The 115,343-nt window shown below is 29.4% G+C and carries 120 protein-coding genes, 1 tRNA gene, 1 other RNA gene and 1 pseudogene (2 of these 123 only partly in view); 59 read left to right on the top strand and 64 right to left on the bottom strand.

Annotation, left to right across the window (positions count from 1 at the left end; genetic code table 11):
- The 8 genes from E2O22_RS01760 to mog form a co-directional block, all read left to right on the top strand.
- Positions 1 to 929, top strand: partial view of a two-partner secretion domain-containing protein gene (locus E2O22_RS01760; RefSeq protein ID WP_133318950.1) — the end only. 3,214 nt of this gene lie to the left of the window's left edge; only the last 929 of its 4,143 coding nucleotides appear in the window; its start codon lies beyond the left edge, outside the window; it ends in the stop codon at positions 927 to 929.
- 173 nt (positions 930 to 1,102) lie between these two features.
- Positions 1,103 to 3,157, top strand: a complete 2,055-nt coding sequence (locus E2O22_RS01750) for a ShlB/FhaC/HecB family hemolysin secretion/activation protein (RefSeq protein WP_243705621.1) — start codon at positions 1,103 to 1,105, stop codon at positions 3,155 to 3,157.
- Between the two features lie 68 nt (positions 3,158 to 3,225).
- The gene (locus E2O22_RS01745) at positions 3,226 to 4,632 is read left to right on the top strand and encodes a COG3400 family protein (RefSeq protein ID WP_133318949.1); all 1,407 of its coding nucleotides are present in this window, start codon (positions 3,226 to 3,228) and stop codon (positions 4,630 to 4,632) included.
- Positions 4,633 to 4,639: 7 nt separating this feature from the next.
- On the top strand, positions 4,640 to 5,698 hold the full coding sequence (gene aroB, locus E2O22_RS01740) for a 3-dehydroquinate synthase (RefSeq protein WP_133318948.1): 1,059 nt from the start codon (positions 4,640 to 4,642) through the stop codon (positions 5,696 to 5,698).
- Entirely contained in the window at positions 5,695 to 7,224 is a 1,530-nt protein-coding gene (locus tag E2O22_RS01735; RefSeq protein WP_133318947.1) for a mechanosensitive ion channel family protein, read from the top strand. Before aroB ends, E2O22_RS01735 begins: the two co-directional genes overlap by 4 nt.
- On the top strand, positions 7,221 to 8,477 hold the full coding sequence (gene mtaB / locus E2O22_RS01730; protein ID WP_133318946.1) for a tRNA (N(6)-L-threonylcarbamoyladenosine(37)-C(2))-methylthiotransferase MtaB: 1,257 nt from the start codon (positions 7,221 to 7,223) through the stop codon (positions 8,475 to 8,477). Before E2O22_RS01735 ends, mtaB begins: the two co-directional genes overlap by 4 nt.
- Positions 8,467 to 10,065, top strand: coding sequence for an AAA family ATPase (locus E2O22_RS01725; RefSeq protein ID WP_133318945.1), 1,599 nt, complete (start codon positions 8,467 to 8,469; stop codon positions 10,063 to 10,065). Before mtaB ends, E2O22_RS01725 begins: the two co-directional genes overlap by 11 nt.
- Positions 10,066 to 10,067: 2 nt before the next feature.
- On the top strand, positions 10,068 to 10,595 hold the full coding sequence (mog, locus tag E2O22_RS01720) for a molybdopterin adenylyltransferase (protein ID WP_039618174.1): 528 nt from the start codon (positions 10,068 to 10,070) through the stop codon (positions 10,593 to 10,595).
- 12 nt (positions 10,596 to 10,607) lie between these two features.
- Here mog and E2O22_RS01715 read toward each other — a convergent pair whose 3' ends face one another.
- The 10 genes from E2O22_RS01715 to E2O22_RS01670 are packed head-to-tail and all read right to left on the bottom strand — an operon-like array spanning position 10,608 to position 18,312.
- Entirely contained in the window at positions 10,608 to 10,985 is a 378-nt protein-coding gene (locus tag E2O22_RS01715; protein WP_207920994.1) for a rhodanese-like domain-containing protein, read from the bottom strand.
- A complete protein-coding gene (locus E2O22_RS01710) occupies positions 10,985 to 11,320 on the bottom strand; it encodes a rhodanese-like domain-containing protein (protein ID WP_133318943.1) in 336 nt (111 codons plus the stop codon). The genes E2O22_RS01715 and E2O22_RS01710 overlap by 1 nt, the downstream gene beginning before the upstream one ends.
- Positions 11,317 to 13,146, bottom strand: a complete 1,830-nt coding sequence (htpG, locus tag E2O22_RS01705) for a molecular chaperone HtpG (RefSeq protein WP_133318942.1) — start codon at positions 13,144 to 13,146, stop codon at positions 11,317 to 11,319. Before htpG ends, E2O22_RS01710 begins: the two co-directional genes overlap by 4 nt.
- An 11-nt stretch (positions 13,147 to 13,157) precedes the next feature.
- Positions 13,158 to 13,526 carry a fluoride efflux transporter CrcB gene (gene crcB, locus E2O22_RS01700; protein ID WP_133318941.1) on the bottom strand — a complete coding sequence of 123 codons (369 nt, stop codon included), beginning with the start codon at positions 13,524 to 13,526 and terminating at the stop codon, positions 13,158 to 13,160.
- Entirely contained in the window at positions 13,523 to 14,212 is a 690-nt protein-coding gene (locus tag E2O22_RS01695; protein WP_133318940.1) for a lysophospholipid acyltransferase family protein, read from the bottom strand. Before E2O22_RS01695 ends, crcB begins: the two co-directional genes overlap by 4 nt.
- Positions 14,190 to 15,395 (bottom strand): SH3 domain-containing protein, encoded by a 1,206-nt coding sequence (locus E2O22_RS01690; protein WP_243705620.1) that lies wholly within the window; start codon positions 15,393 to 15,395, stop codon positions 14,190 to 14,192. The genes E2O22_RS01695 and E2O22_RS01690 overlap by 23 nt, the downstream gene beginning before the upstream one ends.
- Entirely contained in the window at positions 15,389 to 16,039 is a 651-nt protein-coding gene (gene purQ, locus E2O22_RS01685; protein ID WP_133318939.1) for a phosphoribosylformylglycinamidine synthase subunit PurQ, read from the bottom strand. Before purQ ends, E2O22_RS01690 begins: the two co-directional genes overlap by 7 nt.
- Positions 16,036 to 16,272 carry a phosphoribosylformylglycinamidine synthase subunit PurS gene (gene purS / locus E2O22_RS01680; RefSeq protein WP_133318938.1) on the bottom strand — a complete coding sequence of 79 codons (237 nt, stop codon included), beginning with the start codon at positions 16,270 to 16,272 and terminating at the stop codon, positions 16,036 to 16,038. The genes purQ and purS overlap by 4 nt, the downstream gene beginning before the upstream one ends.
- An 8-nt stretch (positions 16,273 to 16,280) precedes the next feature.
- Entirely contained in the window at positions 16,281 to 16,988 is a 708-nt protein-coding gene (purC, locus tag E2O22_RS01675) for a phosphoribosylaminoimidazolesuccinocarboxamide synthase (RefSeq protein ID WP_133318981.1), read from the bottom strand.
- 7 nt (positions 16,989 to 16,995) lie between these two features.
- Positions 16,996 to 18,312 carry a S41 family peptidase gene (locus tag E2O22_RS01670; RefSeq protein ID WP_133318937.1) on the bottom strand — a complete coding sequence of 439 codons (1,317 nt, stop codon included), beginning with the start codon at positions 18,310 to 18,312 and terminating at the stop codon, positions 16,996 to 16,998.
- A gap of 206 nt (positions 18,313 to 18,518) precedes the next feature.
- On the opposite strand from E2O22_RS01670, the gene E2O22_RS01665 reads away from it, so the two are divergent.
- The 5 genes from E2O22_RS01665 (at position 18,519) to E2O22_RS01645 (ending at position 25,347) form a co-directional block, all read left to right on the top strand.
- Positions 18,519 to 21,092 (top strand): ATP-dependent Clp protease ATP-binding subunit, encoded by a 2,574-nt coding sequence (locus E2O22_RS01665; protein ID WP_133318936.1) that lies wholly within the window; start codon positions 18,519 to 18,521, stop codon positions 21,090 to 21,092.
- A gap of 159 nt (positions 21,093 to 21,251) precedes the next feature.
- The gene (locus tag E2O22_RS01660) at positions 21,252 to 22,391 is read left to right on the top strand and encodes a hydrogenase small subunit (protein ID WP_133318935.1); all 1,140 of its coding nucleotides are present in this window, start codon (positions 21,252 to 21,254) and stop codon (positions 22,389 to 22,391) included.
- 2 nt (positions 22,392 to 22,393) lie between these two features.
- A complete protein-coding gene (locus E2O22_RS01655; RefSeq protein ID WP_133318934.1) occupies positions 22,394 to 24,109 on the top strand; it encodes a nickel-dependent hydrogenase large subunit in 1,716 nt (571 codons plus the stop codon).
- A 15-nt stretch (positions 24,110 to 24,124) separates the two neighbouring features.
- Complete coding sequence (gene cybH, locus E2O22_RS01650) at positions 24,125 to 24,817, top strand: Ni/Fe-hydrogenase, b-type cytochrome subunit (protein WP_133318933.1); 693 nt, start codon at positions 24,125 to 24,127, stop codon at positions 24,815 to 24,817.
- Positions 24,814 to 25,347, top strand: a complete 534-nt coding sequence (locus tag E2O22_RS01645; RefSeq protein ID WP_133318932.1) for a HyaD/HybD family hydrogenase maturation endopeptidase — start codon at positions 24,814 to 24,816, stop codon at positions 25,345 to 25,347. The genes cybH and E2O22_RS01645 overlap by 4 nt, the downstream gene beginning before the upstream one ends.
- A 22-nt stretch (positions 25,348 to 25,369) precedes the next feature.
- Here the strand turns inward: E2O22_RS01645 and E2O22_RS01640 are convergent, their stop codons facing one another.
- A complete protein-coding gene (locus E2O22_RS01640; RefSeq protein WP_133318931.1) occupies positions 25,370 to 25,792 on the bottom strand; it encodes a PepSY-like domain-containing protein in 423 nt (140 codons plus the stop codon).
- Positions 25,793 to 25,918: 126 nt separating this feature from the next.
- Here E2O22_RS01640 and gltX point away from each other — a divergent pair, with 126 nt between their 5' ends.
- The 3 genes from gltX to E2O22_RS01625 are packed head-to-tail and all read left to right on the top strand — an operon-like array spanning position 25,919 to position 29,141.
- Entirely contained in the window at positions 25,919 to 27,214 is a 1,296-nt protein-coding gene (gene gltX / locus E2O22_RS01635; protein WP_133318930.1) for a glutamate--tRNA ligase, read from the top strand.
- A 1-nt stretch (position 27,215) separates the two neighbouring features.
- The gene (locus E2O22_RS01630) at positions 27,216 to 27,503 is read left to right on the top strand and encodes a YggT family protein (RefSeq protein ID WP_012661430.1); all 288 of its coding nucleotides are present in this window, start codon (positions 27,216 to 27,218) and stop codon (positions 27,501 to 27,503) included.
- A complete protein-coding gene (locus E2O22_RS01625) occupies positions 27,504 to 29,141 on the top strand; it encodes a lytic transglycosylase domain-containing protein (RefSeq protein ID WP_133318929.1) in 1,638 nt (545 codons plus the stop codon).
- Here the strand turns inward: E2O22_RS01625 and E2O22_RS01620 are convergent.
- The gene (locus tag E2O22_RS01620) at positions 29,029 to 29,523 is read right to left on the bottom strand and encodes a hypothetical protein (RefSeq protein WP_133318928.1); all 495 of its coding nucleotides are present in this window, start codon (positions 29,521 to 29,523) and stop codon (positions 29,029 to 29,031) included. The genes E2O22_RS01625 and E2O22_RS01620 overlap by 113 nt on opposite strands.
- A gap of 87 nt (positions 29,524 to 29,610) precedes the next feature.
- Here E2O22_RS01620 and mobB point away from each other — a divergent pair, with 87 nt between their 5' ends.
- The 6 genes from mobB (at position 29,611) to E2O22_RS01590 (ending at position 34,788) form a co-directional block, all read left to right on the top strand.
- On the top strand, positions 29,611 to 30,090 hold the full coding sequence (gene mobB / locus E2O22_RS01615) for a molybdopterin-guanine dinucleotide biosynthesis protein B (protein ID WP_133318927.1): 480 nt from the start codon (positions 29,611 to 29,613) through the stop codon (positions 30,088 to 30,090).
- 9 nt (positions 30,091 to 30,099) lie between these two features.
- Positions 30,100 to 30,948 (top strand): class 1 fructose-bisphosphatase, encoded by an 849-nt coding sequence (locus E2O22_RS01610; RefSeq protein ID WP_133318926.1) that lies wholly within the window; start codon positions 30,100 to 30,102, stop codon positions 30,946 to 30,948.
- Positions 30,948 to 31,142, top strand: a complete 195-nt coding sequence (locus E2O22_RS01605; protein ID WP_133318925.1) for a hypothetical protein — start codon at positions 30,948 to 30,950, stop codon at positions 31,140 to 31,142. The genes E2O22_RS01610 and E2O22_RS01605 overlap by 1 nt, the downstream gene beginning before the upstream one ends.
- 12 nt (positions 31,143 to 31,154) lie before the next feature.
- Positions 31,155 to 33,041 (top strand): methionine--tRNA ligase, encoded by a 1,887-nt coding sequence (gene metG, locus E2O22_RS01600; protein ID WP_133318924.1) that lies wholly within the window; start codon positions 31,155 to 31,157, stop codon positions 33,039 to 33,041.
- Positions 33,042 to 33,983: a hypothetical protein gene (locus E2O22_RS01595; RefSeq protein WP_133318923.1), complete on the top strand. Its 942-nt coding sequence runs from the start codon at positions 33,042 to 33,044 to the stop codon at positions 33,981 to 33,983.
- A gap of 61 nt (positions 33,984 to 34,044) precedes the next feature.
- On the top strand, positions 34,045 to 34,788 hold the full coding sequence (locus tag E2O22_RS01590) for a substrate-binding domain-containing protein (protein ID WP_133318922.1): 744 nt from the start codon (positions 34,045 to 34,047) through the stop codon (positions 34,786 to 34,788).
- Positions 34,789 to 34,830: 42 nt separating this feature from the next.
- Here the strand turns inward: E2O22_RS01590 and E2O22_RS01585 are convergent, their stop codons facing one another.
- Positions 34,831 to 35,403 carry a YceI family protein gene (locus E2O22_RS01585; RefSeq protein ID WP_133318921.1) on the bottom strand — a complete coding sequence of 191 codons (573 nt, stop codon included), beginning with the start codon at positions 35,401 to 35,403 and terminating at the stop codon, positions 34,831 to 34,833.
- 62 nt (positions 35,404 to 35,465) lie between these two features.
- Positions 35,466 to 36,131: a 7-cyano-7-deazaguanine synthase QueC gene (gene queC, locus E2O22_RS01580; protein WP_133318920.1), complete on the bottom strand. Its 666-nt coding sequence runs from the start codon at positions 36,129 to 36,131 to the stop codon at positions 35,466 to 35,468.
- A gap of 53 nt (positions 36,132 to 36,184) precedes the next feature.
- On the opposite strand from queC, the gene ybeY reads away from it, so the two are divergent.
- Positions 36,185 to 36,595, top strand: coding sequence for an rRNA maturation RNase YbeY (ybeY, locus tag E2O22_RS01575; RefSeq protein ID WP_133318919.1), 411 nt, complete (start codon positions 36,185 to 36,187; stop codon positions 36,593 to 36,595).
- 295 nt (positions 36,596 to 36,890) lie between these two features.
- Here the strand turns inward: ybeY and E2O22_RS01570 are convergent, their stop codons facing one another.
- Positions 36,891 to 37,301: a PepSY-like domain-containing protein gene (locus E2O22_RS01570; RefSeq protein ID WP_133318918.1), complete on the bottom strand. Its 411-nt coding sequence runs from the start codon at positions 37,299 to 37,301 to the stop codon at positions 36,891 to 36,893.
- 113 nt (positions 37,302 to 37,414) lie between these two features.
- Between E2O22_RS01570 and E2O22_RS01565 the strand changes: the two genes are divergently transcribed.
- Both E2O22_RS01565 and E2O22_RS01560 read left to right on the top strand, forming a co-directional pair.
- Positions 37,415 to 37,945: a rhomboid family intramembrane serine protease gene (locus E2O22_RS01565; RefSeq protein ID WP_133318917.1), complete on the top strand. Its 531-nt coding sequence runs from the start codon at positions 37,415 to 37,417 to the stop codon at positions 37,943 to 37,945.
- A complete protein-coding gene (locus E2O22_RS01560) occupies positions 37,942 to 38,433 on the top strand; it encodes a SixA phosphatase family protein (protein ID WP_133318916.1) in 492 nt (163 codons plus the stop codon). Before E2O22_RS01565 ends, E2O22_RS01560 begins: the two co-directional genes overlap by 4 nt.
- A 420-nt stretch (positions 38,434 to 38,853) precedes the next feature.
- Here the strand turns inward: E2O22_RS01560 and E2O22_RS01555 are convergent, their stop codons facing one another.
- Positions 38,854 to 39,054: a molybdenum cofactor biosynthesis protein gene (locus tag E2O22_RS01555; RefSeq protein WP_133318915.1), complete on the bottom strand. Its 201-nt coding sequence runs from the start codon at positions 39,052 to 39,054 to the stop codon at positions 38,854 to 38,856.
- A gap of 93 nt (positions 39,055 to 39,147) precedes the next feature.
- Here E2O22_RS01555 and E2O22_RS01550 point away from each other — a divergent pair, with 93 nt between their 5' ends.
- The gene (locus E2O22_RS01550; RefSeq protein ID WP_133318914.1) at positions 39,148 to 39,831 is read left to right on the top strand and encodes an aspartate/glutamate racemase family protein; all 684 of its coding nucleotides are present in this window, start codon (positions 39,148 to 39,150) and stop codon (positions 39,829 to 39,831) included.
- Positions 39,831 to 40,898 carry a tyrosine-type recombinase/integrase gene (locus tag E2O22_RS01545; protein ID WP_133318980.1) on the top strand — a complete coding sequence of 356 codons (1,068 nt, stop codon included), beginning with the start codon at positions 39,831 to 39,833 and terminating at the stop codon, positions 40,896 to 40,898. Before E2O22_RS01550 ends, E2O22_RS01545 begins: the two co-directional genes overlap by 1 nt.
- 34 nt (positions 40,899 to 40,932) lie before the next feature.
- Here the strand turns inward: E2O22_RS01545 and E2O22_RS01540 are convergent.
- Positions 40,933 to 41,792, bottom strand: a pseudogene (locus tag E2O22_RS01540) (DMT family transporter).
- Between the two features lie 84 nt (positions 41,793 to 41,876).
- Here E2O22_RS01540 and murA point away from each other — a divergent pair.
- Together murA and E2O22_RS01530 are read left to right on the top strand one after the other, a co-directional pair.
- Positions 41,877 to 43,133: a UDP-N-acetylglucosamine 1-carboxyvinyltransferase gene (gene murA / locus E2O22_RS01535; RefSeq protein WP_133318912.1), complete on the top strand. Its 1,257-nt coding sequence runs from the start codon at positions 41,877 to 41,879 to the stop codon at positions 43,131 to 43,133.
- Positions 43,130 to 44,290 carry a molybdopterin molybdotransferase MoeA gene (locus E2O22_RS01530; RefSeq protein WP_133318911.1) on the top strand — a complete coding sequence of 387 codons (1,161 nt, stop codon included), beginning with the start codon at positions 43,130 to 43,132 and terminating at the stop codon, positions 44,288 to 44,290. The genes murA and E2O22_RS01530 overlap by 4 nt, the downstream gene beginning before the upstream one ends.
- 30 nt (positions 44,291 to 44,320) lie before the next feature.
- Here E2O22_RS01530 and E2O22_RS01525 read toward each other — a convergent pair whose 3' ends face one another.
- The gene (locus E2O22_RS01525; RefSeq protein WP_039668370.1) at positions 44,321 to 44,617 is read right to left on the bottom strand and encodes an invasion antigen C; all 297 of its coding nucleotides are present in this window, start codon (positions 44,615 to 44,617) and stop codon (positions 44,321 to 44,323) included.
- A gap of 108 nt (positions 44,618 to 44,725) precedes the next feature.
- On the opposite strand from E2O22_RS01525, the gene E2O22_RS01520 reads away from it, so the two are divergent.
- The 9 genes from E2O22_RS01520 (at position 44,726) to E2O22_RS01480 (ending at position 51,842) form a co-directional block, all read left to right on the top strand.
- Positions 44,726 to 44,800: transfer RNA gene (locus E2O22_RS01520), tRNA-Gly, on the top strand.
- Between the two features lie 72 nt (positions 44,801 to 44,872).
- Entirely contained in the window at positions 44,873 to 45,541 is a 669-nt protein-coding gene (gene flgA, locus E2O22_RS01515) for a flagellar basal body P-ring formation chaperone FlgA (RefSeq protein ID WP_133318910.1), read from the top strand.
- Positions 45,538 to 46,116: a UbiX family flavin prenyltransferase gene (locus tag E2O22_RS01510; protein WP_133318909.1), complete on the top strand. Its 579-nt coding sequence runs from the start codon at positions 45,538 to 45,540 to the stop codon at positions 46,114 to 46,116. Before flgA ends, E2O22_RS01510 begins: the two co-directional genes overlap by 4 nt.
- Positions 46,116 to 46,595, top strand: coding sequence for a pantetheine-phosphate adenylyltransferase (gene coaD, locus E2O22_RS01505; RefSeq protein ID WP_133318979.1), 480 nt, complete (start codon positions 46,116 to 46,118; stop codon positions 46,593 to 46,595). Before E2O22_RS01510 ends, coaD begins: the two co-directional genes overlap by 1 nt.
- Positions 46,586 to 47,170 carry a dTMP kinase gene (tmk, locus tag E2O22_RS01500; protein ID WP_133318908.1) on the top strand — a complete coding sequence of 195 codons (585 nt, stop codon included), beginning with the start codon at positions 46,586 to 46,588 and terminating at the stop codon, positions 47,168 to 47,170. The genes coaD and tmk overlap by 10 nt, the downstream gene beginning before the upstream one ends.
- A complete protein-coding gene (hisS, locus tag E2O22_RS01495; RefSeq protein WP_133318907.1) occupies positions 47,163 to 48,389 on the top strand; it encodes a histidine--tRNA ligase in 1,227 nt (408 codons plus the stop codon). The genes tmk and hisS overlap by 8 nt, the downstream gene beginning before the upstream one ends.
- Positions 48,386 to 50,215: a biosynthetic arginine decarboxylase gene (gene speA / locus E2O22_RS01490; protein ID WP_133318906.1), complete on the top strand. Its 1,830-nt coding sequence runs from the start codon at positions 48,386 to 48,388 to the stop codon at positions 50,213 to 50,215. The genes hisS and speA overlap by 4 nt, the downstream gene beginning before the upstream one ends.
- Positions 50,212 to 50,814, top strand: a complete 603-nt coding sequence (gene cysE, locus E2O22_RS01485; protein WP_133318905.1) for a serine O-acetyltransferase — start codon at positions 50,212 to 50,214, stop codon at positions 50,812 to 50,814. The genes speA and cysE overlap by 4 nt, the downstream gene beginning before the upstream one ends.
- Positions 50,811 to 51,842 (top strand): UDP-N-acetylglucosamine--N-acetylmuramyl-(pentapeptide) pyrophosphoryl-undecaprenol N-acetylglucosamine transferase, encoded by a 1,032-nt coding sequence (locus E2O22_RS01480; protein ID WP_133318904.1) that lies wholly within the window; start codon positions 50,811 to 50,813, stop codon positions 51,840 to 51,842. The genes cysE and E2O22_RS01480 overlap by 4 nt, the downstream gene beginning before the upstream one ends.
- Here the strand turns inward: E2O22_RS01480 and E2O22_RS01475 are convergent.
- Genes E2O22_RS01475 through E2O22_RS01455 form a run of 5 tightly spaced genes read right to left on the bottom strand, consistent with a single transcriptional unit; the run spans position 51,835 to position 55,076 of the window.
- Complete coding sequence (locus tag E2O22_RS01475; RefSeq protein ID WP_133318903.1) at positions 51,835 to 52,452, bottom strand: YggS family pyridoxal phosphate-dependent enzyme; 618 nt, start codon at positions 52,450 to 52,452, stop codon at positions 51,835 to 51,837. The two genes, E2O22_RS01480 and E2O22_RS01475, sit on opposite strands and share 8 nt — an antisense overlap.
- 6 nt (positions 52,453 to 52,458) lie before the next feature.
- Positions 52,459 to 53,706: an RNA polymerase factor sigma-54 gene (locus E2O22_RS01470; protein WP_133318902.1), complete on the bottom strand. Its 1,248-nt coding sequence runs from the start codon at positions 53,704 to 53,706 to the stop codon at positions 52,459 to 52,461.
- Positions 53,706 to 54,431 (bottom strand): LPS export ABC transporter ATP-binding protein, encoded by a 726-nt coding sequence (lptB, locus tag E2O22_RS01465; protein WP_039618272.1) that lies wholly within the window; start codon positions 54,429 to 54,431, stop codon positions 53,706 to 53,708. Before lptB ends, E2O22_RS01470 begins: the two co-directional genes overlap by 1 nt.
- A complete protein-coding gene (gene tsaE / locus E2O22_RS01460; RefSeq protein ID WP_133318901.1) occupies positions 54,424 to 54,831 on the bottom strand; it encodes a tRNA (adenosine(37)-N6)-threonylcarbamoyltransferase complex ATPase subunit type 1 TsaE in 408 nt (135 codons plus the stop codon). The genes lptB and tsaE overlap by 8 nt, the downstream gene beginning before the upstream one ends.
- Positions 54,828 to 55,076 (bottom strand): RNA-binding S4 domain-containing protein, encoded by a 249-nt coding sequence (locus E2O22_RS01455; RefSeq protein WP_066007995.1) that lies wholly within the window; start codon positions 55,074 to 55,076, stop codon positions 54,828 to 54,830. Before E2O22_RS01455 ends, tsaE begins: the two co-directional genes overlap by 4 nt.
- Positions 55,077 to 55,191: 115 nt before the next feature.
- Between E2O22_RS01455 and E2O22_RS01450 the strand changes: the two genes are divergently transcribed.
- The 8 genes from E2O22_RS01450 (at position 55,192) to rnpB (ending at position 61,444) form a co-directional block, all read left to right on the top strand.
- A complete protein-coding gene (locus E2O22_RS01450) occupies positions 55,192 to 56,412 on the top strand; it encodes an argininosuccinate synthase (RefSeq protein ID WP_133318900.1) in 1,221 nt (406 codons plus the stop codon).
- An 11-nt stretch (positions 56,413 to 56,423) separates the two neighbouring features.
- A complete protein-coding gene (gene rplI, locus E2O22_RS01445) occupies positions 56,424 to 56,867 on the top strand; it encodes a 50S ribosomal protein L9 (protein WP_039618280.1) in 444 nt (147 codons plus the stop codon).
- Positions 56,867 to 57,409 carry an ATP-dependent protease subunit HslV gene (hslV, locus tag E2O22_RS01440; RefSeq protein ID WP_133318899.1) on the top strand — a complete coding sequence of 181 codons (543 nt, stop codon included), beginning with the start codon at positions 56,867 to 56,869 and terminating at the stop codon, positions 57,407 to 57,409. Before rplI ends, hslV begins: the two co-directional genes overlap by 1 nt.
- Positions 57,406 to 58,725 (top strand): ATP-dependent protease ATPase subunit HslU, encoded by a 1,320-nt coding sequence (gene hslU, locus E2O22_RS01435; RefSeq protein ID WP_133318898.1) that lies wholly within the window; start codon positions 57,406 to 57,408, stop codon positions 58,723 to 58,725. The genes hslV and hslU overlap by 4 nt, the downstream gene beginning before the upstream one ends.
- Positions 58,722 to 59,594 carry a GTPase Era gene (gene era, locus E2O22_RS01430; RefSeq protein ID WP_133318897.1) on the top strand — a complete coding sequence of 291 codons (873 nt, stop codon included), beginning with the start codon at positions 58,722 to 58,724 and terminating at the stop codon, positions 59,592 to 59,594. Before hslU ends, era begins: the two co-directional genes overlap by 4 nt.
- Positions 59,584 to 60,594 carry a hypothetical protein gene (locus tag E2O22_RS01425; RefSeq protein WP_133318896.1) on the top strand — a complete coding sequence of 337 codons (1,011 nt, stop codon included), beginning with the start codon at positions 59,584 to 59,586 and terminating at the stop codon, positions 60,592 to 60,594. The genes era and E2O22_RS01425 overlap by 11 nt, the downstream gene beginning before the upstream one ends.
- Positions 60,557 to 61,096: a hypothetical protein gene (locus tag E2O22_RS01420; RefSeq protein ID WP_133318895.1), complete on the top strand. Its 540-nt coding sequence runs from the start codon at positions 60,557 to 60,559 to the stop codon at positions 61,094 to 61,096. The genes E2O22_RS01425 and E2O22_RS01420 overlap by 38 nt, the downstream gene beginning before the upstream one ends.
- Positions 61,097 to 61,122: 26 nt before the next feature.
- An RNA gene (gene rnpB, locus E2O22_RS01415) (RNase P RNA component class A) lies at positions 61,123 to 61,444 on the top strand.
- On the opposite strand, the gene E2O22_RS01410 is transcribed toward rnpB, so the two are convergent.
- The 17 genes from E2O22_RS01410 to E2O22_RS01330 all read right to left on the bottom strand — a co-directional run bounded on the left by E2O22_RS01410 (position 61,439) and on the right by E2O22_RS01330 (position 76,405).
- Positions 61,439 to 61,654, bottom strand: coding sequence for a hypothetical protein (locus E2O22_RS01410; RefSeq protein WP_133318894.1), 216 nt, complete (start codon positions 61,652 to 61,654; stop codon positions 61,439 to 61,441). The genes rnpB and E2O22_RS01410 overlap by 6 nt on opposite strands.
- Positions 61,651 to 62,022, bottom strand: coding sequence for a flagellar export chaperone FliS (gene fliS / locus E2O22_RS01405; RefSeq protein ID WP_133318893.1), 372 nt, complete (start codon positions 62,020 to 62,022; stop codon positions 61,651 to 61,653). The genes E2O22_RS01410 and fliS overlap by 4 nt, the downstream gene beginning before the upstream one ends.
- A gap of 18 nt (positions 62,023 to 62,040) precedes the next feature.
- Positions 62,041 to 64,338 (bottom strand): flagellar filament capping protein FliD, encoded by a 2,298-nt coding sequence (fliD, locus tag E2O22_RS01400; protein ID WP_133318892.1) that lies wholly within the window; start codon positions 64,336 to 64,338, stop codon positions 62,041 to 62,043.
- Between the two features lie 2 nt (positions 64,339 to 64,340).
- Positions 64,341 to 64,682: a flagella length regulator FlaG gene (flaG, locus tag E2O22_RS01395; protein ID WP_133318891.1), complete on the bottom strand. Its 342-nt coding sequence runs from the start codon at positions 64,680 to 64,682 to the stop codon at positions 64,341 to 64,343.
- A 119-nt stretch (positions 64,683 to 64,801) separates the two neighbouring features.
- Positions 64,802 to 66,595 carry a menaquinone biosynthesis decarboxylase gene (locus tag E2O22_RS01390; RefSeq protein WP_133318890.1) on the bottom strand — a complete coding sequence of 598 codons (1,794 nt, stop codon included), beginning with the start codon at positions 66,593 to 66,595 and terminating at the stop codon, positions 64,802 to 64,804.
- Entirely contained in the window at positions 66,596 to 67,522 is a 927-nt protein-coding gene (hemC, locus tag E2O22_RS01385; protein ID WP_133318889.1) for a hydroxymethylbilane synthase, read from the bottom strand.
- Positions 67,513 to 67,908: an FxsA family protein gene (locus E2O22_RS01380; protein ID WP_133318888.1), complete on the bottom strand. Its 396-nt coding sequence runs from the start codon at positions 67,906 to 67,908 to the stop codon at positions 67,513 to 67,515. The genes hemC and E2O22_RS01380 overlap by 10 nt, the downstream gene beginning before the upstream one ends.
- On the bottom strand, positions 67,905 to 69,605 hold the full coding sequence (locus E2O22_RS01375; protein ID WP_133318978.1) for a proline--tRNA ligase: 1,701 nt from the start codon (positions 69,603 to 69,605) through the stop codon (positions 67,905 to 67,907). Before E2O22_RS01375 ends, E2O22_RS01380 begins: the two co-directional genes overlap by 4 nt.
- A complete protein-coding gene (gene hemA / locus E2O22_RS01370; RefSeq protein WP_133318887.1) occupies positions 69,592 to 70,899 on the bottom strand; it encodes a glutamyl-tRNA reductase in 1,308 nt (435 codons plus the stop codon). Before hemA ends, E2O22_RS01375 begins: the two co-directional genes overlap by 14 nt.
- Positions 70,899 to 71,792, bottom strand: coding sequence for a polyprenyl synthetase family protein (locus tag E2O22_RS01365; protein WP_133318886.1), 894 nt, complete (start codon positions 71,790 to 71,792; stop codon positions 70,899 to 70,901). Before E2O22_RS01365 ends, hemA begins: the two co-directional genes overlap by 1 nt.
- Before the next feature lie 47 nt (positions 71,793 to 71,839).
- Complete coding sequence (locus E2O22_RS01360; RefSeq protein WP_133318977.1) at positions 71,840 to 72,247, bottom strand: exporting protein; 408 nt, start codon at positions 72,245 to 72,247, stop codon at positions 71,840 to 71,842.
- A gap of 29 nt (positions 72,248 to 72,276) precedes the next feature.
- Positions 72,277 to 72,540, bottom strand: coding sequence for a DUF2018 family protein (locus tag E2O22_RS01355; RefSeq protein ID WP_133318885.1), 264 nt, complete (start codon positions 72,538 to 72,540; stop codon positions 72,277 to 72,279).
- A 2-nt stretch (positions 72,541 to 72,542) separates the two neighbouring features.
- Positions 72,543 to 73,169, bottom strand: coding sequence for an HAD family hydrolase (locus tag E2O22_RS01350; RefSeq protein ID WP_133318884.1), 627 nt, complete (start codon positions 73,167 to 73,169; stop codon positions 72,543 to 72,545).
- The gene (locus tag E2O22_RS01345) at positions 73,166 to 73,498 is read right to left on the bottom strand and encodes a hypothetical protein (RefSeq protein ID WP_133318883.1); all 333 of its coding nucleotides are present in this window, start codon (positions 73,496 to 73,498) and stop codon (positions 73,166 to 73,168) included. The genes E2O22_RS01350 and E2O22_RS01345 overlap by 4 nt, the downstream gene beginning before the upstream one ends.
- Positions 73,495 to 75,120 carry a cation:proton antiporter gene (locus E2O22_RS01340; RefSeq protein WP_133318882.1) on the bottom strand — a complete coding sequence of 542 codons (1,626 nt, stop codon included), beginning with the start codon at positions 75,118 to 75,120 and terminating at the stop codon, positions 73,495 to 73,497. The genes E2O22_RS01345 and E2O22_RS01340 overlap by 4 nt, the downstream gene beginning before the upstream one ends.
- 25 nt (positions 75,121 to 75,145) lie before the next feature.
- Positions 75,146 to 75,520 carry a heat shock protein transcriptional repressor HspR gene (locus tag E2O22_RS01335; protein WP_039668403.1) on the bottom strand — a complete coding sequence of 125 codons (375 nt, stop codon included), beginning with the start codon at positions 75,518 to 75,520 and terminating at the stop codon, positions 75,146 to 75,148.
- Between the two features lie 12 nt (positions 75,521 to 75,532).
- On the bottom strand, positions 75,533 to 76,405 hold the full coding sequence (locus E2O22_RS01330) for a DnaJ C-terminal domain-containing protein (RefSeq protein WP_133318881.1): 873 nt from the start codon (positions 76,403 to 76,405) through the stop codon (positions 75,533 to 75,535).
- A 152-nt stretch (positions 76,406 to 76,557) separates the two neighbouring features.
- On the opposite strand from E2O22_RS01330, the gene E2O22_RS01325 reads away from it, so the two are divergent.
- The 5 genes from E2O22_RS01325 to tpx all read left to right on the top strand — a co-directional run bounded on the left by E2O22_RS01325 (position 76,558) and on the right by tpx (position 82,513).
- The gene (locus E2O22_RS01325; RefSeq protein WP_133318880.1) at positions 76,558 to 77,973 is read left to right on the top strand and encodes a DegQ family serine endoprotease; all 1,416 of its coding nucleotides are present in this window, start codon (positions 76,558 to 76,560) and stop codon (positions 77,971 to 77,973) included.
- 12 nt (positions 77,974 to 77,985) lie between these two features.
- Positions 77,986 to 78,660, top strand: coding sequence for a response regulator transcription factor (locus tag E2O22_RS01320; protein ID WP_039626094.1), 675 nt, complete (start codon positions 77,986 to 77,988; stop codon positions 78,658 to 78,660).
- The gene (locus E2O22_RS01315) at positions 78,657 to 79,898 is read left to right on the top strand and encodes an ArsS family sensor histidine kinase (protein WP_133318879.1); all 1,242 of its coding nucleotides are present in this window, start codon (positions 78,657 to 78,659) and stop codon (positions 79,896 to 79,898) included. Before E2O22_RS01320 ends, E2O22_RS01315 begins: the two co-directional genes overlap by 4 nt.
- Before the next feature lie 7 nt (positions 79,899 to 79,905).
- Positions 79,906 to 81,927 (top strand): ATP-dependent helicase, encoded by a 2,022-nt coding sequence (locus E2O22_RS01310; protein WP_133318878.1) that lies wholly within the window; start codon positions 79,906 to 79,908, stop codon positions 81,925 to 81,927.
- A 61-nt stretch (positions 81,928 to 81,988) separates the two neighbouring features.
- Entirely contained in the window at positions 81,989 to 82,513 is a 525-nt protein-coding gene (gene tpx, locus E2O22_RS01305) for a thiol peroxidase (protein ID WP_133318877.1), read from the top strand.
- 58 nt (positions 82,514 to 82,571) lie between these two features.
- Here the strand turns inward: tpx and msrA are convergent, their stop codons facing one another.
- The 15 genes from msrA to E2O22_RS01230 form a co-directional block, all read right to left on the bottom strand.
- On the bottom strand, positions 82,572 to 83,072 hold the full coding sequence (gene msrA, locus E2O22_RS01300; RefSeq protein WP_133318876.1) for a peptide-methionine (S)-S-oxide reductase MsrA: 501 nt from the start codon (positions 83,070 to 83,072) through the stop codon (positions 82,572 to 82,574).
- Positions 83,062 to 83,427, bottom strand: a complete 366-nt coding sequence (locus E2O22_RS01295; protein ID WP_133318875.1) for a hydrogenase maturation nickel metallochaperone HypA/HybF — start codon at positions 83,425 to 83,427, stop codon at positions 83,062 to 83,064. The genes msrA and E2O22_RS01295 overlap by 11 nt, the downstream gene beginning before the upstream one ends.
- Positions 83,427 to 84,398, bottom strand: a complete 972-nt coding sequence (gene hypE / locus E2O22_RS01290; RefSeq protein WP_133318874.1) for a hydrogenase expression/formation protein HypE — start codon at positions 84,396 to 84,398, stop codon at positions 83,427 to 83,429. Before hypE ends, E2O22_RS01295 begins: the two co-directional genes overlap by 1 nt.
- A 1-nt stretch (position 84,399) precedes the next feature.
- Positions 84,400 to 85,491: a hydrogenase formation protein HypD gene (gene hypD, locus E2O22_RS01285; protein WP_133318873.1), complete on the bottom strand. Its 1,092-nt coding sequence runs from the start codon at positions 85,489 to 85,491 to the stop codon at positions 84,400 to 84,402.
- A complete protein-coding gene (locus E2O22_RS01280) occupies positions 85,478 to 85,759 on the bottom strand; it encodes a HypC/HybG/HupF family hydrogenase formation chaperone (protein WP_012661500.1) in 282 nt (93 codons plus the stop codon). The genes hypD and E2O22_RS01280 overlap by 14 nt, the downstream gene beginning before the upstream one ends.
- Complete coding sequence (gene hypB, locus E2O22_RS01275) at positions 85,759 to 86,493, bottom strand: hydrogenase nickel incorporation protein HypB (protein ID WP_039628341.1); 735 nt, start codon at positions 86,491 to 86,493, stop codon at positions 85,759 to 85,761. Before hypB ends, E2O22_RS01280 begins: the two co-directional genes overlap by 1 nt.
- Positions 86,494 to 86,556: 63 nt before the next feature.
- Entirely contained in the window at positions 86,557 to 88,755 is a 2,199-nt protein-coding gene (gene hypF / locus E2O22_RS01270; protein WP_133318872.1) for a carbamoyltransferase HypF, read from the bottom strand.
- Entirely contained in the window at positions 88,736 to 90,250 is a 1,515-nt protein-coding gene (locus E2O22_RS01265) for a Kae1-like domain-containing protein (protein ID WP_133318871.1), read from the bottom strand. The genes hypF and E2O22_RS01265 overlap by 20 nt, the downstream gene beginning before the upstream one ends.
- 76 nt (positions 90,251 to 90,326) lie before the next feature.
- Positions 90,327 to 90,992, bottom strand: a complete 666-nt coding sequence (locus E2O22_RS01260) for a M48 family metallopeptidase (protein WP_133318870.1) — start codon at positions 90,990 to 90,992, stop codon at positions 90,327 to 90,329.
- Positions 90,968 to 92,284, bottom strand: a complete 1,317-nt coding sequence (locus E2O22_RS01255) for an MATE family efflux transporter (RefSeq protein WP_133318869.1) — start codon at positions 92,282 to 92,284, stop codon at positions 90,968 to 90,970. The genes E2O22_RS01260 and E2O22_RS01255 overlap by 25 nt, the downstream gene beginning before the upstream one ends.
- Positions 92,285 to 92,368: 84 nt before the next feature.
- On the bottom strand, positions 92,369 to 93,607 hold the full coding sequence (locus tag E2O22_RS01250; RefSeq protein WP_133318868.1) for a DUF2920 family protein: 1,239 nt from the start codon (positions 93,605 to 93,607) through the stop codon (positions 92,369 to 92,371).
- A 59-nt stretch (positions 93,608 to 93,666) separates the two neighbouring features.
- A complete protein-coding gene (gene pstB / locus E2O22_RS01245) occupies positions 93,667 to 94,407 on the bottom strand; it encodes a phosphate ABC transporter ATP-binding protein PstB (RefSeq protein ID WP_133318867.1) in 741 nt (246 codons plus the stop codon).
- Positions 94,404 to 95,492 carry a phosphate ABC transporter permease PstA gene (gene pstA / locus E2O22_RS01240; protein WP_133318866.1) on the bottom strand — a complete coding sequence of 363 codons (1,089 nt, stop codon included), beginning with the start codon at positions 95,490 to 95,492 and terminating at the stop codon, positions 94,404 to 94,406. The genes pstB and pstA overlap by 4 nt, the downstream gene beginning before the upstream one ends.
- Positions 95,489 to 96,403 carry a phosphate ABC transporter permease subunit PstC gene (gene pstC, locus E2O22_RS01235; protein WP_047208303.1) on the bottom strand — a complete coding sequence of 305 codons (915 nt, stop codon included), beginning with the start codon at positions 96,401 to 96,403 and terminating at the stop codon, positions 95,489 to 95,491. Before pstC ends, pstA begins: the two co-directional genes overlap by 4 nt.
- Positions 96,404 to 96,419: 16 nt before the next feature.
- On the bottom strand, positions 96,420 to 97,403 hold the full coding sequence (locus E2O22_RS01230; protein ID WP_133318865.1) for a substrate-binding domain-containing protein: 984 nt from the start codon (positions 97,401 to 97,403) through the stop codon (positions 96,420 to 96,422).
- A gap of 86 nt (positions 97,404 to 97,489) precedes the next feature.
- Between E2O22_RS01230 and E2O22_RS01225 the strand changes: the two genes are divergently transcribed.
- The 8 genes from E2O22_RS01225 (at position 97,490) to ccsA (ending at position 108,351) form a co-directional block, all read left to right on the top strand.
- The gene (locus E2O22_RS01225) at positions 97,490 to 98,149 is read left to right on the top strand and encodes a response regulator transcription factor (protein WP_043019788.1); all 660 of its coding nucleotides are present in this window, start codon (positions 97,490 to 97,492) and stop codon (positions 98,147 to 98,149) included.
- Positions 98,143 to 99,441 (top strand): sensor histidine kinase, encoded by a 1,299-nt coding sequence (locus E2O22_RS01220; protein ID WP_133318864.1) that lies wholly within the window; start codon positions 98,143 to 98,145, stop codon positions 99,439 to 99,441. Before E2O22_RS01225 ends, E2O22_RS01220 begins: the two co-directional genes overlap by 7 nt.
- A 73-nt stretch (positions 99,442 to 99,514) precedes the next feature.
- Positions 99,515 to 100,009 carry a non-heme ferritin gene (ftnA, locus tag E2O22_RS01215; RefSeq protein ID WP_133318863.1) on the top strand — a complete coding sequence of 165 codons (495 nt, stop codon included), beginning with the start codon at positions 99,515 to 99,517 and terminating at the stop codon, positions 100,007 to 100,009.
- A gap of 107 nt (positions 100,010 to 100,116) precedes the next feature.
- Entirely contained in the window at positions 100,117 to 100,752 is a 636-nt protein-coding gene (locus E2O22_RS01210; RefSeq protein WP_039668429.1) for a S24 family peptidase, read from the top strand.
- Between the two features lie 182 nt (positions 100,753 to 100,934).
- Positions 100,935 to 102,872, top strand: a complete 1,938-nt coding sequence (locus E2O22_RS01205) for a multiheme c-type cytochrome (RefSeq protein WP_133318862.1) — start codon at positions 100,935 to 100,937, stop codon at positions 102,870 to 102,872.
- 95 nt (positions 102,873 to 102,967) lie between these two features.
- Positions 102,968 to 104,986, top strand: coding sequence for a rhodanese-like domain-containing protein (locus E2O22_RS01200; protein WP_133318976.1), 2,019 nt, complete (start codon positions 102,968 to 102,970; stop codon positions 104,984 to 104,986).
- A gap of 56 nt (positions 104,987 to 105,042) precedes the next feature.
- A complete protein-coding gene (locus E2O22_RS01195) occupies positions 105,043 to 105,642 on the top strand; it encodes a SoxW family protein (RefSeq protein ID WP_133318861.1) in 600 nt (199 codons plus the stop codon).
- A 9-nt stretch (positions 105,643 to 105,651) separates the two neighbouring features.
- On the top strand, positions 105,652 to 108,351 hold the full coding sequence (ccsA, locus tag E2O22_RS01190) for a cytochrome c biogenesis protein CcsA (protein WP_133318860.1): 2,700 nt from the start codon (positions 105,652 to 105,654) through the stop codon (positions 108,349 to 108,351).
- Between the two features lies 1 nt (position 108,352).
- Here the strand turns inward: ccsA and E2O22_RS01185 are convergent, their stop codons facing one another.
- From E2O22_RS01185 to E2O22_RS01145, 9 genes are all read right to left on the bottom strand, one after another.
- Positions 108,353 to 108,577, bottom strand: coding sequence for a hypothetical protein (locus E2O22_RS01185; RefSeq protein ID WP_133318859.1), 225 nt, complete (start codon positions 108,575 to 108,577; stop codon positions 108,353 to 108,355).
- Positions 108,570 to 109,529 carry a UDP-3-O-(3-hydroxymyristoyl)glucosamine N-acyltransferase gene (gene lpxD, locus E2O22_RS01180; RefSeq protein ID WP_133318858.1) on the bottom strand — a complete coding sequence of 320 codons (960 nt, stop codon included), beginning with the start codon at positions 109,527 to 109,529 and terminating at the stop codon, positions 108,570 to 108,572. Before lpxD ends, E2O22_RS01185 begins: the two co-directional genes overlap by 8 nt.
- Positions 109,526 to 109,993 (bottom strand): acetolactate synthase small subunit, encoded by a 468-nt coding sequence (gene ilvN / locus E2O22_RS01175; protein ID WP_039626144.1) that lies wholly within the window; start codon positions 109,991 to 109,993, stop codon positions 109,526 to 109,528. The genes lpxD and ilvN overlap by 4 nt, the downstream gene beginning before the upstream one ends.
- Positions 109,990 to 111,699 (bottom strand): acetolactate synthase large subunit, encoded by a 1,710-nt coding sequence (locus E2O22_RS01170; protein WP_133318857.1) that lies wholly within the window; start codon positions 111,697 to 111,699, stop codon positions 109,990 to 109,992. Before E2O22_RS01170 ends, ilvN begins: the two co-directional genes overlap by 4 nt.
- A gap of 83 nt (positions 111,700 to 111,782) precedes the next feature.
- The gene (locus E2O22_RS01165; RefSeq protein WP_133318856.1) at positions 111,783 to 112,340 is read right to left on the bottom strand and encodes a 2-oxoglutarate:acceptor oxidoreductase subunit OorC; all 558 of its coding nucleotides are present in this window, start codon (positions 112,338 to 112,340) and stop codon (positions 111,783 to 111,785) included.
- Positions 112,337 to 113,182: a 2-oxoglutarate ferredoxin oxidoreductase subunit beta gene (locus E2O22_RS01160; protein WP_133318855.1), complete on the bottom strand. Its 846-nt coding sequence runs from the start codon at positions 113,180 to 113,182 to the stop codon at positions 112,337 to 112,339. Before E2O22_RS01160 ends, E2O22_RS01165 begins: the two co-directional genes overlap by 4 nt.
- A 1-nt stretch (position 113,183) precedes the next feature.
- Positions 113,184 to 114,308 carry a 2-oxoglutarate synthase subunit alpha gene (locus E2O22_RS01155; protein WP_133318854.1) on the bottom strand — a complete coding sequence of 375 codons (1,125 nt, stop codon included), beginning with the start codon at positions 114,306 to 114,308 and terminating at the stop codon, positions 113,184 to 113,186.
- Between the two features lie 9 nt (positions 114,309 to 114,317).
- A complete protein-coding gene (locus tag E2O22_RS01150) occupies positions 114,318 to 114,632 on the bottom strand; it encodes a 4Fe-4S binding protein (RefSeq protein ID WP_133318853.1) in 315 nt (104 codons plus the stop codon).
- Positions 114,633 to 114,805: 173 nt separating this feature from the next.
- A protein-coding gene (locus E2O22_RS01145; protein WP_133318852.1) for a lactate/malate family dehydrogenase crosses the window boundary here: on the bottom strand, positions 114,806 to 115,343 show its 3' portion. It continues 359 nt past the right edge of the window; the window shows 538 of its 897 coding nt (coding positions 360-897); the start codon falls outside the window, past its right edge — the gene reads right to left on this strand; its stop codon occupies positions 114,806 to 114,808.

Genomic DNA, 115,343 nt, shown 5'->3' with positions numbered 1-115,343 from the left:
ATTTGAAAAATAAATATTACACCATTGATATAGCTGATTTGAAAGATATTTTAGAAGCCTATAAAAATTTAGATAAAAATAGTGCCGAAGCTAGAACTAAGTTTATTATGGATTATTTCTTTGATAAAAATAATAAAGATAATCCATCAATAGAAATAGCTCAAAAAGAAATTTTTCAAAGCTTAGACTTTTTACTAGCTTATCAAGACAATGGCTTAGACAAAGCTAGTGATGATAAATTTGCAGATAATGAAGCTATACAGGCTAAAGATAATATTTTAACTGAAGTTTCAAATGCTCTTGAGAATAAAACAATTGCAAGTAATTTAGAAAATCTAAGTAATTTAAATGATAAAATCAACTCAGCCAACAATGACTTCAAAGAAGAAAACTATTACAAACAACTCAACGATTTAGCTTCAGCTTATAATAAGTATGTAGAATTAATTAATAAAGGATTAGCAAGTAAAGATGATCAAGCTTTTAAAGATATTAGCAATGAGTTATTTGATTTAATAGGAAAAGTAGGAGATGAAACTGAAGCTATAGAGCGTTTGATTAAAGACTTTGAAGATTTAAAAATATCAGTAAGTGATGAATCTAGCGGACACTTTGTTGTTAAAGGAGAATTATCAGCCATTAAAATACCTTATCCTATTTTAGCTTCTATTAAAGATGATAATGGTGGTGGTGAAATAGAAATACCTGATAAACCTATTGACCCAGTAGAACCACCAATTGATAATAAACCTGATGATTCTTTAGCATTTGAACAAAGTTCTACTTTTAATTCTATAGGTAATGAAACTTTAAATGAAGAAGAAGAAACTGAAGAAATAGATGAAACTTCTTTAATTCAAAAAAGTAAAACTTGCATAGTCAGTGATAATTATAAAACTATGAATCCTTGTGTAGTTGGGGGATTATAATCTACAGCTTTGATGCATAAAAAATTAAACACTAAACACTAGGATTTATCCTAGTGTATATAATGAGTATATTAATGAATATACTCATATTAAAAATATTTTAATTAATCAATATAAATATTGAAAAACAAAAACTTAAAATTAAAATACATCATTAAAAGGAAAAAATAAGTATGAAAAAACTTTTACTTAGCACTATAGCAATTAGCTCTTTAGTCTATGCTAATAATGGAAGTATTATCATAGCTAAAAATGATATAGAAAAGGTTATAGAATTATCTCCTGATAGAAACCTCCCTCAAAACAAAGCTATCAAAGAAAATCTAAAAACCAAAGATGATTATAAAAAAACTCAAGAAGCTAAAAAAGACTTTGAAGAAAAAAAGAAAGAATTAAAAGAAAAATTTAATCAAGAAGATAAAACTAATGAGGAAGCTAACAATCAAACTAATAATAACACTACCAACCCAAATAACCAAACTAACACTAATACAAACAATGACAAAGCTAACACTAACTCTAGTATAAATAATCAAACAAACAATAATTTTAATTCAACTAATAATAGCTTTAATACCAATAATGCTTCAAACAATCATAGTTTTAATAACAACACTACCAAATTAAACAATCAAACCAATACCAACAATAATACAAGTAATCCAAATAATCAAACAAACAATAGTTCTAACACTAACTCTACTAACTCAAGTAATCAAACTAATACTACCACCACTAAAGAAGTAATAACCAAATACAAATTCATCATCACTAATGAAAACACTAGCTTTGAAAAGCTAGGTATTAAAGAAGAAGATTTACAAATACTCATTAGTGAGTTTAGCACTAGAAAATTTAGTTTGCAAGATTTACAAGATATATCTAATATTATTGCTTATTATTTCCAAGTTAATGGCTATCCTGCTGCAACAGCTTATGTACCCCAACAAGAATTTGAAGATAGTGTACAAATAAACATAGCCTTAGGAACATTAGGTAAGTATATAATAAAGAATAAAACTACTATAAAAGATTATTTTATTGAAAGTAAGCTTAATGAAAGAATCAAAGGTAAAATCATCTCTACTAAATTAATAGAAGATAGTGTATATAAAGTCAATGAAATGTATGGCATTCAAACCCTAGCAGGCTTACAAGCAGGAGAGAATGTAGGAGAAACTGATATAGTTATAGAAGTAGTTCCTGATACTAAGGCTAATGTATTATTATATGCTGATAATTATGGTATTAAAAGTGCAGGGGATATTAGAGCTGGTATTAGTATGGGATTTAATTCTATACTTAATATGGGAGATTATTATAATTTTTACTTACAATCAAGCAATGAAAAACAAATTAACTATGGGGCTAGTTATACTTTCTTTTTAGGAAATTTAAAAATTACTCCAAGTATATCTCAAGGCTCTTATTCTTTAGGTGGAGATTATCAAGAAGTTGGCTTTAGCGGTACTTCTAGAAATTTCGGTATAGACTTTTCTTATCCTGTATGGATTAATACTAATTCATCTTTATACTTTACTTCTAGTATTTATCATAAGATATTAAAAGATGAACCTTTTTCAAACATATTTGAAGATTATAGTATTAATAAACATTCTAATGTGGGTAGTATAGGTTTAGAAGGTTTATTTAGAGGCTTTGAGAATAATACTTTAAGTTATAGTGTTAAGATAAGTATAGGTAAGGTTAATGATGATGGTACTACTATGTTTGGAAGTACATCTAAAAGTGGAGGCAAAGGCTTTGGTTGGTTTAGAAAACTCAATGCTAGTTTGAATAATTATTATAGTATTAATGAGTATATTACTCATACTTTAAATATAAACTATCAAAAGGTATTAGGAAATTTTGAATTAGATTCTTCTGAAAGTTCATCTTTAGGTGGAGCTTATGGGGTAAGAGCTTATGATAATGGAGAGGGAGATGGAGATAATACCATAGTAGCTAACTTTGGTATAAGAATAAATATACCAAATACTAATTTTTATTTTACTCCCTTTTATGATGTAGGTTATGCTTGGTATGAAAAAGCTTCAGGGGATAGATTAGCAGATGAGCATTTTTTAGATGCAGTAGGCTTACAAATACTTTATAATAAAGCTAATGAGTATTATATAAAGCTTGATGCAGCAAGAGCAGTTCATCAGTATAAATATGATGATGAACATAGAATGAAATTGTATTTAAGTGGAGGGGTGTATTTTTGAAAAAATAAAAACTTTAAAATATAAACTATAACTTTGCTATAATTATACTTTATATTTTAGAGGTGTGAATGAATAAGATTTTATTACTAGCTGATGGACCTTTTGCGAAAGATTTTTTAAAGAAAATTTATAATAACAAAACCTTCAAAGAGTCTTTGAGTGTTGTGTATTATAATGATGATAGCGTAGACTTAGACTTAGAGAATGAACAAATTTCTTTTTTTAAATTTGATCCTACGAGTTTGATTAAGCTAGAAAATTTATTAAAAGAAAATTTTCATCAAGCTATTATTTATATGCAAGAAGAAGCAGATACATTAGCTTGCTATAAAAATTTAAGAAAATTATACCCAAGATTAAATATAGTTATTATGGATTTGTGGAATAGCCAAATTGATGATAATTTTTGTGAAGTAATTAATATTTATGATACTTTAAGTACAAGATTGACAGGTTGTTTGGATAATATGCCTTCAATGGCACAATTTATAGGGCTTGGACAAGGTGAGATTATGGAAGTTAAAATTCCTGCAGGATCAAGCTTTGCTTATAGGCACATAAGCTCTATTAGTCAAAAACGCTTTAAAATTGTAATGGTTTATAGAAATAATGAATTTATTCTGGCAAGACCTGGGCTTATTTTAATGCCAAATGATAGCATTTTAATCGTAGGTGATCCTAAAGTTTTGCAAAGTGTTTTTACTAATGTTAAAACAAGCTTAGGACGCTTTCCATCGCCTTTTGGAGATAATATACTTTGTATTATAGATATGAAAAAAATGAGTGAGTTTGCTATAGAAAAGCTTATTTTTGCAAGCTTGCTTTTGCATGTAAGAATCAATAGCAAAAAACTTTATTTTAAGGTGATTAATCCTACTTTAACTCCTATGTATTATAAACTTAAATCCTTGCATAAAAATAGCACTGAAGTGATATTTGACTTTGAAAGCACAAATATAAAAAACATTAAACCTTTTGTGGAAAATACTAGCATAGGTTTGCTAGTGGTGGAGGATTATCTTTTTGAAAAAGAAAAAAGTTTTCTTTTTACTTTAAAACTTCCTGTGTTAAAAGCAGGTAAAGGGGATTTTGCAGATTTAAAATCTTCTGTAGTTTTAAGTTCAAATTTTGAAGATGTAGAGGGTATTGCTTCTATTATGCTTGATTTTAACAAGCAAATTCAACTAGGCCTTGCCTTGTATTACTATGCTTTAAAATTAAATAAAGCCGAAATTTTTGAATATCATCAGTATTTTGAAAGCCTTTCAAAACTTCATGATGAAAAATTACTTTTGATAGAAGAAAAAGAACATAATCCTATCAATAAATTTTCTTACAAACAAAATATATTGCATTTTGTACCATTTAATGAAAAAATTTTAGGAAACAATTTCAATAAAATTTTAAAAACGGATTTAAATACGATATATTATAAGATGAATAAAAATTATCAATTGTTTATACCATCATTGTGAGAAAAGAATGCAAGTTAAGGTAAATTTAGATAAAAATACAAGTTATAATGTCTATATAAATGAGCTAGAAAAGTTAAATTTTGATACTAAAGTCGTGATTTTAACTAATGAATTAGTAGCAAAATTACATTTAGATACGCTTTTGAAAAAAATTCAAGCTAAAGAACTTTTTGTTATAAAAATCAAAGATGGTGAAGAGTATAAAAATTTACAAACTATAGAATATATCTTAGATCAAATGTGTACCTATAAGCTAGATAGAAAAAGTCTGCTTATAAGCTTTGGTGGTGGGGTGATCTCTGATATGGGTGGTTTTGTAGCAAGTATATATCAAAGAGGGATAGAATTTATCAATATTCCCACAACTTTACTAGCTTGTGTGGATGCAAGTGTGGGTGGTAAAACCGGGGTGAATAATAAATTTGGTAAAAATCTAATAGGCACTTTTTATCAGCCAAAAGCGGTGTATTGTGAGAGTGAGTTTTTAAAAACCTTACCTTCAAGAGAACTAGCTGCTGGTATGGCTGAATTTATCAAAATGGCTGTGGTTTTTGATGAAAAAATTTTATCTTTTTTAGAAAATTTAGACGAGGATAAATTTTTAAATACTAAACTTGATGATATTACCTTGGCTCAAATCATCCAAAAAAGTATAGAACTTAAAGCTAATGTGGTTTCACAAGATGAAAAAGAAAGTGGCTTAAGAATGCTTTTAAATTATGGTCATACTTTTGCTCATGTTATAGAAAATCAAACAGGATATAAAAAGTACTTACATGGTGAAGCCGTGGCTATAGGTATGAACATGGCAAATATTCTAGCTTTAAATTTGGGGTTATTAAGCGAGCAAGAATGCCAAAGAGTACAAAAATTGCTTGTGAAATTTAAATTACCCATATCTTATAAAATTTCAAATATAGAAGAGTTTTATAATGCCTTTTTCTTAGATAAAAAAACACATTTTCAAAAGATTAATTTTGTTTTAGCTTGTGGTTTAGGAAAAGCTTGTATAAAAAATGATATATCTAAGGAAGATATTTTATACACTTTAGAGGTGTTTGCATGAAAAAAATTATATTGATTTTACTTTTACCCTTTACATTACTTTTAGCGCAAGATGATATAGAGCATTTAGAACAAAAATTAAATGAATTACATAATAATTTAGCATATAATACTTGGATAATTAAATATAATAATTTTAACATTTACAAAAAAACTCAAGATGAAATTTTGGCTTTAGAAAAAGAAAGTTTAAAAGCTAATGAACGCAATAAAAGCATTATAGAAAGACAAATTTTAATTTTAAAAGAAAGACTAGAGCTTTTAAGTGAGTATAAAAGTGCAAATTTTTCTAAGATGGTTTTGGCACCTGAAGAAGTTGATAAAATAGATAAGCTAACTAATCCTTTAGCTATTATTTCAGCATACTCACATATAAAAAAATTAAGACGCGACAAAGAAGAATATGTCAATCTTTTAAATAGTTTTAAGCAAACTTTAGATGAGCTTATAAAAGAAAATGTTTTAGTAGCTGAAATAGCTAAATTATCTTCTAATAAAGAGCATGATGAATATTTAAAAATATCCAATCAAATGGTTAGAGATTTTTCACAAACTCTGCGTTTTGGAGAAATTTCTTATTCTGTGTATGAGAAAAAAATTCAAGAAGAGATTGAAAAAACGACAGCTTCAATTAAAATTCAGGGTGTAAGAGCTTTCAATATAGTTTTGGCTATTGTTATAGTTGTAGCCATAGCATTTTTACTCAAATTTATAGCTAGAAAATATATAGGCGATAATGATCGCTTTTATACAGCAAATAAAATCATTAATTTTATTAATATCAATGTAATTGTTTTAATCTTGCTTTTTGGATATATTGAAAATATCAGCTATTTAGTGACCGTTCTTGGTTTTGCTTCTGCTGGTTTGGCTATTGCTATGAAAGATATGTTTATGTCTATGCTTGGTTGGTGTGTGATAGTTTTTGGTGGAAGTTTTAGAGTGGGCGATAGGGTGAGAGTTTTTCAAAACAATACACATTATATCGGCGATATAATTGATATTTCGTTTTTAAGAATAACTTTGTATGAAGATATATCTTTATTAACTTATACAGATAATCGAAGAAGTGGTAGGATAATTTTCATACCAAATAACTTTATTTTTACCAATCTTATATCAAATTATACTCATCATGGGATGAAAACAATTTGGGATGGACTTGATATTACTTTAACTTTTGATTCAAATCATCAAAAAGCCTTAGATATAGTAGAAGAAATCGTTATAAAAGCTTCCAAAGGCTATACAAAAATTGCAAAAGAATCCATGAATAAATTAAGAAATGAATACAGCATTAGAAATCCTAAAGTAGAACCTAGGTTTTTTACATTTTTAGAAGGTTATGGTATGAGAATTTCTGCTTGGTATATGACAAATTCTTATGCGGCCTTGGTTTTAAGAAGTAATATAAGTAAAGAAATTATCAATGAATTTAATAAACATGATGATATAAAAATAGCCTATCCATCGCAAAATTTATATATGGCAAAACATGAATTTATAGAAAATAAGGAAGATATTTGAAAAAAAAGGTATATTTTAAAACTTTTGGTTGTAGAACTAATATTTATGATACGCAATTATTAAAAACTTATATTAAAGATCATATTGTCACACAAAATGAACAAGAAGCTGATGTGATAGTGATAAATTCTTGCACGGTTACAAATGGTGCTGATAGTGGGCTTAGAAGTTATATTAATAGTGTAAAAAAAAATGGAGTTAAGGTTATACTTACAGGCTGTGGTGCTGTAAGTAAGGGAAAGGATTTTTTTAATAAAAAAGAAATTTTTGGAGTTTTAGGAGCTTCTAATAAAGATAAAATTAACGAGTTAATCTCACAGGATAAAGCCTTTTATGAGCTTGGAAATTTACGCTTTATCGATACAAAAATCGTAAGTAATTATGAAAATCACACTAAAGCTTTTGTAAAAATTCAAGAAGGATGTGACTTTGCTTGTAGTTATTGCATAATCCCAAGTGTTAGAGGTAAATCAAGAAGCATGCCAAGCGAGGAAATAATAAAACAAATCAAACTTTTGGCTCAAAATGGTTATAGTGAAGTAGTTTTAACGGGTACTAATATAGGAAGTTATGGTTTAAAAGATAAAACTACACTTGGAAAATTACTGCAAGAAATAGGCAAGATTAATGGTATAAAAAGAGTAAGACTTGGGAGTTTAGAGCCTGCTCAAATTGATGAGAGTTTTAAAGAAATTTTAGATGAACCTTGGCTTGAAAAGCATTTACATATTGCCCTGCAACACACTCATGAGAAAATGCTACGCATTATGCGTAGAAGATCACACACGCAAAATGATTTAGCATTGTTTAATGAGTTAAATCAAAAGGGTTTTGCTTTAGGAACAGACTTTATCGTAGCACATCCTGGGGAAAGTGAGTTGATATGGCAAGAAGCTTTAGAAAATTTCAAACAATTTAAACTCACACATATTCATGCTTTTATTTTCTCACCACGCGATGGAACGCATTCTGCTTCTATGAGTGAGCGAATTAATGGTGATATAGCCAAAGAAAGATTAAATATTTTAAAAGATATAGTCGCACAAAATAATTATGAGTTTAGAAAAAACCAAAAAAATATTTTAGAAATTTTAGTCGAGAGTAAAAAAGATGGTTTTTATGAAGGCTATGATCAATTTTTTAATAAAATCAAAATTACAAGCAAAGAAGATATTGCTAAACAATGGATAAGTATTGAAAAATATGAATGCAAAGAAGATTGTAACTATTTAAGGTTAGAGGATGAAAAATAAAAAGATTATCTTGGCTTCATTTTTATTGCTTTGTGTTTTTATATTGATTGCATTTTTAAAAAATCAACCAGATTATATTAGCAAGGCTGCTTATGAAGAGCTTTTAGAACAAAATTTAATCCAAAAGGCTATAGTAGAAAATAATGAAATATTATTAAAAAGCAAAGAAGGAAATTTTTTAATCGCTAAAGATGTAGTGGATTTAAATGCTTTGTGGCAAAAAATTCCTTTAGAATATGCTAAAGATTATGATTTGAGTGAGTTTTTTTTGATATTTATTTTACTTGCTTTTCTCATAAGCTTTTTACTCTTTCTTAATAAAAAAAACAAAGATAGGCAAAATTTACTTTCTTTAGAAAAAAATATTTTAGAAAAAAATGAACAAAATAATACCATACAAGATGTAGTAAGTGAAGTTAAATTTAAAGATGTAGCAGGGGTTGATGAGGCTAAGGTGGAGCTTTTGGAAATCGTTGATTTTTTAAAAAATCCTCAAAAATATAAAGATTTTGGCGTGAAAATGCCAAAAGGCGTTTTGCTAGTAGGCCCTCCTGGAGTAGGTAAAACCTTGATAGCAAAAGCAGTAGCAGGTGAAGCTGGAGTGCCATTTTTTTATCAAAGTGGGGCTAGTTTTGTAGAAATTTATGTAGGTATGGGCGCAAAAAGAGTTAGAGAGCTTTTTTTAAAAGCTAAATCAAAAGCTCCAAGTATTATTTTTATAGATGAAATTGACGCAGTTGGTAAAAGTAGAGGGGATTTTTCCAATGTAGAAAGAGATAATACGCTAAATCAACTTTTAACTCAAATGGATGGATTTGAAGATAATAGTGGTGTTATAGTGATGGCTGCTACAAATAAAATCGACCTTATGGATAATGCGTTACTAAGATCAGGGCGTTTTGATAGAAGAATTTTTATATCTTTGCCTGATTTTAAAGATAGAATGCATATTTTGCAAAATTATATGAAAGAAAAAAAATCTAGCGTAGATTTAGAAAAAATTGCAAAAGCTAGTGTGGGTTTTAGTGGAGCTGCCTTGGAGACTTTAGTTAATGAAGCGGCTATTAATGCTATAAGAAGAAAATCAGATTTAATAGAAGAAAATGATTTTTTTGCAGTGCTTAATAAAGTTTTAATGGGTAAAAAAAAGATTTTTTCTCTAAGCGACAAGGAAAGAAAAATTCAAGCCACATATCAAGCAGCTAAAGCCTTGTGTGCTTTTTATTTTGATGTTAAATTTGAAAAAATTACCCTAATTGAAGATAGGTTTAAAGAATATGAAAATACTATCAAATCAAAATCAGAATTATTAAATAAAATAAAAGTTTTTTTAGCAGGTTCAGTTGCTATGGAGCTTATTTTTAATGAAAGTTACACTAATGCACAAAGTGATCTTTTAAAGGTTAAAGAATTGCTCGTTTTTATGGAAACTTTCGCCATGGCAAATGAGGGTTTATTACAAGAGCAAAAGCAAGAAGTGAAAGAATTTTTAGAATTAATGAAAGAAAAAGTAGTGAGATTAGCTAGTATTCTTTTAGAAAATGAAAAAATAGACAAACAAGATATAGAAAAAATCATAATGGAGTGAAAATGGTAAAAATAGGAATTTTAGTACTTTCAGATAGAGCAAGTAGCGGAGTTTATGAGGATAAATCCGGAGTAGAGATAGAAAAAATTTTAGATTCTTATATAAAAAATGAAAAAAGCTTTTATTATGAGCTAATTCCTGATGAGTATGATTTAATCATAGAAAAATTAGCTTATTTGGCAGATGAAGTAAAATGTGATTTGATTTTTACTACAGGGGGTACAGGACCTGCTTTGCGTGATGTAACACCAGAGGCAACGCAAGCAGTGTGTGATAAAATGCTTCCAGGTTTTGGGGAGTTAATGCGTGCAAAAAGCTTAGAATATGTACCAACGGCTATACTTTCAAGACAAAGTGCAGGTATAAAAGGAAAATCATTAATTATTAACTTACCGGGTAATCCAAAAGCTATAAGAGAATGCATTGAGCCTATATTTCCTGCTATTCCTTATTGCGTAGATTTGATAGGTGGAGCTTATATTGAAAATAATGAAGAAGTAATTTCTGTGTTTAGACCAAAGAAAAAATAAGTCTAGTTAGACTTATTTTGAGGTTTCATAACCTTGTGATAAAAGTGCATTCATACCACCTTTTAAATCAGTAACTTCTATACCATTTTGTTCTAGTAAAGCAGAAGCCTTAGCACTTCTTGCTCCACTTCTACAAACTATAGCGATAGATTTTTTGCTTGAAATCTTTTTAATTTCCTCAACGAAATTTTTATTCAAGCTTCCATCTTCATTATAAAAGCTAATTTTAATGGCATTTTTTATTGTGCCAGTTTGTGCCCATTCGCTAGGTTTTCTAATATCGATTACTTGATAATTTTCCAAAATATCCGCATTAATATCTATATTTTTAACTTCTGCTAAAACAAAACTAGTACAAAGCATTAAAGATAAAAGTATTTTTTTTATCATTAATTTCCCTTTTTTGTAGCTTCATAACCTTGTGATAAAAGTGCTACCATGCCACCATCTAAATTAGTGCATTCTATACCTAGAGTATCTTCTATCATCATAGCAGTATGTTTGCTTCTTGAGCCTGTAGCGCACACAAAGGCTATGTTTTTATTTTGATAATCTACTTTTTCTTTAAACTCTTGGATAAAGTTTTCATTCATAAAGCCATTATCATCGCAAAGTGCGATGAGTAAAGCTTCTTTTATAACCCCGCTTTTCCATTCGCTTGGGGTTCTTACATCTATAATGCAAAATTCGTGCAAAATATCTTTAGAAATAGCTATATTTTTCATTTTTCTAAAGCCTTGGAAACGATTTTGCTTAAGGCATTGTTAAATTCGCTAGGGTTATCTATACCCATACCTTCACTAAGTTTAGCCATATTTAGAAGAATATGTGCCATTTCATTAGCTAAAGTATCATTTTCTTTTAAGGCTTTTAAAATTTCATGATTAGGATTGATTTCAAGTATAGGTTTAACTTGCTGTTCTTGCCCCATTTGTTTAAGAATTTGTTGCATAGCAAAATCAGGTTTATTTTGATCATAAACAATACAACTTGGACTATTTGAAAGTCTTTGGCTAAGTTTTACCTCTTCAACTTCATCTTTTAAAACTTCTTTTATTTTGATGAGTAAGCTTGCAAATTCAGTCTTTTGTTCTTCGCTAGTTTCTTCACTAGCTAGATGGTTAATAGCGCTAAATTTTAAACCTTCAAATTCATTCATCATAGGCATAACTATGGTATCAATTTCCTCATCAAGTAATAAAACATTGATATTTTTTTGTTTATAGCTTTCAAGAAGCGGAGAATTTCTTAAAAGTTTTTCATTTTTTCCGCTAATATAAAAAATTTCATTTTGACCTTCAGCTAGGTTTTGTTTATACTCTTCAAGATCAATTAATTCTTCTTTATTTGAGTTTTTAAAATATAAAAGCTTAGCTATAGCGTCTTTATTTTCGCCAAAACCATATAAACCTTCTTTTAAAACTTTTCCAAAATTTTCATGGAATTTAAGATAATTTTCTTTATCTTTTTCTTTGAATTTTTTAAGTTCAGCTAGGATTTTTTTAACACTTGCTTCTTGAACGCTTTTTAAGATTTTATTTTCTTGTAAGATTTCACGACTAACATTAAGCGGTAAATCTTCTACATCAATAATCCCACGCACAAATCTTAGATAAGTTGGTAATAATTCTTTATCATCATCACTTATAAAAACTCTTTTAACATAAAGTTTTAAACCACTTTTATAATCTACTCTATAAAGATCAAATGGAGCTTGTGCAGGTATAAAGAATAAAGAATTGTACTCTATAGAACCTTCAGCTTTTGTGTGGATATAAAGCATAGGTTTGTTTGAATCATGGAAGTTTTGTTCATAAAATCTTTCATAATCCTCAGCTTTTAAATTTGCTTTATTTTGTCTCCATAAGGCACTTGCTGTATTAATTTGAGTGTTTTTTAATTCTTTTTTAGGTTCTTTTTCGCCTTCTTCTAGTGGTAAATATTCTTCTTTTTCCATGAAAATAGGAAATTGTATATGATTTGAATATTTTTCTACTATGCTTTCAATGCGGTATGAGTTTAAAAACTCTTCATCTTTTAAATGCAAGATTATGCAAGTGCCTTGTTCATCTTTATTTGCATCTTCTATTTCATAACCACTTGCATCAGAAGTCCAAAGATAAGCTTTATCATCTAATGCTTTTTTGCTTAAAACTTCTATTTTAGAAGCTACCATAAAAGCAGAGTAAAAGCCTACACCAAATTGTCCTATAAGTTGAGAGTCTTTTTTGGCATCACCACTTAAGTTCTCTAAAAAGCTTTTTGTACCACTTTTAGCAATGGTTCCAAGATGATTGATTAAATCGTCTTTATTCATACCTATACCATTATCACTTATAGTTAAGGTTTTTGCTTCTTGATTGAAATTAATTTGAATTTTTGGCTCAAATTTTAAATTTTTATAAGCATCATCACTCACGCTTAAATAACTAAGTTTATCAAGTGCATCACTTGCATTAGAAATAAGCTCTCTTAAAAAAATTTCTTTGTTAGAATACAAAGAATGAATCATAAGTTGTAAAAGTTGATTAACTTCAGTTTGAAATTGCATTTATATCTCCTTTATTTAAAAATTAAAAAACCAATCCATACTGCCAAAAGACAAAGGATAACATTTAAAATAATATTTATAAAAAAGTGAAAATAATCACCATTTTGCAAAAATAACAAATTTTCATAAGAAAAAGTTGAAAAAGTTGTAAAGGCACCCAAAAAACCAGTGCTAATTAAATTTTTAGTAAAAATATGCACACCTTTAGAATTTGCATAAGAAAAAAATAAACCTATTAAAAATGATCCTATTATATTGACCATTAATGTCCCATAAGGAAAGTTATGAGGAATGATTTTATTAAAAAAGTTGCTAGTAAGCATTCTGGATATGGCCCCTAAAAAGCCTCCAAAACCTACAGCTAAAATCGTACCAATCAAGCTTGTGACCTTTCGCTATCTAAGATTGTTTGCATTTTTTCTCTAGTTTGCTCAAGCCAATCATCTTTACTTGTATCAACAAGATCTAGAAATACCACTTTTAAAACACCACTATTTGCGCTAAAATTTTGGGTGTCTAAAATTTTAGCTGAATCAATAATTACCACAGGCTGGACTTTTAACTTAAGTTTTTCACTTAAAATTTTAGCTCCGACTTTAAATTTTAAAAGTTTTTGTGTTTTAGATCTTGTGCCTTCTGGAAAAATGGCTAAAATTCTATCCTCGTTTAATCTTTCTTTGGCTTCTTTTAAAAGCTTTACTAGGCCTTTTGGACTTCTATCTATACAAATAATTTTTGGTTTTTTAATCAAAGTTTTAAAAACAGGGAGTTCGCCTAGTTCTTTTTTAGCTATCCAAGATATATTTTTTGGGCATAAATCTTCCAAAACAACTATATCTAGCAAGCTTTGATGATTGATTAAAAGCAAATTAGCTTGAGGGTGTATAAAACCTTGGGTTTGAATTTTATAGTTTATTACATATTTTTGCAGTTTTGACCATACTTTTCTGATTTTCCAAATTTTTTCTTGCGATTGCAATAATAAAAAGGCAATACATAAAAATATAATAGATAAAATAAATTCTACCCAAAATATTAAAGCTTTAAATCTTTGATAAATCTTCACTTTTCACCCAGCCTATTTTTCCATTATTAAATAAAATTTTTCTGTATTCATCTCTTGAATCTAACACTTCTACTTCTTGTTTGTATTTCCCAGAATAAAAATGAGTTGAGTTTAGAGTTGGTAAAATTTGCACTTTACTTTCAGCTTTTAATATAGCTTTATATATGTTATTTTGAGCTAAAAAACTTGCTATTAGAGCCAAAATTGCCAAACCTAAAGCTGTGTAGCTTTTTTTAAATACAAACCATAAAGCGAAAATACCACACAAGCTCCATAAAAAAACTTGTTTGTAAAAATTAAAATCATTAGTTTTTGGATTTAAATCACTTTGTGTACTTATACTATCTTCTTTAAGTTCTATTTTTAAGGAAAAATCTTTTAATTCTTTAGAATTTAAATTAAAGTAAGAAAAATCAAAACGCGTTTTACTTTTATCTAAAATAGCATAATAAAATCCACTTTGTTTTTCAAAATCGCCTTTAATAGCCTCTACACCTTGTTTTTGGATATCTTTTATGTTAAAACTTGCTAGATTTGTGTTTTCTCCCGCAAGTTCTATAAATAAAATTATACTATCATTATCAAAACTACTCGCTTTTACTTGTTTAACTTCCAAATTGCTTGCAACTATATGTGAGTATTTATTAGAAGGGGCATCGATTTTTTTAAGTTTAATGGGCTTTATAATTAATGATGAGCTTTGAAAAATATGATCATTTCTACTTAATGAAACGATGATTTTGTTTAAACTAGCATTTAAACTTTTAGCTTCAAACCATAATTTTGTATGATATGAATTAGCCTTTTGTTCCCAAATAGGATTAGGATTGATCCAAAGCATATCATCACTTTTTTCAAAACTCACATTTAAATCAAAACTCACATTAGTTGTGGTAATAACCTCAAGATCTATAGCAAAAGCTTCATCTATGAAAGCTTCATCAGTGTATTCTTTTGCGTTTAATACTAAAGAACCTTGAGGGATGAAATTTTCATCATCGATTTTACTTTCATAATTACTCTCATCACTTGGAGCGATGGTTTGATAAATTTGCTTAGCTTGATCATCTAATTGATTGTAATTTTTTTCTAAAGTGTTATAATCTTCAAAAACACTATTTTCTTGAGCATATAAGTTAAAAGTTAGTAAAAAAAGACAAAAAAATTTGAAGATTTTTAGCAATTTAAAAATCCTTCAAACATTTTAAGTCCTACTTTTGATCCAAGAATATCATCGCACATTCTTTCAGGATGTGGCATTAATCCAAAGACTTTTTTATTTTCATCGCAAATTCCTGCTATATCGTTTAAAGAGCCATTTGGATTGTTGATATATCTTAGTAAGATCATATCTTTATCTTCTAGCATTTTAATACCATCTTCGCTATTAAAATAATTTCCTTCTCCATGGGCAATAGGTAATTCTATGATATCATTTTTTTGAAAATTTTTCAAAAAAGCATTATTATTTGATACTACTTGCAATGCTTGCATTTTAGAAATAAAACTTAAACTATTGTTATGTTTCATAGCTCCTTTTAAAAGTCCAAGTTCTAATAAAATTTGAAAGCCGTTACATATGCCTAGAACATATCCACCTTTTTGAACATGCTCTTTAAGTGTTTTTATAGCAGGAGCAAGTTTTGCAATAGCAGCACATCTTAAATAATCTCCATAAGAAAAACCTCCAGGTAATACGATTAAATCTGCACTAAAATCTTGTCTTTCATGCCAAATGATTTCAGTTTTTACCCCTAATTTTTCAAAGGCATAAGCTGTATCAAACTCACAATTAGTTCCAGGAAAACGAATAATAGCTACTTTCATAATATTATCTCATAATCTTCTATCACAGTATTTGCAAGTAATTCTTTACACATTAAATCAACTTGTTTAAAAGCTTCTTCTTTATCATCACAAGCTATATCAAAACTAATTTGTTTTGAGGTTTTAACATTTGCAATATTATTAAAATCCAAAGAATGCAAAGCCTTTTCTATGGCTTTGCCTTGAGGATCTAAAACCCCATTTTTAAGTGTGATATTTATAGTTACTTTCATTATTTTTCCTAACTTAAAATTCTTTTTAAGACTTCTTCGTAAGCCATTTTTACATTACCTAAGTCTTGTCTAAAGCGATCTTTGTCTAATTTTTCATTAGTTTTACTATCCCAAAATCTACAACTATCAGGACTAATTTCATCAGCTAAGATCATATTTCCTTCATTATCAATACCAAATTCTAATTTAAAGTCAATCAATCTTAAGCCTTTAGATTCAAAGAATTTTACTAGAATAGAATTGATATGTCTTGCGGTATTTTTGATTAATTCTAAATCTTTTTCACTTTTTACTAGATTTAAAATCAAACAATGCTCATCATTGATAATAGGATCACCTAAATCATCATTTTTATAACAAAACTCAACTACAGCAAAAGGTAAAATCGTGCCTTCTTTAATGCCTAATCTTTTTGTTAAAGATCCTGTAGCTACATTTCTAGTAATAACTTCAATGGGTATAATATTACATTTTTTAACAATTTGTTCTTTTTCACTGATGGTTTCTACTAGATGGGTTTTAATGCCTTCTTTTTCTAAGAGATGAAAAATTTCAGTACTAATTTTACAATTTAATGCACCTTTTCCTGCTTCATTACCCTTTTTTTCTGCATTAAAAGCTGTTAAATCATCTTTAAATTCTGTGATGAGCAAATTCTCATCATCAGTTTTAAACATTTTTTTACCTTTTCCTTCATATAAAAGATCTAATTTCATAGCCATTTTACTCTCCTTTTGTAATGTTTAAAATTTTAATTGCATCTATTGCGGTTTTTAGTTGTATGTCATTATTAATTTGTTCTTTGGTAATGATATTTTTATCTTCTTTGTTGTCTTTTTTCTTTTCTTGATGTCCGATTTTATCTAGTTCAGCTTGTAAGTGTTTTTTAAGATCACTTTCTTTGATCTCAAAGCCGTGATTTTCTTCTTTACTTACTTTTCCTGGAAATACTTCTATATCAGGATTAACTCCAACAGCTTGTATAGTTCTACCACTTGGTAAATAATATTTTGCTATAGTAAGTCTCAAGCCTTCTTTACCTTTTTCATCCATAGGTAATATAAGTTGCACACTACCTTTTCCAAAGGTTTTTTCTCCTATGATAATAGCGCGTTTAAAATCCTGCAAAGCCCCACTTACAATCTCGCTCGCACTTGCACTGCCACCATTTACAAGCACTACTAAAGGTGCATTGGTGATTTTTTTACTAGGATTTGCTTTAAATTCTACATTCTCGCTTTCAATTTTACCTTTTTGTGAAACGATTACTCCTTTATCTACAAAAAGATTTACTAAACCCACTGCTTGATTTAAAATACCGCCTGGATTGGTTCTAAGATCTAGTATAATTCCTTTTGTATTAGAATGTTTTTTGATTGCTTTACTAGCTTCATCTACAACATTTTTATCAAAATTAGTCACTCTTAAATAAAGTAAATTTTCATTTTCAATTAATTTTGTATAAACACTATCTACTTTTATGATATCTCTTTTTAAATTTACATCAAATGGCTTTGTATCACCTTTTCTATAAATAGTTAGAGTAACCTTTGTTTTAGGCTCTCCACGCATTTTAGAAACAGCTTCATTTAAAGTCATACCTAAAGTTGATTCGTTATTAATTCTTAAGATAATATCATCAGTTTTAATACCTGCTTTATCCGCTGGACTTCCTTCTATAGGAGCTACAACACTAATTGCTCCATCTTTTTGGGTAATAGTAAAGCCAAGTCCACCAAATTCCCCATTAGTTTGTTCTTTAAGCTCTTTATAACCTTTTTCATCTAAGAAGGAAGAGTGGGCATCTAAATTTGTAAGTAAACCTGCTATGGATTTATCAACCAAATCTGTATAATTAACATCATCAACATAATATTGTTCTATGATAGACATAGTTCTTGTAAGTTTAGATAAAGCTTCTATTTTTTTTTCTGCTTCGCTAGGAGCGGGATTTTTAGCTTGCAAGTTAGTAAAAATAAAAGAAGCGGTTATTAAACTACAAATGCTAGCTGCGATAATAAGATTTCTTTTTGTCTTCAAAGGAAAAACTCCAAAATAAATATGAATTCATAAAATAATTATCTAATTTTAGTTATTTTTGCTTAAAAAATCGTAAATAAAGTAAATATTTTTATGATATTAGTGTGTATATATAAAAAATTATTTATAAATATAACTAAATAAACTTGACAATAATAGACTAAAGTTATATAATACACTTCATATAAAAGTAAAAAGGAGTAAAAATGGCAAATATACAAGATTTTTTAACAGATTCTATGCTTTCAAATATAGAAAGTGCAATTTCTTTGGCCATTCATTCTAAGAATAGTGAAATAAAACCTTTGCATTTATTATGGGCTTTAAGTGTTGATAGCTCTAGTTTGCTTAATCAAGTTTTTAATAAATTAAATGTTTCTAAAGAGGCATTTGAGTTAGAAGTAAAAAGTAAAATTTTATCTTTTCCTACTAGCTCAAATGTAAATAAAGATAATATTAAATTTTCAAATGAATTTATTAATTCTTTAGAAAAAGCAAAAGGCTTGGCTTTAGAAAATAAAGATAGTTATTTGGCTGTGGATATGTGGCTTGTTTCAGAAAGTGCTAGCGGGGTTATTAAAGAACTTTTGTCTAAATTTGTAGATTTAAATGAGTTTAAAAAAGAATTAGAATTCATTAGAGCAGGAGCTAAAATAGAAACCAAAACAAGTGATGAAACGCTTGATTCTTTATCTAAATTTGGTATTGATTTGACTATGAAAGCTAAAAACAATGAGCTTGATCCTGTTATAGGTAGGGAAGAAGAAATTCAAAGATTAATGCAAATTTTAATCAGAAAAACTAAAAATAATCCTATTTTATTAGGTGAGCCAGGGGTGGGAAAAACTGCTGTGGTGGAAGCTTTAGCACAAAGGATAGTAAAAAAAGATGTTCCTACTTCGTTGCAAAATAAAAAAGTTATAGCTTTAGATATGAGTGCTTTAATAGCAGGGGCAAAATACAGAGGTGAATTTGAAGATAGATTAAAAGCAGTTGTAAATGAAGTAATAAAACATAAGAATGTAATTTTATTTATAGATGAAATTCACACCATTGTAGGTGCAGGTGCAAATGAAGGGAGCATGGATGCAGCAAATATTTTAAAACCTGCTTTAGCAAGAGGTGAGCTTCATACTATAGGTGCTACAACCTTAAAAGAATATAGAAAATATTTTGAAAAAGATGCAGCTTTACAAAGAAGATTTCAGCCTGTAAATGTAGCTGAACCTAGTGTAAATGAAGCTTTGGCTATGCTTAGAGGTATAAAAGAAAAATTAGAAATTCATCATAATGTAACTATTAATGATAGTGCTTTAGTGGCAGCTGCAAAGCTATCTAAGCGTTATATAGCTAATAGATTTTTACCTGATAAAGCGATTGATTTAATTGATGAGGCTGCAGCGGAATTAAAAATGCAAATAGAAAGTGAGCCAAATTCTTTAAGAAAGGTTAGAAAGCAAATTGAAAGTTTGGAAGTAGAAAATGAAGCTTTAAAAATGGAAGAAAATGAAGCTAATGAAAAAAGATTGGAAGAGATTAAAAAAGAATTAGCAAATTTAAAAGAAGAGCAAATCAAACTTAATGCCAAATTTGAAAATGAAAAAGCAGTATTTAATGGCATAAGTGCAAAGAAAAAAGAAATCGATACTTTAAAAAATGAAGCTATTTTGGCTAAAAATAAAGGAGATTTTCAAAAGGCTGCTGAAATAGAATATGGCAAAATTTTAGAGTGCGAAAAAGAGGTTTTAAATTTAGAAGAAAAATGGAAACAAATGACCCAAGAAGGAGTTTTGCTTAAAAATCAAGTAGATGAGGATTTAGTAGCTGGTATTTTAAGTAAATGGACAGGCATTAGTGTGCAAAAAATGCTCACTTCTGAAAAACAAAAATATTTACATATTCAAGAGTATTTACAAGAAAGCGTCATAGGGCAAGATGAGGCTTTGAGTGCTTTAGCTAAAGCTATTAAGCGTAACAAAGCAGGGTTAAATCAAGCAACTAAGCCTATAGGAAGCTTTTTATTTTTAGGGCCAACTGGAGTAGGTAAAACAGAAAGTGCGAAGGCTTTGGCTAAATTTTTATTTGATGATGAAAAAGCTATGGTGCGTTTTGATATGAGTGAATTTATGGAAAAACACAGTATATCAAGACTTTTAGGTGCACCTCCAGGATATATAGGGCATGAAGAAGGTGGGGAATTAACTGAAGCTGTTAGAAGAAAGCCTTATAGTGTGATTTTATTTGATGAAGTAGAAAAAGCCCATAAAGATGTATTTAATATACTTTTGGGAATTTTAGATGATGGTAGGGCTACAGATAGTAAAGGCGTAACGATTGATTTTACTAATACTATCATTATCTTAACTTCTAATATAGGTGCAAATTTTATTATGGAGTTAAAGGGCGAAGAAAAAGAAAAAGCTATTAAAGAAGCTCTTAGAAACTTTTTTAGACCGGAGTTTTTAAATCGTTTAGATGATATTATCACTTTTAACCCTTTGGGAGAAAGTGAAGCTAAAAAAATAGTTAAATTACTTTTTAATACCTTGCAAAAAAGTCTTGAAAATAGGGGTATTAAAGCAAGCTTGAGTGATAATGCTGCTAGTTTAATAGCAAAAGTTGGTTTTGATGTAGATTTTGGCGCAAGACCATTAAAAAGAGCTTTGTATGATATGGTAGAAGATAAATTAAGTGATATGATATTATCGGATGAATTAAATGAAAATGATGAGATTATTATAGATTCTAAAGATGATGAAATCATCATTGTTAAACAATAAGCAAGTGTAATACTTGCTTATTTAGAGTAAAATTATCTTAATAATACTAAATTGTAAATACTTCGTATATTTGATTAAAAAATTATCATTTTTTATCTATTCTTAACAATAAATATTTTAAAATCTTTAATGATATTTCTATAATTTAAGGAACAACAAATGAGTGATTTAGATATTTTTAATCGCCGTTTAGACGCATTAGAAAAACTTCCTCTTTTGAAAAATGAGATTTCTATCTCTAAAGCCTTAGAGCAATCAGGTTTTTCAAGAAGAGATTTTATGAAATGGGCTAGTGCTATGACTGCATTTTTAGCATTACCTGCTAGCTTTACTCCAGTAGTTGCAAGAGCTGCTGAGCTCAGTGATAGACTTCCAGTGATTTGGCTTCATATGGCTGAATGTACAGGATGTTCTGAAAGTTTATTAAGAAGTGATGCTCCTACCATTGATAGTTTGATTTTTGATCATATTTCTTTAGAATATCATGAAACTATAATGGGTGCTGCAGGTTGGCAAGCTGAACATAATCTTGAAGCTGCTATGGAAAAATATAAAGGTAGATATATCTTAATGGTAGAAGGTGGTATACCAACAGGTGCTACAGAAAACTTTTTAACTATAGGACCACATGGAAAAACAGGAAGACAATTAGCAGAACAAGCCTGTAATGATGCTTTAGCTATTTTTGCTATAGGTACTTGTTCGGCTTTTGGTGGTATCCAAGCTGCTAGACCTAATCCAAGCAATGCTGTAAGCTTAAGTAAAGTAACAAATAAAACAGTTATTAATGTACCAGGTTGTCCTCCAAGTGAAAAAAATATTATAGGTAATGTGATTCATTACATATTGTATCAAACATTGCCAGCACTTGATGCCTACAATAGACCAAAATGGGCTTATGGGTTAAGAATTCATGATCTTTGTGAAAGAAGAGGACGCTTTGATGCGGGTGAATTTGTGCAACAATTTGGTGATGAGGGAGCAAAAAAAGGATATTGTCTTTATAAAGTAGGTTGTAAAGGCCCTTATACTTTTAATAATTGCTCAAGAGAGAGATTTAATCAACATACTTCATGGCCAATCCAAGCAGGACATGGTTGTATAGGCTGTTCTGAACCTGATTTTTGGGATACTATGGGACCTTTTGAAGAAGTGATGGCAGGAAGATTATTTGATACTGTTTATGGCTTGGGTGCTGATAGCATTTCAGATAAAATTGGTATAGGTGTGCTTTGTGTAACAGGCGTAGCTGTTGCTGCGCATGCTGTAATTGCTTCATTAGAAAAAAATAAGGATTAAAAATGTCAAAAAGAATTATTATAGATCCACTTACTAGAATAGAAGGACATTTAAGAGTTGAAGTAGTGGTTGATGAAAATAATGTCATTAAAGAAGCATATTCAGGATCGACTTTATGGAGAGGGATTGAAACTATTGTAAAAGGTCGTGATCCAAGAGATGCAGGCTTTTTAACTCAAAGAATTTGTGGTGTTTGTACTTTTTCACATTATAGAGCAGGGATTATCGCAGTAGAAAATGCTTTAGGTATTACTCCGCCACTAAATGCAGTTTTAACTAGAACTTTAATGAATGCAGCTTTATACATGCATGATCATCCTGTACATTTTTATCAACTTCATGGTCTTGATTTTGTTGATGTTGTAAGTGCTTTAAGTGCTGATGTAAAAAAAGCAAGTGATGAAGCATTTAAATATACTGATATGCCTTATGCAACAGGTGCAGATAAGCTTTTAGAAGTTCAGCAAAGACTAAAAATCTTTGTAGATAAAGGAAATCTTGGACCATTTGCAAATGCTTATTATGGACACGCAACTTATCGCTTTACTCCTGAGCAAAACCTTATTGCACTTTCGCATTATTTAGAATGTTTAAGAATTCAAAGAACAATAGCTCAAGCTATGGCGATTTTTGGTGCTAAAAATCCTCATCCACAAAGTTTAACAGTAGGTGGTGTAACTTGTGTTATGGATCTTTTAAACCCATCAAGAATGGCTGAATATATGACTAAATTCCAAGAAGTAGCTGATTTTATTAATCGTGCTTATTATCCGGATTTAATCATGGCAGCTAAAGCTTACTCTAAAGAAGCAAGTGTATTAAATGATGTAGGGGTAAATAACTTCTATACTGAGAGAGAATTCCAAATTTCAAGTGATGAATGGTTGTTTGAAGGTGGTATTATTAGAAATGGTGATTTGAGTAAGGTTGAAGAAGTAGATGAAGCTAAAATCACTGAAGAGGCTACAAGATCATGGTATGCAGACAATGAAGCTTTACATCCTTATGATGGTAAAACTAATCCAAACTATACAGGCTTAATTGATGGTGAAAGCATTGATGATAAAGGTAATATGGTTCATAGTAAGGTATTTGATATTAAAGGCAAATATAGCTGGATTAAAGCTCCAAGATATGAAAATTCGCCTATGCAAGTTGGGCCATTAGCAAATATTTTAGTAAATTATGCTAAGGGTAATAAAATTGTAGTAGAAGCGGTTGATTCTTTCTTAAAAGCTACGAATTTACCAGTTCAAGCACTTATGAGCACTTTAGGAAGAACAGGCGCTAGAGCAATTGAAGCTAAAATTATTGCTGATCATGGTTTAAAAGCATTTGATTCTTTGGTTGAAAATTTAAAAACAGATGAAAGCACTTGTACTACTTATGTAATTGATAAAAACAAAGAATACAAAGGTAGATTTATGGGAAGTGCACCTCGTGGTGCGTTAAGCCATTGGTGTAGGATTAAAAATGGTGTAATTGAAAATTGGCAAGCAGTAGTTCCTTCTACTTGGAATGCAAGTCCAAAAGATGCAAATGGAGTAGGTGGTAGCTATGAACAATGTCTTATTGGTATGAAACTAGCTGATGTTAAACAGCCTTTAGAAGTAATAAGAGCTATTCACTCTTATGATCCTTGTATAGCATGTGCAGTACATGTAATGGATACTAAAGGTAATAATCTTAGCGAGTATAAAGTTAATGTAAATTTATAAGGAAAGGACTTTAGTATGGATTCTAAACATTCCTTAAAATCAAACAGAAAGGCTGAATACGAATTTAGTATCGGTCTTCGTTTTACACATTGGTTAAGAGCGGTTGCAATCGTGATTTTAGTGGGAACTGGATATTATATTTCTTATGTATTTCAAGCTCCTTCTATTTCATCTGAACCGACTTTATTTATGCAGGCAAAATACCGCATGGTGCACCAAATTTTTGGTTTTATCTTAATAGCTTGTGTGATTTTTAAAACATATTTGTTCTTTTTTGATTCAAAAAGTGATGGTGAGAGAAAGAGTATAAAAGATATTTTTAATGTAAAATTATGGATAGAGCAAATTAAATTTTACATTTTCCTAGGAAAGCACCCGCATTTACAAGGTGTATATAATCCTTTGCAATTTGTAACTTACCTTTTCTTTTATCTTGTTATGTTTGGGCTTATTTTGACAGGATTAATCCTTTATATGCATGTATATCATGAAGGCTTGGGTGGATTTTTATATAATATTTTAAGACCTATTGAGGTAATGTTAGGTGGATTGGCTGATGTTAGAACCTATCATAGAATTTTAATGTGGGTTGTGTTGATTTTTGTTCCAGTGCATATTTATATGGCTGTATTTAACTCAGTTAAAGGTAAAGATGGTGCTTTAGATGCTATCTTTAGCGGTTATAAATTTGTAAGAGAAAATCGTTGAAACTTCTAGTTTTAGGTATTGGTAATATTATGTTTGCAGATGAGGGCTTAGGCGTTCATCTTTGCAAACTTTTAGAAAAAAATTATAAGTTTTATCATGAAAAAGACTCGGTGAGTTTTGTAGATGGTGGAACTTTGGCTTTACAACTTAGCTATATTATAGCCGAATATGATGAAATGATTGTGATTGATTGTATTGCAGCAGATGATGCTAAGATTGGAGATATTTTTTTCTTTCCTTATGATGCAATGCCAAAAAAAGTTAATTGGAGTGGTAGTGCGCATGAGGTTGAAATGCTTCAAACTTTACAATACATGGAACTTATGGGAGATTTACCTAAAACTCAAATTTTAGCTTGCGTACCAAAGCGTATAGAGCCATTGAGTTTTGAACTTTCAAAAGAAGTCTTAAATGCTTTAGAAAAAATGGAGAAAATTTTACTTGATTTTTTAGAGAAAAAAGGCTTTACTTACAAGAGAATTGCTAATTATAATATACAAGAGCTTGCTCTAAATTCTTATAAAAGCTAAGCAAAAAAGCTTAGCTTAAATTCTAATCATCAAATTTTTGTCCCAAGAAATTTCCATTTACATCAGTATAAATTTCCATCATATTATTAAGTTTGAATTTATAACCTTGAATTTCTTTTTCAACTTTAATTATACTTGCATTTGGGTGCATTTTTTTAATCGTTGCTAAAACATTTGGACTTAAAAAAGAAGTATCAATTGGTCTGTATTTTGCATCGATTTCTTTCCAATCTCCATTGATAAAAAACTCAAGCTCAGTTCCATTGTCTAAATAAACATCAAAGCTATCAATATCTTGTTTAACTAAAGCAATATTTGAACCTGTAAAATGTTTTTGTATGAAATTTTTAGAATTTGCTGGTAAAGCATTAACTCCTACAATCATATCTTGTGCAAAAACAAAACCTGCAGTAACTAATGTTGCTAAAGCTATTTTTAATTTCATTTTTTATCCTTTATGTTGAATTATTTATGAAATCATATTGCTATTGAGTGAATTTTGTGTGAACTTAAAAGAAATAGCAAGTATTTAATTGTATAATGATAAAAAAGTTTTTTAAAAGGATAAATAATGTATAGGTTTGCACCATCGCCTACTGGAGATATGCATATTGGAAATTTAAGAGCAGCTTTATTTAATTATATTAAAGCAAGACAAGAAAATTCTGATTTTATTTTGCGTATTGAAGATACGGATAATGCTAGAAATATAGCTGGAAAAGAAGAAGAAATAAAAGCTATTTTAAAAGAATTTGGTATAACTTGGCAGCATTATTATGTACAAAGTGAGAATTTGAAATTTCATCGTCAAATGGCTTTAAAGCTAGTAAGTGAAAAAAAAGCATTTGCTTGTTTTTGTACTGAGGATGAATTAGCTCATAAAAAAGAACTAGCTAAAAGTAAAAATCAAGCATATAGATACGATGGTACTTGTGAAAAACTTGCAGATATTGATGTATTAAATTGTGAAAAACCTTTCGTAATCCGTCTTAAAAAACCTCAATCGCAAATGAAATTTATAGACTATATTAAAGGTGAGATTGGTTTTAATCCTGAAGATATTGATAGTTTTGTGATTATGAGGGCTGATAAAACCCCAACTTATAATTTTGCTTGTGCGGTTGATGATATGCTAGAAGGTGTTACTTGTATTATAAGGGGCGAAGATCATGTTTCAAATACTCCTAAGCAAGAACATATTAGAGCAAGTTTGGGTTATGATAAAAGCATGACTTATGCACATTTGCCTATCATTTTAAATGAAGAAGGTGTTAAAATGAGCAAAAGAGAGGCTCATTCTAGTGTAAAATGGATGCTTGATAATGGATATTTAGCAAGTGCTATTGCAAATTATTTAATACTTTTAGGTAATAAAACTCCGAAAGAGATTTTTACTTTAGAAGAAGCCATAGAATGGTTTGATTTGAAAAAAGTTTCAAAATCTCCTGCAAGATTTGATACTAAGCGTTTAATGCAAATTAACCGTGAGCATATAAAAATGCTTGATAATGATAAATTAAATTCTTTATTAAATTTAGGCAAAGATGTAGCTGAGCTTGCAAAATTTTATACTCAAGAAGCTAGCACGCTAAATGAGATAAGAGAAAAAATACAAGCAATTTTTGCAGTTAAAAATTATAATGAATTTGAAAAAGAATGTAAGTTGATTAAAGAAGTTTTAAAAGATTTAGATTTACCTCAAGAATATGATGAGTTTAAAAAGATTTTGATGGAAAAAACAAATTTAAAAGGTAAAAATTTCTTTATGCCTTTGCGTTTGGTATTAACAGGAGTTACTCACGGACCTGAAATGAGTGAAATTTATACTTTAATTAAGCCTTTTGTTAAAGAAATTATAAAGGAGTAAAATGGGAGTTGGAACAAGTTTGATTGTATCTTTGGTGCAAATTTTTTCTTTAGTTATTGAAATTTATGTATGGATTATAATCATTGCAGCATTGATTTCTTGGGTAAGGCCTGATCCATATAATCCTATAGTGCAAATTTTATATCGTTTAACTAATCCTGCTTATGCTTTTGTAAGAAGGTTTATTCCTACTACTATAGGGAGTATTGATTTAGCACCTTTGATTATTATTTTAGGATTAAAATTTATCCAAATATTTTTATCAAATTTAATTTTAGGAAGTTTATAAGTGTTGAAAAAAAGTGTAGTGTTACTTTTAGCTGGAGTGGTTTTTGCAAATAGTGCAATGTATTCTTATAAAGAATTAGAGCAAAGACCAAATTCTTTAGCTAAGGATTATTATTTATATCGTTTATTAGAAAAAAATGAATTTAAAAAAGAAGAAGTTGAAGGTTTAAAAGAACATATTTATCGTTATGCAGGGCGTATTAAAAATGCCATTGAAGCCATTATTCCGCCTTTGGGGTATAATAAAGAATATGAAGCTTGTTATAAATTTAATACGCAAAATATCTTAGATGCTAATGCTACTTGTCAGCTTATAAGATTAAATAGTTTAACTTTTATACAAGATCTTAATGCTTCAGTGCGTAATGAGATGAAAAAAAATATCCCACAGGATAATCCAAATTTAACAAAACTTTTAGAAGCTTTTGATGCTAAAGATCCTCTAAGTTATGCGGTTTTAAATTATGATAGTGCTAATTTTTATAAAATCTATAATTTCTTAAAAGATAAAAAAGATTTTTTCTTAGAAAAAGATTTTGTAAATGAATTAGCTAAAGAAAAAGAATTTACAAATTTTGTAAAAGAAATTATCATTAAGAAAAAAAGTCCATTGATAAGAAAATCTCTAGTCAATGTAGATGCAAATTTAACTTTTCAAGATAATGCTTTTTATCTAGGTGTAAATGCTATTTTAGAAAATGACGATAAAAAAGCATTGGAATTTTTTCAAGTAGCAAAAGATACTTTTAAAAGCAAACCTTTAGTAGATAATGCAAATTTTTGGCTATATTTGATCACTCAAGATAAAAAGTACATTGATGAGCTTGCTCAAAGTGATTCTTTAAATATTTATAGTCTTTATGCAAGAGAGTTAAAAGGCTTGCCTTTACCTAAAATAGAAGAATTAAAGCCAAAAAAACAAAAAAATGATTTTGATATGAAAGATCCTTTTGCTTGGCAAAAGCTCGCAAAAGAAATTGCAAAAGGTACTCCTAATGAGCTAGAAAAACTTGCAAAAGATTTTTATACCAAGGAAAATATCGCTATTTATGCCTATATTAAAGAAAGGGCCGAAGGTTTTAAAAAACATTATTTTATTATGCCTTATTTTGAATATTTAAAAGATTATTCCACGCAAAGAAAAGCTATGATTTTAGCTTTAGCTAGACAAGAAAGTCGTTTTATACCAACAGCCATTTCAACTTCTTATGCTTTGGGTATTATGCAATTTATCCCATTTTTAGCTAATCATATAGGCAATAAAGAACTGCAAATTCCAAATTTTGATCAAGACATGCTTTTTGAACCAAAAACAGCTTATACTTTTGCAAATCATCATTTAGATTATTTAGAATCTAAACTTAATTCCCCGGTTTTTGTGGCTTATGCTTATAATGGAGGTATAGGATTTACCACTAGAATGCTCAAAAGAGAAGATATGTTTAGAGCGGGAAAATATGAGCCATTTTTATCAATGGAGCTTGTTCCTTATGCAGAAAGCAGGGTATATGCTAAGAAAGTTTTAGCTAATTATGTTGTTTATTTGCATCTTCTGAACGATAATACACCGATTTCGAAATTTTTTGAAACTTTAGCTCAAAACACTGATTCTCAAAACACAAATCAAGTTTTAAAATAGGTTTTTGCACTAATTCATTAAGAGTGATTTTGTAATAACTTGCATAATCACTCTTAATGATATATTTAAATAATTTATCATTTTGATCTAAGGTTTTTATATTAGTTTTTTCTCCATCTATGAGTATTGAAATTTGCTCTTGCTTGATGTTGATATTTGGCAAAAAACTAAGTACAAAAACTTCTTTTTGACTTTTTTCATCTAATACAGGGTTTAAATAGCTCAATAAAGCAACTACTCTATTATCTTTATAATTAAAATTAATTTTTTGTGCATACATTAGAGTTTGGCTTTTTAAATTAATTTCACTTTGCTCTTGGGTTTTATTAGAGCATGCGGTAAAAATAAGTGTTAAAAAAATAATCATATAAACTTTTTTCATATTTTTGTTCCTAATTTTTTTATAATTATAAGCTTTTAACTTTTAAAAAGATATAATTTCATTTATTTTATTTGATTTAAGGAAGTTATGAAAAGATTAGCAATGGCTTTTAGCGGGCCTTCCAATTCAGGTAAAACGACTTTGATTACTCAAGTTGCTAAGTATTTTATGGAACAAAATTATAAAGTATGCATTATAAAACACGATCCAAAAGATAAAGCAAGCTTTGATATAGCAAAAAAAGATAGTTTTAAATTTTTTCAAAGTGGTGCTGATGTAATGGTTTTAAGTCCTACAAGGACAACTTTATTTACACATTCTCCAAGTACTTTAGATGAAGCTATTTCTAAGCTAGGAGAATTTGATTTTTTACTTATAGAGGGCTTAAAAACCTTAGATATGCCAAGAATTAGCGTTTTTTGTAAAGAAGTAGATGAGAGCTATTTTGCTTATTCTAAGGCTATTGCAAGCTATGAGAAAATTGAAAATAAAAATTTAACTTGGCTTTATTTGGATGATTTGGAAAGTATTTGTGATTTTATATTAAAAAATTCAAAAAAAGTATAGAGGTAAAATATGCAAGAATTAATTGACGATATACAAAAAGCAGTGATTGAAATTTCAAAAGAACTTAGATATTTAAAAGATTTTGATTATACCACTTCTCAAAATGCCACAGGAGATAATCAATTAAAACTTGATGTGAAAAGCGATGAGATTATCACTAGAATTTTAAAGCAAAGCAAAGGTTTAAAAAGCTTAATTAGCGAGGAAAAACAAGAGCAATTGCTAATCAATGAAAATGAAAAATATGTTGTTGCTTATGATCCTTTAGATGGTTCTTCTTTAGTAGATGTGAATTTTGCTATAGGTTCTATTTTTGCTATTTATGAGCAAAAGGCTAGTGCAAAAAATCTAAAAGCAGCAATTTATGCTATTTATGGCGTGCGTTTAGAGCTTATAGTGTGTATAGACACTCCTAAGCTTTATAGATTAAACGAAAAAGATGAATTTGTTTTTGTTAAGGATTTAAAATTAAACGAAAAAGGCAAATTAAATGCAAGCGGTGGGACACAAAAAAATTGGTCAAATACTCATAGAGCCTTTATAAAAGCTTTATTTGATGAGGGTTATCGCTTGAGATATTCTGGTGCTATGGTGAGTGATTTGCACCAAATTTTACTCAAAGGTGGAGGGTTGTTTTCATATCCTGCAACAAGCGATGCACCAAATGGAAAATTAAGAGCATATTTTGAGGTGTTTCCTTTTGCTTTTATTTTTGAAAAAGCAGGAGGATTTTCTACCAATGGAGAAAATGATTCTTTACTTGATTTAGAATTTGAAAAAATTCATGCAAGTACGCCATGCTTTTTGGGTTCTAAATATGAAATTGAAAAACTAAAACAAGCTTATAAAGGTTTTTAATGGCTGAAGTTAAAGATGAATTTGAGTTGGCTTTAGAAGTTAAAAAAAATGAACTTCAAGCTTGTCAAAACGAAAAAAAAATAAAATCTTGTTTACCTTGCTCTATGATTTTTGAGTGCTCTTTAAGAAAAGAGTATATAGAAGCAGTTTATAAGAGTATGTCTAAAGGTAAAGAAGGTGGATTTGATTTTTAATAAAGGTTGAAAATGCGTTATATTACTACCCCGATATATTATGTAAATGATGTGGCTCATATTGGTCATGCTTACACTACGATTATAGCAGATACTTTGGCTAGATTTTATCGCTTACAAGGAGAAAAAACATTCTTTTTAACAGGCACAGATGAACATGGTCAAAAAATAGAGCAAGCTGCTAGCGTTAGAAATTTTACTCCTAAAGAATATGCAGATGAAATTAGTGCTAAGTTTAAAAAACTTTGGGATGAGTTTGAGATTTCTTATGATTATTTCATTAGAACTACGGATGAAAATCACAAATTAAGCGTTCAAAAAGCATTTAAAAAAATGTATGATAAAGGTGATATTTACAAAGGCACTTATGAAGGCTTTTATTGTGTTTCTTGTGAGAGTTATTTTACTCAAACTCAACTTATAAATGAGTGTCATTGTCCAGATTGTGGTAAGAAAACACAGCTTTTAAAAGAAGAAAGTTATTTTTTCAAGCTTTCTAAATATCAAGATCAAATTCTTAAATGGTACAAAGAAAAAGAGCCGATTTTACCCAAAAATAAGGCTAATGAGTTGATTTATTTTGTAGAAGGTGGCTTAAAAGATCTTTCCATTACAAGAACGAGTTTTGAATGGGGTATAAAGCTTCCAAAAGAACTAAATGATGAAAAACATGTGGTGTATGTTTGGCTTGATGCTTTGATGAATTATGTGAGTGCTTTGGGCTATGGACTTGATGATGAAAATATGGATCTTTGGCCTGCTTATATACACTTTGTAGGCAAAGATATTTTGCGTTTTCATGCAGTGTATTGGCCTGCGTTTTTGATGAGTTTAGAACTTCCTTTACCTAAATTTATAGCAGCACATGGTTGGTGGACTAAAGATGGTGAAAAAATGAGCAAATCTAAAGGTAATGTAGTAGCGCCTAAAGAAGTAGCAGATACTTTTGGTTTAGAGGCTTTTAGATATTTTTTACTCAGAGAAGTTCCTTTTGGTAATGATGGAGATTTTTCGCAAAAAGCATTAATCACTAGAATCAATGCAGAATTAAGCAATGAGCTTGGAAATTTATTAAATAGAATTATCGGTATGAGTGCTAAGTATTCTCAAAATATTATTGAGTGTAAAGATGTGAATTTGTATTTTAATCAAGAATTAAATGAATGCAAAGAGTATTTAGATAATGCAATCAATGCTTTGGAAAATATCCAGCCAAATCGCTATTTAGAGGAACTTTTCAAGGCTTTATCTTTAGCAAATTTAAGTATTAGTAAATATGAGCCTTGGAAATTGATTAAAAATAATCAAACGCAAAAAGCTAATGCTTTAGTGGCTTTATGTGCTAATATTTTAACAAAAGCAACTATTTTACTTTCAGCTGCTATGCCAAAGATAGCATTAAAAATTGCAAAGGCTTTAAATTTTGAAATATCAAACGAAAATTATCAAAAACTAATTTTAAATAATCAATTATGTGATTTAAAATCAAGTGCATGTGAAGCTTTGTTTCCAAAAGTTGAATTAACCCAAGAAAACAAAAAAGAAGAAAAATTAGAAGAGAAGCCAAATTTAGCTCAAATTAAAATAGATGATTTTAAAAAAATCGAAATCAAAGTAGCATTAGTAAAAGATTGTCAGAATATAGAAGGCAGTGAAAAGCTTTTAAAATTTCAACTTGAACTTGAAAATGGCGAACTAAGACAAGTGCTTTCAGGTATTGCTAAATTTTATAAAGCTAGTGAGTTAATAGGCAAGCAAGTTTGCGTAATTACAAATCTAAAAAAAGCTAAAATTTTTGGTCATGAAAGCCAAGGTATGATTTTAAGTGCTCAAAAAGATGGAAAATTAGTTTTGATAAGCCCGCAAGGCTTTATCGAAAATGGAGCTTTAATAGGCTAGATGAATATTTCTAACTTTATCGAACTTATTAATGCTCGAGTTTTAAATTATGGAGCAACTTCTAGTGTTTATGATTTTAGTATAGATTTAAACAAAGTCAAACAAGCAAGTGTTTTTTTTGCTAAAAATAATGAACAAGCAAGCTTTGCTATAAAATTTGGTGCTTATGTTATAGTAAGTGAGGAAAGATTAAAACTTGAAGATAAAGATGTGTTTTATCTTCAAGTTGATGATTTAGAAGCAACTATTTTTAGACTTTTTAGATTTTTAAGTGAAGAAAAATCTTATGAATTTATATATTGCAATCATGTAGAATTAAAATTTGCAAAGGCATTTAATTTTAAAGTCTTAAACTCAAATATTTTATTAGATTTTGATCTTTTGAAAAATTCAAAAGAAAAAACTTTCTTTTGCTCTGATGATGAAAAATTTATTTTAAAACTTAAATCAAATTTTCATACTTTAAAAGCATGTAAATACGAAATTTTAGGCTCTAAATCTTTATTTCAAACGAGTTTGCTTTGTAAAAATTTGTATTTTAAAGATTTAAAATTTGCATTTTTTTATGCAGATATTTTTGCTAGATTTATTGATTTTGCTGAAAAGCAAAATCTATCTTTTAATTTTAATGAAAAAAAGTTAGATCTTTTTAAGGCATATTTTTTAAACTCAAAAAATGAAATTTGTGCTTTTGGTGGAAGTTCTAGAGTAATTTTACTTGTGGAAAATGAAAAAGATTTTGAATTTATATGCCAAAAACTCCAAGGCGTTAAAGATTTCAAAATAGCATTAAAAAATTCATTATTTTGTGATTTTTCTTATATAAATTTGAGTGAATTAAAGAATTTTTTTGATTTTAAATATTGCCTAATCAAAGAAAGCGAAGAAGAGTTTTTGGAATATTTTTTAGCACAAGAGAAAAAAATTAGTTTATTTGATTAAAAAAATATCAACTTTAAAAAGATATATTTACGATTTTATTTTATTAATTTAAGGAAAAAATATGAAAAAATTTTTATTTTTAAGTTTATTTGCTGCAGCTGCATTAAATGCTGAAATTTTAGTTTATGGTCCAGGTGGTCCTGCTCCTGTTTTGAAAGAGCTTGCTAAGCAATTTGAAGAAAAACATGGAGAAAAAGTTATTATTAATGCAGGACCAACACCTAAATGGATAAAAAAAGCAAAAACAGATGCTGATATTATTTATTCAGGTAATACTTCTATGATGGATGGTTTTGTTAAAGCAATGCCAAAACAAATCAAAATAGAAGATGTTCAAGTTTTAAATGCTAGAGGCTCGGGTATGATTGTAAGAGCAAATAATCCAAAAAAAATTAAAAAATTTGAAGATCTTTTAAAAGATGGTGTTAATGTTATGGTGGTTGATGGAGCAGGGCAGGTTGGCTTATATGAGGATATGGCTTTAAAAACAGGAAAAATTGAAAACCTAGAAAAATTAAGAAAAAACATTAAAGTATATGCTAAAAATTCAAAAGCAGCGGTTGATGAGTGGAAAAATAATCAAAATATCGATGCTTTAATCATTTGGACACATTGGATTAAAGCAGTTGGAGAGAAAGAAAATAAATTTATTTTAGCGGATAAAAATTCAATCATTTACAGAGCAGCTGAAATAGTTCCAACGCAAAAAGGTTTAAAAAATCCAAAAGTAGCTGAATTCATCAAATTTACACAAAGTAAAGAAGCTCAAAAAATTTGGAAAAAAGAAGGTTGGGTAGCTAAATAAAAATCAAAAGCATTTTACAAAAAGTAAAATGCTTTTATAGTATTATTTTTCGTTGATTTCTGCTTCGATGCTAATTTGTACTTCATCGCTAAGTGTTAAGCTAGAAGTATCAGGAGCAAATTTGAAATCACTTCTTTTAATTTGTCCTTGTAGAGTAAAACCTGCTTTTTCTTTGCCACTATCTGTTTTAATAACACCGCCAATTTCAGTATCTAAAACAACATCTTTGCTTACTCCAGCAATACTTAATGAGCCATACATTTTACCTTTTTCATTAGAGATTTTTTCATATTTACTCATAGTAAAAGTAATGTTTGGATGAGTTTTTGCTTTAAAAAAATCATCTTGTTGTAAATGTGCATCTCTTGCTTTATTTTCTGTGTTTATAGAAGCAACTTTTATATTTGCTTGAAGTTTGTTAAATTCAAATTTAGCACTATCAAAATCAATTACTGCATCATAATCTTTAAAATTTCCATTTACATTGCTAATTTGTAAATGTTTGATTTTAAAAGCTACATTTGTGTGTGCTTTATCTAAGCTAAATTCTTTACTCAAAGCACTACTTGCCAAAATCGAAGCAGCTAAAAATGAACCAAATAATATTTTTTTCATGTTTTCTCCTTAATGTTTAAAAAAGCAAATTATACAAACTAAAATAAAATGAAAGTAAATTTTTAAACATATTCTATAAAATCTTTTACATTAGCCTCTTTAAAGCCTTTTAGTCTTAATAAACAACTATCACATTTACCACAAGCTTTATCTCCTCTTTCATAGCAAGACCAAGTATATTCTAAGGCTACCTTTTCTTTTAGGGCTAATTCAACTATTTGTCCTTTACTTAGATGAACTAATGGGGTTTTTATTTGTACTTTGCAAGTTTTTGTTGTACCTTCATTGATAAATTCATTAGCTTTTTGTATAAATTTCGCACTACAATCAGGATAACCACTGCTATCTTCTTGTACCACTCCTATAAAAATACTTTCACAATTTTCCTTTTCAGCTATAGCACCTGCGATAGATAAAAAAATACCATTTCTAAAAGGAACATAGGTGTTTGGGACTTCTTTTTCATGTAGTTTTTCTTTGGGAATTTCTAAATTTAAATCTGTTAGTGAGTTTCCTCCAATATTTGCTATAAATGACACATCTAAAATATATTTTGTTTTTATGTTAAGTTTTTCACAAATTTTATTAAAACATTCCCTTTCTTTAAGCATGGTGCGTTGGTTATAGTCAAAATGTAAAGCAATGATCTCATATCCTTCTTTTTTAGCTAAATATGCACATAAAGTACTATCCATACCACCACTTATAATACAAAGAGCTTTTTTCATGCTTTTCCTTAATTTTGATATAATTTTGAAATTATAAAATCAAAAGGATAATAATGATTTTTTGTGAAGAAGAAATGGATATTTCTTTTCTTGAAAAAATAGCACAGAAAATGAGCGATCAAAATATAGAGCTTGTTTTGGTAAATGAAAGAGTTATGCGTGAGATTAATTTTAGTCAAAGAGGTATAGATAAAACTACAGATGTGTTATCTTTTCCTTTGATGCAAAATTGTGAAAATTTACTTGGTAGCATTGTGATAAATTTAGATGAAGTAAGTAAAAAAGCAATGGAGTATAAACACAGTAATGAAGAAGAGATGGCATTACTTTTTATACATGCTATGCTTCATTTACAAGGATATGATCATGAGGTAGATCAAGGACAAATGAGACAAAAAGAACAAGAATGGATTGAATATTTTAAACTACCAAAAAGCCTGATAGTAAGAGTGCAAGAGGAGTAAATATTTAAAAAATTTTAGCTTATGTGTGAGTTATATACCTATAATGAAAATACATTTATACTAAATATTTTAGGAAAAATTTGATATTTGTTTATCTAATTTGATAAAGAGTAGTACTAATTATGATTTTGTCCAAACAAAGTAAAAGCAATATTTAAGGTGAGAAAATCAATACGGAGCCTATGATAAAGCTCCTTATTCTACCGGAGCAATTGAAATTTTTATAAGTTTTGATAAGGGTTAAAGCCTTTTTTAGAAGAAAATTTAAAACTTGCTTATTTGATCTTAAACAATTTTAATCGTCAAATTTTTGTCTTAAAATAGTCCCATTATCATCAATATAAAGTTTCATTTGATTATTAAGTTCTATTTTGTAATATGAAATTTTTCTTTCTATTTCAATAATCGCTGCATTTGGATAGGTATTTTTAATGGTATTTTGTATTGCTAAAGGCAAAATAGCATAATTTAAAGATCTGAAATTTTCAGCTTCTTTAAATTCTCCATTGAGTGAAAACTCAATTTCACTTCCATCACTTAAATAAATTTCGTAAGAATATCCATCTTGTTCTACTAGACCAATCTCTGCATTAAAGTAATCTTTAATAAATTGTTTGATATTTACCGGCAAAGAATCAGGTGCTATGACTATACCAGCATTAAGAGTATTTAAACTAATCAAAAAAGCTAAAGCTAGTTTTTTCATTTTTAACCTTATTATATTTTTGACGATATTGTATCTTATTAATGTGAATTTTATGTGTAAGCTAGAATTTAAATAGCTTTTTGTTATAATTATCAAAAATACAAAGTAGGGCAATGGTAGCTTCATTTTTAATCGCTTTTAATGTTATTGTATTTATTTTTGTAAATTATCTTTATTTTGGTTCTTTAAATTTAGATACTATTTTGGGTTTAAATTTATTTTTTTTTCAAGGATTTTATTGGCAAATTTTAAGCTCAATATTTATGCATGGAAATTGGCCTCATTTGATTTTAAATATGATAGTGCTTTTTCAATTTGGTTCTATGCTTGAAAAATACTTAAAAAGTTTTAAATTTGCTCTGCTTTATTTAATCGGTGGAATTCTTTGCTCTTTGCTTAGTGCTTTTTATGTGTATTTAAGTTTTGATGGCAGTTTTGTAAATGTAGTGGGTGCAAGTGGTGCTATATGTGTTTTAATGGGGTATTATGCATATTTGGATAAAACCGCCACCAAAGGACTTATCGTGGCTATATTATTAATGAGTTTTGTGCCTATTTTTATGGGTGTTAATATAGCTTGGTATGCACATATTTTTGGCTTTATATGTGGATATGCTTTGGGTAAATTTAAGGTTATAAGATGAAATATATCTATTTTATTCGTCATGCTAAAGCTCAAAAAGAAAATTACGATCAAGATTTACAACGAGAACTTAGTTCTAGTGGAAAAGATGATTTAAAAACTATGATTTATAGGATTAAGGATTTAGAATTTAAAGCCCAAAGCATTATCTCAAGTCCTGCTAAGCGTTGTATAAAAACAGCACAAAAACTCTGTAAAAGCTTTTCTTTAAAAGAAAAAGATATCAAGATAGAAAAAAGCTTTTATGATGGTAATTTAAAGGATGTGTTAAATTTTATAAAAGAATCAAAAGAGAGTAGGGTAGTGCTAATTATGCACAATCCTTTATTGCAAGAACTTTGTGAGTATCTAGCTCATATAGATTTAGAAAACTTTCCAACTTCTGCTATTTTATGTATGCAATTTGATATAAAAGAATTTAAAGATATAAAAGAACACAGTGGGGAAGTTGTGTTTTTTGATTATCCTAAAAGTCAAGAAAATAACTAATCTACATTTTTAAACTTCAAATTTATTTAAGCAAAAATATAAACTAAAATTTAGTTGAAATAAAAAATATACATCTTTAGTCTTTTATAACTGCATAAAATAACTTATAATATTTTTCAAAAAATTATACTTATTTTTTTATGGATAAATTATTTTCATCCAAAAAATAAAATGCTTTAAATACTATATTATAGGTATTTTTAAATATATTTTACTTATGTATAAACAGATAAATATAAAAGTTTGAAAATTATAGTTTTCAATACAAAATATATATAATTTCAATATTTTACTATTTATCATATAATTTTACATATATATTAAGTTTAAATTAAAATATTTTTATAGACTAAAAAAGTTAAAATGATGAGTAAAAAAAGAAATTAATACAAAAGTTTAACTTGTGTGGAGTTTTTGATTTTATTTGGATTTTTGAATTAATCTTGAAAGTTGTTTTGCTAAAAGTTTAGCACTATTTTCATTTTTGCTAAGTTTTTTCATATTTTCTCTAAATTCGTAAAGTCTTTTTTCTTGTGCAAAGTCGTTATTTAAAGTATTATCTTGTTTTGAAATATTGTTTTGTTTTACTTGCTTTTGCGCGGTTTTTTTCTTAAAAAACATATCATCACCCTATTTTGTTTTTATAATTATAGCTTGATATTTTTTAAGTAAGATTTTTTTATAATTTTTATATTAATTTTAAAAGGAAAAAAATTGAAAACCATAGGTTTAATAGGCGGAATGAGTTATGAAAGCACACTTAGTTATTATGAAATTATCAATAAATTAACAAATGAAAAATTAGGAAAATTACATAGTGCCAAGATAGTTTTAACTAGCGTTGATTTTGAAGAAATAGAAGAATGTCAACGAAAGAATGATTGGCAAAAAGCAAGTGAAATTTTAACCCAACATGCCCTACTTTTGCAAAAAAGTGGAGTTGATTTTATATTAATTTGCACTAATACTATGCATAAATGTTATGAAAATATACAAAAAAACATTCAAATTCCTATCTTACATATAGCCAAAGCTATGCTTTTAGAACTTCAAGAGCAAAATATCGATAAAGTATTGTTATTGGGGACAAAATACACTATGCAAGAAGATTTTTATAAACAACTTTTAATTAACTCAAAGATTGAAGTTTTTATTCCCAAAAATGATGATATTTTAAAGCTTAATGACATTATTTTTAATGAACTTTGCAAAGGTATTATAAATGAAAAATCAAAAAGATATTTATGTGATTTGATTGCTCAATTTCCGGAGATTCAAGGAGTGATTTTGGGTTGTACTGAACTTGGTTTGATTATAAAAGAAAGCTCTAAAAAGCTATTTGATAGTGCATATATTCATGCAAAAATGGCTACTTTGAAAGCTTTGGAGAATGAGTGATGAAATATCCTCTAGATTGTGAAGAAAATTTTGAAAAGTCATTTTTATTTTGGCTTTGTAGATATGTGAAATTTAAACTAAATTCTTTATCAAATAAAGAATTAAAAGACCCCCAAGCCTTGGCTGTAGTAAATTTAGCCTTAAGTAAGGGTGTTAAAAATATACAAGAGCTTGATGCTTATGTAAAAAAAGCAAGAAATGCAGGACTTAGCGGTGTAAATACATATTTTAATCCTTTGAAAAAACTTTATGAGTATTTGTTATTTTATAAGCTTTATTCGCTAAAACAAATCGATGAAGAGCTTTTAGTAGAAATTTTAGCAAGTATTAGTGCTTCTTTGTCTGATGCGAGTAAGAAAAACTACCGCATAGCTGTGATTAATTTTTTTGCATTTTTAGATAAACAAAATGAAGAAGATCAAAAAGCACATATTTTTGATATCAACCTTAAAAATTGGGCAGGTGTAAGTGGCTCTAAAGGAGTTAAGCTACCTGAGTATATGAGTGAAGATGAAGTGAGTAAATTTTTAGATGCTATTGATAATACAGATTTTAAAAGTAATACCATACGCAATCGCTTGATTATTAAAATCATCATTTTTACAGGAATTAGGGTTAGTGAAGCTATTAATATAAAATTAAAAGATATTAGTGAAGAAAATGATCTTTATATTATACGCATTAGAGCTAAAGGTAATAAATACCGCGTTGTGATGATTAAAAAAGAGCTTATAGAACATCTTTTAAAAGATGTAAGGATAAATTATCTTTCTTATGATGGACTTTTATTTGTTAATCGCAATGGCAAAGCCCTAACCCAAGCTTATGTTTCGCGTATAGTAGAACAAATTTTATTTAAAGCAGGAATTCGCAAGCAAAAAAATGGAGCCCATATGTTAAGACATACTTTTGCTACCCTACTTTATAAAAAACAAAAAGATTTAGTTTTAGTCCAAGAAGCACTAGGGCATGCGAGTTTAAATACTTCAAGAATTTATACGCACTTTGATAATGAAAAGCTAAAATTAGCTGCAGAGGTAGCCAAAAAACTTCACGATAGAACCTAGATAGTTTTATCTAGTATTTTTTAATCACTTATTCTTAGTGTTTTTTGGCATTTAAAAACACACTAAGAATAATCAAAGCAAAAGCAAAAAGATCAATTACGCTATAAATATAGTTCCTAAAAATAAAAAACTCATAAAAGCAGCAGCCACAGGTTCTATACAAGCTATCATACTAGCTTTAAAAGCCCCTATTAATTCAACTCCTTTTAAATATAAACAAAAAGCCCCTATTGTACCTATAAATACAATCGCGCTCATAGCCAAAAAGGAATTTAAAGAAAAATCATGTTTTGGGATATTTCCTTGTAATAATACAAAAAGCAAAAAAGAAGCAAATAAACTAGCCAAACCCATGATTAAAAATAAGCCATATTTTGCTATGATAAGTCTAGCACTCAAAGAATAAAATGCCACTCCAAGAGCTCCAAAAAAAGCCCAAATAACACCTCTTATGTCAAGTTTTAATGCATTAATATCCCCATTTGTTATAAGTAAAAATAAGGCAAAAAGTATTAAAAACAAAGCGATTAGCTCTATTTTTTTAGGTAAAATTTTATTTTTAAAACACATAAAAAGCATTATGATTAATGGTGCGTTGTATTGTATCATCGTGGCAGTTCCTGCATCGGTATAATAAATAGCCTTAAAATAACCATATTGAGTTATCAATAAACCAAAGATAGAAAAAATTAAAAGAGAGCTAAGTTCTTCTTTTTGCTTTAGTAATTTTAGTTTGAAATTTTTTACACCCAAAATTATTAAAATAACGCCGGTAAAAAGCAAACGATAAAAACTTACCCATTCAGCAGAATAATGATTTTTAAACAAATACTCAGCCAAAACCCCACTTATGGCCCAAAATATCCCACCAAGTATGACTAGAAAAACTCCCAAAAAACACCTTTAATCTTATTAATTTATATAATATTTGTAGTAAAATATTATTATATCATTATGTATATATTTTAAGGAAAATTGATGACTTATTTAGAGATTGATGGTGTTGAAAAGTTAAATGGAGAAGTGATAATAAGTGGTGCAAAAAACGCTGCACTCCCTTTGATAGCTTCAAGTATTTTAGCTAAAAATGAAGTGCAAATTTCAAATTTACCAAATGTAGCAGATATTTGTACCCTACTTTCTTTGCTTGAAAATTTAGGGGCAAATTATACTTTTAAAGACAATTTTGCAAAAATAAATACAAAACACTTAAATAAAACCATAGCAAAATACGACATCGTGCGTAAAATGCGTGCTTCTATACTTACCTTAGGGCCTTTACTAGCTAGATTTGGAAATTGTGAAGTTTCTTTACCGGGAGGTTGTGCTATAGGCCAACGCCCTATTGATTTACACCTTTTAGCTTTAGAAAAAATGGGAGCTAATATTGAGATTAAACAAGGCTATGTAGTAGCTAGTGGAGGGCTTAAAGGTGCTGATGTGATGTTTGATAAAATCACTGTTACAGGCAGTGAAAATATCATTATGGCAGCAGCCCTAGCTCATGGTAAAACTAGACTTTTAAATGTTGCTAAAGAGCCTGAAGTAGTGCAACTTTGTGAGGTTTTAGCTAGAGCCGGACTTGATATACAAGGCATAGGATCTTCTGAACTTGAAATTTATGGCACAAGTGGAGAACTTTTAGAATTTAAACCTTTTGAAATCATTCCTGATCGTATTGAAGCAGGAACTTATTTGTGTGCAGGAGCTATCACTAACTCAAAAATCACTCTAAAAAAAGTCAATGCAAGCCATCTTAGCGCAGTTTTAGCAAAGCTAGAGCAAATGGGCTTTAGTTTTGATATTAATGAAGATAGTATTAGTATAAATCCTGCTAAAGAAATCAAACCAGTTGAAATTTTAACTAGCGAATATCCAGGTTTTCCAACGGATATGCAAGCACAATTTATGGCTTTAGCTTTAAAAGCAAATGGTGCAAGTATTATTGATGAGAGATTATTTGAAAATCGTTTTATGCATGTAAGTGAGCTTTTAAGAATGGGAGCTGATATAAGGTTAAACGGGCATATTGCTACTATAAATGGCACTAAAGAGCTTTTGGGAGCTGATGTTATGGCTACTGATTTGCGTGCGTCTTCTGCTTTGATTTTAGCAGCTTTAGCAGCTAAAGGAACTAGTAAAATTCATAGAATTTATCATCTTGATAGGGGATATGAAAATTTAGAAGAAAAATTTAAAAAACTAGGTGCAAGTATAAGAAGGCTTGAAGAATGAGAGATATTTTTGCAACTTTAGATTTTTTAAAAGAACAAATCAAAGCAAAAAATGAATTTCAAAAAGTAAATTTGACACAAGCTTTGGGGTGTATTTTATATGAAGATGTTTTTGTGAAAAAAAACCTACCCGCTTTTGATAATTCTGCCCTAGATGGTTATGCACTAAATTATACACATAAGAATGAATTGCTAAAAATAAAAGGAAGCATTTTAGCAGGCGATAAAAATGATTATATTTTAGAAAAAAATGAATGCTATAAAATTATGACAGGAGCTAAAATTCCTCAAAATGCAAATACTATTTTAATGTTTGAAGAAGCTTTGCTTGAAGATGAAAAGCTCAATGCCAAAAATGCTAAAGAAAACAATGCCATCCGCTTTAAAGGCGAGGAAGCAAAGCTTGGAGAACTTTTGTTTAAAAAGGGGCAAAAAATCACTTCAGGCATGGTAGCTATGCTCGCTGCTCAAGGAATTTATGAGTTAAATGTTGTTAAGAAATTGCGTGTTGGGATTTTTTCAAGTGGAGATGAGCTTGTAGAACCTTGGGAAAATGCTGATGAATACAGTATATATAATGCAAATGCTTTTGGAATTTATGCTATTTTGCAAGATTATGCTGATATTGAGTATTTAGGACTTATAAAAGATGATTTAAATGCATATAAAAAGCTTTTAGAAAATAAAGAATTTGATATGCTTGTAAGCAGTGGTGGAGCTAGCGTGGGTGAGGCTGATTTTATCAAACAAGCTTTACTTGAGTGTGATTTTAGCCCTATTTTTGAAAAAGTAAATGCTAAACTTTGTAAGCATGTAAAACTTTTTAGCAAAAGCGATATGCTTTTTCTAGTCCTACCAGGAAATCCTTTAGCCTCTTTAGTTTCAACGCATATTTTTGCAAAAAATATACTCAATTTACTTTATGGTAAAGAACTTTTGGAATTTGATAAAGCAAGATTGACTAAAGATTTAAATTTCAAAGGTCAAAGAAATGATTTTGCTTTTGGAAAATTAGTCGATGGGTATTTTAAACCAAGTGAAGCTAAATTTGGCTCAGGTATGCTAAAACCTTTATGTGAAAACACGCATATTTTAATCACGCAAATTGATGATACAAAATTAGTAAAAGATCAAGAAGTTAAAGTTTTAAAAATTTAATAGGGTATTGCACTACCCTATTTTGAATGATTAACTTCTTGCTTTATCTAAAGTTTTAAAAAGATTGTTTAAGATATTTTCTTCATTTTTTTGGTATTTGCTTTGGCGTAATTTCTCCCAAGCATATACGCTATAATCTTTAGAAATTGAACCTATATTTAAATCTGTATTACTAAAAGCATTGTTGCTATCTTTTTTATACTCTTTTTCCTCTTTGTCTTTAAGTGCATTAAGTGTAGCTTGAAATTCATCTGAAGATGTGTTTTTTTCTTTGATTTTTGTCATATTGTTTAGGGCTAGCGGACTATTTTTATCATTTACTTGCATGAGTTGCTCCTTTTAAAATTTAATAACTACAAGCAAAAAACATTCCTTAATTTTAAAAACTTGACAATAAAATAAAGTTTTGATAAAATCATACTCTACTTTCAAAATGCGGGAATAGCTCAGGGGTAGAGCACAACCTTGCCAAGGTTGGGGTCGCGAGTTCGAATCTCGTTTCCCGCTCCACTTCTTTTAACTAAAATCAAACTTTTTTGATGTATTATATAATTAATATATTTTATATAAGAGGTTGCTGTATTGTTTTTTAAACAAATCATTCTAGTTTTATTTTTCTATACTTTAAGTTTTGCTTCGAATTTTGATGAAGTAAAATTAGCTTTGATTAAAGAATTTAAAATAAATTATCCGCAGTTAGAAATCATTTCTTTAGATCTTAACACTCAATCTAGTTTGCCTGCTGATTTTAATCAATATATTTTTTTAAAGCTAGGTAATCATAATTTTGATAGAGCCGATGGCTTTATAAAGGCTGAATTTAAAACTCCAGAGCAGTTTAAAAAAAATATATTTTTTAAGTATTTTTTAAAGGCAAAATTAGAAGTTTTGCAAACTACGCGTCCTATTTCGCGTAATGAAAATTTAAGTCCTGCTAGTTTTAAAATTTTAAAAATTCCTTTTGATAAAGCCCCTCAAGGTGTATTAAAAAAAGATGAAATCACAAATTTAATAGCCAAAAGCAATATAAGAGAAAATATGATTTTAAAATATAATATGTTTAAAACCAAAACCCTTATACAAAGAAATGATTCTGTTTATGGTATCATCAAAGATGGGGATTTAAGTATGATGATAGAATTAAAAGCCTTGCAAAGTGGGAATTTAAACCAAAGAATTCGCCTTAAAAATAAAGATGGAAAAGTCGTGCATGGTAAAGTTATTAGTAAAAATTATGTGGAGCTAAAATGAGAAAAATTTTAGTAGGTATTAGCGGGGCTAGTTCTTGCGAGCTTGGCTTTTTATTATTAAAACATTTAAAAGAAAAAGGACAAATTTATGCTATTGTGAGTAAAAATGCAAAAATAAGCTTTATAAAAGAAAATTCCCTTTTGCAAAATATAGACTTTTTGCAACACATAAAAGATAAATTTGAGCTTGAACATGTAAATTTTTTAGATAATGAAGACATTAGTCAATGCGTAGCAAGCGGATCTTTTGGCATAGAAACGACTTTTATCGCACCTTGCTCGATTAACACTTTAGCAAAAATTGCTTGCGGTATAAATGATACTTTACTTACAAGAGCTGCAGGAGTGGCTTTAAAAGAACGCAAAAAGCTCATACTTGGAGTAAGAGAAATGCCCTATTCTACTTTAAATTTAGAACAAATGGCTAAACTTTCTAGCTATGGAGTTATCATCGCTCCTCCTGTAATGGCAAGTTATGCTAAGATTGATAATTTAGAAAAATTATATGAATTTATCATAGGAAAATGGCTTGATCTAGCAAATATCGAGCATAATTTATACCAAAGGTGGCAATGATGGCTAGTTGTGTGTATCCAGGAACATTTGATCCTATCACTAATGGACATTTAGATGTTATCATTAGAGCTAGCAAGATGTTTGAAGAGGTGGTAGTTGCTATAGCTAAAAGTGAAAGTAAAAAGCCTATGTTTAGTCTAGAGCATAGAGAAAAAATGGTAAAAATTGCTACAAAAGACTTAAAAAATGTTAAAATTACAACTTTTGATAACTTACTAGTAGATCTTGCTAAAAATTTGCAAATAAATATCATTATAAGAGGCTTAAGAGCGGTGAGTGATTTTGAGTATGAATTACAACTTGGCTATGCAAATCACATGCTTTGGGAAGATTTTGAAACCATATATCTTATGCCAAATTTAAAAAATTCTTTTATTTCAAGCTCCATAGTAAGATCAATTTGTGCTCATAATGGTGATGTGAGCAAGCTTGTGCCAAAAGAAATTATACCTTTATTAAAGGAGAGAGATTGTATATAGCTTTTGAAGGGGTTGATTGTGTGGGTAAAAGCACACAGATAGAACTTTTAAAAAAATATTTTCATAATGCATTTTTTACTAAAGAACCAGGTGGAAGTGAGCTTGGAGTGCATTTGAGAAAAATTTTATTAGAAAGCAAAATACATTTTTCTAAAAAAACTGAGCTTTTGCTTTTTTTAGCAGATAGAGCAAATTTAATCGACATGCATTTAGCACAAAATAAAAACAAACTTATCATTTCAGATCGTAGTTTTATTTCTAATATGGCTTATGCAAGATGTGATTTTGATCAAAATATTTTATTTGAGTTAAATTCTTTTGCCACAGGCGGGGTTTTTCCGCAAAAGGTTATATTTTTGCATGGCTCTAAAGAGCTTATTGAACAAAGACTTTCTAAAAAAGATCTAGATAGTATTGAAAAAAGAGGGGTTGAATATTTTTTAAATATACAAAATGCCCTAGAAGAAACTTTAGAGTTTTTAAAAACTAAGATAGATATAAAAATTTTAAAATTAGATGCTTCTTTGAGTATTGAAATTTTACATGAAAAAATTAAGGATTTTATAGATGATTAATGCTTTAAAAGGAATGAAAGATTTACAAGATGATCAAGCTACTCTTTATGAAAAAGTGGTAAAAACTTGTGAAAAAGTAGCTAAAAACTATGGTTTTACTTTTATTAATTGTCCGCATTTAGAACTTACTAAGCTTTTTAAAAGAAGTGTTGGAGAAAGCTCTGATATAGTTGGCAAAGAAATGTATGAATTTGTTGATAAAGCAGGCAATGATGTGTGTTTAAGGCCTGAAGGGACAGCTGGGGTGGTAAGATCATACATAGAAGCTAAAATGGACAAGGCTCAAAGTGTTAAAAGATGGTTTTATCATGGCTCTATGTTTCGCTATGAAAGGCCACAAAAAGGAAGATTGCGTGAATTTCATCAATTTGGAGTAGAAAGCTTTGGCATAGCAAGTGTGTATGAGGATGCGAGCATTATTTTAATGCTAAATGAAATTTTTAAACGCTTAGAAATTCATACAAGCTTGAAAATTAATTCTTTAGGCTGTAAAGAATGTATGGGTGTATATAAAGAAAAACTCATAGATTTTTTAAATTCTAAAGAAGGTTTTTGTGAGGATTGTTTAAGAAGAAAAGACTTAAATCCTATTAGAGTGCTTGATTGCAAAAATGATCATTGTCAAAGTTTAATCGAAAATGCACCAAAACTAAGTGAAAATTTATGCTCATGTTGTAAGAAAGATTATGAAAAATTGCAAAAACTTTTAAAAGAAAATGATGTTGAATTTGAATGTGATGAAAAATTAGTGCGTGGGCTTGATTATTATTCCAAAAGTGCATTTGAGTTTGTTAGCGATGAAATCGGTGCAAAAGCTGCCGTAGCAGGTGGTGGAAGGTATGATAGATTGATTGAATACTTAGATGGTAAAAGTGGTTATGGTGTGGGTTTTGCTATGGGTATAGAAAGGATTATGGCTATTTTAGAACAAAAACAAAGCATAAAATCAAGAGAAGGAATTTATCTTTGTGCCATGGATGAAGCTTATATAGATACTATTTTTAAATTAGCAAATACTTTAAGAAAAAAACATAAGGTATATTTAAGCTATGAAGCAAAAAAACTTGCAAAGCATTTAAACCAAGCAGATAATGCTAATGCTGAAATCTTTTTGTGTATAGGCGAAGATGAAATGCAAAAAGAAGAGATTTTTTATAAAAATTTAGAAAATAAAGATACTAAAAATATAAAATTAGTAAATTTGGAGAATGAGTTATGATTGATTATGGTATTAATATTTGGGGTGCAAATAATTTTATCATTGAAAATGGCAAAGTATGTGTAAATCATGGTAAAAAACCTGCTATTATAGATATAGTAAATACTTTGCGCGATGATGGTTATAAGGGGCCATTGTTGCTTCGTTTTCCTCATTTAATCCATAAGCAAATTGAGCAAATTTATAATAAATTTGCTAAAGCGAAAAAAGAATTTAACTATAAAGGTTCTTTTAACGCTGTATATCCTTTAAAAGTCAATCAATATCCAGGTTTTGTAAAAAATTTAGTTAATCTAGGTAAAGAATACAACTATGGCTTAGAGGCAGGAAGTAAGGCCGAGCTTTTACTAGCTATGGCTTATAATAATGAAAGTGCTCCTATAACAGTTAATGGCTTTAAAGATAAAGAACTCATAAATATGGGCTTTATAGCGTGTGAAATGGGTCATAATATCACTTTAACTATGGAAGGACTTAATGAGCTTGAAGCAATGATTGAAATTGCTAAAAATCGTTTTAAGCCAAAGCCAAATATAGGTTTAAGAGTGCGTTTGCATTCAGCTGGAGTAGGAATTTGGGCAAAAAGTGGTGGTATAAATTCAAAATTTGGTTTAACATCCACTGAGCTTATTGAAGCGGTAAATCTTTTAAAAGCTAATAAACTTTTAGAGCAATTTACTATGATACATTTTCATTTAGGTTCACAAATTACTGAAATTCATCCTTTGAAAAAAGCTCTAAATGAAGCGGGTAATATCTACACCGAGCTTAGAAAAATGGGGGCAAAAAATTTAAAAGCTATTAATCTTGGTGGAGGTTTAGCGGTAGAATACTCTCAGTTTAAAAACGAAACAAGCAGAAATTACACCTTAAGTGAGTATGCAAACGATGTTGTGTTTATTTTAAAAGGTATTGCAGAACAAAAAAAAGATTTAGAGCCTGATATTTTTATAGAAAGTGGGCGTTTTGTAGCAGCTAATCATGCTGTTTTAGTAGCGCCTGTTTTAGAGCTTTTTTCTCAAGAATACACAGAAAGCAAGCTTTTATTAAAAGATAAAAACCCAAAACTTATTGATGAACTTTATGATTTGTATAAAAACATTAAAGCTTCTAATGCACTTGAGTATTTACATGATAGCATTGATCATATGGAGAGTATTTTAACCTTGTTTGATTTGGGTTATGTGGATTTACAAGATCGCTCTAATAGTGAAATTTTAGTACATTTGATTATGAGAAAAGCTATTTCTTTGGTGGGTGATCAAGCTGATTTATCGAGTTTGCAAAATGAAGTGCAAGAAAAATATTTAGTGAATTTTTCAGTATTTCAGTCTTTACCTGATTTTTGGGGTTTAGAGCAAAATTTCCCTATCATGCCACTTGATAGACTCAATAAAAAGCCAACTAGAAGTGCAAGTATATGGGATATAACTTGTGATAGCGATGGGGAAATTTCTTATTCGAAAGATAATCCTTTGTTTTTACATGATATTGATGTAGAAGCTGAAGATTATTTTTTAGGATTTTTCCTAGTGGGAGCTTATCAAGAAGTGCTTGGTATGAAGCATAATCTTTTTACACATCCAACCGAAGCTTGTATAAGTATTAATGAAAAGGGTTTTGAAGTAGAAAGCGTGCTAGAGGCTCAATCTATTTTAGATACCTTAGAAGATCTTGATTATGATGTGCATGCAATTATGGACAATATTAATGAAAAAATTTATGCTTCAAAACTTGTAAATGAAAATCAAAAAAAACATATTTTGGGTGAAATTTATTTATTTTTAAATGATAATGGATACTTAAAAAGTATAGGTTCTAAATGAGTATTTTTAAACTAATCAAAGAAGATTTTTCTATGCCAAAACAAAAAGATCCTGCATATAGATCTTGGGTGGAATTAGTTTTTAACTATCCTGGTGTTTGGGCTGTGGTAAATTATCGTTTTGCGCATTTTTTTTATATCAAAAATTATAAACGCATAGCAAGAATGATTAGTGGAATTTCTCAGTTTTTAACAGGGGTTGATTTGCATCCTGGAGCTACGCTAGGTAGAAGGATATTCATAGATCATGCAATAGGTGTGGTAGTAGGTGAAACAGCTATAATTGGTAATGATGTGATTATCTATCAAGGAGTAACCTTAGGTGGCACAAGTTTAGATAAAAATACCAAAAGACATCCTACTATAGAAGATGGTGTGATCATAGGCTCTGGGGCTAAAATTTTAGGTAATATTACCATAGGTAAAAATGCAAAAATAGGTTCAAATGCAGTTGTATTAAAAGATGTTGGGGCAAATTTAACAGCTATTGGTATACCTGCTTATATTAAAGAATTTCAAATAAGCCAAAAAGAGAGAATTCAAAAACTAGAGGAAAGAATTAAATTTTTAGAAGAAAAACTAAATAAAGAGGACAAATGATAGCAATTACAGGTGGAGGCACGGGAGGGCATTTGGCTATAGCTAGATGTTTATTGCAAAGCGCAAGAAAACAAGGCATAGAATGTATTTACATAGGAAGTGAAAATGGCCAAGATAGACTTTGGTTTGAAAATGAAAATGGTTTTTATAAAAAATATTTTCTAAGCTCTCAAGGCGTTGTTAATAAAAAAGGCTTAGCTAAAGTTCAATCATTTTTACATATTTTAAAACTTGCAAGAAAAACAAAACAAATTTTAAAAGAACATAATATTAAAGCAGTTTTTAGTGTGGGTGGATATAGCAGTGCTCCAGGCGCTTTTGGTGCTTTAATGGCAAATACTCCACTTTTAATCCATGAACAAAATTCAAAAATAGGAAGTTTAAATTCACTTTTAAAGCCTTTTTCTAAAGCTTTTTTTACTGCTTTTGATGATCAAATTAACAAAGCAAATACTTTCTTTTGTCCTTATCCTATCAGCGAGATTTTTTCTCAAAAAGCAAGAGTGAGAAAAGAATTAAAAAATATTATTTTTCTTGGTGGCTCTCAAGGGGCTAAATTTATTAATGACCTTGCTTTAGAAAATGCTTTATACTTTAAAGAAAAAGGCATAAATATCATTCATCAATGTGGTAAGAATGATTATGAAAGATGTAAAAAAGCTTATGAGGATTTAAATGTCAAAGTAGAGCTTTTTGACTTTGATAAAAACATTATGGATAAAATTTCTAAAGCAGATTTAGCTATATCAAGATCAGGCGCAAGCAGTCTTTTTGAGCTTAGTGCAAATTTACTTCCTTGTATTTTTATTCCTTATCCATATGCGGCTAAAAATCATCAGTATTTTAATGCTTTGTATTTAAAAGAGCGTAATTTATGTGAAATTTTAACCCAAGAAGAAAAACATCAATTTTTAAATTTGGTAGAAAATTTCTCACTAGAAGAAAAATCTTTAGCCTTGCAAGGATTAAAAAGTGAAAATGGCGCAGATTTTATGATAGAAAAAGCAAAACAAATGGGGTTTATTTAAATAAAATACTCCCCAAACGCACCATATTTGAACCACATTTTATAGCTAGTTCAAAATCCCCACTCATACCCATGGAGCAAATTTTTGCCCCGTGTTTTTGTAAAATTTCATAGATTTTAAAAGTTTGCTCAAAGCTTTCTTGAACTTTTTCCTCATCCATAGAGCCTATACACATAATGCCTGTAAGGTTTAAATTTTTACACTCTTCTTGTATTTGTAAATATTCTTCTATGGCCTTATTTTGCTCTATACCACTTTTAGAACTTTCATTAGCAGTATTGATTTCTAATAAAGTATCTAATTTATAATCAAGTCTTTTATCTACGGCTTTGGCGATTTTTAAGCCATTGCAAGATTGCCAAAGTAATGGGTTTTGTTTGATTAAAAGATTGATTTTGTTACTTTGAAGATTGCCTATAAAATGCCATTTGATTTCTAAATCTTGAAGTTTTTCTTTTTTTAAAGCTAAAGCTTGGACTTGATTTTCTCCAAACTCTATAACACCTTGCTTAAAAAGCTCTCGAATTTGTTCATCTTGAACATACTTGCTAGCTGCTACTAAACGCACATTTTGTTTTATGGTTTTTTCAAAAATACTTTCTAAATTCATCTTTTCCTACATCAATTCATATAATTTTTTACGCTCACTTGAGCTTCCTATACCAAGTTGCATACGATATTTAGTGATAGTCCTACGCCCTAGTTGCACACTTGGGAATTCTTTTTGAGTGAGTTCAAGAATTTTCAAATCACTCAAAGGTTTTTTAGGATTTTCTTTTTTAATTAAATTACTAAGAAAATCTTTGATTGTAGCATTAGAAGTTTCGCCATCATCAACTGCGGTGGTAAAGAAAGATTTTAAAGGTATTAAACCTCTATCACAACTTAAGTATTTGTTTGCAATTGCCCTTGAAATAGTAGAAGCATTTCTTTCAAGATCTTGTGCTAAATCTTTAAGTTGCATAGGTTTAATATCTCCGCCCATGAAAAAATCATATTGATATTCTATAATCATAAGCCCTAGTTTATAAAGGGTAGCTTTACGCATAGCTAGTGCATCGATTAAATTTTTTGCATCTTTTAAATAAGCACTTAAAAACTCATGATCTAAACCATCTGCTTCAAAAGCAATTTCAGGATAATAATCATCATTGATTTTAATTTTAATTTCACCATTTTCTTGATAAATAAATATATCAGGAATGATTTCCATGCTCTCTTCAAAATACTCCAAAAAAGGTGGAATGGAGATTTTTTTAATTATAGCTATAGCCTTTTTATATAAAGGATCTTTGATAAAATCTTTTGCATTTTCTAAATTTAAAATTAACATTTTGCAAAACTCATAAAGCTCATCATCTAAGTCAAAATGCTCTAATGCAAAAATAAAAGCTTCTTGATTGTCTTTTGCGCCCACTCCAATAGGCTCAAGATACTTAAATCTTTGTCTGATTTTTTCTACTTCTAAAGGATCAAATTCACCTAAAATTTCTTCATCATATTCAAAATAACCTTCATGATTTAAACATTCTATGATTTTTTCAGCAATGGTTTGGGATTTTTTAGTAGGAAAAAATGGTGGTATGATTTGCTCGCTTAAAAGTTCATATACATTTTTTACTTCCAAGCTTTTTGCATCAATCATTTGTGTAGTGGTATTTTTACTAAAATACTCTTGATAATACTTGTTTTGATTGTTTGTAATGCTTGAGTTTTCTTTGATCTCTATAAAAGGATTTTCTTTAGCAAATTCATCTAAACTTTCTTTTAGATCTTCAATATTAGCTTGCAATATAGGAAGCCAAGATCTTAAGGTTTGTGATAGTTTTGCTTTTTGTGTTATAGAGGTTTTTTGTTTAAGCATTATTCAAGTCTAAACTCACTTCCAAGATAATATTTTTTAACATCTTCATTATGCGCAATTTCATTAGCATTACCACTAGCTAGCAACCTTCCGCTTCTAATCACATAAGCTCTATCGCAAATTGCTAAAGTTTCTCTTACATTATGATCAGTGATTAAAACACCTATATTCATAGCTTTTAAATCATTAATCAAGCTTTGAATTTCACTCACTGCGATAGGATCAACCCCAGCAAATGGTTCATCTAAAAGTAAAAATTTAGGATCACACATAAGTGATCTTGCGATTTCACAACGCCTTCTTTCACCCCCACTTAAACTCATGCCTTTTCTGTGTCTAATAGGTTCTATGCTAAGTAATTCTAGCATTTGTTCTATCTTTTGTTCTAATAAATTTTTATCCTTATATATTACTTGGGCGGCTAAAAGTAAATTTTCTTCTACGCTTAAGTCTTTAAAAACACTACTTTCTTGAGGTAAATACCCAATGCCAAGCTTTGCTCTTTTATTAAGTGGTTCTTTTGTGATATCTTGTGAGTCTAAAAACACCTGTCCACTTGTTGGCAAAATAAGTCCACATATCATATAAAAACTCGTAGTTTTTCCTGCTCCATTAGGCCCTAAAAGTCCTACAACTTCTCCACTTTGCACTTCTAGCGAAACATCGTGTATGATTTTAGTTTTTTTAATGATTTTTTCTAAATTTCTAGCTTCTAGCTTACTCATGTATTATATACTTTCTTTTATTTTCATAAGGAATGATTTGTAAAATTATATTAAAAATTTGATATTTATCTAAATATTTTTTTAATTTTTCATCACCCCACTCTACCAAATGCAAACCCTCTTCAAAAAAATTTTCAATCAAGCCATTTTTTAAAAGCCCATCAAAACCTTCTTGATAAATATCATAATGATACATTTTACCTTGTTGAAAATCATACTCTTGCATGATAGAAAATGTAGGAGAATTAAGCGTTTTTTCTACTCCAAGAAATTGAGCATAATTTTGTACTAAAGTAGTTTTACCGCTTGCTAAATCCCCTTGAAGTAAAATAACTCCATTTTTAGGTAAAATTTCACAAAGCTTATAAAGCTCATTTTGGCTTAAAATCATTTCTTTCATTGGATTTTTACCACATATTTTTCTTGCATAGCTTTTGGTATGCTTTTGGTTGTTGGTATATCTAAGACTTTATAGGTATTGGTATATTCTATAAATTTAATGCTTATTTCATCGCCAATTTTTACTTCTTTACTAGCTTTAACTACTTGATTATTTATACTTACTACACCACTTTTGCACATATCTTCTGAAATAGCACGACGCTTAGTAATATTAACTACATTTAAAAATTTATCTATTCTCATAAAAATATTTTATCAAAAAATACAAGAAAATGTTATAAAATGTCTAAATATTTTACATTATATTAAGCTAAATTCGTTAAATTTTACAATCATTTTTTTACAAAGAGGAAAGACAATGAAAAAAGATATTAAAAAAGTAGTTTTAGCATATTCTGGCGGACTTGATACAAGTATAATTTTAAAATGGCTACAAGATGAGTATAAATGTGAAGTAGTAACTTTCACAGCAGATATTGGACAAGGCGAAGAGCTTGAACCTGCTAGAAAAAAAGCGCTTTCTTTGGGTGTAAAAGAAGAAAATATTTTTATTCAAGATTTAAAAGATGAATTTGTAAAAGATTATGTGTTTCCTATGTTTAGAGCAAATGCTATTTATGAAGGAGAATATTTACTAGGTACAAGTATAGCAAGACCTTTGATAGCAAAAGCTTTAGTAGAAATAGCAAATAAAACTAATGCAGATGCTATTAGTCATGGAGCAACAGGTAAAGGAAATGATCAAGTGCGTTTTGAATTAGGTGCTTTGGCGCTAAATCCAAATTTAGCCATTATTGCTCCTTGGAGAGAATGGGATTTAAATAGCCGTGAAAAACTTTTAGCTTATGCGCAAAAACATGGTATTGATATAGCTAAAAAGCTAGGTAAGTCACCTTATTCTATGGATGCAAATTTATTGCATATTTCTTATGAGGGTTTAGTACTTGAAGATCCCGCTGCTAAACCTGAAGCGGATATGTGGCGTTGGGTGAAAGATTTAAAAGAAACTCCAAATGAAAGCGAAGTGATAGAGCTTGAGTTTAGTAAAGGCGATTTATGTGCTATTAATGGAGAAAAAATGTCTCCTGCACAGCTTTTAGCAAAACTTAATGGGCTTGGTGCAAAACATGGTATAGGTCGTCTTGATATTGTTGAAAATCGCTATGTGGGTATGAAAAGTAGAGGTTGTTATGAAACTCCGGGTGGAAGTATACTTTTAAAAGCACACCGTGCTATAGAAAGTATCACTCTTGATAGAGAAGCAGCACATTTAAAAGATGAATTAATGCCAAAATATGCAAGTTTAATTTATAATGGCTATTGGTTCTCGCCTGAAAGATTAATGCTTCAAGCCTTAATTGATGAGTCACAAAAATATGTAAATGGTAAAGTTAAACTTGAATTATATAAAGGTAATGTAATAGTAATAGGCAGAGAAAGTGTGAATGATAGCTTATTTAGCGAGGCTTATTGTACTTTTGAAGAAGATGCTGTGTATGATCAAAAAGATGCAGCAGGCTTTATAAGATTAAATGCTTTGAGATTTATCATCGCAGGTAAAAATGGAAGAAAATTTTAAAAAGGAAAACAATGAAAGTATTATTAATTAAAGATGTAAAAAGCTTAGGAAAAGCAGGAGAAGTTAAAGAAGTAAAAGATGGATATGGACAAAATTTTTTAATTGCCAAAGGTTTTGCCAAAGCTGCTACACATGAAGTTTTAAAACAATATGAAGCAGAGCAAAAGAAAAAGGCTGAAAATTTAAGATTTGAACTTGCAAATTTGGAAAAATTAAAAGAGGAATTATCTAAAATCACTATTTGTATAGCTAAGCCTGTGGGAGCTAATGGAAGCTTGTTTGGTGGGGTTACTAAAGATGAAATCGCACATGCATTAAAAGATCAAAAAGGTATAGAGCTTGATAAAAAAAGCTTAGAATGTGATACCATAAAAGAGCTTGGTGTGCATGAAATTTCAGCAAAATTAGGCCATGCAATTCATGCTGTATTTAAGCTAGAAGTTAAAGGAGAATAATGTTTCACGCAACTACAATTTTAGCTTATAAAGGTAAAAATAAATCTGTAATTGGTGGAGATGGGCAAGTAAGTTTTGGAAACACTGTTTTAAAAAACAATGCAGTTAAAATTAGAAAATTAAACAATGGAAAAGTATTAGCAGGTTTTGCAGGAAGCACTGCTGATGCTTTTAATCTTTTTGACATGTTTGAAAAACTACTTTCTAGTTCTAAGGGTGATTTGTTAAAAGCTGCAATAGATTTTTCAAAAGAATGGCGTAAGGATAAATACCTAAGAAAACTTGAAGCAATGATGTTGGTATTAGATAGAGATCATATATTTTTACTTTCAGGAACTGGAGATGTAGTTGAGCCTGAAGATGGTGCTATAGCTGCTATTGGTAGTGGGGGTAACTATGCACTTTCTGCTGCAAGAGCTTTAGCCAAACATTCAAATTTAGATGAAGAAGAATTAGTCAAAGAAAGCTTGCAAATAGCTGGTGAAATTTGCATTTATACAAATACAAATATTAAAACTTATGTAATTGAGGATGATAAATGAATTTAACTCCAAAAGAGATTGTGAAATTTTTAGATGATTATGTAATTGGACAAAAAAACGCCAAAAAAATTATAGCAATTGCTTTAAGAAATCGTTATAGAAGAATGCAGCTTAGCCCTGAACTTCAAGATGATATCATGCCAAAAAATATTTTAATGATAGGATCAACTGGGGTTGGTAAAACAGAGATTGCAAGACGCCTTGCTAAGATGATGGGACTTCCTTTTGTAAAAGTTGAAGCAAGTAAATATACTGAAGTTGGTTTTGTTGGGCGTGATGTAGAAAGCATGGTTAGAGATTTAGCTAATGCTGCTTTAAATTTAGTAAAAAACGAAGAAAAAGAAAAAAATAAAGACAAAATTAATGAATTTATAGAAAATAAAATTTTAGAAAAACTTTTACCACCTTTACCAAAGGGTGTTAGTGAAGAAAAACAAGAAGAGTATCAAAATTCTTTAGAAAAAATGCGCGTGAAATTAAAAGCTGGTGATTTAGATGATAGCACAATAGAAGTTGAAATTTCACAAAGCGTGTTTGATACTAATCCAAATTTACCACCTGAAATGGGTGCTATGCAAGATATAGTAAAAGTTATTGGCGTGGGTAATAAAAAAGTTAAAAAAGAAATGAAAGTAAAAGATGCAAGAATAGCTTTAGCTCAAGAAGCAAGTGAAAAAATTCTTGATATGGAAAGTATTAAAGGCGAGGCTTTAAGAAGAGCTGAAAATGAAGGGATTATTTTTATCGATGAGATAGATAAAGTAGCAGTTTCAAGCTCAAATTCAAACCGCCAAGATCCAAGTAAAGAAGGGGTACAAAGAGATTTGCTTCCTATAGTTGAAGGTAGTACTATACAAACTAAATTCGGACCTTTAAAAACTGATCATATTTTATTTATCGCAGCAGGTGCTTTTCATTTAAGCAAGCCAAGTGATTTAATTCCTGAACTTCAAGGGCGTTTTCCTTTAAGGGTTGAGCTTGATTCGCTAGATGAGGATGCTTTATATGCTATTTTAACAAGACCTAAAAATTCATTACTAACACAATACATTGAGCTTTTAAAAACTGAAAATGTAGAGCTTGTTTTTGAAGATGAGGCTATTAGAGAAATAGCAAAAATAGCAAGCAAGGCTAACGAAGAAATGCAAGATATTGGCGCAAGACGCTTACACACGGTGGTGGAAAAACTTTTGGAAGATATTAGTTTTGAAGCAGATGAATATGCTGGAAAAGTTTATAAAATAGATGATTTTAAAGTGCAAGTTAAACTTGGAGATATCATAGAAAATAAAGATTTAGCTAGGTATATCTTGTGAAAAGTGGCTTTATAAGCATAGTGGGTAGAACTAATGCGGGAAAAAGTTCTATCCTTAATTCTTTATTAGAAGAAAAAGTGGCTATGGTTTCTCATAAGCAAAATGCTACAAGAAGAAAGATTAATGCAATTATAATGCATGAGAATCATCAGCTTATTTTTATAGATACACCAGGCTTGCATGCAAGCTCTAAAGCTATGAATCAGCTTATGATTGATTTGGCGATTAAAAGCATTGTAGATTGTGATGTGATTTTATTTGTGGCTAGTATTTATGATGATATTAAAGATTATGAAAATTTTTTAAGTTTAAATCCTAAAGTGCCGCATATTGTATTAATCAATAAGGTTGATTTGGTAAAAAAAGAAGTCTTACTTAAAAAATTAAGCGAGTATTCTCAGTTTAACTCGCATTTTAGCGCTATTATCCCCTATTCTGCTAAGCAAAAATTTTATAAAAAAATTCTCTTAGATGAGATGATTAAGTATTTGCCTGAACATCCGTATTATTTTGATCCTGAGTTTATTACTACCACAAATGAAAAGGATATCTATAGAGATTTTATTTTAGAAGCTATATATGAAAATTTAAGTGATGAAATTCCTTATAGCACTGAAGTAAAAATAGAAAAAATCAAAGAGCTTGAGCAAATTTATTATATTAACGCTATCATCATTACAGATAGTAATTCTCATAAAGGAATGATACTAGGTAAAGATGGAGCTACAATTAAGCGTATAGGTAAAGAAGCTAGGATGAAAATAGAAAAATTAGCACAAAAAAAGGTAATGCTAAAATTGTTCGTTCAATTAGAAAAAAATTGGCATAAAAACGAGCAAAATCTCAAAAAAATCCTTTATGATGAGTAAAAAAATCATCAAAAAAGATTTTCTTACTTATGAAAAACTTTTATATATAAAACTTACAAATCCTATTAGTGAAGATGAAATCTTAAAAAAGAGCTTTGAGGAACTTGGTCTTAAAGATGATTTTTCATATGAGCTAAAGTATTTTCAAGATAAATCTTTTACTCATGTATTTTTGTGTAAATATGAAGATATTTTAGATGTTGATTATGTAATCCCAGAACCCCTGCTCTTTGAAGTGTATTTTAGGAATGATACAAATAGTGAAAATCTTGCATTATTATTTAAGAAAAAATACATAGTTTTAGTGGAGTATTTGGGATGTGAATTTCAAAATTGCAAAGTTATGCCATTAAATACTTATAGTAAAATATATGATGAAAAATTAAAAAATACATATAAAAACATCATAAGTATAGACGATACTCAAAATCTTAGCAGTTTTGATAAATTTAATAGTAATACTTTCTATCAAAAATTATTAAAAAAACATGATCGAGTTAAAATTGATTTTGCCAATATAGCAAAAATAAATCATTTAAAATCTTTTAGTTTTAAAATTTTATTAGCTTTTACATGCGGGATTTTACTAGCCTTAGTTTATCCTTTGTATTTATATACGCAAAAATCATTTTATGAAAAAGAAAAAATAAAATATGAAAATTTAATCAAAAATCAAGATGATATCTTAGAGCAAGCAAAAATAAATCAAAAACAAAATCATGAAGTTGAAAAATTACAAGAAAAAAATGAACAAAAAATTGATTTGTTACAAAAATTTTATGCAAATACGCTCTGCTATAAGGATTTTTATAATTTTTTAAAAGTCTTAAATTCTCATCAAAGTTATATAGAAGCTTTATATATAAAAAATAATGATTTTATCATAAAGCTTAATAAAGATTATGATTTTTATGATGATTTTAAAAAATATCATTTTGTGTTAAAAAATAAAGAGATTAACGATGAAAAAATTACTCTTGTTTTTGAAAAATCTTTATGAAAATTTAGAAAATATTTTTACGAGATTATCTAAACGCGAATTTATATTGACTTTGATAATGGCTTTTGTATTTGGTTTTTTTATAATCTATATGAGTATTTTTGAGTATTTTGAAAAACAAATGAAATTGTCAAAAGATGAGTTATTTATTTTACAAGCAAAATATGAGCAAAAACAAGAATTGATTTCTGATTTTAAAGATGAAAAATTGCAATCTTTTGATAATGAAATATCCTTAGAAGAAAGTAAAGATTATCAAAGTGTTTTAAAAAATATAGAAAAAAATCTCACTAAAGTAAGGTTTTTACAAATCCAAAGTCATGAAAGTCAAGATCAGTATTTTACTTATTATGATTTAAGATTGAGTTTTAATGGTGATTTTTATTTTTTAATGCAATTTTTGCAAGAACTAGATCCTTATATAAAAGTCAAAAATTTAGAGCTTGTAAAATATGAAAATGAATTAAAAATTACATTAAATCTTATTTTTACTCTAGTATAAAAATGATTTTTTTGATAAAATTTATCTAAACATGGCAAGCGATCGCTTCTTTTGAAGAGGAAAGTCCGAGCTGCAATAAGACAAGGATTCCATCTAATGGATGGCTAGGGTAACCTAAGGGAAAGTGCAACAGAAAGAAAACTACCATATTATATGGAAAAGGTGAAACGGTAGAGTAAGAGCCTACCAGTAGCTTTGGTAACAAAGCTAGCTATGTAAACCCAATCCGCAGCAAGAAGGGGTGGTTTTAGTCTTATAATATAACCCTTCGCTTGAACTTGTTTGCAAAAACAAGTCTAGATAAATGATCGCTCTTGACAGAACTCGGCTTATCGCCATGTTTTATTTCATATAAGCAGATGCTTTTTTGAGTTTTTGTAAATTTTTTGCTACTTCATCTTGCTTTTTTTTCATAAAAGCTATTGCCTCATTAGTAAGAGCTAAAGCCTCATTGGGACAATCTTTAAAGTCAGGTTTTTCTATGAGTTTAACTATTTTTTCCACATCTTCAGTATATACAGCTAGTTTAAACTCATCTATCCATTTTTTTTCACTCATTTTTGATGAACTTCTCTCCAAGCCTCTAACAAGCCTTTGACTACATTGATAACTTCATCTACTCTTGCTTCACTATTTTCTATATTTGCCAAAGAAAGAAGTTGTAATTCTCTAGTGTATAGGCCACTTAAGTAGTGTGCTATTTCTCCGCCTTTTTCATAATCAAGGCAATTTAACAATTCTATAAAAATAGCACTAGCTCTTTTTACATAATACACTCTTTCTTCTATATTTCCATTTTGAATAGCTATTTTTATCCTACTTGCAAAGCGTAAAATCCCGCTATATAACATCTCTATAAGTTTTTCTTGGGATTCTACACCAGTTTGATTTTGTGAATACGCATTATATACTGCACTATTTAGCATTTAAATCCTCTCTATTTTTTAAGAATTTTGATTATTTGCTGCATTAATCATATTTGTAATAACACTTGCTTGGTTATTTAATTTTGCAATTATACCATCATATGCTGCCCATCTTGACCACATTGTGTCATATCTGCTTTCTATGGATTTTTTAGTATTTTCTATAGTTTCGTTTAGATTTTTTGATTCTTTAGTTAAAGAGTCTTTATAACCACCAAAAGAACCATCAGAGCTCATCATCTCACCCATAGTGTTTTTTAATACCCCAAAGGTTCCAGTTTCTTCTTTATAAACTGAATATATAGTTTTTGGACTTAAGCCAAATTTTTTCAAAAATTCTTTATCACCTTGAATTTCTAGGTTACTTCCTGATGTTCCTTTGATTCTAAATTGAATTTGCTGATTCTCGTTACCTTGATTAATGATTTCAAAACTAGCTTCTAAACCTTCTAAACCAAAACTATTTATATGATCAACTAAATTTTTAGCTTTTTCTATATCATCCGCACCAGTTAGTTTAAAAGGATCTCCATTGGCAGTTTTACTTAAATCTATAGTTTCATCATTATAAGTAATGGTAAAATTACCTTCTTTGAATTCTATATCGCCACTATCAAGCTTACTTACTCTATCTCCTGTTAGATCAATGTCTTCAAAGCCATTGTGTCCTACGAAAAATTTCTCAGCCATTTCAGGATCTTCGTTAAATTTGGCATTAAATTTTCCAGAGTCAAAGGTTAAAACCCCATCATTTAAAGTTAAACCATAATCAGCTAAAGATAAACTTACTTTTGAAGAGACTTTAACACCATCTGAAGTATCACTATCTCCAACTGTGATTGTTCCATCTACTGTGATAGTTTGAAGCAAAATATTGTTAATTTGTGATTTTATATTATAAATCGAGCTTACACCTACGAAATTTCCTTTTGTCCCTGCATCAGGATCGTATTTTGTCGCTGCATTAAGATTGATCATTAAATCATTATAAGCAGTAGCTAAACTTTCTAAAGATTGTGCTATGGCTTCAGTATCTTGAGTAACATTGAAACTAATTTCACCCTTTTGTTTAAGCTCTAGGGTAATATCAGGTCCTATATCTGTAATGGTATTAGTTGATCTAATCATCTTAACACCATCTACACTAAAGATAGCATCCATACCTTTTTGGATATGATTTTCATTGTTTGAAGCTACATTGTAGCCCTGTGGTGTGCTTGTATCTAAGGTAATGCCAAATTTACTACTTAATAGTGAAGTAGCTTTATCATCTCTAGAATAATTTGCTTGGTCTATATTACCATCAGCATCAGTTGCATAACCACCATCAAAAAGACTTAATTCACCACCATTAGTAGCTCTAAATGTAAAAGTATTTTTACCCTCATCAAAGTTTAATTCCACTTTTCCGTTAGTTTGTTTTTTTAAATCTTCTGCTAAACTTTCATAGGTTGTTTGATCGTTTATATCTATAGTAAATCTATCATATCTTTCACCATTTTTTATAACAAAAGTAAAAGAGGTTTTTTCTCCTGCGCCAAGTAGCTTTTCATCAAGTTTTCCACTAAATGTTCCACTTATTTTATCTTTATCTCCAGCATCTGTTGGTCTAAAACCATATAAACCACCTGCACTAATACTATCCTTATCAAGCCCCCAACCCATAGCTTCTAAAAGTTTATCATCGCCTGAAAAAGAGATATTGTTTTTAGTTCCTGTTTCAGTGCTTTGCACTACTAAACGATAAGGATTGTCTCTATCTCCGGTATTTACTAGCTTAGCTTCTATTTTACCACCTGTGGCGGAATTGATTTTTTCAGCAAGTTGAGCTACGGTTGTACTTTTATCGATCTCTATTTTATAGTCTTTTCCATCTTGGGTGATAGTAAAAGAAGCTTTGCCATTTTCATCACCTTCTATACCTAAACTGCCCATGACAGTAGAGGTTTTGTCTTTAAAACCATTGCTTTGATAAACATCTTTTTGAGCAAGTTGATCGACTATGACTTTCATATTTGAAAGATTAGATAAAGAGCCTACAACCAAGCTAGCAGCAGCGCTATCACCACTCACACTAGGAGAAACTTTCTTTTTGTTAAATTGAGAAGTATCGCCAAGACTATTTACAGCAGTTTGAAAAGCAAGTAGTTTAGCTTCAAGCTCTGCTAAGTCTTTTTGTCTTGAAGTGTTAGTTTCAAGTTGTGTGTTATAAAGCTTTAAGTGAGCATTCATTTCTGCTTCTTTAAGCTTATTAAGTGTATCGCTTGTTAAAACTCCCGAACCTATACCTAAACTTCCTAAACTACCTACTGCCATGATTAACTCTCCTTATCAAAAATGGTGCCAATAACACCTTTAAAATGTTCTATTAATTTCATAACTTCTTCACTAGGAATTTTGCGTATTAATCTACCTGTGTCTTTTTCGGTGACATTTACATACATTTCATTTATTTTATCATTATACGCAAAACGCACATTTGTTTCCAATGTTTCCATTTGTCTATTAAGTTTTTCTGTTGCGTTTTTTAATTTTTCATTTAAATTCTCATCTTGATCATTTAAATCAACCTGTTGCTTATTCTCTTGAGATGGCTTTTCAACACTTTTTGTGTTAAAATGAGTTATATTTGTATCCCTTTGAATATTGCTAATGTCCATTTTAAACTCCTTTTTAAAAGACTCTAAAACACACTATCGACACAATTTTAAAAAACTTAATATTTAAATTAAAAATATATATATTTAATAAGCAAAAAGTGTTCTCAAAAAGTTTAAAATTAAAAAATTTCAAACTTTTTGAAGAATTTTTCATCATTTACAAGTAATTTTTTTGCAATAAGTCTGTCTATAACTTCTTTGGAGCAATTTGTCATTAAAGGCCATTCTTTATGATAATCTTCTAATGATCCTTTATTTGTCGCATCAATTGCAACACAATCTTTTTTGATAAATATATCTCTTTTTGCATCAATATTATTTACCACACGCCAAATTAACATATAAGGATTTTCCAAAATAGCATCTGAATCTAAAAAAACTAAAATTCTAAAATGTTTTTTATAAATTTGTAGTTTTTCAAAAATTTGAGCAATTTTTTCTTTTTTATCAATTAAGATCACACAAATTGGAGCAAAGGTTTGGGTGTAAAATTGTTTTAATTTTAAAATATTTTGATCTTTTTCTTTAAAAAGTGAAAACAAAGTTTCATCACTTAGAATTTCAAGTTCAACTTTTTTCTCATCGCCACACGCATCAAGCCCTGCTTTACCACCGTAACAATAAGTGCTTGAAGCATGATCGAGTTGATCGCAAATTCCTTCACTTATGAGTAATTTTTCTTCATCAAAGCGATTAAGTATATAAGGTATGAGCTTGTCATAATCTTGCAAGCAAGGTGCATTTTCATCGACAAAAATAGCATGTTTTACAAAACTCATTTGCCCTACTCCCCAAAAAGTATGCATTACTTGTTTTGCATGAGCTGGATATTTTGCTTCTATTTTGGCTAAGATTAAATTATGAAAAACTCCATTTTCAGGCATGTTATAATCTATCAAATCAGGTGCGTTAGTTTGAAGTAAAGGTAGAAAAACTCTTTCTGTGCCAAGCCCCATGTATTTATCTTCTAAAGGCGGTTTTCCTACAACCGTAGCTTGATAAATCGCATTTTTTTTAACAAAGATTTTTTCTACTTTTAAGACAGGACAAAGTTCAACAGGAGTATAAAAGCCTGTATGATCTCCAAAAGGCCCCTCGGGTGCAAATTCATTTGGATCTACAAAACCTTCAATCACAAAATCACTATCATAAGGCACATAGAGGTGATTGCTTTTGCATTTTGCCAAAATAGCAGGTTTTTTCTTAATAAAACCATAAAGTAAAAGTTCAAAAATACCTTTTGGTAAAGGCGCTTGAGCACACCAAATATATAAAGGATCTCCACCTATGGCTATACTTACTGGCATTTTTTGATTTGCTTTTTTATACTCATGGAAAAAGTGGCTCGCGTCTTTGTGAATTTGCCAATGCATAAGCAAGGTTTTTTCATCAACTACTTGCAAGCGATACATTCCAAGATTATTTTGTTTTTCATCTATGCTTTGAGTATAAACTTGCCCCATAGTGATAAAAGGTGCAGCGTCTTTTTCCCAAGTTTTTAAAATAGGTATTTCATATAAAGAATTTAAGCTTTTGTAGTTAAATTCTCCATCTTTTTTGATGCGTTTTGGTGGGATATTTTTTAAATCAAGCAAGGTTTTGAAAAAATTTAATTTCGCACCAAAGCTTTGCGGTATGTGCATTTTAAGTAAAGAGCTAATTTCTTTAGCTACATCTTCATAATCTTTTCCAAATGCTAAATTTAAAGCTTTTTTGCTGCAAAAAGTATTTAATAATACAGGATAATCGTATTTTTTGCCATTTTTTACTGCATTAGTAAAAAGCAAGGCTTTAGAGTCTTCTTTTTTAACTTCTATATAAGCTAAATGTGCCATTTCAAGTTCTACATCTACTGGCTCATGGATGGTTTTTAATAAATTATTTTTTTCTAAAAGCTCTACGAATTTTTGCATTTATATCATACTCTCTGCTTCTTTTAAAATTTCTTTTGCACCTTTTGCTATCATTTCTTTGGCTAAAAGCTCGCCTGCATTTGAGTAATTTTGCTTATCAATCACTCTTTTTTCTTTTAAAATTTTACTTGCATCGGGTAAGCCCACTATGGCGCGAATTTCTATTTTTTCATCAATGATTTTTGCATTAATTCCTATAGGTACTTGACAACCACCTTCTAGGGTTCTTATAAAATCTCTTTCTATATAAGTTTCTACAAAGGCATTTTTATCGTTTAAGCATTCAAGGTATTTTAAAATTTGTTTATCATCAATGCTTTCTATACCTAAAGCTCCTTGAGAAGCTGCAGGTATCATCTCATCAAGCTCAAAAGCCCTAATGTACTTTATTTCTTTATCTAAATCCAAGCGTTTAATGCCAGCTAGAGCTAAAATAATAGCATCAAATTCCTTAGCTTTAAGTTTTTCTAAGCGTGAGTTGATATTACCTCTTAAAGAAATGATATTTAAATCAGGTCTTAACGCTAAAAGCTGCATTCTTCTTCTAAGACTTGTAGTGCCTACTTTTGCACCTTTTGGAAGAGCATTTAAGCTTTCATAATACTCACTTAAAAAAGCATCATTTACCACTTCTCTTTTTGAAATAGCAGCTAAAACTAAGCCATCAGGAAAGAAGCTTGGCACATCTTTTAAGCTATGCACAGCTAAGTGTGAATCACCTCTTAACATACTTTCTTCAAGTTCTTTTGTAAAAAGTCCTTTTCCACCTATTTTAGCTAAAGGAGAATCAAGTAAAACATCACCTTTAGTTTTAAAACCCTCTAAAGAGATTTCTAAATCAGAATGTGTTTGTAATAATTTATTTTTTATATACTCACTTTGCCATAATGCAAGTTGGCTTTTTCTTGTTGCGATGATTAATTGCATTTTTTATGCTCCTGTATGATTTCTACATCTATGATTTCTTCTTCGTTGTTTGTTTGATGATATTTTCTTTTTTGTTTTGTAAATAATTTTAATATCATCATAAAAAATAAGAGTAAAATTCCCAAAAATGTGCTTAAAATTCCTGGTATTAAAAGTAAAATTCCAACTATAGTTAAGGAAAATAATTTAATCATACCAAATAAATTAGTATTGGCATTTTGCATAGTGATGAGATTTGTCCAAGTCTTTGCTAAAAACATTGCTCCTAAAAACATACTTGCAAAAACTATCATAAAAAAATTTAAAAAACCAAAAAAGACTATAAATAAAATACTAGCAATCAATTCTAAAATCAAAAAAGCACTTAAATTTGTTTTTGCTATCATAAAATTTTCTCTAAGTGTGAAATTACTTCTTGGGTTTTTAAAACTTGTTTTTCTAAGGTATTTCTATGGATTAACTCTACTTCATCGCTTTCTAAGCCTTTACCTATAACTAAAGCATAAGGAAAGCCCATTAATTCAAAATCATTAATCTTTACACCAAAACGCTCATTTCTATCATCAAACAAAATTTCTTTATCTTTAAAATGAGTATAAATTTGCTCGGCAAATTCCATAGCTTTTGTATCTTTTATATTAGAAACGATAATATCTAAAACAAAAGGAGCTAGAGTTTTATTCCAAATACAACCTTTTTCATCATGGCTTGCTTCTATGGCGACAGCTACTAAACGGCTCACTCCCATACCATAACAACCCATAGTGAAAAATTGAGCTTTACCATTTTCATCTAAATAGCTTGCATTCATTGCTTTTGAGTATTTATTTCCAAGTTTAAAAATATGCCCTACTTCAATACCTTTGCTTTGCTTAAGCTTGTGCTGACATTTTGGACAAAGATCATGCTCTTTAACTGCTGCAAGATCTTTAAAGCGTTCTTTATTTAAATTTACAACATTGATTCCGACTAAATGATAATCTTTTTTATTTGCTCCAATAATCATATTTGTTTCATTTTCAAGCTCACGATCAATATAAAAATCAACTCCATTTAATCCTACAAAGCCGATAAATCCTGGTACCAAACCTGCTTTTTCTAATTCTTCTTCACTTACATCAACTAATTCTAATGCATTTGCTGCATTTAGTGCTTTAACTTCTTGCAGTTCATCATCGCCGCGTATAAAAAATACTACAATTTTTTCTTCATTTTCATAAATAGCTTTTTTAGCAATAGCTTTAACAGTATAGTAAGGATTAATTTTAAAAAATTCCGCTAATTCTTCTATAGTTTTTACATTTGGAGTGTGAAATTGTGTAGCAAAATCAGCTTCTGGCCTTTCATCTTCACAACTTTTTTTAGCTCTTTTTGCTGCTTCAATATTTGCAGCATAATCACAATGCTCGCATAATAATATATCATCTTCGCCATTTTTAGCCAAAACCATAAATTCTTTTGAACCGCTTCCACCAATAGCCCCACTATCAGCTTCAACAGCTCTAAATTCAAGCCCTAATCTTGTAAGAATTTTACTATAAGTTTCATGCATAAGATTAAATTCTTTGTCTAAATCAGCTTCACTGCTATGAAAACTATAACCATCTTTCATTAAAAATTCTCTACATCTTAAAAGTCCAAATCTAGGTCTAGCCTCATCTCTAAATTTAAGTCCTATTTGATATAAATGCAAAGGAAGTTGTTTGTAAGAATTTACTTTATTTCTAACCAAAGCTACTATGGCTTCTTCATGGGTTGGTCCTAAGACAAAATCATTTTCTTTTCTATCTTTAAAGCGTAAAAGCTCTTTACCAAAAACATTAAATCTCCCACTTTCTTTCCAAAGTTCAGCTGGGGTATTAAAACTTAAATTTACTTCTAAAGCCCCTGCTTTATCCATTTCTTCTTTGATGATATTTTTAATCTTATCTAAAACTCTTTTTCCTAAAGGTAAAAAATTATACAAACCACTTCCAATTTGTTCTACAAAAGCACCCTTAACTAAAAATATATGACTTGGCAGGGTAGCATCTTTTGGATTTTCTTTTGTGCTTATGGCATAAAATTTACTAAATTTCATGATTATTCTCCAAATTAAATTCACATTTATAGAAGTTTAAACCTTCCATGCTTTCATTTTTTAAATCAAACACATAACGCATGGCATTTACAACAGAGTCATTTTGCATAGTTCCACTTAGTTTTTTTAAATTTACACTAGGATGATGTAAAAATGCATTCATCACCTGTCTTATAAGCTTTCTTGCTTCTTCATGATTTGAGTGTTTTAAATATCCTTTATCTATGGCCTTTTGTAATTGTTCTTTAGCGATTTCATCAGCTTGCAAGCGTAATTGCTTAACCAAAGGTAAGGTTGCTAGTTTGCTTAGATGTTGGAAAAACTCATTTGTCATAGCGCCTACTATAGAATAAGCAATCTGGGCTTGATGTTCTCTTAGTGTTAAATTTTTTCTTACAACTTCTTCTAAATCATCAACAGCATAAACTATATTTTTTTCATTTGCTTTTACATCAATATCCCTAGGCACTGCTATATCAAAAAAATATCTTTTATAATCTTTTTCTTCTAATATGTCATTGGTTATGATAGCATGTGGAGCGTTTGTGGCACTAAAAAATATCTCATATTTATTTAATGCTTCTTTTAAATTTGCGATACTTTCGCAATTTGCATTTTCACCTAAATCCTCACAAAGTTTTTGGGCATTGTGTATATCTCGATTTAAAATCAACACTTTAGCTTTAGCATTTAATAAATGTTTACAGGCTAACTCACTCATTTCCCCTGCACCCACTACAACTGCAGTTTTATTTTCTAAATTTATAAGCTCTTTGGCTTTTGCTACCGCTACTGAAGCAACTGAAATAGGATTTTTGGAAATTTCAGTTTGATTTCTAATATTTGCTGCACATTTAAAAGCATAATGGACTGCTCTAGTTAAATGCACACCACATCTTTGTTCTTGTAGAGCAAATTTATAAGCATCTTTTAATTGTCCAGCAATTTGTGTTTCTCCAATAACTAAACTATCAAGTGAACTTGCCACAGAAAATAAATGATGGATAGCCCCACTATCTTCATAAAAATCAGCTTTTGTGCTTAAATTTTCTTTATCAACCCCACAAAGCAAACTAAGTGTTTTTAAAATATGTTCATTGATACTTTCAATTTCTCCGATAAAAAGAAAAATTTCAACTCTATTGCAAGTGCTAAGCACTAAACTTTCTAGAATTTTATTATTAGTATGGATTAATCTTAATAGTTCTCTTTTTTTATCTTCATTGGAAAAGGAAAGTTTTTCTCTAGTAGCAATATCTGTATTTTTGTGCGTAAAACTGATACAATAATAATGCATTAAAATTCCCTTTCTATCATACTTTTAATAATATCTTCTAAATCTTTTATATTGTATTTTTCTATGGCTTTTAAGGCATTATTTGCATAGGTGTTTAATTCTTGACCAATTTGATTAAAAATTTCATGCTCTTGCATTTTATTTTTAATCCAAGTAAGTTCATCTATATTTAAATCTTTCTTGTAATAAGACTTAAGTATTTCTTGATCTTGTGGATTTAATTTTTCATATAAATACATATAAGCAAGGGTGGTTTTACCTTCTTTAAAATCATTCATGGCGGGTTTGCCTAAGGTTTGTTCATCGCCTTTGATATCTAAAATATCATCTACGATTTGAAAAGCCAAGCCCAAGTTTTTACCATATTCTGCAAAATCATCTTCATTTAAATTAGCAAGTATAGCCCCACATCTTGCACTAGCTTCGATTAAAACGGCTGTTTTGTTATATATCATTTGCAAATAAGCGTTTTTATCGGTATTGAAAGTTTCGCTTAAATTTACATCCATTAATTCGCCAACGGAAAGCTTTACAACAGCATTGGAGATGATTTTTGCTAATTTTAAATCTATTAAAGAAAGTTCATAGAAGGCTTTTGAGTATAAAATATCTCCAAGCATGATAGCATTTTTGGCTCCAAATTGTTCATTGATAGATTTTACACCTCTTCTTAATTTTGCTTCATCAATCACATCATCATGCAATAAGCTTGCAGCATGGATTAATTCTATAATGGCACAAATTTTATAACTAATATCGTTTTCGCTAGCTATTTTTAAAAGTAATTTTGAGCGTAATTTTTTACCGCCTTGAAGTTTTGAACTCATTATTAAAATAGGCTTGTAATTTAATTCAGATAAAAATTCATGCATATATTGATCTATCTTTTGCACCATGCTTTCCTTAATTTTCTTATAATTATATTTTATTAAATTTTACTTTAGTTTTGATTAAGAGTGACTTTTCTAGGATCTAAAAATTCCACTTCTAATCTTTTATCTCTATCTTCTATGTAGATAGTGAAAATAGCCTCACCTTTTTTAAAATCACTAAATTCAAGTATTAATCTTGCTCTATCTATGTGTGGATTTTTATAATCAGGCACTAAAGTTTGATCTACCCAATTTAAATTTCTTCTTAAAGACATCACAAATTGCCTAGGGTATTTTTTATACCTTGAATGAACGATGATATTAGTTTGATCAAATAAAGTCCATGAAAAGTCAAAATAATAAATCTCATCAGGATAATCAATTTCTTTTATTTTTACACTTGCTTTTTCATCTTTACTTAAGGTAAATTTATAAGTATAATCAAAAAATACTTCAGCTTTTAAAAAATTAAACATCAAAAATAAAGATAAAAATAAACGCAAAATCAACCCTCATGCCCTAAAATTTCAGCACTTAAGCCTATATAAAAATCATTTTTTCTCTCATCTATTAAGAGTGAATTTTCCATTTGAAATTGCGCTACATCATTTTCATTTAAATTATTTTTTTCTAAAAGCTCTATCATAGCGATATGATCGGCTAATAATTTTTCTAAAACATTTTCTAATGCACCTAAATTTGCATATTTTATTGTTTCGATAAATTTTTCTTTAGGGCTTTTTACAAACATTTCATCAAAAATATCCATTTTTAACCTTTTATGTAAGTTTGAATTTTTTCTATTAAAGTAGTTTTATCGTTAGCTTCATCTAAGTCTTTAATTTCTTTTTGCCAAGAAATATGTATATAATCCATCTTAGCATTTTTAGCACAAAGTCTATCTTTTAAGCTATCGCCTATGAAAATACTTTTTTCATATTTTGCTTCATCTGCGATTAATCTTAGCATCATAGGATCAGGCTTAGCTTCTATACCATAACTAACACCTAATATTTTATCAAAATATAAAAGAATGTTTTGTTTTTTTAAAATAGGTACCAAGCTTTCTTGAGGTGCATTTGTGGCTATAGCTAAATAGCAATCATTTTTTTTACAAAATTCCAAAACCTCAAGCACACCATCAAAAAGCACCACGCTTTGATCATAATGCTTAATAAAATACTTCTCATAACCTTCTTTAAAGCTAGTATGTGAGTAAGTATCAACCCCGTAAAAAATCTTAGCATAATTTTGTCCAGGAGTATTGATAGTATCTAAAATAAACTCTCTTTTTAAAGGTTCTAAATTTAAATCCGCTCTTATTTCATTTACCGCACATATTATAGCATTAGCACTATCTATAAGCGTGCCATCCATATCAAAAATTACATTTATCAATATTCATCCTTAAATTTAATTTTATATTTGTCTTTTTTATAACTTTGATTATTTTTTAGCTTATATAAGGCATTGGCTTTTGAAGCTAAGGTTTTTTGGTCTAAACTTTCATCTAAACACTCATTTACAAAAATCTCCAAAGCCTTAGTATAAGTAGAATCTAAAAACACCGCTTGAATTTTCTCAAAGATTTTAGCATTTTTTTGCATTCTTTCCCTAAAAAGAGTTAAATCAAAATCTTCTCTTTTTAAAGCACTCACAGCAGAATTAGTAAATTTTTCTAAAGCTCTTACATATTTTACCCTTAAAGCTTTTTCATCATTTTTCATTCTGCTGCACTTGTATTGATTCTACATTGTAATGCTTCTTGTACTAAATTTCTTGCTATTGAAGCTTCAGCATCTACAATGTGTAAATGTTTATCAGTATGTGGGAAAATGATCTTAGCACCTGTACCACTTGTTTTTAAAACCGTTTGTATGGGTTTGTTAAAGCTAGAAAGCACTTGATAGAGCATATCAAGCTTAGCTTCATTACTTATAGTTATAATAGCAACTGAGCATTCTTCTATATTTGCTACTTTTAATGTTTCTACTTGGGCTACATTTGCAAAAAAGATATTTTCATTTCTACTGCGGCCAAGTTCAACTAAATTTAAATCACTTTCTAAAACCAAATATGGAATACCTGTTTTTTTGATCTTTTGTACCACTTCTTGACCTAATCTTGTATAACCAAAAATGATAAAATGATCTTTCATTTTTTGATCACATAAATAAAATTTAGCCATATCATTTTGCTCACCTTCAGCTGCGTTGGCTATTTTTCTAAGATTATTTAAAATAAAAGGCGTTGCAACCATAGTGACGATAGAAACTATAATAAAAATTTGTGCTGTTTTTTCATCTATAAGTGAATTTACTTGCATTAGCGAAAATACTGCTAGCGCAAATTCTCCAATTTGAGAAATACTCAAAGCAGTTTTTAACGCTACTCTTTTTCTTGTATAAAGGATTAAAAGACCATAGATTACTACAAATTTTATCAATAAAACCAAGCTTACAAAAACAAAAATCAAAAACCAATTTTCAAAAACTATATGAAAATCAATTTGCAAACCAACACTGATAAAGAAAAATCCTAAAAGCAAATCTCTAAAAGGAACCAAATCTGCTTCTATTTTATGTTTATATTTAGTTTCAGCTATCAAAGCTCCAGCTATGAATGCTCCAAGTGAGTATGAAAAGCCAAAAGAATGAGCCAAAAAACTTGCTCCTATTACAGTAAAAAGTATGGTAGCGATGAAAATTTCATTTGCGTTAGTTTTAATGATGAATTTTAAAACATAAGTAAAAAGGTATTTGCCTATAAAATAAAGCAAAACAAGTAAAATCACAGCACTGACTAAAGTTGTAAGTAAAAGTTTTGAAATATCAGCATTTTGAGAACTAAATATATCAATCATTAATAGCAGTGGTATCACAGCAATATCTTGAAAAAGTAAAATTCCTAAAGCTTTTCTGCCGTATTCTTCGTTGATATCGCCATTATCATTAAGTATTTTTAAAACTATAGCAGTGGAAGATAAGGCTAGAGCAAAACCTGCTATCATTGCGATATGGCTTGCTATACCTAAAATATAAGTTACAAGTAAAGTACAAACCAAACCACAAGTTAGCATTTGCAAACTTCCATTTAAAAATACTTCTTTTTTCATTGCCAAAAGATGTTTAAATGAAAATTCAAGCCCTATGGTAAACATTAAAAAAACTATGCCAAATTCAGCTACATGTATAACAAATTCATTAGTGCTAAAACCATAAAATTCACGCACAAATAAACCTGTAGCTATATAACCTATAATAGTTGGAATACCAAATTTTTTAAGTATAACATTAAGTATGACAGCAACTGCTACTGCAGTTAAAAATAAAGTTATAAAAGCATCCACTCACCAACCTTTTGTAATGTTTTTATTATTTTATTTTTTCTAAAAAAATTAAATCAAAATTACTTCTATGTTTAACTACTGCTCTTGATTTTGAAGGATTATCTCTTCTATCAAGTTCTAATCTTAACTCTTCAATGGTGTTTTCAAACTCATCAATTTTTGTTTTTAGTTTTAAAATCACATCAACACCAGCTAAATTAACCCCAAGATCTCTTGTTAAGCGTAAAATCATTTTAATTCTATCTATATCTTTTTGAGAATAAAGCCTCATTTTACCATCGGTTCTACTTGGCTCAACTAAACCTTCTTTTTCATATTGTCTTAGAGTTTGTGGATGTATACTTAAAACTTTTGCAACAACACTTATAAGATACACCGGTTCATCATAACTATGCTCCATTACTTACTCCTTTCAAGGTAATTTTTCTTCTAAAATTTTTACAAATTCAGGATCAAGGCTATTAATATCAGGTATTTTTACATTCAAAATTAAATACATATCCCCATAAAGATCTGTTTTTCTATTTTGCACTCCATAGCCTTTAAGTCTAATTTTTTGATTGTTTTTAGAATTTGGCGGTATGGTAATTTTAACTTCTTTTCTTGGGGTATGCACACTGATTTTATCTCCAAAAAGCGCTGTTTTCAAGCTAATTTCAACCTTTTTGTACAAATCATCATCTTCTCTTTCATATTCATCGCTTTGCTCAAGTTCAACTTTTAAAATCAAATCCCCTCTTTGCCCTTGAAAGCTTTTTCCTTTACCTCGTATGCGTAGCTTTTCGCCATCTTTTATGCCATGTGGAATTTTGATTTTAACTTGCTCGTTATTTATATTTACCAAATGCTCACCACCTAAAATTCCTTTTTCAAAAGGAATTTTAACACTTGCTTGCAAGTCTAAATCTTCTTCAAATCCTCCAAATCCCCCAAAGCCACTTCTAAAATTATTACTAGAACTAAAACCGCCACTAAATCCTCCAAAGCCTCCGCCAAAAATATTTTTTAAAATATCATTGATGTCAGCTCCACCTGCATTTCTTGAAAAATCATGAAAACTTTGCCCACCAAACATAGAATCGCCATATCTATCATACTGAGCTCTTTTTTTCTCATCACTTAAAATTTCATAAGCGGCGTTAATTTCTTTAAATTTTTCCTCAGCACCATTTTCTTTGTTAATATCGGGATGATATTGTCTTGCTAATTTTCTATAAGCTTTTTTTATCTCATCTGCACTAGCGTTTTGCGAAACTCCTAGTGTTTCATATAAACTATTACTCATTTTTATTATTCCTTAATTTTTTATAAGATTATATCAAAAACTTTAGTCTTAGTCAATCAACTTTTATAAGTTTTAAAACTAAAGGTTTTATTTACAATTGTGTAAAAATAAAATTTTATACTTGCATTAAATGATTTTACAAAGGATAAAACATGAAAAAAACTATGATTCTTTCTTTGGCATTGGCAACTAGTCTTTTTAGTGCTAGTATTGATTTTAAACAAGCAGATGATAATGTAAAAAGAACTTTACCAACTGATAATCAAAATACTATACTTTCTTATCATGATTCCATACAAAAAGTTAAAAATTCAGTTGTAAATATCTCAACTTCTAAAACTGTTCAAAGTAGTTCATTTGGAATTGATGATTTTTTCAATGACCCTTATTTTAGACAATTTTTTGGTTTTGATTTCCCACAAGCTCCAAAAAATAAAAAAAATAAAGAAGTTGTAAGCTCATTAGGTTCTGGTGTAATTATTTCAAGCGATGGTTATATTATAACAAATAATCATGTTATAGAAGATGCTGAAAAAATCACTGTAAATTTACCTGATTCTAGCACTGAATATAAAGCTAAATTAATCGGTGCTGATCCTAAAACAGATTTAGCAGTGATAAAAATAGAAGCAAAAAACTTACCCGCAGTAGTTTTTGCTGATTCAGATAAATTACTAGAAGGTGATGTAGTGTTTGCTTTGGGTAATCCTTTTGGTGTTGGAAGTAGTGTTACAAGTGGGATTATTTCGGCCTTAAATAAAAACAATATAGGTCTAAATCAATATGAAAATTTCATCCAAACTGATGCTTCTATTAATCCTGGAAATTCAGGCGGAGCTTTGGTAGATAGTAGAGGAGCTTTAGTTGGGATAAATTCAGCCATACTTTCAAGAAGTGGTGGAAATAATGGCATAGGTTTTGCAATCCCTTCTAATATGGCAAAATCTATTGCACAAAAACTTATTGAGCATGGAAAAATTGAAAGAGGATATTTAGGCGTAGTCATAGGAGCTTTAACTCAAGATATTAAAAAAGCCTATACTAATCAAGAAGGTGCTTTAATTACTGAAGTACAAAAAGATTCAGCAGCTTATAATGCAGGGTTAAAAAGAGGAGATTTGATTATAAAAGTAGATAAAACTGTGATTAAAAGCCCTATGGATTTAAAAAACTACATAGGAAGTATTGATCCAAAACAAGCAGTAGAAGTAACTTATGAAAGAGATAATAAAGTCAAAACAGCTAAATTTATGTTAAAAACAGATGAAAAGTCGCTACAATATGAAAAAGGTTATATTGATGGTCTAAAATTAGTGGAACTTGACTCTAAGAATAGACAGCAATACCGCATACCTGAAAGTATTAGTGGTATTTTAATTACCGAAGTTACTCCAAAATCAAAAGCTGAAAAAATAGGTTTTGAGCAAGGTGATATTATCATAGGTGTTGATCAGTATGAAATTTCAAATTTTAAAGAATTATCTAAGGCTTTAGAATTAAATAAAGGTAAAGAGTATGTTAAAATTTGGATTAATAGAGGCGGATTTGTAAGAGCTTTACTTTTTTAAGAAAGGAAAAAAATGACAAATATTTTAATGATAGAAGATGATTTAGAATTAGCAGAGATTATAGCTGAATATTTAGAGCAATTTGATATGAAAGTAGATATTGCTCATGAGCCTTATATAGGTCTTTCAAGACTTGCTTTAAATCCTTATGATTTAATCATTTTGGATTTAAGCTTACCTGGACTTGATGGACTTGAAGTATGCGAGGAAATTCGTAAAAAATATGATACACCTATTATCATTTCAAGTGCAAGGCATGATATTAGCGATAAGGTTGCAGCACTTGATTTGGGTGCAGATGATTATTTACCAAAACCATATAATCCTCAAGAACTTCAAGCAAGAATTAAAAGTCATTTAAGAAGAATTTCAAACACAAAAACTGCTCAAGCTCAAGTTAAAAAAGATCTTGTATATGATAAATATAAACATACTATCACTATGAAAGATCAAGAAATTAGCTTTACTAATGCTGAATTTGATATTTTGAGTTATTTAATTAAAAAAGAAGGTGGAGTGGTAAGCCGCGAAGAGCTTGTGTATAATTGTAGCTCTATTAGTGAAGATTCTAGTAATAAAAGTATAGATGTAATCATTAGTAGAATCAGACAAAAAATCGGAGATGATCCTAAAACTCCAAAATACATTCATTCAATCAGAGGTATAGGATATAAATTAACTCAATGAATAAATCATCAATTTTTTATACTATAACCTTTGTTTTTTTGCTTGCAAGCGTTAGTGTAATTTTAGCTTTTTTATGGCTTATAAAATATGATCAACAAAATTACACTAATGAGCTTAATGCAAAATATTCTTTTATAGCTAATGCAAGATTATTATATTTTAATCATGTGATTAGTGAAAGAGAATTTTATGAGCAAACAAAAAATTACAAAATGATAGAATTAACAACTCCATCAGCCATAAGACAAATCATCTATAAAGCTGAAACTATAGCACGGGCTCAAACTAGTACAGGTGTAGTTGAAATCATTACTTTAGAAGATAATGTGTATTTAAAAATCATCTTTGATGGTAAGCTTTATTTATATAAAGATTTAGAATATCAAGGTTATCGTTATTTTGTGATCAAGCTTATTGCTAGTATAGTAGTAATGGTTTTATTGATTTTATATATTTTTATCATTAAAAAATTAAAACCACTTAGAGCTTTAAAAAGACAAATTGATAAATTTGGCGAAAATAAACTCAATGAAATTCAAAATGTTAGCAAGGGAAATGATGAAATTTCTCAAGTAGCAACAGCCTTTTATGAGTCTATTTTAAGAATTCAAAAACTAAACACTTCAAGGCAGTTTTTCTTAAGAAATATTATGCATGAGCTAAAAACCCCCATTACTAAAGGTTTAATTACTTTAGAAATGCTTGAAGATAGCAAATATAAAGAAAGATTAGTGGGTGCTTTTAATCGTTTAGAGATTTTGATTAATGAATTTGCAGCCATTGAGCAAATTACTTCGGGCGCTGGTTTGATTAATTTAAAAAAATACAATATCTTAGATCTTTTAGATGAAGCTAAAGATATAGCTATGAGTGATGATGAAAAGGTAAAAATTAGTATAAAAGAAAGTTTTAGTGTCAATGTAGATTTTAAACTTTTTACCACTGCAATGAAAAACATGATAGATAATGCGACAAAATACTCTGATGAAAATTGCGTTACTATAGAAATAACTAAAGATTATCTTTGCTTTAAAAACAAAGGAAAAGCCTTAGATAAAGACTTGAAATACTATACTCAAGCCTTTACGCAAGGCAAGAAAAATAAAGATAGTTTTGGACTTGGATTATACATTGTTAAGACTATTTTAGATTCTCATAAACTCACGCTTTATTATGAATATAAAGACGGTGTTAATCATTTTTATTTTAATGATATACAAAATATAATTTTAAACTAGGAAATTCATGCCTTTATCGCGTTTAAATGAAGAACAATATAAAGCCGCTAGTGCTCCTTTTGGACACAATCTAATTATAGCAAGTGCAGGCACGGGTAAAACTTCAACTATAGTTGCAAGAATAGCCTTTTTACTTCAAAATGGTATAAAGCCTGAAAAAATTATGCTTCTAACCTTTACAAACAAAGCTAGTAAAGAGATGATAGAAAGACTTAGTAGGTATTTTGATAAAAGCATTACTTCAAAAATCACAGCAGGAACTTTTCATAGTACTGCTTATTCTCTACTTAAAGAGTTAAATCACGATATTATTTTAAAACCTGCGAGTGAGCTTAAAATTCTTTTGCGTTCTATTTTTGAAAAACGCACTTTTCATCATTTAAGCGATACCAAACCTTATATGCCAAGCTATTTGTATGATGTGTATTCTTTATTTCAAAATACTAATGCAAACTTAGATGAATTTTATAATTGGTTTTGTCAAAATTATGATGAACAAGCTGTTTATGCTGAAATTTATGAAGATATTTTAAAAGAATACGAAGAAGAAAAAATGCGTTTTAACTATGTGGATTTTAATGATTTATTGATCAAATTAAAACATGTTTTAGCTTCACATCATTTTGAATTTGATGAGATTTTAGTAGATGAATACCAAGATACTAACACCTTGCAAGGCTCGTTAATTGATGCTTTTAAAAGTAAAAGTTTGTTTTGTGTGGGTGATTATGATCAAAGTATTTATGCTTTTAATGGGGCTGATATTTCTATTATAGGAAGTTTTAAAGATAGATTTGTCGATGCAAATATTTTTACTTTAAATAAAAACTATCGTTCTAGTAAAAATATACTTGCGTTAGCTAATAAGGTTATTTTAAACAATGAAAGATTATATCCTAAAGAATTAATTGTAACTAGAGAAGGAGATTTTAAAGCGCCAAGTTTGCTAACTTTTAATGAATTATTTGATCAATACTCTACCATAGCAAAAATAATTTTACAAAGCGGGGTTAATCTTGATGAAATTGCTGTGATTTTTAGAAACAATTCTAGTGCAGATGGAGTAGAAGTAGCCTTAAGAGAACTTGGCATAGCAAGCAAAAGAAAAGGTGGAGGAAGTTTTTTTGAAAGCTTGGAAGTTAAAAACTTTTGCTCTATGCTTGCAATCGTGCTTAATCCAAAAGATATCATGGCTTTTATACATTTACTTGAATACACCAAAGGAGTTGGTGGGGTTTTGGCAAAAGATATTTTTGATGCTTTATTAAAATTAGGACATTCTAGTTTAATTAAAGGCTTTTTAAATCCTGATAGTAGCGTAAATTTAAAAAAATACAAAAAACAAAGTTACCAACTAGGACTTTTTGATGATATTGAGGAGCTAGCCTCGCCTTCAAGATTTAACTTAGAAAGCGAATTTAATACCCACCCTATTTTAAGCTTACCCAAAATCAACGAGCTTTGTGCAAAAAATCTTGAAAAAATTTATCTTTTTATTAAAAAAGCAAGTGAATGTAAAATCTCAACCCAACTTGTAGATTTGATTTTAGAAAATGATTATTTTAAAGAAATTTGTGATATTTTGGCAACTAAAAGAGCGACTAATAAAAATTCCAATGTTGATTTAAATAAAAAAAATGAAATTTTAGAAAAAATCAACGCGAAAATGTTTGTATTAAAAGAACTTGCTAAAAATTATAGTGATAATTATAAATACTATAACTTTCTTACTCTTGGTGCTAGTGAAATGAGTAGTGGTAGTGGGGTTAATCTTTTAAGTATACATGCAAGTAAGGGGCTTGAGTTTGAACTTGTATTTGTAATTGATCTTGCACAAGGAAGATTTCCCAACCAAAAACTCATGAGCATGGGTGGAAGTTTGGAAGAAGAAAGAAGGCTTTTTTATGTAGCTGTAACTAGAGCTAAGGATACTTTATACTTAAGCTATGCAAAATATGACAAGATTAAAAAAAGCAATTATCAACCTTCGTGTTTTCTAATCGAAGCAGGTATGTGTAAAGAAGAATAAAAATAAGACTTTATTAATCTTTTTATATTATGATTAATAAAAACCATTCAAGGAGAAAAAAATGAATAGTGTATTATTCAAAGGAAATAAAGTAAATTTAAAAGGAAACAACATCCAAGTTGGTGACATGGCTCCAAATATCACTTTAAAAGCCAAAGATCTTTCAGGTGTTGAAATTGCTCCAAAAGGTAAAACTCAAATTATTATCAGCGTACCAAGCCTTGATACTCCAGTATGTGCAACTGAAGCTAGGGAATTTAATAAAAAAGCAGCAGCAAGTGGTGTAGAAGTAATCGTAGTTAGTATGGACTTACCATTTGCTATGGGTCGTTTTTGCTCAACTGAAGGTATAGATAATTTAACTGTTGCGAGTGATTTTGTTTCTAAAGAATTTGGTGAAAAATATGGTGTTTTAATGGCTGATGGTCCGCTTGAAGGAATTTTAGCTAGAGCAGTGTTTGTAATTAAAGATGGCGTAGTTGCTTATAAAGAATTAGTAAATGAAGTAACAGAACTTCCTAATATGCAAGCTTTAGAAAATTTCTTTAGTCAAAGTTGTGGATGTAGTGGTTGTGGTTGCCACTAAATTTTAAAAGCCTGCAAAAGGCTTTTAAATCTAACTGCAAAAATACTTAAAAACAATATTAGCAATTAACCTTTTCTAATTTTGGAGCAATAACAAATCTACAATAAGCTTGGCTAGGATTATTTTTAAAATATTTTTGATGATAGTTTTCAGCCTTATAAAATTTTTCTAGTTTTAAAACTTGTGTAACTATGTCTTTAGTGTAATATTTTTGTGATTTTTGTAAAAAATTGCTAATAATTTTTAACTCCTCATTAGTTTGATAAAAAATAACTGATCTATATTGTATCCCCTCATCAGCTCCTTGTTTATCTAAGCTTGCTGGATCGTGCATTTTGAGAAAAATTTCTAAGATTTTTTCTAATGAAATTTGTTTTTCATCATAAATTATCTTAGCTACTTCTATATTCCCATCACCATTTACCACGCTTTCATAACTTGGATTTGGCTTACCACCGCTATAACCTACTTCTGTATAAACTACGCCTTTGATTTCATCAAACACAGCTTGAGTACACCAAAAACAACCCGCACCTAAGATAATTTCCTTATTTGTCATTATTTTCTAAATCCTCATTTTCTTTTAAAACAAGTTGCATAAGATAAAGCTCTTCCCCATCTATGATTTTTAAATCTTTATCTTCGCATTTTGGGCACCAAAAGATATTATTTTTAAGTACTCCACTAAAATGGCATTTTTGACACTCAACTACTACTTCTTGAATATGCATAATAAATTTAGCATTTTTACATAAGGGGCTATTTTCTTTAAAAGTTTCAAAGCTTCTTTGCAAAAGTGGAGGTTCAACCCCACTTAAACGCCCTATTTTAACATGCACTTCTTCAATAACTTTTCCTTGAGCATATTCTTCACAAAGTTCTAGTAAAGATTCTGTAATACTTAACTCATGCATTAGCAAATTCTTGGTAAAAGTTCGCCTTTTGGAGCTTCTAAAATGCGTTTTGCTCCATAAACATTTTCTAAAACCACTCTTGCTTTTTTATTAGCTGTGATTTCACCTATAATAGCTGCATTAGTATTAAATTGTTTTAAAATTTCTAATGCTTTTTGTTCATCTTTTTTATCTACACAAATAATAAAAGTTCCTTCATTTGCAAGCTCATAAGGCTCATACCCAAAAAGCTCACAAACCCCTAAAACTTCATCGCAAACTGGGATTTTTTCTTCAAATATTAAAAGCTCTAAATTACTTAATTTAGTCCATTCATTTAAAACCGCACTAAGCCCACCACGCGTAGCATCACGCATTGCTTTTATGGAAATATTTGCATTTAAAAGTGTTAAAACTTCATCTTTTAAGCTTTTACAATCACTTTGGATATTTGCCTCTAAATTATTTCTTTCAATCAAAACCGCACAACCATGAGCTCCAATATCCCTTGAAACTAAGATACTACAACCACTTTTTAAGTTTTTGGTATTGATTTTTTGTATATTTTTACCTATACATGAAGTATTAATGTATATTTCATCGCCTTTATTTTTAGGAACAACTTTAGTATCCCCGCAAACTAGCTTTACTCCCGCTTTATCGCATTCTTCTTTTATAGATTTTAGTATAATTTTTAACTTTTCTAGCTCAAAACCCTCTTCTAAAATTAAAGCTAATGATAAATATAGCGGTTTTGCTCCCACCATTAATATATCATTTACGCTACCACAAACTGCTAATTTTCCTATATTTATATCTTTTAAAAAGATAGGATTTAATACAAAAGAATCAGTACTAAAAGCCAAATCATCTAAAATAGCAGCGTCATTTGCTTCTTTTAAAACATCATTTTCAAAAATAGAAAAAATTTCACTTATCAAAGCATTCATTTCTTCGCCACCGCCACCATGGGCTAAAGTAATTTGCTTCATTTTATGCCTTATCTTGATAGTATTTATAATAAGCCGCACAAGCTCCTTCGCTAGAAACCATACAGCTACCTATAGGATTTTTTGGAGTGCAAGCTTTTGCAAACACCTTACAATCGTAAGGCTTAGCTAAGCCTCTTAAAATTTGACCACAAATACAAGCCTTGCTTTCGTTTTTACTTTGTACTTTACAATCAAACACTTTGCTAGCATCTAAGTGTGCAAATTCATCTTTTAGACAAAGCCCGCCATTTACAATCACTCCAAGACCTCTAAATTCAAAATCACAAGGTTTAAAGTATTTTTCCACTAAAGCCTTAGCTTTTAAATTTCCTTCTTTGCTAACTACTCTGTGATATTCATTATAAACTTCAAAAGTATTTGCATTCATTTGCTCTACTATATTTAACACACTAAGCATTATATCAACTGGCTCAAAACCACTCACTGCTATAGGAGTTTTGTATTTTTTAGCAATAGGTTCATAAATGTTTGATCCTGTGATAACGCTTACATGGGAAGGCCCTAAAAAGGCGTCAATTTTTACATTTTCATCTTGCATGATAGCTTCTACCGCGGGTGGAACCAACACATGATTAATATGAAAAAATAAATTTTTTAAATTTAAAGCTATACCTTTTTCTATAATCACCCCACTCATAGGTGTAGTTGTCTCAAAACCTATGGTAAAAAAGATTATATTTTTTTCAGGGTTTTTTAAAGCTATATCTATCACATCCAAAGGTGTATAAAGTGCTCTAATATCAGCCCCTTTAGCTCTAAGATCAATTAAGCTTTCATAACTTCCTGGCACTTTAAGCATATCGCCTAATACGCAAAAGATAGTATTTGGCATACTTGCAAGCTTTAAAGCCACATCAATACGCTCTCTTGGCATAACACACACAGGACAGCCTGGGCCATGAACAAAATTAATTTCTTTTGGCAATAAATCAGGCAAACCAAATTTCATAATACTATGCGTATGTCCACCGCAAATTTCCATGATATTAATAGGCTTAGTAATTTTAGAAGCAATAAGTTCTTTTAAGGTTAAAATTCTTTCTTTATTTCTAAAATCATTAATTAAATCCATTTTTTAGCCCCATATCGCCTTCATTTTCATCGATTTGTCCATTTTGCATTTTCTCTGCTATATCAGCATAAATTTTTAAACTCTCTTGTGCAGCTTGAGTGTCGATTTTTTCCATAGCAAAACCCACATGTATAAGCACATAATCGCCTACTTTTAAAGGCTCGCTTATTAAATCCAAACTTACTCTTCTTTTAACCCCTAAAGTTTCTACTATGGCTGAATTTAGCTCATCAATTTCTAAAATTTTAGAAGGTATAGAAAGACACATTAGTTAAGCTCCTTTTTCATTTTTAGATAATTTATCCAAAGATCAAATCCTGTTTTTGTTTTACTATCTAAAATCATAATATCTATTTTAGGATTTAGCCTTTTAGCTGCCATAGAAGCTGCTTTGAAATCAAAGTCAAAATGTTGAGCCAAATCGGCTTTAGTAATGACCAATAAATCAGCCTTTCTAAACATCACTGGATATTTTTCTACCTTATCACTACCTTCTGTTACTGAAAGTAAAACTACATTTAAATGCTCGCCCAAATCATAACTTGCAGGACATACTAAATTTCCCACATTTTCAACAAATACTATATCAAGTTCACTAAGTTTAAAATGATGTAAAGCTTCATGCACCATAAAAGCATCTAAATGACAAGTTTGTCCTGTAGTAATTTGATGAGCTAAGCCTCCTGCTTTAATAATGCGATTTGCATCATTATTAGTTTCTAAATCTCCTTCAACCACAGCTATTTTTAAATCATCTTTTAAAGTTTTTATAGTTTCTTCTAAAAGCGTTGTTTTACCGCTTCCTGGGGAACTCATTAAATTAATACAAAGAGTATTATACTCATTAAAATGCTCTCTATTATGAGCTGCTTGATGATCATTTTTTGATAAAATTTTACTAATAACATTAATAGTTTTTTCATCTTTTAATGCTGGATTTTCATGATGGTGATCATGATGATGTTCATGTCCATTAATAGAACAACCGCAATCTTTACACATAATCTTTCCTTTATATTTTTATTTTATTGTATATAAAAAAGTATTAAAAAAATATGAGTTTTATTAAGTTTTTAAAGATAAATAATGCACAAGTTGCCCAAGTGCGATAGAACTATCATTGCAAGGAAATTGCAAAGAAGTTTTATAAGCAAAATTTTTTCGATCTAAAATTTCAAGCAAGGTTTTATTTTGAAATACCCCACCACATAAAAGCACTTCTTCTTTAAAATCTTTTGAATATTCTATAATTAAATTTGCAATGCCATTAAGCAAACCTGTGCTAATTTTAACTTTATCTTTATCTTCTAAAGCTTGCAAAAAAGCATTTTTAAAGCAAATTTCTTTTTCTTTGATGTCAAATTTGTAACTATAATCAAAATTTTTATCATAATATTTTTCCATCAAAAGCCCAGTTTGTGCTTCATAATCAAGCTTTTGTATATCAAAAGCAAAAGCGCCAAAAGCATCGATAATCCTACCAAGAGAACTCGTATATAAAGAGCTTTGAGTGTGAATTTTTTTAAGATTATTTAATTTTACTTGAGAAAATTTAGCTAAAAACTCGCTAGCTTTGCTTTCTAAATTAAAATCAAAAATTAAAGCTAAAGCTAAATTTGCGATATTTTTAATATCTGCATTAATTAGTTTGAAATTTTTAAAATGATTTAGCCTTTCATAGCTTTTTAAACTCGCTCTAAAAATCTCCCCACCCCAAATTTTTCCATCATCTCCATAACCTGTTCCATCAAAAACAAAGGCTAAAACATTATTTTTGTAAATTTTGTGTTCAAATAAACAAGCACACAAATGTGCATAGTGATGTTGCACGCGAAAATTTTTATAATCTCTAAATTCTTTTACATAGTTAAATTGCGGGTGTTTGTCGCTTAAAATCTGATCAAAATTTAGTTTATAAGAGTTTTGAAAGAAAGTTAAAATTTTAAAAAATCTCTCTTGTATGTCTAAACTTTTCATATCGCCTATATAAGGAGAAATGAAAATTTGATTTTTAAAAAAACAAGCAAATTCGTTTTTTAACTCACTTCCTAGAGCTAGAATATTTTCTTTTGTATTAAAAATACTTGCTGTATTGATATAAAGTGGGTTAAGACCCCTTGAAGTCCTTAAAAACATAATTTTTTCGCTAATAACTTGAGCAATGCTATCATCGCTTGAGTTGTGTATTGTTCTATCATAATCAAGATAAAAATCAAATACATCACTAAGTTGCTCTAAAAGTTTTATTTCTTCATAAATAATGCTTTGTGAACTTAAATTAGCACTTGTTGCAATGATAGGTTTTTTAAAATGTTCAAAAAGCATTAAATGCATTCCCATATAAGCTAACATAATACCTATTTTATTGGTATCTGGTGCTAAGCTTTTATGGATATTTTTGCTATTTAAAATAACTATGGGTTTTAAATTTGAAGTTAAAAGTTTTGCTTCAGCTTCATTAATAAAAGCTAATTCTTGAGCCATTTTAAGATCTTTTACCATGATAGCAAAAGGCTTTTTAGGGCGATTTTTGCGTATTCTAAGTTCATTTATAGCATTTTTATTTGTACTATCACAAATTAAATGAAACCCACCCATACCTTTAAAAGCTACGATTTTACCTTCTTCTAAAAGCTTTGCAAGCAAGATAAAAGCTTTTTCATCTTTGGCTAAAATATTTTGATTTTTATCTTTTAAAAAAATAGTAATTTTACATTTTGGGCATGAGAGTGGTTGGGCATGAAAACGACGATTAGCAGGATCTTCATACTCGCTTTGACAAAAAGAACACATTTTAAACTCATCCATAGTCGTATTAACTCTATCATATGGAAGTTTTTTTATAATAGAAAATCTTGGTCCACAATTTGTACAAGTGATGAATGGATATTTAAATCGCGGATTTTTCTCATCGTAAAATTCATTATAGCAATCCTCACAAAGAGCAAAATCACTTAAAATCGGGCTAAATTTTTCACTATCTTGTGAAGTACTTATGATAAATTCATTATAAGTTTTTTGAAGTTTTTTATAAGAAAAGCTAAAATCATCTATCCTAGCTAAAGGTGGTAAATTAGCAAAAAGTTTTTCTTTAAAAATTTTTAAATCATCATTGCCACACTCAAGGATTATAACAACACCTAAGCTATTATTATAAACTTCACCTTTTAAATTAAGCTCTTTAGCTATGTTAAAAACAAAAGGACGAAAGCCAACGCCTTGCACTAGCCCTTTAATATGAATTTCATATCCAAAGTGGGACATCACTTAACTTAAAAAATGGTATGTGTTTAAATACATTTTTGCTAAGGCTTTTATGCTCAAACAAGCTCCCACTAAGCACGGCACAATCAACTTGTTCTTTAGCCTTTAAATCATCAAATAAATCCCTTAAAAAATACGCCAAACTCTCAACAACACCTAAGGCTATGATTTGATTTTCTACTCCAGCAAGCTTAAAACTCATCACACTTCTTAAGGTTTTAGTGTAATCAAATTCTTTTTGCTCATTAAGCTTAAAGTCTATCCTAACACCTTTTGCCATTTTACTCTCATCAGCTAAGGCCAAAAGTGCTAATGCTGCTTTTTTCTCGTCTTCACTAAGCTCTAAAATCATCCCTACCATGCCAAAAAGATTAAAAAAATTATTAGCCATATTTAGTTCTTTTCGCACAAGAATAAATTCTTTTTCGTAATTAGCTAATAATCTCTTAGCAACATCATCTTGACTTATAGTTTCATAAAACTCATCAAAGCTTTTTGGTAAATTTAGTTTTAAAAGATTGATTTCTTTATCAAGTAAAATAATATCATCATTTCTTTTGCTAAGTTCTAAAAGCAAAGGCTTTTTGTCTTTAAAATCAGACAATATACAAGAAATTCTTGCGAAATTTTTATCCTCTTTTTGAAAAATTAAATTTTTAAACTCGGGTAAAATATAATCATAACCCCTACAAACTACTAGTTCATTTTCGATTAAAGCTACTTCAAAATCATCTTCAAAATATTCTAGCTTTTTAAAATTTAAAAACTTAATTCCTTCTTTTTCAAGCTCAAAACACAAGGCAAACAAGAAAAGATTATCATATATTTTTATTTTAAAATATTCATGATTTAATTGATGATTTTGTCTAAAAATAGCATTAAATTTAAGCTTCATTAGAGGCTTTTCAACCCCTGCTAAGATTTTAAATTGCTCGTTATTGCAAGAAAAAAATGCATTGATATGTTTTGGGTCACAAGGTATTAAAAAATCATCCAATGCTTCATTAAAAATTTCAAAAGCATATATTCCTTTTGGACTTTTAAAATGCATTTTTTCTTTATTTTTTAATTTTTCCAAGGCTTTTTTTAAATTATCGTAGAAATTTTCTTTAGTGATTTTTATAAAATCTTCTTCTATTTTAAATTCTTCTTCTACAAAAATACCCCATTCATTTTCTAAAAGCTCGCCATTAGTATAAGCATTTGCATTAAGTCTTGTTAAAAAACTTCTTTGAGTAAAAGCTTTTTCTTTTTTTATAGGTGTAAAATCTTCTTCTATAACTTTTAAGTCAAATTTGTTTAAAAAAACACTATGGCTGATATTTTCTAAATTAGAACAAAAGGCTTGAATTTCATCTTTTTCGCCTTTAATCTTAATAATGATTTTTTCATCCTTTTGCTCATAATCATACATATAATCTTTAGCATAATAAGCTAACAAATACTCAAAAATATCATTTTTAGATTTATAATCAAAAGTAATTTCTAAAAGCAAGTTTAAAACCTTAAAATTAAATTTTTAAAAATATAAATATAACAATTTTAATTCTAAGGAAAGCTTAAAAATATACTTAAAAAATAAGACTTTTTAGAAAAATTTCCCTTGCTTTATAATCAGGCATAAATTTATATAAAAAATCATAAAATTCTTTTTGATGATGTGGGTAGATTAAATGTGTAAGTTCATGTAAAATCACATATTCTATAGCTTTTATAGGTTTTTGCATAAGTTTTAAATTTAAGTTTATGTATGCTTTTTGATGATTACAAGAACCCCATCTTGAAATCATTTCCTTGATGCAAATTCTTTGCACCTTTCTTTCAAAAGCAAATTCCCATTTTTTTATAAAATACTCAAAAATCACTCTAGCACTACGCCTCAAGAAAAGATCTAAGGACTTTTGATTTTTTGCAAAAATTTTATCTTTTTTTATAAGAACTTTTTTATGATTTTCGTTAAAAACTAGCTTGTATTTTTTACCTAAAAAATACAATTCATCACTTGCTAAAACTACTCTTTTTAAAGAAAGTTCTTTTTCTTTGGCTCTAATCCAACTTTCATTTTTTTCTAAAAATCTTAAAACATCTCTTTGCTCATAATATAGCGGTATGCTAAGTTTGAAATTTAAATCCCTGTCTATCCTAAGTCTTAGATATTTAAGTTTTTTCTTTTCAAAAGCAAAACGAAATTCTTTAAATTCTAAAATTCCTTTTATACTAGTGCTTTGCCTTGCCATTTTTTACTTTTCCATCTATATGAATTTACTATACCGCGTAAAAACTCATCTGCACAAAAACCTATCCAAACTCCCAAAATTCCAAGTCCAGCATAAAAACAAAGCACATAACCAACCGGTAAAGAAACCCCAAGCATAAACACCACTCCACTTAAAAATGGAAATCTCGCATCACCACTTGCTCTTAGCGAATTCACCATGACTATATTAAAAGTTCTTGAGATTTCTAAGAAAATTGAAAGAGTAAAAAGTGGTATCATAAGCTCTTTTAAACTTTCTTCAAGCTTTACCACACCCATAGTAAAATCTTGCAAAACATAATTAAGCAAAGCTACAAAAGCACTTGCTACCACGCTAAAATATAAAGCTATCCAAGTATGCTTATAGGCTACATTTAAGTATTTTGCGCCGACTAATTTACCTATGATAATTTCATTTGCCACGCTTATAGCTTGCCCTACTAGCATGATAAGTAAAGAAATTTGAAAATAAATCGTTTGAACGCTTAAATTTTCTTTACCCAAGCTTGCTACAAAAGCAAAAGCTATGGTGTATTGTATAAACCATATCAAATGCTCTCCTGCTGCAAAACCACCAATGTTAAAAATCTTTTTAAGTACCACTTTTTCAAGACTTATCATCTCTTTAATTTTAAGATGAATTTTGAGTTTAAAACTAAGTATTGCTACAAGCATACCAAAGGCGACCAAACGCCCAAGTATATTACTAAGCCCTACTCCAAAAAGCTCTAGTTTGGTAAAATGTAATACATAAAAATTTCCTATAAATATCACAACATTCATCAATAAGGTAGTAAACATAACCCAATAAGCCATATTATACACCCTAATAATAGCAGCTAAAACTATACCCATAGCGTCAAAAAACAAACAAATTCCAAGCATGTGCAAGTAAATTTCACTATTCTTTAAAAGCTCATTTGGAATTTGTAAAAGATAAAGCAAAAACTCTCCATGCCATAAAATCAAACTTCCGCACACAAAACCAAGCAAAGCATTTAAAAATAAACTTTGATGAATTGCCTTTCTTGCTAGAGTGTAATCTTTAGCTCCTAAAGCTTGAGCGATCACTACACTACAACCCACACTTAAAAAACTAAAAATAATGATAAATAAATCTGCTACTTGATTACCCGCACCCATGGCTCCAACTAAAAAGTTAGAATACTGCGAAACCATCACGGTGTTGATAATCAAAGAAAAATATCTTAAAAACATTTCAAGCAATATAGGCATACTAAGATGTTTGAGTGAAAGTTGTTTGCTTGCCATAAATACTCTTTTTGATAATAATCTTTTGAAAGTAAAAAGTAATTTTACTTAAAAATTACTTTTTATAAAATAAATAATGTCAATTTAATTTGATATACTTAAAACAATTTGATCATTTTCCTCTTTAAAAGTATATATTAAATCATCACACTTATATGAGATTTCTTTTTTACAAGTTTTATCTTTTAAAGGTTCTTGCAGAATTTGTGGTAAGTGTTTATTTATTAAAGTTTTAATAGACATCCCCATCCCATGATCTAAATTTTTTATCAATTTTCCATCCACTTGATTTTCATCATCTATAACATATGAGCTATATTTAAAATCAAGGCTATCCAAAATACAAAATAATTCTTTTTTATCTTCATAAGGAGCTATAGCTGTATCAAATTTTGAATGATAGAAAATATATGCCGGTTTAGGATAGGAACTTTGCAATATTAAGTGTTTTTGGTTTAGTATATCTCTAATTAATCTTCTTCCAAGTGAAAAATAATACGGCGATTGCTTGTTTATAGTCCAAAAAGTTTTATCGTAACAACATAGTCTTATATTATTAAAAAAATGGAAAGTACCAAAACACATATGCTCACTATAATCAATTTCTTTCCCAAAACCTATCAATCTCCAACATGTTTTTGCATAAGATGAATTATCTATAACTGCATCGATAATCCAAGGAGAAATTTTTGCACATAAATTTGCTAAATATCCACCATGAGATGATCCTATTAAAATATGCTTTATACCCCCCCCCATAACTTTAAAAGGAGGATTTTTTCTAATATATAAAAGAGCATTTAGTATATCTGTTGCTTGCATAATACCAAAATTTTGATATTCGTTTTTAGTTGGTTGCAAACTGACACTCAAATCAAGATAATAGTTTTTATCCAACTGCCAATTATTCTTCATTTTTTGGATTTGCTTGTTGACATAATCCATAGCAGGGTAAAATTCATCAAAATTGTTTAATTTTTGTATGTCATAAGGAATGTTTATATTAAGTGCATTTATACTTGTATTAAAAATAAATTTATCAATATTATCAAGAAAAAATTTTGCTCCTGTTTGAGGACGATTGCCTATACAGTGATAATTTACAGCTAAAACAGCAATATTGTATTCCCGTGCCCCATAGTTAGCTAATTTTGTTTTGTAAATTTCATTTGAATCACCACCTAATCCAGGTATAATACAGACGATAGCTTCAATTTCTTTTTCATCATCATATGTAAGTTTAAACTCCAACTTACTTTCTCTTTTTATATTTAATTCTACATCATCACAAGAGTCTATGAAATAGGTTTGATTTATGAGCATGCTAAGCCTTTTAGAAATTTTGATTAATTATATCATCAAAATTTCTAAATAAATAAAAATTATCCAAAAGCTCCATTTAAGTATGCTTTTGTTTTTTCTTGTTTTGGATTTTCAAAAAATTCTTTACTTTCACCAAATTCTACAAGTTCACCTAGATGAAAAAATGCAGTATAATCAGCCACGCGCTTACCTTGTTGCATGTTATGCGTTACCATGATCATAGAAAGATTATGACTTAATTCTTTAATAAGCTCTTCTATAACGCTTGAAGATATAGGATCAAGTGCAGAAGTTGGTTCATCTAAAAGTAATAATTTTGGCTTTATGGCCAAAGCTCTTGCAATACAAAGGCGTTGTTGCTGACCACCTGAAAGTGCTAGAGCATTTTGTTTTAGTTTATCCTTTACCTCCTCAAAAAGCCCTACTTTTTTAAGACAATCTTCCACCAAAGCATCTTCTTCATCTTTGTTTTTGATCATCCCATGGAGTTTTGGAGCATAAGAAATATTATCATAAATGCTTTTTACAAAAACATTAGGTTGTTGAAATACCATTCCAACTTTTTTTCTAAGCACGACTAAATCTTGATTTTTAACATCTTTTCCATCAATCTCAACAAGACCATCGATTTTTGCTATTTTGTCATTCATCCTATTAAAACAACGCAAAAATGTGGATTTTCCACAGCCTGAAGCACCTATTAAAGCTGTGATTTTATTTTTTTGAATTTCCATATTAATATCAAATAAAGCTTGTTTTTTACCATAAAATAAATTTAGATTTGTTGTTTTTGCTATCATTTTAATTTTCCTTGAAAATATCTTCTTAAAAGTATTGCTGCTAAATTTAAAATCACCAAAAGAGATAAAAGCACTATAATCCCTGCTGCTGTTCTTTCTAAAAATGCACGCTCTGGCATAGCTGACCATGAAAAAATTTGAGCAGGTAAAACACTTGTTGGCGCAAAAACACTATTTGCCACATCAGGTATAAAAGCTATCATACCTATAATCATCAAAGGTGCGGTTTCACCAATAGCTTGAGCTAAAGTTAAAATAGAACCTGTTAAAATCATAGGCATTGCCAAAGGTAGCATAATGCCTTTTATCATTTGAATTTTAGTCATGCCTAAAGCATATGCTGCATTTTTCATATTAATATCCACACTTTTTAAGGCAGCTTTAGTTGAAACAATAATAATAGGTAAGCTCATAATAGCCAAAGTTAATCCTCCAACTAAAGCACTAGAACGAGGCATCCCAAAAAGATTAATAAACACCCCAAGTCCTAAAAGTCCAAATAAAATACTAGGAATACTTGCAAGGTTATTAATACACACTTCTATAAAATGCGTAAATACATTTTGCGGAGCAAATTCTTCTAAATAAATAGCTGCCCCAACTCCTATTGGGATACTTACAACCATACATACTATCATCACAAGTAAAGTTCCAACCACAGAAGCAAAGATTCCTGAATTTTCAGGTGATTTAGAATCTCCATTAAGGAAAAAATTTGTGTTAAAACTTAGTTTGATTTCTTGCTTTTGAACTAATTCATCAACTAAAGTTTTTTGTTCATCGCTTAGTTTATTGTAGTTTTTTTTCATATATTGATCAACTTCAGAATTTGCTAAAAGCCAAGATTTTTCTTTGATTTGACCTGTTCTTATTTTCCTTTGTTCAGCACGCGATAAAAGCTCATATGAAGGGCTATTTCTATCAGCCTGGGCATAAATGTAAGTTTGCTTAAAAGCTCCTATCCCAAGATACCCTACGCTTGATAAAAAAATACAAAGAAAAATAAGGTTTATATAAAGCCCCATTTTACAGAATCTTTTGAAATTTTTTGAAGCTTTTTTTCTTTGTTTAAAAAGTTTTTTCATAAATTTTTCCTTTTATGGAAGCGATTTATCAAATAAACGCTAAAAATATTAATGATTAATGTAATAATAAAAAGCACAAGCCCTAAAGAAAATGCACTTAAAGCTAAAGAACTATCAAAAGCTTGATCGCCACTTAATGCTTCTACTATTTTTACAGTCACTGTTGTCATATCTTCTAAAAAATTCATTGTTAAATTTGGACGCAATGAAGCAGCCATAACAACAATCATTGTTTCACCTAAAGCTCTTGAAAGTCCTAAAAGACAAGCTGCAACTATACCTGGCATTGCTTCTGGTAAAATTACTGCAAAAACGACTTCTTTTTTAGTCATACCTAAAGCATAAGCTCCGTTTATCCTTTTTAAACTTACAGCTTCAATACAATCTTGTGAGAGTGAAGCCACTATAGGAACTATCATAATACCCATGATAAAACCTGCACCTAGGGCACTTTGAAAACTAGCTTCTATACCAAAAAGAGAAAAAAACCACACTATAAAAGGAGCTACAACTATGGCTGCGAAAAATCCAAAAACTACAGTAGGAATTCCTGCTATGATTTCTAAAATAGGTTTTAAATAGTTTTTAGATTTTTTACCTGCAAATACTCCAAGATAAATAGCACACATTACACCTAAAGGTAAGGCTGTTAGCATTGCTATTAATGAAATATAAAAAGTTCCCCAAAATAAACTCAAGGCACCAAAAACCCCATGCTTGCTACTTCCATCAGCACCTACAAATGCAGCATCTGCTGCCCACTGACTTGAGAATAAAAAAGTAAATACGCTTTCTTTTTGAAAAAATTTTAATGCCTCTATTAAAATAGTTAGCATAATAGCAAAGCTTACTACTACGCTAACAAAAGCACAAAGAAAAAGCGTTAATTTTATTATTTTTTCTTTTATCAATTTTTCATCCTAAAAATTAAAAAACTTTCCCTGCTTTAACAAGCTCATCAGTTAATAAACCTTTTTCTTCTATATGTTTTTGGGTTTGTTTTAATGTTTTTTCATCCAAAGGAACTAATCCTATTTTTTCTAATTCTGCTCCGCTTTTAGCTAAATCATCACTCATATAAATTTTTGCAAATTCAAATACTTCTGGATTTTTCTTAGCATTTATATATATAAACAAAGAACGAGCTAGTTTATATTTTCCTTCAGATATATTTTTCTCATCAGCTTTTACACCATCAATATCAACTGCATTAATCTTATCATCATTGCTAGCTAAAAATCCGTATCCAAAAAGCCCAAAAGCTTCTTTATCAACAGAAAGTTTTGAAACAATTAAATTATCGTTTTCTCCGCTTGGTATAAATGCTCCATCTTGGCGTATAGTTTTATATGCACCTTTATATTCAGGAATTTTTTTAGAAATATCTACCATTACAAGCTCTTCTATACTATCTCTTGTTCCTGAACTTGATGGAGGACCATAGATTGTAATTTTTCTATTTGGTAGATTTTTATTGATTTGTTGCCAATTTGTATAAGGATTTGGGACTAATTTTCCATCTTGTGGAATTTCTTTGGCCAAAGCTAAAAATAACTCATGTAAGCTTATATTTAATGGAGCATTGATTTTATTTTGAGCTAAAACTATGCCATCATAACCTATCATAATCCCGACTATATCACTCACACCTGATTTTTTACAAGTTTCAAATTCACTTGGCTTGATTGCTCTTGAAGCATTAGAAATATCAGTAATTCCCTCGCAAAACACTTTAAAACCACCGCCTGTGCCAAGACTTTCAACTATAGGTGTTTTTGTATTTTTTATAGAAGCATACTCTTCAGCAACAAAAGAAGTAAAAGGATAGACAGTAGATGAACCTGCTATTTTTAATTCTGCTGCGTTTAAACTAACAAAGGTAGCCACACTTAAAGCCAAAAGTTTTTTCATTTTTTCTCCTTGTTTTAAAAAAGTAATGAAAATTTAAAAAAACTTGGAAACATTTTGGATACATGTATTTTTTGATATAATTTTATATGCTAAATGTTATTTTGATAGAAGATGATAAAGATTTAAATGAGTTAATTAGTTTAAGACTTAGTCAAGAAAATATAAAAATTTATAATTATTTTGATTTTTTTGACTTAGAAACCTTTCTAGATACAAATGAAATAGACTTAATCATCATGGATAGAAATTTACCAAGTGGCGATAGTGTAGAGATGATAAAACAATTAAGAAAAAAAGGTTATATGGAGCCTGTGATTTTTCTTAGTGCAAAGACTTTACAAAAAGATATTTTAGAAGGTTTTGAGCAAGGCTGCGATGATTATATATGCAAACCTTTTGATTTTAATGAGCTTTTATTTAGAATCAAAGCCGTAACTAAAAGAAATAAAACTCCAAAAGAACAAATTTCTTATCAAGATTTTACTTTATATATAGAAGAGAGAAAATTAATTTATCAAACAAATACATTTGAAAATTTATCAACCCTAGATGTAGAATTACTCAAGTGTTTTTTTAATCACAAAAATCAACTTCTAAGCCGTCAATTTTTAAGTGAGCAAGTATGGAAAAATGACACAACAAGCGATAAGACAATCAATACGGCTATTTTAAGATTAAAACAAAAAATTCCACAAATTAAAGAAAATATCATTTCAGTGCGCTCGGTGGGTTATAAATTGTGTTAAAAATCAGAAATTTTTTTGCTTTATTTTTTATATGTTTTTGTATATTTTTTATAGGATTGTTTTATTTTGTTAATGAGCAATATATAAACAACACTATAAAAAGCACTTATGAGCAAAAATTAAAAACCTTAAATGATACATTAAAATTTAGCATTATAAAAACACTCAATACAAACAACATTCAAGAATTTTCTCAACAAACAAGAGCAGATTTTATCATCAAAAAAGATGGAAAAACCATCTCATCTTTAGATGATTTTGATTTTTTTAAAAATCAATTTAACGCAGATTTTACACATGAATTTTTTAATAATAAAGAAATTTATTATAAAGCTTATCAATATGAAGGATATAAATACATCATCATTGTTTATCCAAAAATAAACGCAAAAATACAAGATTTTTGGATAAAAAATATTTTGATTTTTTTACTTTTTTTAGCAGTATTAACTGCAATATATATTTTTATATTTAACTTTTTTAAAAAATACTTTCAAGAATTACTTTTGTTTATTAAAAATATAAAGAGTCAATCAGAATTTCATTTTACAAAGAACTTTTTTTATGATTTAAATTCTTTAAATTTAAGATTATTAAAAATAAAAAAATTATTTTATGAGAAAGAATTACAAAATAAAAAACAAGCCAAAAAAATTAAAATGAAAAACACTCAACTTTCAAATTTAATCAGTGCTATTTCACATGAGTTAAAAAATCCTTTAAGTGTTATAAATTTAAGTTTGCAATCTTTAGAAAAAGAACATAATGATGAAACTATGAAAAAATTTATGCTTGAAAAAATTCACAAGCAAAGCGTAAAAATCAACCAACTAACACACAAACTAAATTTTGTTTTTAATTTAAATATCACATCTTTAAATAAAGAAAATTTTGATTTATATGCTTTAAGTAAAAATATTGTTGAAAATTTTAATGAAAGCAGGATTAAAATTCAAGGAGAGCAAACTTTCATAAAAGCAGATTCTTTTCTCATTGAGCAAGTTATTATTAATCTCATTAGCAATGCACTAAAATATAGTCAAAAAGATATTTTTATTGAAGTTAAAAACCAAGAATTTACTATACAAGATCAAGGCATAGGCATAGAGGAAAAATACTTAAAATTAATCACAAAAAAATTTTATAAAATCAATACTAGCCAAAACAATTCTTTTGGACTAGGATTGTTTTTAGTTAAAAAAATACTCACTTTACACAAAAGTTCTTTAAAAATTCAATCTAACCCACAAAAAGGCAGTGTTTTTTCTTTTAGTATAAAAAATACAAAATAATTTTTTTATTATTAATATCTTTTTAATAAAACTATATTAATATAATAAAGCAATAACACTTAAAGGAGAGAAAATGCTTTCAAAAGAAGTAGTAGCTTTATTAAATGAGCAAATTAATAAAGAAATGTATGCAGCAAATTTGTATTTGAGTATGAGTTCATGGTGCTATGAGCATAGTTTTGATGGCGCGGGTGCGTTTTTATTTGAGCATGCAAGAGAAGAAAGTGATCATGCTAGAAAACTCATCACTTATTTAAATGAAACTGATTCTAAAGTAGAGTTAAAAGAAGTTAAAAAGCCTGATAGTGATTTTAAATCATTGCTTGATGTATTTGAAAAAACTTTCGAGCATGAGCAAAGTATCACTGCTTCTATTAATAATCTTGTAGATTTTATGCTTTCAAGTAAAGATTATTCTACTTTTAATTTTCTACAATGGTATGTAAGCGAACAGCACGAAGAAGAAGCGCTTTTTAGAGGTATAGTAGATAAAATCAAACTCATAAGCGATAATGGCAATGGCTTATACATGGTAGATCAATATATCAAAAGCTTAGTAAATAAATAATTTTTTAGCTTCCATTAAATTTGGAAGCTAAATATCTTTTAATTTAAAAGAATTCTTGCAAAATAAAAGTAAATTTGCTAAAATACTTTTTATTTAAAAGGATTTTTATGCAAATGAATGAAATTACTGATAAACTTAAATTTATACTCCAAAAAGAAGGCATAAAAAATGCCAAAGATTCTGATGTAGCCAAAATGCTAAATATCAATCCTGATACCTTTTATAGTATGAAATTTAGAAATTCCATACCTTATAAACAAATACTTCATTTTTTAAATGAAAGAAATATCAACATCAATGCATTTTTTTATGAAGATTCCCTTGAGAGCAATACTCCAACACTTGATCTAAACTATAATGTCTTAAAATATTATGATGTTAATGCTTCTATGGGAGGTGGAGCTTTAAATGATAATGTGAGTTTTTCAGAAGTGATTATAGATGAAAAACTAAGTGATTTTTTTGGCTCAAAAGATTGTGATATCATCCCATGTATAGGCGATAGCATGGAGCCTGAAATCAAAGATGATTCTTTGTGTTTAGTAGATAAAAGTAAAAGCTTTAAAGAAGGTGGAGTTTTTGCAGTAAATACTAGAGATGGTTTATTTATCAAACAAATTTTTAAAAGCAATAAAGGCGGAGTTTATTTACACTCTTTTAACCTAAGTTATGCGGATGTTCATTATCAAAATGGAGACTTTTTAATTGTAGGTAAGGTAGTAGGGACTATTAGTAGAATTTAATATTTAGCAAATAACTTCTTTTTCTATATGATAATTTTTATTATTTAAATTAATAAAAAGTTAATAAATTATATTTTTAAGTTAATTTTTATTAAAAAATAGTCAAAATTATGTTTTAAAAGTTAATAGATAATAAATAAGAGTGTTTTTATCTTTTAACAAAACTACATGAAAGGGAAGTTATGAAACATAAACTAGCTAAAGTCGCCACTTATGCTTGTTTAGCATTGGGCATTAGTTTGACTACACAAGCTTTTGCTTCTTCAGAGCCTAGAACCCTTGATGGTTATGTGGCTCAAGAAGATGCATTTTTTGATTATCTTTATAAAAATCACCCTATTTTTAAATATGAAAAAGAAGGGCGTTTGGTGGGTAAATTTACCCATAGTGATAGAACTGAAAATTGGGTTGTAAATCAAAATGGAGCTAAATTTGCTGCCGAGCATGATTTAAAACAAGCCTCTATTACCTATCGTTTGCCTTATGAATCTTTTTTGGATTTTCCAAACAAATTTGTGGGTCCAAAAAAATGTGGCGAATGTCATCCTGCTCAATATGCTTCTTGGGAGCGCTCTCGTCATGCAAAAACCGTGCGTTTTCCACATGAAATGGAAGAAGTTGGTGGAGCTGAAGGTTTGAAAAAACCTATGTATAATTCTCAAGCTACTATTTTACCCGATGGAATTTATCCAAATGATGTTTATGCTCTCATTGGAACACCAAGAACAAAATATGGTTTTATAGATAGATGGCTTGTGCGTGGAACTTACCATGTTGAAGATGGAAATTTGAGTGATTTAAGTGGTAAATTAACCGCTGGAGGTAATCAATTTTCAAGACTTTGGAGTGAGTTTTTAACCCCTGAAATGGCACAAAAAATAGCTGCATTTGCACCTGGTTTTCCTACTAAAATGGAAGATTTTGGAGGAAATGGCTCTCAAGTATGGGGAACAAACTCTTATGCTGCAACCTATAAAGAAAAAGCGGTTTTCCAACCTGCTACTGCGTATTGTGAAACCTGTCATACTTTTAAATTTGACTTTAAAAGCAAGGAAGAATTTTACAAAGCACTAGGTAATCCAAAAGAACTTCAAAAACATACCATCTCAAAAGGTATTACTTGCGAGGAATGCCATGGGGCTGGAGCACATCTTTATGGAGCAAGAGGTGCGGGTATGCCATCAAATTGTGAAAGATGTCATCAAAGATTTTCATACAATGAAACCGATGCTAAAATCAATCCTAGAAAACCTTTCAACGCATATTTTAAATCAAGTTGTCCTGCGTGTGGAACAGAAGGTGCTCAAATGTATTCTTCAGCACACTACGATAAGGGTATGAGATGTAATACTTGTCATGATCCGCATGAAGTAACTTTTAATGATTGGAAAAGCGGTTATACTAAAACAAAACTTAAAAAAACTTGCAAAGATTGTCATGAAACCCAAGCAAGCTTTTTCAAAAAAGGCGGAATTCACGCAAAAGATAACTGTACAGCTTGTCACATGCCAAATATGATGAGTTGTGAAAACTTTGGAGCAGTTCAAAACCCTGATAAAGGTGGATTTGATAATGTTAGAGCTTCACATATTTGGAATATCAAAGTAGATAAAACCGCAAAAACACTTAATCCACCAGAAGGCAAAGAAAGATCGCCTAAAGTTGGTGGCTGGACCATAGCTAGAGATGATGAAGGTAGATTTTTCCTTGATTTAATGTGGAGTTGTGGTAGAACTAGTTTTAGTGATATTAATCTAATGGGTCCTGGTGCAAGTGGTTGTCATAGTCCTGTACAATCAACCTTACCTGAAAAACTTCACTTTAGCAATCAAGAAATGATTTATGATAAAGTAATGCAGTGGCAAAACCCTGTTAAAGAAGGATATGAGAAAATTAGAAAAGGCATAGCAAATATTGATAAAACTTTTGCTGAAAAAAATAAACTTTCAATAGAGCAAAAATCAAAAGTATTAAGCCTAACTAATCAAGCTCAAGCCATAGCTGATAGACTAGAAAAAGATGGTTCTTGGGGTGTTCATGGACCTGCTTATTCTAAGAAAATCATAGAAGAAGCTTTAATTTATATCCAAGAAGCACAAAATATCCTAAATGGTAAATAAAAACAAAGGAAGAATGAAAAATTCTTCCTTAAAATAAGGAGCTAGTCTTGAAAAATTTAATTACTCGACTTTTTATTGTGCTTTTTACTCTTTTTATGCCATCAGGATTTATTTTTGCTGAAGCTAATGGAGAAATAGGCTCAATAGAAGGTGTAAAAAGCATTAGCTTAGCACAAGCTCAAGAAATGCTAGATCAAAACAATACTTATTTTTTTGATGTCAATTCAGAGCAAGATAGACAAGCTAATGGTTATATACCTAATTCCATATCAACCTATGTGGAAAATTGGCAAAATTTATTACCTAATAATAAAAATGCAAATTTAGTATTTTATGGTTTAAATCGTTTTAGATTTGAAGCTTCTCAAGCAGCTGCAGTTGCTATAGAACTTGGCTATAAGAACTCTGTTGTAATGCTTGATGGTATAGAATCATGGGTAACTTCAGGTAGAAAAGTTGAAAAAATAGACACAGTTAAATGGGAAAAAGCTAAAGAAATTATCGAATTTAAAGACACTATCCACTCAAGATTTAAATTTAGCAACACCCCATCTTGTCGTGATTGTCATGCTCAAAAAGGTAAAGGCATTAGAGCTGATATTGCAGCAAATAAAAACCTAATCAATCAAAAATGTGCAACTTGTCATGAAAAAGCAAGCAATGCTTTAGCAAAAAGCGCTCATGGGGTGCAAGAGTTCTTACCCGCTCAAGATATGCAAAAGAAAAAAGAAAAACCATCTTGTGCGACTTGTCACTCTATTCATATTACCCCAAAACATTCAGGAATTTATTCACAAAAACAATTAGTTGATCAAAAATGCACACAATGTCATAAACAAAAAAGTGCAACTTTTCATATGACTTTTCATGGTAAAGGTATGTTTTTAAGCACTCCAGGTGAAACTCCAAGTGTTGCTACTTGTTCTGATTGTCATGGAAAACATAATATTTTAAAATCAAGCGAAAGAAGCTCAACTCTCTCGCCAATTAACCGTGTTCAAACTTGTAAATCATGCCACCCAAATGCAAATGAAAATTTCGCAAATTGGATGGCACATGCTGATCACAGTGATGGCGAAAAATATCCTGGATTACATGGTGCTTATATATTCATGACTATTTTGGTCATTTCTGTATTTGTTTTCTTTGGAGCCCATACTATACTTTGGTGCTTGCGTTTAATTGCTATGCGTATAAAATATCCTAAAGAATGGAAAGAAGCAAGAAAAGCAGCACATGAAGATAAAGTAAGAGTAAGAAGATTTAGCACTTTCCATAGAATTCAGCATTTTTTTATGGCAGTTAGCTTTTTGGGTCTTGCATTCTCAGGCTTACCGCAAAAATTCTATGATTCAGCATGGGCTAAACCTATGATTGATTTAATGGGTGGAGATATCATTAACGCTGCAACCATACATCATATTTCAGCCATAGTAATGTTTGCAGTATTTTTCTCTCACATTGGAGAAATCATCATCGTAAATTGGAAACGCCGTGATGTAGCAAGGGATCCAATAACTGGCAAAATAAGCTTTATGAAAGTTTTAAAAGCTACTTTTGGACCTGATTCTTTAATGCCAAATTGGCAAGATTTTAAAGATATGAAAGATCATTTTAAATGGTTCTTTGGTTTTGGACCAAGACCGCAATTTGACCGCTGGACTTATTGGGAAAAATTTGACTATCTAGCAGTATTTTGGGGTATGTTTATCATTGGTATTTCAGGGCTTATTTTATGGTTTCCTGCTTTCTTTGGTAAATTTTTACCAGGTGAAGCAATCAACTTAGCAACCCTACTTCACTCTGATGAAGCTTTACTTGCTACAGGATTTATTTTTGCAATTCACTTCTTTAATACGCATTTTAGAGCAGATCGCTTCCCTATGGATATGGTGATTTTTTCAGGAAGTATTAGTGAAGAAGAGATTAAACAAGAAAGAAGCGTATGGTATAAACGCTTAAAAGAAAGTGGAAAATTAAGCACTTTATATGAAAATAAAAGTAACTTCAAAGCATATCAATGGCTAGCTAAACTTGCAGGATTTGCAATGCTAATCACTGGCTTAGTATTTTTATTTTTAATGCTTTATACTTTCTTTAACACTATCTTATAACCTTATTCGCTATAATAGCGAATAAGGACTTTTTCTAATTTTTTCAAGGATTTTAAATGTTTAAAACAATACTCTCACTTAGTTTTTTAAGTATTTTTTTTATAGCTTGTTCTAATGAAGAAAAACTTGATTCTAATTTAATCTCAAGCGGTACACAATTTTCTAAAGAAAATTTGCAAAAAGCAAATGATTTAGATAAAAAATCTTATGAAGAAATAGCCTATTTATTTAAAGATAATACAAATATAAAAAGTGATGATAAAAACATTTTAATCATTTTCAGCGCAAATCACTGCCTTTATTGTGATAAATTAAAAGAAGAAATTAAAAATGATAAAAAAATACAAGAACTTATAAAAGACAAATACAGCTCATATTATATAAATATAAGCTATAAAAAAATTCATACATTTTATAAAAACCATAAAAGTGACTTAAGTACAGCTGAACTTTCTAGTATTTATGATATAGTAGCCACCCCTACTATTGTAATTTTAAACAAAAACAGCCAAACTTTGCTAAATTATCCTGGTTTTATTAGCGCAAAAAGACTAAGCGCTACAATGGAGTTTTTAAATCAAAAAGAAAATCAAAATTTAGACGAAGCAACCATAGCACAAAAACTCATACATTTTTATAAAGAAAATAATATTTAAAGGTTAAAAATGCAGTATTTTTTTTCTTTTGCAATGAGTTTTTTACTAATGAGTATATATGCCATAGCTTGTGCTGTGGCAACCTTTATAGAAAATGATTTTGGTATTAGTGCAGCTAAAGCTTTAATTTATAATAATGCTTGGTTTGATATGTTGCATTTATTACTAGGTTTAAATTTAATCGGAGTGATATTTCACAACAAGCTTTTTCAAAAGAAAAAATACTCTATCTTGCTTTTGCATTTATCTTTTATAGTGATTTTAATCGGTGCTGGACTTACTAGATATTTTGGCTTAGAAGGTGGAATGCATATAAGAGAAAATCAAAGCTCTAACACCATAGTTACTAGGGAAGAATTTATAAAAATTACTGATTTTGATGCTAATGCTAGTTTTGAATTTCCTATTAGCTTTACCACGCTAACTCAAAAGCATTTTGAAAAAACTATTGACTTAAATGGTGAAAAATTAATCATAAGCTCTATCAAATACACTCCACAAAAAGATTCTATCACACCTGCTAGCTTAAAATTAAATATTAATTATCAAAAAGCAAATACACAAATAATCTTAAATCCAAATTTTACAAAAAAACAAGCAGTGCATTTTAACTTACAGGGAAAAAATTTTACTATCAATTGGGGACCAAGAGAAATTAAGCTTCCTTTTGCATTACACTTAAAAGATTTTATACTAGAGCGTTATTTAGGCTCTATGAGTCCATCTTCTTACACTTCAAAAATTCAAATCATAGATGAGCAAAATAATATTAGTCTAGATTATGATATTTTTATGAATAATGTTCTTGATTATGGTGGATATAGATTTTTTCAAAGCTCTTATGATCAAGATGAGCAAGGCACTATACTTTCAGTTAATAAAGATCCTGGTAAAATCCCTACTTATATAGGTTATACTTTATTGATTTTAGGATTTTTATGGGTTTTATTTGACAAAAACTCAAGATTTCATCATTTAAGCATTTATTTAAAAAAAGGTCAAAGTTTTATATTGTTTATTTTGCTTTTTGCAAATTTACAAACTCCGCTTTTTACACAAGAAAATAAAAGTGAAATTTTAAATTTAATCTCAAATTTACAAAAAAATTCCTATGAGCATTCTTTAAATTTTGCAAAATTACTTGTACAAGATCATAATGGTAGAATCAAACCTTTAGATACTTTGGCAATGGAATTTATTTATAAAATCACTCAAAAAGAAAATTTTTTAAATCTTCACTATGATCAAATTTTTCTAGCAATGATGATTTATCCTAAAGAATTTAGAAAAATCAAAATGATAGCTACCAAAACAAGCAAACTAAGAGAATTAATAGGCACAGATATAAATGAAAAATACATAGCATTTGATGATGTGTTTGATAATGGGGTATATAAACTGAGTAATTATATTGAAGAAGCTAACCGCAAAAAGCCTTCATTAAGAACTAGCTTTGATAAAGATTTACTAGCCTTAGATGAAAAAATAAATCATGCATATTATATTTATAGCGGTCAAGCTTTAACTATTTTTCCTGATATTAATGAGCAAAGTTTAAAGTGGTATTCTCCGGTGCAAATTTTACCTTTTGCAAAAGAAGATGTAGAGCGTTTACAAATGCTTTTAGTTAGCTATTTTTTACAAGTTCGCAATGGTGTTGAAAATAATCAATGGCAAGATGCGAATGAAATTTTACAATCTTTAAAAGATTTTCAAAATCATTATGGAAGTAGTGTTTTACCGCCAAAAGAAAGATTAGATCTTGAAATACTGCTTAATCATTATAATATCTTTGATAATCTAACTTTTGTTTATATTAGCTTTGCATTAGTGTTTTTCCTTTTAAGTTTTTATACTATATTAAAAAATATTTCTTTATCTGCCTTTGTATATAGATTTTTTTACATCATTTTAAGTATATGTGTAATCATACATGCACTAGCTTTAATCATTCGTTGGTATGTAGGCGGGCATGCTCCTTGGAGTAATGCTTATGAAAGCATGATTTATATAGCTTTTGCTTGTGTGATGAGTGCTGTGATATTTTTTAGAAAATCACTCTTGGCTTTATGTGGTGCGAGTTTTTTAGCAGGCATTTCGCTTTTTGTAGCTCATCTTGGCTTTATGGATCCTCAAATTGGAAATTTAGTACCTGTTTTAAAATCATATTGGCTTAATATTCATGTTTCTATTATAACAGCAAGTTATGGATTTTTAGCACTTTGTTTTATTATAGGGATTTTGAGTTTAATTCTTTTTGCTTTAAGGGGTAAAAATAAAAATATAGATTTAAACATCATTAAATTACACTGCGTTAATGAAATGTCTATGATAATAGGACTTGCAATGCTTACAATAGGAAATTTTTTAGGCGGAGTTTGGGCTAATGAAAGCTGGGGAAGATATTGGGGTTGGGATCCAAAAGAAACTTGGGCTTTGATTTCTATTGTAGTTTATACTATAGTATTGCACTTAAGATTTATTTTTAAAACTTATTTTATTTTTGTTTTTGCAAGTGCTAGTGTTTTAGCCTTTTATAGTATATTAATGACTTATTTTGGAGTGAATTTTTATCTTTCTGGGCTCCATTCTTATGCAAATGGTGACGCTTTTCCTATACCAACTTTTGTGTATGTTTTGATTGTACTTAATTTTATTTTAATTATTAGCGCAGGAAGAAAAAGGGATTTAAATACGCCTAGTTTTTAAACTAGGCTTTGCTTTTTTCTATTTCTTGAAGTGCATGGATAAGATCTTTTAAATTTTCATAAGGAATATGAACTTTCCAATCTATTCCATTTTCTTTTTTCAAAGCCACACCTATACTTAAGACATCATTACTTCCTATACCATAAGGATTAGAAAGATTACAAAGGCTTATTTCTCCACTTTTACTGCCATGTAATTCTATAGTTTTAAATATTTTTTTACTCATGTTTATCCCTAAAAGCTGTGATAATTTTTGCTTGAAATTTTAACCAATCTTTTTGAAGCATGATAGGAAAACCGCCATAAACCCTAGCACCTTCTAAATTTTTAGTGACCCCACCTCTTGCGGCTATGGTAGCAAAATCCCCTATTTCTAAATGTCCGCTTGTAGCGCTTTGTCCACCCATGATGACATTTTTACCCAAAATACTTGAGCCTGAAATTCCACTTTGAGCTACTATAAGACAATTCTCCCCTACTTCACAATTATGTCCTACTTGAACAAGATTATCAATCTTTGTACCTTGCTTTATGATAGTGCTTTCAAAAACCGCTCTATCAATAGTCGTGCAAGCTCCAACTTCCACAAAATCTTCTAAAATAACATTCCCATTATGATAAATCTTATAATGCTCGCCATTTTTTGTATGCGCATAACCAAAGCCATCACTACCTATTACACAATTTGCTAGCAAATGACATTTTTTACCTATTTTAGTGTCATTATAAATCACAACATTTGGATGGATTGTAGTATATTCACCTATACTTACATTATCGCCTATATAAGCTCCTGCCATTATCACTACATGATCAGCTATTTGGACATTTTCTCCAATATAAACATTTGGCATAATCTTAGCACTTTTAGCAATTTTAGAATTTTTCTTTTCACTAGAAATTAAAGGTTTAGCAAAAAGCTTACTTAAAAGCGCAAAAGATAAATGTGGATTATCAACAACTAATTTAACACAATCTTTTGAAACTAAATTTTCGAATTCTTTTGAGACTAATATAGCCCCAGCTCCACTACTTGCAATTTTTTTAGAGTTTTTTTCTCCATCGCAATAACTAAGTTCAGTAAAACTTGCATTATTTAATGAATTTAAAGCTGTAATTTCTATATCATCTCCGCAATATTCTATGCCTAAAAATTTAGCAATTTCACTAATTTTCATTTTACCTCCATTAAAATAGAACCACTTCTAACTACACTAATAGGATTATACTTTTTCATAGTTTTTAAAAAGTTATCGATATTTTTTGCATCATCACTTGCCATTACTATAATAAACTCATCATCACTATAAGTCACACTGCCATTATAAGCTTTTAATATGGCATCTAAACCTGCAAAATTTTCATTTAAAGCAATCTTTACCAAAGCTGTTTCTTTTTCTATAAAATCACTAGAATCAATTACCTTATAAGTAGGTATGAGTTTATGAAGTTGTTTTATGATTTGCTCAAAAACTTTTTCATCGCCTAAAGTAACGATATTTATCCTTGAGAATTCTTTATCATCAAGTGGAGCAACCGTAAGAGATTCTATATTATAACCACGTCCTGAAAAAAGCCCGACAACGCGTGATAATACCCCATGCTCATTTAATACAATGACAGAAATTACTCTTCTTTTCATTTTTTATCCTTGTTTTTATAGCTAGGTAAAATCATATTATAAATAGCTCCGCCCGCAGGTACCATAGGTAATACATCTTCATAACGATCTATAGCTACATTTAAAACACAAGTTTTTTTAGATTCTAAGGCTGCTTTAAAAGCTTTTTGAAATTCTTCTTTATTAAAAACATTATAACCCTCACAATGAAAACCTTTAGCAATAGTAACAAAATCAGGTTGACTTGTTAGATCTGTATTAGAAAATCTTTCTTTATAAAACATACTTTGCCATTGTCTTACCATACCTAAAAAAGAATTATTTAAAATAATATTAATCACTTTGATTCCATAAGCACTTGCTGTCATTAGCTCTTGTATATTCATTAAAAAAGAACCATCGCCTACAAAATTTATTACAACTTCTTCATCTACAGCTAATTTAGCCCCAAGTGCGGCCGGTAAAGAATACCCCATAGTTCCTTGCCCACCGCTTGTTGCAAGTTGTCTTGCATAATTAAAAGGATAAAATTGCGCTACCCACATTTGATGTTGCCCCACATCAGTAATTATCCTTGCATCAGGAGCTAATCTAGCACATTCTTCTATAACCCATTGAGGTTTTAAAACTTCATCATTATCTTCATAGATTAAAGGATATAATTGTTGATAGTTTTGTAAAGTTTTAAACCATTCTTGGTATTTTGTGTTGTCAAAACTTTCTTTTTTTAATTCTTCTAAGGTATCTAAAATAACACTTTTAATATCCCCAACTATAGGAAAATGCGCTTCGATAATTTTAGAAATAGAGCTTGGATCTATATCAATATGAACGATTTTTGCACCCTTGGCAAACTCACTTGTTTTACCAGTAATCCTATCATCAAATCTAGCACCCACAGCAATGAGTAAATCACACTCACTTAAAGCGATATTTGCACAATAACTTCCGTGCATACCTGCCATTTTTAAATTAAGCTCATCATCACTTCTTAAAGCCCCTAGAGCCATTAAAGTTTCAACTGCAGGAATTTGACAAAAATGAATTAATTCTCTTAATTCGTCACTAGCATTAGAAGCTATACAACCTCCACCTAGGTAAAATAAAGGTTTTTGAGCATTTTTAATCAAGCTTACTAATTTTTTAATTTGCTTGATATTTCCTTTATAGGTTGGCTTGTAAGTTTTCATAGAAATTTCTTTAGGATAATGCCATATACCCATAGCAGCAGTAACATCTTTAGGTATATCAATATGCACAGGCCCTTTTCTACCTGTTGTAGCAATATAAAAAGCTTCTTTTAAAATTTTAGGTAATTCTTCGATATTTTTTACTAAATAATTATGCTTTACACAAGGTCTTGAAATACCTATAGCATCGATTTCTTGAAAAGCATCTGTTCCTATTAAAGAATTTGCAACTTGAGCTGAAATTAAAACCAAAGGTATAGAATCACTATAAGCAGTAGCTAAACCTGTAACTGTATTAGTAAAACCAGGTCCACTTGTAACTACTGCCACACCAACTTTACCACTCATTCTAGCATAAGCATCAGCGCTATGTAAGGCCGCTTGCTCGTGTCTGACTAAAATGTGTTTAAAATGAGTTTGTTTGTAAATTTCATCATAAATATTTAAAGCCGCACCACCAGGATAACCAAAAACTACTTTAACATTTTCTTCTTTTAATGCTTCACAAATCATTTGCGAGCCATTTAGCTCTTTCATTATTTTACCTTTTTGCTTAAAATGGAAAATATTATAACGATAATTTAATAAATATTATTTTACAAGAAAGAGTTTCTTGAAAATCAAGAAACTACTTGTGCTTTTTTAGCGTATTCTATACCTAAATCAAAAGCTTTTGCATTTGCCTCTTTAGTTTTTGCAGGTACCATATCAAGCATAGTTTGTTTTAATGCATCAATATCAATACATTTACTCATATAAGCAGCTATAGCTAAAGCAACGACTGATTGAGTAGCTACATTCCCTACTTCTTCTTTAGCTATAGTAATAATAGGAATTTCAAAAATTTTCCATCTTGCATAATCTTCTTTACTTGGATGAACTAAATTTGGCTCTATAACTATAACACCACCATCACAAACACCATCTTTGAAACTATGATAACCTTTATCAGCAGTTGAAAGCATAAAACTAACTTCACCTTCTACTGCATAAGGAAAAAAGATTTCATTTTCATCAACGATAATATCAACCTTAGTTGGTCCACCTCTAACTTGAGAAGTATAAGTAGAAGCTTTAAAAGCATTACGCCCTTCTTTAATGGCGGCTTTAGCTAGAATTTCACCTGCAGTGATAACCCCTTGTCCACCTTCACCACAAAATCTTAATTGATATTTCATTTTAATACTCCCAAATCAACCATTCTTTTTTCTTTCAAGGCTCTTCTAACTTCCTCATAAGCTTCACAATATTCTGCTTTGCTTTCATCTTGGTGTAAAATTCCTGTAGGAAATTTATCCGCTCTTTGTTCGTAGTCTAATTGTTCAAATTTAGACTTTTCAACACAACGATTTTTAATCCAATCAAGCATGCTTACAGCTTCGCCCATTTTGTTTTTTCTACCTAGGTTAATATGGCAGTTTGAAAATACATCTACAAAACTATAACCTTTGTGAGATAAAGCTTTAAAAATGATATTTTCAAGCTTATTTGCCTCTATAACATTTGTTCTTGCTACAAAAGAAGCCCCAGCGGCTTTAGTAAGCTCACAAGCATCAAAATTTGGGTCTATATTACCTGCTTGAGCTGTAACAGTGTAAAAGCCTTGTGGGGTAGTTGGTGAAGTTTGTGAATTTGTAAGACCATAAATAAAATTATTGATTAAAATATGAGTTAAATCTATATTTCTTCTACATCCATGGATGGTATGATTTCCACCAATTGCTAAAGTATCGCCATCTCCGCTTACTACGATTACATGTTTTTTAGGATTTGCTAGCTTAATCCCTGTTGCATAAGCAATAGCTCTACCATGGGTAGTATGGACTGTATTGCAATTTACATAAGAACTCATTCTACCACTACAACCTATACCAGAAACTAAACAAACATCATCCATATTCCAGCCAAGTTTTTGAATAGCTCTAATAATAGCTTTTAAAACAACACCATCCCCACAACCCCAGCACCATTGTGTTGGAAGTTTATCTACTCTTAAATATTCATCGTAATTAAAAGCCATTTTATATATTCTCCTTTACTTTAGCAATAATTTCACTTGGGGTTATAGGGCGACCATTTGCACGGTGCAAGCTAATAAAATCATCTCTTTTGCTTACTCTTTGAATTTCTTCTAAATATTGCCCCATATTAAGCTCACTTACCATAACTTTTTCAAATTTAGATACCACTTGAGCTATTTTTTTCTCAGCTACTGGATAAAGCGTAATAGGTCTAAAAAGCCCTACTTTTAAACCCTCTTCTCTAAGTCTTAAGATAGCTTCTTTAGCAGATCTTGCAACGCTTCCATAAGCAATGATTAAAAACTGCGCATCATCACACATAAACTCTTCATAAGTGCAAATTTCATCGGTATTATTTTTAATCTTACCAAACAATCTTTTCATATTTTTATCTACTATTGCTCCATCTTCTGTTGGAAAGCCTATGTCTCCATGATGAAGTCCTGTGATATGATAACGATAACCTTCAAAGAAAGGATTTAGTGTGGCAGCTTCATTTTCACCTGCTGCATAAGGTTTGTAATCTTTTTTATCGCCCATAAATTTTTTGCGGTTGATAATTTCTAATTCTTCTAAATCAGGTAATTTTGCCTTACCATTCATGTGTCCTATGGTTTCATCTAAAAGCAAAAATACTGGAGTCATGTATTTTTCAGCTAAATTAAAAGCTCTAATAGTTTCAGTGTAAGCTTCCTCTAATGAAGCAGGAGCTAAAGCTATACTTGCATAATCTCCATGTGTTGGAGCTTTTGCTTGAAATAAATCACCTTGCGCAACCCTTGTTGGAAGACCAGTTGAAGGACCACCTCTCATAACATTTACAATTACTAGTGGAATTTCAGCTATAAAACCCAAACCAATTTGTTCGGCTTTTAAAGAAATTCCCGGTCCGCTGCTTGCTGTCATGGATTTTACTCCACTCATAGAAGCACCTAAGGCCACGCTAATACCCGAAATTTCATCTTCCATCTGTATAAAAGTACCATCATTTTTTGGTAACATATGGCTTAGTTCATGTGCTATTTCAGAACTTGGGGTAATTGGATAACCACCAAAAAATTTACAGCCACAATCAATCGCAGCTTTGGCTACTAAAACATTACCTGTTGATATAACTTCTCTCATTTTGTTTTCCTATGCATTTAGTTTTTTGTATTTATTTTCTTTGACAGCTTGTGCTCTTTCTTTGGCTTCTGGCGTAAGCTTTGCAAATTTAAATTCATCTCTTTTGGCAACAAAAATCGCAAAATCAGGACAGTGACTTTCACATTCACTACAGCCTATACAAGAATCAGGATGAACCACTTCTATCATCTGTCCTAAAACTGCACTGATTTCATCTCTCATTGCTAAAACTCCGGCTGGACAATAGCTAACACAGATATTACAAGCCTTACATCTTGCTTCATCAACCCAAACTGGTGTATTCTCTGGAGCAATCATTAATATTCCTTTCTAGTTTTTTGTAATTTTCTAATGATTTTTTATTAAAAATTATTTTTAAAACAAACTTTTTATTATAGCGAATTTATAGCATGATTAAATATTATTTAAAAGATAAAATAAAACTAATAAGATTTTATAACACAAAGTAACATTAGGAGTAAAAAACTCCTAAAAAATTATTTATAATTATACTGAATAAAAGAATTTTCTAATGCAATTTGTTCTTGATTGTCTAATTTTAATTCTAAAGTTTCAAGCACCCCATCAAGACTAATCCTTGCCATAACTCCAAAAGCTTTTTCTCTTATGCCATATTCTCCATCTAAAATCACACATACTGGTAAAAATTCTCCACTTTTTAAAGCCTCTATCATTCTCACGCAAGCACTAGCAGGAGCTAAATAGGCTGAAGTTTTTAAATATTTTATAATTTTAGCACCACCGGTTTTAACCTCTTGTTCAATTTGAACAATATCTTGCTTATCTAAGACTTCACTTAAAGCTTTATTTTGCACTTTACTTTGAGATTTTACCAAAACCATACTATCATTGTGAAAACCTATAAGCTTAGTATCTATATAAGAAGTTTTTATATCTAATTTTTTGCTCACTTCGTATTTAAATCTAGCATTATCTAAAACACCTGCCATAGCAATGATTTTTTTTAATGAAAATAATTTACTTTCATAAAGAGCGTTGAGTAAAAAATCTACA

It is taken from the genome of Campylobacter lari (assembly GCF_004357905.1).
Lineage (GTDB): Bacteria > Campylobacterota > Campylobacteria > Campylobacterales > Campylobacteraceae > Campylobacter_D > Campylobacter_D lari_D.
Note: the sequence above shows the minus strand (reverse complement) of the source record. Positions and strands in the feature narration are given on the sequence as shown.

What these genes read in the sequence shown, in the direction of transcription:
- E2O22_RS01750 (WP_243705621.1), top strand. Translation starts at nt 1,103, where the DNA reads ATGAAAAAACTTTTACTTAGCACTATAGCAATTAGCTCTTTAGTCTAT.
- E2O22_RS01745 (WP_133318949.1), top strand. Translation starts at nt 3,226, where the DNA reads ATGAATAAGATTTTATTACTAGCTGATGGACCTTTTGCGAAAGATTTT.
- aroB (WP_133318948.1), top strand. Translation starts at nt 4,640, where the DNA reads ATGCAAGTTAAGGTAAATTTAGATAAAAATACAAGTTATAATGTCTAT.
- E2O22_RS01735 (WP_133318947.1), top strand. Translation starts at nt 5,695, where the DNA reads ATGAAAAAAATTATATTGATTTTACTTTTACCCTTTACATTACTTTTA.
- E2O22_RS01725 (WP_133318945.1), top strand. Translation starts at nt 8,467, where the DNA reads ATGAAAAATAAAAAGATTATCTTGGCTTCATTTTTATTGCTTTGTGTT.
- mog (WP_039618174.1), top strand. Translation starts at nt 10,068, where the DNA reads ATGGTAAAAATAGGAATTTTAGTACTTTCAGATAGAGCAAGTAGCGGA.
- E2O22_RS01715 (WP_207920994.1), bottom strand. Translation starts at nt 10,985, where the DNA reads ATGATAAAAAAAATACTTTTATCTTTAATGCTTTGTACTAGTTTTGTT.
- E2O22_RS01710 (WP_133318943.1), bottom strand. Translation starts at nt 11,320, where the DNA reads ATGAAAAATATAGCTATTTCTAAAGATATTTTGCACGAATTTTGCATT.
- htpG (WP_133318942.1), bottom strand. Translation starts at nt 13,146, where the DNA reads ATGCAATTTCAAACTGAAGTTAATCAACTTTTACAACTTATGATTCAT.
- purQ (WP_133318939.1), bottom strand. Translation starts at nt 16,039, where the DNA reads ATGAAAGTAGCTATTATTCGTTTTCCTGGAACTAATTGTGAGTTTGAT.
- purS (WP_133318938.1), bottom strand. Translation starts at nt 16,272, where the DNA reads ATGAAAGTAACTATAAATATCACACTTAAAAATGGGGTTTTAGATCCT.
- purC (WP_133318981.1), bottom strand. Translation starts at nt 16,988, where the DNA reads ATGAAATTAGATCTTTTATATGAAGGAAAAGGTAAAAAAATGTTTAAA.
- E2O22_RS01665 (WP_133318936.1), top strand. Translation starts at nt 18,519, where the DNA reads ATGGCAAATATACAAGATTTTTTAACAGATTCTATGCTTTCAAATATA.
- E2O22_RS01660 (WP_133318935.1), top strand. Translation starts at nt 21,252, where the DNA reads ATGAGTGATTTAGATATTTTTAATCGCCGTTTAGACGCATTAGAAAAA.
- E2O22_RS01655 (WP_133318934.1), top strand. Translation starts at nt 22,394, where the DNA reads ATGTCAAAAAGAATTATTATAGATCCACTTACTAGAATAGAAGGACAT.
- cybH (WP_133318933.1), top strand. Translation starts at nt 24,125, where the DNA reads ATGGATTCTAAACATTCCTTAAAATCAAACAGAAAGGCTGAATACGAA.
- E2O22_RS01640 (WP_133318931.1), bottom strand. Translation starts at nt 25,792, where the DNA reads ATGAAATTAAAAATAGCTTTAGCAACATTAGTTACTGCAGGTTTTGTT.
- gltX (WP_133318930.1), top strand. Translation starts at nt 25,919, where the DNA reads ATGTATAGGTTTGCACCATCGCCTACTGGAGATATGCATATTGGAAAT.
- E2O22_RS01630 (WP_012661430.1), top strand. Translation starts at nt 27,216, where the DNA reads ATGGGAGTTGGAACAAGTTTGATTGTATCTTTGGTGCAAATTTTTTCT.
- E2O22_RS01620 (WP_133318928.1), bottom strand. Translation starts at nt 29,523, where the DNA reads ATGAAAAAAGTTTATATGATTATTTTTTTAACACTTATTTTTACCGCA.
- mobB (WP_133318927.1), top strand. Translation starts at nt 29,611, where the DNA reads ATGAAAAGATTAGCAATGGCTTTTAGCGGGCCTTCCAATTCAGGTAAA.
- E2O22_RS01610 (WP_133318926.1), top strand. Translation starts at nt 30,100, where the DNA reads ATGCAAGAATTAATTGACGATATACAAAAAGCAGTGATTGAAATTTCA.
- E2O22_RS01605 (WP_133318925.1), top strand. Translation starts at nt 30,948, where the DNA reads ATGGCTGAAGTTAAAGATGAATTTGAGTTGGCTTTAGAAGTTAAAAAA.
- metG (WP_133318924.1), top strand. Translation starts at nt 31,155, where the DNA reads ATGCGTTATATTACTACCCCGATATATTATGTAAATGATGTGGCTCAT.
- E2O22_RS01595 (WP_133318923.1), top strand. Translation starts at nt 33,042, where the DNA reads ATGAATATTTCTAACTTTATCGAACTTATTAATGCTCGAGTTTTAAAT.
- E2O22_RS01590 (WP_133318922.1), top strand. Translation starts at nt 34,045, where the DNA reads ATGAAAAAATTTTTATTTTTAAGTTTATTTGCTGCAGCTGCATTAAAT.
- E2O22_RS01585 (WP_133318921.1), bottom strand. Translation starts at nt 35,403, where the DNA reads ATGAAAAAAATATTATTTGGTTCATTTTTAGCTGCTTCGATTTTGGCA.
- queC (WP_133318920.1), bottom strand. Translation starts at nt 36,131, where the DNA reads ATGAAAAAAGCTCTTTGTATTATAAGTGGTGGTATGGATAGTACTTTA.
- ybeY (WP_133318919.1), top strand. Translation starts at nt 36,185, where the DNA reads ATGATTTTTTGTGAAGAAGAAATGGATATTTCTTTTCTTGAAAAAATA.
- E2O22_RS01570 (WP_133318918.1), bottom strand. Translation starts at nt 37,301, where the DNA reads ATGAAAAAACTAGCTTTAGCTTTTTTGATTAGTTTAAATACTCTTAAT.
- E2O22_RS01565 (WP_133318917.1), top strand. Translation starts at nt 37,415, where the DNA reads ATGGTAGCTTCATTTTTAATCGCTTTTAATGTTATTGTATTTATTTTT.
- E2O22_RS01560 (WP_133318916.1), top strand. Translation starts at nt 37,942, where the DNA reads ATGAAATATATCTATTTTATTCGTCATGCTAAAGCTCAAAAAGAAAAT.
- E2O22_RS01555 (WP_133318915.1), bottom strand. Translation starts at nt 39,054, where the DNA reads ATGTTTTTTAAGAAAAAAACCGCGCAAAAGCAAGTAAAACAAAACAAT.
- E2O22_RS01545 (WP_133318980.1), top strand. Translation starts at nt 39,831, where the DNA reads ATGAAATATCCTCTAGATTGTGAAGAAAATTTTGAAAAGTCATTTTTA.
- murA (WP_133318912.1), top strand. Translation starts at nt 41,877, where the DNA reads ATGACTTATTTAGAGATTGATGGTGTTGAAAAGTTAAATGGAGAAGTG.
- E2O22_RS01530 (WP_133318911.1), top strand. Translation starts at nt 43,130, where the DNA reads ATGAGAGATATTTTTGCAACTTTAGATTTTTTAAAAGAACAAATCAAA.
- E2O22_RS01525 (WP_039668370.1), bottom strand. Translation starts at nt 44,617, where the DNA reads ATGCAAGTAAATGATAAAAATAGTCCGCTAGCCCTAAACAATATGACA.
- E2O22_RS01510 (WP_133318909.1), top strand. Translation starts at nt 45,538, where the DNA reads ATGAGAAAAATTTTAGTAGGTATTAGCGGGGCTAGTTCTTGCGAGCTT.
- coaD (WP_133318979.1), top strand. Translation starts at nt 46,116, where the DNA reads ATGGCTAGTTGTGTGTATCCAGGAACATTTGATCCTATCACTAATGGA.
- hisS (WP_133318907.1), top strand. Translation starts at nt 47,163, where the DNA reads ATGATTAATGCTTTAAAAGGAATGAAAGATTTACAAGATGATCAAGCT.
- speA (WP_133318906.1), top strand. Translation starts at nt 48,386, where the DNA reads ATGATTGATTATGGTATTAATATTTGGGGTGCAAATAATTTTATCATT.
- cysE (WP_133318905.1), top strand. Translation starts at nt 50,212, where the DNA reads ATGAGTATTTTTAAACTAATCAAAGAAGATTTTTCTATGCCAAAACAA.
- E2O22_RS01480 (WP_133318904.1), top strand. Translation starts at nt 50,811, where the DNA reads ATGATAGCAATTACAGGTGGAGGCACGGGAGGGCATTTGGCTATAGCT.
- E2O22_RS01475 (WP_133318903.1), bottom strand. Translation starts at nt 52,452, where the DNA reads ATGAATTTAGAAAGTATTTTTGAAAAAACCATAAAACAAAATGTGCGT.
- E2O22_RS01470 (WP_133318902.1), bottom strand. Translation starts at nt 53,706, where the DNA reads ATGCTTAAACAAAAAACCTCTATAACACAAAAAGCAAAACTATCACAA.
- lptB (WP_039618272.1), bottom strand. Translation starts at nt 54,431, where the DNA reads ATGAGTAAGCTAGAAGCTAGAAATTTAGAAAAAATCATTAAAAAAACT.
- tsaE (WP_133318901.1), bottom strand. Translation starts at nt 54,831, where the DNA reads ATGAAAGAAATGATTTTAAGCCAAAATGAGCTTTATAAGCTTTGTGAA.
- E2O22_RS01455 (WP_066007995.1), bottom strand. Translation starts at nt 55,076, where the DNA reads ATGAGAATAGATAAATTTTTAAATGTAGTTAATATTACTAAGCGTCGT.
- E2O22_RS01450 (WP_133318900.1), top strand. Translation starts at nt 55,192, where the DNA reads ATGAAAAAAGATATTAAAAAAGTAGTTTTAGCATATTCTGGCGGACTT.
- rplI (WP_039618280.1), top strand. Translation starts at nt 56,424, where the DNA reads ATGAAAGTATTATTAATTAAAGATGTAAAAAGCTTAGGAAAAGCAGGA.
- hslV (WP_133318899.1), top strand. Translation starts at nt 56,867, where the DNA reads ATGTTTCACGCAACTACAATTTTAGCTTATAAAGGTAAAAATAAATCT.
- hslU (WP_133318898.1), top strand. Translation starts at nt 57,406, where the DNA reads ATGAATTTAACTCCAAAAGAGATTGTGAAATTTTTAGATGATTATGTA.
- E2O22_RS01425 (WP_133318896.1), top strand. Translation starts at nt 59,584, where the DNA reads ATGATGAGTAAAAAAATCATCAAAAAAGATTTTCTTACTTATGAAAAA.
- E2O22_RS01420 (WP_133318895.1), top strand. Translation starts at nt 60,557, where the DNA reads ATGAAAAAATTACTCTTGTTTTTGAAAAATCTTTATGAAAATTTAGAA.
- E2O22_RS01410 (WP_133318894.1), bottom strand. Translation starts at nt 61,654, where the DNA reads ATGAGTGAAAAAAAATGGATAGATGAGTTTAAACTAGCTGTATATACT.
- fliS (WP_133318893.1), bottom strand. Translation starts at nt 62,022, where the DNA reads ATGCTAAATAGTGCAGTATATAATGCGTATTCACAAAATCAAACTGGT.
- fliD (WP_133318892.1), bottom strand. Translation starts at nt 64,338, where the DNA reads ATGGCAGTAGGTAGTTTAGGAAGTTTAGGTATAGGTTCGGGAGTTTTA.
- flaG (WP_133318891.1), bottom strand. Translation starts at nt 64,682, where the DNA reads ATGGACATTAGCAATATTCAAAGGGATACAAATATAACTCATTTTAAC.
- E2O22_RS01390 (WP_133318890.1), bottom strand. Translation starts at nt 66,595, where the DNA reads ATGCAAAAATTCGTAGAGCTTTTAGAAAAAAATAATTTATTAAAAACC.
- hemC (WP_133318889.1), bottom strand. Translation starts at nt 67,522, where the DNA reads ATGCAATTAATCATCGCAACAAGAAAAAGCCAACTTGCATTATGGCAA.
- E2O22_RS01380 (WP_133318888.1), bottom strand. Translation starts at nt 67,908, where the DNA reads ATGATAGCAAAAACAAATTTAAGTGCTTTTTTGATTTTAGAATTGATT.
- hemA (WP_133318887.1), bottom strand. Translation starts at nt 70,899, where the DNA reads ATGCATTATTATTGTATCAGTTTTACGCACAAAAATACAGATATTGCT.
- E2O22_RS01360 (WP_133318977.1), bottom strand. Translation starts at nt 72,247, where the DNA reads ATGTTTAATTTTTTAAAAGCTGAAGTATTTTTTGATTATACTTATAAA.
- E2O22_RS01355 (WP_133318885.1), bottom strand. Translation starts at nt 72,540, where the DNA reads ATGGATATTTTTGATGAAATGTTTGTAAAAAGCCCTAAAGAAAAATTT.
- E2O22_RS01345 (WP_133318883.1), bottom strand. Translation starts at nt 73,498, where the DNA reads ATGAAAAATGATGAAAAAGCTTTAAGGGTAAAATATGTAAGAGCTTTA.
- E2O22_RS01335 (WP_039668403.1), bottom strand. Translation starts at nt 75,520, where the DNA reads ATGGAGCATAGTTATGATGAACCGGTGTATCTTATAAGTGTTGTTGCA.
- E2O22_RS01330 (WP_133318881.1), bottom strand. Translation starts at nt 76,405, where the DNA reads ATGAGTAATAGTTTATATGAAACACTAGGAGTTTCGCAAAACGCTAGT.
- E2O22_RS01325 (WP_133318880.1), top strand. Translation starts at nt 76,558, where the DNA reads ATGAAAAAAACTATGATTCTTTCTTTGGCATTGGCAACTAGTCTTTTT.
- E2O22_RS01320 (WP_039626094.1), top strand. Translation starts at nt 77,986, where the DNA reads ATGACAAATATTTTAATGATAGAAGATGATTTAGAATTAGCAGAGATT.
- E2O22_RS01315 (WP_133318879.1), top strand. Translation starts at nt 78,657, where the DNA reads ATGAATAAATCATCAATTTTTTATACTATAACCTTTGTTTTTTTGCTT.
- E2O22_RS01310 (WP_133318878.1), top strand. Translation starts at nt 79,906, where the DNA reads ATGCCTTTATCGCGTTTAAATGAAGAACAATATAAAGCCGCTAGTGCT.
- tpx (WP_133318877.1), top strand. Translation starts at nt 81,989, where the DNA reads ATGAATAGTGTATTATTCAAAGGAAATAAAGTAAATTTAAAAGGAAAC.
- msrA (WP_133318876.1), bottom strand. Translation starts at nt 83,072, where the DNA reads ATGACAAATAAGGAAATTATCTTAGGTGCGGGTTGTTTTTGGTGTACT.
- E2O22_RS01295 (WP_133318875.1), bottom strand. Translation starts at nt 83,427, where the DNA reads ATGCATGAGTTAAGTATTACAGAATCTTTACTAGAACTTTGTGAAGAA.
- hypE (WP_133318874.1), bottom strand. Translation starts at nt 84,398, where the DNA reads ATGAAGCAAATTACTTTAGCCCATGGTGGCGGTGGCGAAGAAATGAAT.
- hypD (WP_133318873.1), bottom strand. Translation starts at nt 85,491, where the DNA reads ATGGATTTAATTAATGATTTTAGAAATAAAGAAAGAATTTTAACCTTA.
- E2O22_RS01280 (WP_012661500.1), bottom strand. Translation starts at nt 85,759, where the DNA reads ATGTGTCTTTCTATACCTTCTAAAATTTTAGAAATTGATGAGCTAAAT.
- hypB (WP_039628341.1), bottom strand. Translation starts at nt 86,493, where the DNA reads ATGTGTAAAGATTGCGGTTGTTCTATTAATGGACATGAACATCATCAT.
- hypF (WP_133318872.1), bottom strand. Translation starts at nt 88,755, where the DNA reads ATGTCCCACTTTGGATATGAAATTCATATTAAAGGGCTAGTGCAAGGC.
- E2O22_RS01260 (WP_133318870.1), bottom strand. Translation starts at nt 90,992, where the DNA reads ATGGCAAGGCAAAGCACTAGTATAAAAGGAATTTTAGAATTTAAAGAA.
- E2O22_RS01255 (WP_133318869.1), bottom strand. Translation starts at nt 92,284, where the DNA reads ATGGCAAGCAAACAACTTTCACTCAAACATCTTAGTATGCCTATATTG.
- E2O22_RS01250 (WP_133318868.1), bottom strand. Translation starts at nt 93,607, where the DNA reads ATGCTCATAAATCAAACCTATTTCATAGACTCTTGTGATGATGTAGAA.
- pstB (WP_133318867.1), bottom strand. Translation starts at nt 94,407, where the DNA reads ATGATAGCAAAAACAACAAATCTAAATTTATTTTATGGTAAAAAACAA.
- pstA (WP_133318866.1), bottom strand. Translation starts at nt 95,492, where the DNA reads ATGAAAAAACTTTTTAAACAAAGAAAAAAAGCTTCAAAAAATTTCAAA.
- E2O22_RS01230 (WP_133318865.1), bottom strand. Translation starts at nt 97,403, where the DNA reads ATGAAAAAACTTTTGGCTTTAAGTGTGGCTACCTTTGTTAGTTTAAAC.
- E2O22_RS01225 (WP_043019788.1), top strand. Translation starts at nt 97,490, where the DNA reads ATGCTAAATGTTATTTTGATAGAAGATGATAAAGATTTAAATGAGTTA.
- ftnA (WP_133318863.1), top strand. Translation starts at nt 99,515, where the DNA reads ATGCTTTCAAAAGAAGTAGTAGCTTTATTAAATGAGCAAATTAATAAA.
- E2O22_RS01210 (WP_039668429.1), top strand. Translation starts at nt 100,117, where the DNA reads ATGCAAATGAATGAAATTACTGATAAACTTAAATTTATACTCCAAAAA.
- E2O22_RS01205 (WP_133318862.1), top strand. Translation starts at nt 100,935, where the DNA reads ATGAAACATAAACTAGCTAAAGTCGCCACTTATGCTTGTTTAGCATTG.
- E2O22_RS01200 (WP_133318976.1), top strand. Translation starts at nt 102,968, where the DNA reads ATGCCATCAGGATTTATTTTTGCTGAAGCTAATGGAGAAATAGGCTCA.
- E2O22_RS01195 (WP_133318861.1), top strand. Translation starts at nt 105,043, where the DNA reads ATGTTTAAAACAATACTCTCACTTAGTTTTTTAAGTATTTTTTTTATA.
- ccsA (WP_133318860.1), top strand. Translation starts at nt 105,652, where the DNA reads ATGCAGTATTTTTTTTCTTTTGCAATGAGTTTTTTACTAATGAGTATA.
- E2O22_RS01185 (WP_133318859.1), bottom strand. Translation starts at nt 108,577, where the DNA reads ATGAGTAAAAAAATATTTAAAACTATAGAATTACATGGCAGTAAAAGT.
- lpxD (WP_133318858.1), bottom strand. Translation starts at nt 109,529, where the DNA reads ATGAAAATTAGTGAAATTGCTAAATTTTTAGGCATAGAATATTGCGGA.
- ilvN (WP_039626144.1), bottom strand. Translation starts at nt 109,993, where the DNA reads ATGAAAAGAAGAGTAATTTCTGTCATTGTATTAAATGAGCATGGGGTA.
- E2O22_RS01170 (WP_133318857.1), bottom strand. Translation starts at nt 111,699, where the DNA reads ATGAAAGAGCTAAATGGCTCGCAAATGATTTGTGAAGCATTAAAAGAA.
- E2O22_RS01165 (WP_133318856.1), bottom strand. Translation starts at nt 112,340, where the DNA reads ATGAAATATCAATTAAGATTTTGTGGTGAAGGTGGACAAGGGGTTATC.
- E2O22_RS01160 (WP_133318855.1), bottom strand. Translation starts at nt 113,182, where the DNA reads ATGGCTTTTAATTACGATGAATATTTAAGAGTAGATAAACTTCCAACA.
- E2O22_RS01155 (WP_133318854.1), bottom strand. Translation starts at nt 114,308, where the DNA reads ATGAGAGAAGTTATATCAACAGGTAATGTTTTAGTAGCCAAAGCTGCG.